The sequence below is a fragment of the Kineococcus sp. AC630 genome, assembly GCF_979255925.1.
Map to the genome: position 1 here is coordinate 57,078 of NZ_CEEDMJ010000009.1, position 115,343 is coordinate 172,420.

Here is a 115,343-nt window from a genome sequence, read left to right on the forward strand (position 1 = left end):
CTCGAGCTGCAGGTCCTCCGCGAGGGCGGTCAGGGCACCGGTGATGCGTTGGTCGGCCGTCCCCTCCTGGGCGCGCAGGAGCGTGAGCAGCACGTCGCGCACGGGCGTGGGAAGAGCCATGGCTCTGGTGTCGGGCGTCCACACCCCCACCTGTAGCGGTGTGAGCACCCTCACGAACGTCCTCGGGCGTCCGGTGCGCCCCGGCGGAGCGGTCAGGCGACGCGGGCGACGAGGACCTGGGCCGTGACCGTGGACTTGGGGCCGGAGTAGACGCCCTGCAGCGGTGAGACGTCGGAGTAGTCGCGGGCCCGGGCGACGACGACGTGGCGGTCGCCGATGGCGATGTCGTTCGTGGGGTCCCAGCCGGTCCAGGCGCCGTCGAAGAACTCGATCCACGCGTGGCTCTCCCCCGCGACCTCCTCCCCGAGTTCGGGGTCGCGGCGCGGGTGCAGGTAGCCCGAGACGTAGCGGGCCGGGATGCCGAGTTCGCGCAGGCCCGCGAGCGCCAGGTGGGCGAGGTCCTGGCAGACCCCGCTGCGCTGGTCCCAGGACTCCTGCGCCGTGGCGTGCACGCCGGTCGCCCCCGGGACGTAGGAGACCTCGTGGTGGATCCAGCCGCAGATGCGGTGCGCGGCCTCACGCGGGTCCGAACCACCCGCCAGGTCCCGCACCGCCTCGCGGAAGCCCTCCGGCGGCGGCAGGGTGCGCGGGGTGGGGGTGAGGAACTCCGCGAAGTCGTCGAGGAGGGCGTCGGAGCCCAGTTCCTCCCAGGTCAAGGGGTCGGGGACGACGAGTTCCGCGCGGCGGTCCGTCTCGACGAGGCTGATGCCCCGGGTGACGAGGACGTCGTGGCGGGTGTGCAGGTCGAACGCCGTGACGTGGGTCCCCCAGTAGTCCCAGTAGCGGGTCAGCGTCGCTGTGGGGCTGACCTCGACCCGGGTGTCCAGGGCGGTCTGGTCGGGCAGGGTCAACGGGGTCAGGCGCGCCTCGTTGAAGGAGACCCGGACCGGGCCGCCGTAGGTGTGGGTGCTGGTGTGCTCGATGCGCAGTCTCATCAGGACCTCCCGGCCGTCCAGGACACGGCCCCGGCCATCGGGAAGAACCGTTCCGCCACCGCGGAGGACGCCGCGGAACACGCTTGCTGCACCTGGCGCATCTGGTCGTGCAGGTCGGCCAGGAGTTCCTCCGGGCTCTGGAACTCCAGTTGCGTGCGGGCCTGTCCGATCACCCGCCGGGCGTCCTGGGCGTAGCCGACCCGGCGCAGTTGCGGGTCGATGGCCTGCAGGCACCCCTCGGCGACCTCGAGCGCCGCGACGACCGAGCGCGGGAACAGCCGGTCGAGGAGGAGGAACTCGGCCGCGTCGGCCTCACCCGCGGCCCCCGTGCTGGAGCCGTGGTAGGTGCGCAGGAACGCCTCGTAGGCCCCGGTGGAGCGCAGCAGCAGGGGCCACTGGGTCCCCCCGGAGACGACCCGCGTCGCGACGAGCCGGGCCGTCATGTCGGCCCGTTCCAGGGAGCGGCCGAGCACGAAGAACTGCCAGGAGTCGTCGCGGCTCATCGTCGCGTCGACGAGACCGGAGACGACGGCGGTCCGTTCCCGGATCCAGGAGAAGAACCGGTGGGGGCTCGCGGCGCGCCAGCGTCCGGAGGCGAGCGCGTTCCACGTCGTGTTCAGCGACTCCCACATGTCGCTGGACACCGTCTCCCGCGCGCGCCGGGCGTTCTCCCGCGCGGCCCCGAGCGCTCCCGTGATCGAGCTGGGGCTGACGGTGTCGTAGGCCAGGGTCTCCAGCAGTTCCCGGCGACCGGTGCGGACGTCGTGGTCGACGGGCGCACCCATGACGCTCAGCAGCGAGCGCGAGACCGCGGCCTCGTCGATCCACGGGTCGGCCAGGGTGCGTTCGACGTGGACGTCGAGGATGCGGGCGGTGGAGTCGGCGCGTTCGACGTAGCGGCCGATCCAGAACAGCGACTCCGCGATGCGGCTCAGCACGATCGACCCTCTTCCCCGAGTTTCTGCTGTTGCTGTTGCTGCTGCTGGGCCTGGTCGCTGCCCGACCCGGGACCCGGGTCGGCCAGGTGGTGCTGCCCGGTCGGCGGCACGGGTTCCTCGACGGGGGCCGCGACCTCGACCGCGACCGGTGGGAGGAGCTCCTCGACGGCCTCGTCGTCCCCGGCCAGGACCCAGGTGTCCTTGGACCCCCCGCCCTGGCTGGAGTTCACGACGAGGGACCCCTCGCGCAGGGCGACGCGGGTCAGGCCGCCCTTGAGGACCCGCACCTGCCGGCCGTCGTTGACGGCGAAGGGACGCAGGTCGACGTGACGGGGACGCAGGTGCGCCTGGGCGAGGGTGGGGACCGTCGAGAGCGCGATGACGGGCTGCGCGATCCAGCCCCGCGGGTCGGCCAGCACCCGGGCGCGCAGGTCCTCGATCTCCTGCGGGCTGGCGTCGGGGCAGACCACGAGCCCCTTGCCGCCGGACCCGTCGACCGGTTTCACCACGAGCTCCTCGAGACGGTCCAGCGCCTCCTCCCGCTCGGCGGGGATCTCGAGGCGGTAGGTCGGGACGTTGCCGAGGACGAGCTCCTCGCCCAGGTAGTACCGGGTCAGCTCGGGGACGTAGGTGTAGACGAGCTTGTCGTCGGCCACCCCGTTGCCGACGGCGTTGGCGATGCCCACCCCGCCGGCGCGGGCGGCGTTGAGGATGCCCGCGGCACCGAGCACGGAGCTGCGGCGGAAGTGCAACGGGTCGAGGTACTCGTCGTCGACGCGGCGGTAGACGACGTCGACGCGGCGGTCGCCGGCGGTGGTCCGCATGAAGAGGCGGTTCCCGCGGCAGACGAGGTCGCGGCCCTCGACGAGCTCGACGCCCATCGCCCGGGCCAGCAGCGAGTGCTCGAAGTAGGCGGAGTTGTAGACCCCGGGGGTCAGCACGACGACGGTCGGGTCGTCCACCCCGGCCGGTGCCGAGGCGCGCAGCGCGGCGAGCAGGTGCTGCGGGTAGTCCGCGACGGGCTGCACCCGGTGGGCCTGCAGCGCTTCGGGCAGGACCTGGGTGATGGCCTGCCGGTTCTCCAGCACGTAGCTGACGCCGGAGGGGACGCGGACGTTGTCCTCCAGGACGCGGAAGTCGCCGGCCTCGTCGCGCACCAGGTCGATGCCGGCCACGTGGATGCGGACGCCACCCGGCGGCTCGATCCCGACGGCGGCGCGGTGGAAGTGGCTGGAGGAGGTGATCACCTTCCGTGGGATGACCCCGTCCTTGACGGCCCGCATGGGGCCGTAGACGTCGGCCAGGAACGCCTCCAGGACCCGCACGCGCTGCGCCACGCCGCGCTCGACCCGGGCCCACTGGCGGGCCTCGATGATGCGCGGGACGACGTCGAGGGGGAAGGGTCGTTCCTCGCCCGCGTAGTCGAACGTCACCCCCCGGTCGAGGAAGGTGCTGGCGAGCTGGTCGGCCCGGGCCCGCAGCTCGGTGACCGGGAGCTCCTGCAGCGTGTCGTACAGCGCCGCCCACTCCGGTCGTGGTCTCCCGTCGACGTCGAGCATCTCGTCGACGGCCCGACCGGCCGCTGCTCCCGCCGGTGCGTCGCGGTAGCCCTCGAACACGTCACCCATGGGGCGCACCCTAGGGAAGATGACGTTTCCGGCGCGTTACGCGGACGTTGCGGCGCGTGTCGTGGACGTGTCGGTGACCGGTTCCGTCCGCTGCTAGTCTTGAAGGCGCCTTCGCCTGAGTGCGGAGGTCACGGTCTCCCGCCGTCCCTCCCGGTGTCCCCACGCCGGAAGTCCCCGGTGGAGCGACCGCCCTCTGACACGATCAGCGATCGACAGGAAGACGGAACACGTGGCGAACATCAAGTCGCAGAAGAAGCGCATCCTCACCAACGAGAAGGCGCGCCTGCGCAACAAGGCCGTCAAGTCGGAGCTGCGCACCGTCGTGCGTGGCTTCAAGGAGGCGCTCGCCTCCGGTGACGCCGAGAAGGCTCAGGCCGCTCTGGCCCTGGCGAGCAAGAAGCTCGACAAGGCCGTGAGCAAGGGCGTCATCCACAAGAACCAGGCCGCCAACCGCAAGTCGGCCATCGCCAAGGCTGCGGCCAAGGTCTGATCTCCGGATCCCTGCGAAGGGCCGGCTCCCCACGGGGAGCCGGCCCTTCGTGCGTCCGGGCCGTCCGGGGGCTCAGGTGCGCGCCTCGCCGACGGTGCGGACGGCCTTCTCCAGCGCGTGCTGGGCGTCGCCTCCCCCGCCCTTGACCGCGTGGTCCGCGGCGGCGACGGCGAGGATCGCGTCGGAGAGGCCCTCCGGTGAGAGGTGCTGGAGGTCTCGACGGGCGCGGTCGATGAGCCACGGCGCCATCCCGAGGTCGTGGGCGACCTCGGCCGACCGGCCGCGCCCGGCCGCCGCGACCTTGGCGAGCTGGCGCAGCCGCGCGGCCAGCGCCGCGACCACCACGACCCCGGGGACGCCGGTGGCGGCGGCGTGGCGGACCAGCACCAACGCCTGTCCCGTGCGGCCCTCGATGGCCGCGTCGGCGACCTCAAAGCCGCTCGCCTCGCGTCGACCGCCGTGGTAGCGGTGCACGGCGTCCTCGGTGAGCGTCCCGTCGGTGTCGGTCAGGAGCTGGTCGACCGCCGCGGCGAGCTCGCCCAGGTCGCTGCCGAGGGCCGCGACGAGGGCGCGGGCCGCCTCGACGTCGATGCGCCGCCGGGCGCGTCGGACGTCGGCGAGGACGAAGTCGACCTTCTCCTGGTCGCGCTTCAGCGGCTGGCAGGACACCTCGGCGACGCCGGCGACGGCCCGGGCCGCGTCGAGGACCTTCTTCGCCCGGTTGCCCCCGCGGTGGCGCAGCACGAGGACGACCGTCTCGACCGGGGCGGTCAGGTACTCCAGGACGTCGTCCACGAAGGCTTCGCTGGCCGCGTCGACCCCGTCGACCAGGACGAGGGAGCGCTCGTCGAAGAGGGACGGTGACGTCCACGTCGAGAGCTGCCCCTTCTGGTAGCCCGCCGCGGAGACGTCGGTGCGCTCGAAGGTCGGGTCGAGCTCGCGCATCCGCGCGTTCAGGGTGCTGAACGCCCGGTCGGCGAGGTGCTCCTCGGACCCGACGAGCAGGACGACGGGGGCCGGGCCGAGGTCCTGCGGGGCGGTCGTGGCCGCCGCGGGGGCCTTCTTCGCGGGGCTCTTGCTGGCGGTCTTGGCGGGCACGGAGCCACTGTCGCACGCGGCCCTGACAGTGACTCCCCGCCTGCGAACGGGCACGCTCCGCTGTTACTTTTGCGACTCCTGAGACACGAGGGAGTTGCCGTGAAGGTGAGTTCGAAGGTCGCCGGCGGTGCGGTCGCCGCGCTGTTGCTGGCCCCGGCGGCGACCGCCGAGGCGGCTCCGGGAAGCCGGCAGGAATCACCCCTGCGGGTGCAGGTCGTCTGCGGGCGCAACGACCAGCGGCTCGACATCGCCTGGCGCGCCGACGACCCGTCGACCTACCACCGCGTCCGGACCGACCTCGTGAACACCTGGGCCCCGCAGGCCGACGGTCCGGGCTGGCAGGCCGAGCACGTCCGGCTGGCGGCCACGGGCGTCGGGCCCGTCACGGTCAGCCTGCTGGCCGGTGAGGAGGTCGTCGCCCGACGGACGGTCACCGTCCTGGCGTGCGACGGCTGGCAGGGCCGGGCCGGGTACGAGCAGTCCGGTCAGGCCGCCGGCGACGCACCGCTGGCCATCGGCCCGTTCACCGGGGAGACGACGGTCGTCGGCGGCGCCGTGGTCGAGACCGCCCGGGACGGCCACCTCGCCGTGGCCGCCGACGGCACCGCCCACGTCGTCCGCGGCGCCATCGACGACTACTGGTGGGCCGACGGCGGACCCACCGGCCGGCTCGGGCTCCCCACCGGCAGCGAGGCCCGGACCGAGGACGGGTCGGGGTACTCGACGACGTTCACGGGTGGGACCGTCTTCTGGAGCCCGGCGACCGGTGCACGCACCCTGGCCGTCGGCTACCCCTACGGCGTCGGCCTCGACGGCACGGCCGACGACCCGCGTCCCGGGTACCCCACCGACGAGGGCGGGTCGGTCCACCGGGGCGACGGTTCCCTGGTCGGTTCCTGGCAGCACTTCGAGCACGGCGTCGGCTACCAGTGGATGCTGGGCACGGGGTACGTCTTCGACGGTCCCATCCGGGACGTCTACGCCGCGACGGCGTACGAGAACGGCCGACTCGGCTGGCTGATCAGCAGCCCGGAGGCGTTCGCCTACGGCTTCCACGCCCCGAACGACCGGGACAGCCTGCGTCAGCGCTTCGAGCACGGGGCCGTCTACGCGCCGCTGAACGGAACCGTTCCCGCCCGGGTCCTCTACGGCGCGATCGCCGCCTACTACGAGGGGAACCGGGGTCCGTCGGACTTCGGCCGGGTGGTCAGCACGGGCTACCCGCTCACCGACGAACTCACCACCCCGGACGGGGTCGGCCGCTACGCGCACTTCGCGGGCGGGGCCAGCGTCTACTGGTCCCCCACCTCCGGCGCGCACGCCGTCGACGACGTCGGCTACCCCTTCCGCAGCTACTGGGCCTCCCGCGGGTGGGAGGCGTCACCCCTGGGCTACCCCACCGGGGAGCGCGAAACCCTCGGGTCGCAGAACCCGTTCGGATCCGTCGGTGCGCTGCAACGCTTCACCGGCGGGACGGCGTACTCGCACCAGGACCCCACGGTGGCCGGGAACGTGACCGCGACCGTCCGCGGGGCGATCGCGCAGACGTGGAGCGCGATGGGCTGGGAGAACTCGGCGCTCGGGTACCCGCTTTCGGAAGAGTTCCCCGTCGTGGGCGGGGTGCGCCAGACGTTCCAGGGCGGCGCCCTCACCGCGAACGCCGCCACCGGCGCCGTGACCGTCACCCGATGACCGTCGGGGTCCTCGGGGTCGGGCGGATGGGGCTGCCGGTCGCGCGGCGGTTCCTCGCGGCCGGGCGGGACGTCCTGGCCGTCGACCCGGATCCGGTCCGGGTCGGGCTCGCCGTCGCCGCCGGAGCGCGCCGTTCCACCCCGGACGCCGTCGCCGGGCAGGTCGACGTCCTCGTCACCGTGCTGCCCGGTGCGGACGAGGTTCCCGCGGTCACGCCGACGCTGGAGCACCTGCGACCGGGTTCGGTCTGGCTGGACCTCACCAGCGCGGACCCGCGCACCACGAACGCGATCGCCGGCCGGTTGGACGCGGGCGTGGTCGGGGCGGCGATGGGCGGCGGCCCCGCCGACGCACGCGAAGGTTCCCTCGACCTGTTCGTGGGCGGCCCGGATCCGGACGTGCAGCAGGTCCTCCCCCTGCTGCGGGACCTGAGCGGGAACGGCGGCTCGATGCGTCACGTGGGGGCGCAACCCGGGGCGGGACAGCTGGTGAAGCTGCTGGCGAACCTCCTGTGGTTCAACCAGTCGCTGGCCGTCACCGAGTCCCTGCTGCTGGCCCGCGCCGCCGGGTTGGACGTGCGGGGGGTGTGGGAGGCCCTGGCCGGTTCCGCCGGCGACAGCGAGTTCCTGCGCCGCCACGTCGACCACCTGCTCCGCGGCGACTACCTGCGCCACTTCGGGGTGGACCGGGTGGTCGAGGAACTCGACGTCCTCGCGGAGGTCGCCCGGGACGCGGGGACCCCCTACGACGTGGGCCGGCTGGTGACCCGCCTGCACCACGAGACCCTGGAACGGTTCGGTCCCGTGGACGGCGAACTCCTCGCCGCGAGGTTGCTGGAGGAACGCGGCGGGGGACCCCTGCACGAGGGCTCCTGACCGGGGACGGTGCGGCTCTTCAGATCCCGGCCCGGTGGGTGAACTCGCCCCCCAGCACCGTGGCGAGGACCTCGGTGGCGCGCAGCGCGGCGGCTCCCCCGGTGGCGAACGCCTCGGCGGGGTCGACCGCGACGAGGACCAGGTCGGCGACGTCGCCGACGTGGACGCCGTCTCGGCCACCGCTGCTCGCCACCAGCGCGACCTCGAACGGCAGGTGCTGCTCGGGGTGCCACGGCGCGCGGTCGTCGACGCTGCGGTGGACGGCGCTGGCCAGGGCGTCCCACGGGTCCAGCCGCGCCACGGGCGCGTCGGAGCCGAGCAGCAGCCGCGCCCCGGCGGCGTGCAACGACGCGTAGGGGTAGGCGCGCTCGGCCCCGGTGGGCCAGTGCCGTTCCACGGTGTCGCGGTCGTCGACGACGTGCCGCGGCTGGATGCTCGCGGTGACCCCGAGACGGGCGAACCTGGGCACGTCGTCCGGGTGGACCTGCTGGGCGTGTTCCAGCGTTCCGACGCACCCGGCGGCCTCGAAGCCGTCGAGCGCGACGCGGACCGCGTCGTCACCGATGGCGTGCACGGCCACGGCGAGACCGTGCGCCGTGGCCCGGCGCAGTGCGGGTTCCAGTTCGGCGAGCGGGATCCGCAGCATCCCGTGGCCCCCGGAGGGGTACTCCTCGTGGCAGAACGCCGTGCGCGTCCCCAGGGAACCGTCCACGACGTACTTCACCGGTCCCACGCGCACCCGCTCGGGAGCGCCGGGAACGCGGTCCCCGGTGCGCAGGCCGGCGGCGACGGCCGCGTCCAGCCAGTCCGGCCAGATCCCCGCCGCGACCCGGACGGCGGGCTTCTCCCGGCGGGCCCAGACGTCGATCGGGGCGTACTCGAGGTCGACGATCCCGGTCACCCCGCGGGCGGCGGCGACGCTCGTCGCCACCGCCACCCAGCGGTCCAGCCCGCTCGCCTCGACGGCGTCCACGGCGGCGAAGAGTTCCATCGCGGGCGCCTCCCGCAGCACCCCGCTGGGTTCCCCGACGCCGAAGCGGGTGGCCGCCACAGAATTCAGCCAGGCCGCGTGCAGGTCCCCGCTCACGACGACCACCGGACGGTCGGGGAACCGGGCGTCCAGCACGTCCCGGTGGGCGGGTCCGCTCCACAAGCCGTCCCGGTAGCCGTGCCCCAGCACGAGGTCGGAACCCGGCGCCGCCCGGGCGAGGAGGACGTCGGCGACCTCCGCCGGCGAGGTCGCCGCCGCCACGTCGATGCGCCGGCGGGCGACGGCCCACTGGGTGAGGTGGACGTGGGAGTCGACCAGACCCGGCAGCAGGACGGCCCCGCCGGCCTCGACGACCTGCACGCCGTCCCGCGGGTCGAGGCCCGTGCCCGCCGCGCGGAGGTCGTCGCCGATCGCGACGACGCGGCCGCCGGCGAGCAGGACGTCGCAGATCCGGCCGTCCCGCCGGACCTCGTGCAGCAACAGCGGGGCGAGCGACGCACTCATCGACTGACCTCGAGACGGGCGGCCCGGCGGCGGGCCGGTTCGGCCGGGTCGGGCACCGGCGCCGCCGCCGGCCACCGTGCGGGGAGATCGTCTCGCGGCGCGGGGAGGACGTGGTCACGGGGTCCCTGCTCCCCCCGGACCGGGCCCGGGAGCAGGCGGAGGACCGGGTGGATCGGTGCCTAGCGTCCCAGGAGGTCCAGCCGCTCGAGGGCCGCGGGTGGGAGCTCCAGCTCGCGGGCCGCGACGTTCTCCCGCAGGTGGGCGACCGAGGAGGTTCCCGGGATGACCAGGACGTTCGGCGAACGCTGCAGCAGCCAGGCCAGGGCGACCTGCTGTCCGGTGGCTCCGAGTTCCGCGGCGACCTCCTCGAGCACGCCGTGCTGCAGCGGGTTCCAGCCTCCCAGCGGGAAGAACGGCACGAACCCGATGCCGTCGGCGGCGAGCGCGTCGACGAGGGGGTCGTCGCTGCGTTCGACCAGGTTGTAGAGGTTCTGGACGAAGACGACGGGCGCGATCGCCCGTGCCTCGGCGACCTGTTCGGCGGTCACGTTCGAGAGGCCCAGGTGCCTGACGAGTCCCTCGCGCTGCAGCTCGGCCATCACGGCGAACTCCTCGGCCAGGGAACCCGGTCCCGGGACCCGGAGGTTCGCCGCGTCCAGGACGTCGAGGCCGAGGTGGTCGAGGTTCGCCTGCACCTGCTCACGCAGGTCGTGCGGGGACGGGTCCCAGCTGCCGTCCGGTCCGCGCCGGAACCCGACCTTGGTGACGATCTTCACCGCTGCGGGGTAGGGGTGCAGCGCCTCGCGGACGATCTCGTTGGTGGTGGCGGGGCCGTAGTAGTCGCTCGTGTCGAGGTGGGTGACGCCGAGGTCGACGGCGCTGCGCAGGACGCGGACCGCCTCGCTGCGGTCGCGCGGCGGGCCGAACGCGTTGGGGCCGGCGAGTTGCATGGCGCCGTAGCCCATCCGGCTCAGGACGAGGTCATCGGTGAGGGTGAGGTCGTTGTTCACGGACCCAGGGTGCGCCTGCGTCGACGTCCGGCGGGAGCTACGGGTCGTCCTGGTACACCTGGTACCAGGACGATCCGTGGCGGGCCCGGGCACACTGAGCGGGTGGACGACCTCGGTGCTGCGCTGCGCGACTGGCGGGACCGGCTGGACCCGGCCGACGCGGGACTCACCCGGAGCGGAGGACGGCGTGCACCGGGGCTGCGCCGCGAGGAACTCGCCGTGCTGGCCGGCATTTCCATCGACTACGTCGTCCGCCTCGAACAGGGCCGGGCCTCCACCCCGTCGGCGCAGGTCTGCGGGGCGCTGGCTCGGGCGCTGCAGCTCGCGGACGAGGAGTCGGCCCACCTCCTGCGCCTCGCCGGGCACGCCGCCGATCCCGGCCGGGTCCCCCGGTTGATCCCGGCCAGCGTCCGCCGGATCGGCGAGCGCCTGGCCGGGCACCCGCTGGCCGTCTACGACGCGACCTGGTGCCTGCTGCACTGGAACCCGCTGTTCGCGGCGACGTTCGGCGATCCCACCGTGGAACGCGAGGGCACGAGCCTGCTGCTGCGCCACTTCGCCGACGGGTTGCCCCGCATCAGGTTCACCCCGGCGCAACGGGAGGCCTTCGAGGAGTCGCTCGTCTCGGACCTGCGCTCCACGACGAGCCGGTACCCGCGCGATCCGGACGTCGCGTCACTGGTCGCCGAACTGCTGGCGGGACCGCGGTTCGCGGAACTCTGGGACCGGCGCACGGTCGCCGGTCACGAGAGCGCGCACAAGGTCGTCGAGCACCCGGAGATCGGGGACGTCGAACTCGACTCCGACACCCTGACGACGCAGGGCTCGAACCTCCGGGTCGTCGTCTACACCCCGCGGCCGGGCTCCGACGCCGCCGGCAAGCTCGAACTCCTGGCCGCCCTGGGGACGCAGCGGATGGCGCCGCGCGTCTGACTCAGCGCGGCGCGGGCTCCGCGGCACGGCCCGGGTCGGTGAGCGAGGCGAGCATCCGGAGCTTCTCGTCGCTGGGGCTGCCCCGGTCCGCGTAGTAGAGGACCAGGAGCACCCCGTCGACGGGCAGCTTGTCGCGGTGCAGCTGCAGTTCGCCGACGACGGGGTGGTTCACGATCGCCGACCCACCCTCCAGCACGCGGACGTCGTGGCGTCCCCAGAGGTCCCGGAACCGGTCGCTGGTCAAGGCGAGTTCCCCGACGAGTTCGACGAACCGGGGGTCCTCGACCTCGTTCCCCACGGATCCGCGCAACGCCGCGACGAGTCCCTCGGTGGCGGCCTCCCAGTTCTGGTGGAACTCCCGCTCCTCCGGATCCAGCATCAGCGAGCGGAGGCGGTTGTTCCCGGGGCGCAACCGCGGGGAGAACGCGACCGCGAGGTCGTTGGCGGCGAGGACGTCGAACGCCCGTCCCTCCACGAACGCCGGCACCCCGACGCTCGCCAGCAACTGGTGCAGCCGCGCGGGAACGCGTTCCGGCCGGGGCCGTCGGCGGGATCGCGGCCGGGTGGTGGCGAGGCCGAGGAGGTACTCGTGGTCGAGCTCGCCGAGCTGCAGGACCCGGGCGATCGCGCCGAGGACCTGGGCGGAGGGGTTCTTGTCCCGGCCCCGTTCGAGACGCAGGTAGTAGTCGCCGCTGATCCCCGCGAGGAGGGCGACCTCCTCGCGCCGCAGCCCGGGAACCCGGCGGTTCCCGCCGCCCGGCAGTCCCGCCTGTTCCGGGGTGACCAGACCCCGCCGGGCCCGGAGGTACTCCCCCAGCCGGTTCGCCCGCTCCTCGCTCACCGTTCGATCGTAGGTCCGGCGGGCCGCTGGAGAGGGGGTCCTGCCAGGACCCCGGACGAGCGGGGTCCTGGCCGGGTCTCGCGCCCCGGCGCACCGTGGAGGCATGGACACCAGCAACCGCACCGTCTTCCTCCCCGGCGCCACCTCGGGCATCGGCCTCGCCCTGGCCCGTCACCTCCGCGTCGCGGGCAGCACCGTCGTGGTGGGCGGCCGCCGCGCCGACCTGCTCGAGACGCTCGCCGACGAAGGTTTCACCACCGTCGCGATCGACGTGACCGACCCGGCGAGCGTCGAGAACGCCCGCGACACCGTGCTCCGCGAGCACCCCGACCTCGACACCGTCGTCACCATGTCGGGGGTGATGCTCGTCGAGGACCTCCGCGACCCCGCGCACTTCGCCGCCGCGCAGCTGAGCGTCGAGACGAACCTGCTCGGCACGATCCGCCTCGTCGACGCGTTCACCCCGCACCTGCTGGCCCGCGGGTCGGGGACGATCGTCACCGTCACCTCCGGCATCGGTTTCCTGCCCTTCCCGCTGATGCCGACCTACGCCGCCACGAAGGCCGGCGTCCACGCCTACTCCGAGGCGCTGCGCGCCCAGCTGGCCGGCACCGGGGTCGAGGTCACCGAACTCGTCCCGCCCGCGGTGGCGACCAGCCCCGAGGTGGAGCGGAGCAACCCCGCCGCCCTCGACCTCGAGGCGTTCGTCACCGAGGTGGTGGGCCTCCTCGGTGCGGACCCGACCCCGCACGAGATCCTCGTCGAGGGGGTCCGGATGCACCGCTGGGCGGAACGCGACGGGACCTACGACGAACTCGTCGCGCGGCGCTCGCAGGCGCTGGCGACGTTGCCGGGCCGCTGACCGCGGGTGGACGCCGGCGGTGCGGGGTCCACCCCTCAGCCGTTGGAGTACTTCGCCCGCCGCTCCGCCTGCGTCGGGTCCGAACCCCGCACCAGCGTCCGCAACGCCCCCGCCGAACCCGCCACCGCCACGTCCCCGTCGGTGTCCGTCCGCAGCACCCGCGCCCCCGTCCGCGCCAGCAGCTCCAGCGTCGGCGCGGCCGGGTGGCCGTAGTCGTTGACCTCTCCCACCTCCACGATCGCCACCCGCGGCCTGAGTTCCGTGTAGAGCTCGGGGAACTGGTTCGCGGACCCGTGGTGGGCGACCTTCACGACGTCCACCACCGTCCCCTCGGGAACCTCCGACAACGCCCGCCGCTGACCGTCGCGTTCCAGGTCGCCGGTCAGCAGCACCGACACCCCGGCCACGTCCGCCAGCAACGCGATGCTCGCGTCGTTCACGTCGGAGGAGTCCGGCGCGGACTCCTCCGACACGGCGGGCAGTGGCGCCAGCACCGTCCACGACACCGGACCCGCGGAACCGGTCACGCCGGAACTCAGCACCGTGACGTCCGCGTGGGCACCGGACGCGATCTCCGCCACCCTGCGCGCGGCGGGTTCGACGGCCAACGGCGACACGAACACCTCCCCCACCTCCCGCCCGTCCACCGCACCGGCGAAACCCCCGACGTGGTCGGCGTGGAAGTGGGTCAGCACCACCGCGTCCAACCGCTGCACCCCCAGCCGGTCCAGGCACCCGTCGACCAGGACGTCGTCCGGACCCGCGTCGACCAGCACCGCCGACGACGGCCCCGACCGCAGGACCACGGAGTCGCCCTGCCCCACGTCGCACCCGACGACCAGCCAGTCCGGCGGCGGCCACGGCCCCGACGGCGCACCCCACCGCGGCGCGCACCGCACCAGTGCCGCACCGCCCACCACCAGCACGAGGGCCAGCCCCAACCACCTCCGTGGCCGGGAACCACTGCGCCGGAAACGCACCACGGCCGCCACCGCCCCGAGCAGCAGCACCGTCAGGACGACCACGACCAGGACCCCCGTCACCCCGCCGGGAACGGTCATCGCCACGGGCAGCCTCGCGGCGACGCGGGCGAGACCGGCGATCCACCCCGCGCACAACCCCGCCGGCCAGGCCAGCCACGTCGCCCCGGTCGACCACACCGGCGAGACGAGCGTCGCCGCCAACCCCAGCACCGTCGCCGGCGCCACCGCGGGGGCGACGAGGACGTTCGCCGGGATCGACACCGGGTTCACCGACGGCTGCAGCAGCACCAGCACCGGGCCGCAGACCACCTGCGCCGACACCGGGACCGCCACCGCGAAGGCCACCGGGCGCGGGAACCCCAGCTCCAGCAACCGTTCCGCGAAGGGGCGCCCCAGCAGCACCAACGCCCCCGTCGCCAGCACCGAGAGCACGAACCCGAACTCGCGCGCGAGCCACGGATCCGCGACCAGCAGCACCAGCACGGCCGCGGCCAGCACGGGGACTCCCCGCACGGGCCGGCCCACCGCCAACCCGACCAGCCCGACACCCCCCATCACCGCGGCGCGCAGCACGCTCGGATCCGGCCGGGCCAGCACCACGAAACCCACCAGACCGATCGCCGCGACGACGAGACGGGCCCGCCGACCGAACCCCAGCCACGACGCGACCAGCACGAGGAACCCCACGACGAGGGTCGTGTTCGACCCGCTCACCGCGGTCAGGTGGGTCAGCCCGACGGCCTTCATGTCGTCCTCGAGGTCCGCCGGGAGGCGGGACGTGTCGCCGACGACGAGGCCGGGCAGCAGCCCGCGGGCGTCGGCAGGTTGCGGTTCCACCGCCTCCCGCAACCCCTCGCGCAGTCGCTCCGCGCCCCGGAACACGCGGCCGGCCGATCCCACCACCTCGGGTCGCCCGGTCGAGGAGACCACCGCGGCGGACCGTTCACCGGGGTCCGCGGGTCCCAGTCGACCGCCGAACTCCACGCGCTCCCCGAGGTGCACCCGAGACCACCCCTCGGCGTCGGCGAACACCGTCACGCGCGCCTCGACCGGGATGTCACGACCGCGGGCCCGCAGCAGCGACACCGTGACCTCGACGACGACCCGCGGCGGTCCGCCGGGCCGCAGCGCCGTGATGGCCCGGGGATCGCTGCTCACGACGCCGGTCGCGGTGACGCTCACCTGCCGTTCCGCGAGGTCGGCGATGCCCCCGTGGCCGGACCGGGCCTGGTGCAGCACGACCGAGGTCAGGACGAGTGCGGTCGCGACGAGCACCAGGAGGAGCCGGGCTCCCCGGCGGAGCACGACGAGCGCGCCGCCGGTCAGCGCCACCCCGACGAGCAGACCGTCGAGGGACGTCCTGGCGGCGAGCGGGTGGGCGATCGCGACGAACGCCGACAGCCAGGCCAGGAAGGCGGCCGCCACGAGCCGCAGGTCGAGTCCGACGGTCACACCGTCACCAGGTCCCGCACCCCGTCCAGCAGTTTGGGCCCGATGCCGGTCACCTCGCCGAGGTCGTCGACGGAGGTGAACCGGCCGTTCTCCTCGCGCCAGGCGACGATCCGGCCGGCGAGCACCTCCCCCACCCCCGGCAGGGCGTCGAGCTGCTCGGCCGTGGCCGCGTTCAGGTTCAGCGGTCCGCCGCCACCGGAGCCACTCGCCACCGCCGGCCCCGCGACGGCCTGCCCGGGAGCGGGCACCAGGACCTGCTCGCCGTCGACCAGGACGCGCGCGAGGTTCACCGCGTCGAGGTCGGCGTCCGGCAACGGACCGCCCACCGCGGCGAGGGCGTCCCCGACCCGGCTCCCGCCGGGCAACGTCACCAGACCCGGCGTCGCGACCCGTCCCGCGACGTGCACGACGACCGGGGTGCCCGAGACGTCCGGAGCGGGAGAGCTCGAGACCGCCACCGTCGCCGTCCGTCCGGGCAGGACGTCCCCCGCGGGCGCCGCGTCCTCGGGCCAGGAACGCCACGCGGCCAGGACCAGCCCCGCGGCCACCAGCAGCGCGACGAGCAGCACCCCGACCGCTGCGCGCGGACTCACCCGCACCCGGGCCGCCCGGACGGAGGGCGGTGTCCGGTCAGCGATCCGCCGTCGGAGTTCGCCGGTACCGGAACCGAACGGCTCCTCGGTGTCGTCCCAGTCCTCCTCGAGGTCGTCCTCCACCGCGTCGGGCACGACGGGTTCCACCCGCCGGAACTGTCGGGACGCCAGCGCGCGCGCTCGGTGCGCCGACTCACGCGGCCGGTAGGAGGAGGACACCCTCGGCACGCTAGGCAGTCCTCCGGGGCGGGAACCGCCTCCGCCGCCCGGGCTGTGGACGGTCCCCCGCGGACGAACCCTGTGGAGACCGCGGTGCGCCCGGGTGCTGCGCCGCCTGCGCACCCACTCCGACGCTCAGCCGCTCCGGAGTTCCCGCTCGATCTGGGCCGCGACCTCGGCGACCATGTCGACGTCGTCGGAGTGCAGCAACCACTGCACCTGCAGACCGTCCATGACCGCGACCAAACGTCGGGCCGCGGACGCCGGCGCGGGGTGGGCGCAGTCGACGAAGGCGTCGGTGAGGGTGGCGACGACGAAGCGGTAGCGCTGGTCGAAGAACTCGTGCGCGGGGTGCTCCGGCGAGGCGGACTCCGCGGCCAGGACGGTGAACAGCTCCACGATCCCGCGACGGGACTGGTTGCGCCGCACCACTTCCAGCAACGCAGCGAGGCGCTCGCGGCCGGCACCGCCCTGCAGCCCCGACGCCACAGCGTCGTCCACGTCACGGCGTTCGAGCACGGCGAGCAGCAGCGACTCCTTGCTCCCGACGTGGTGCTGCAGACCGGCCGGGGAGAGCCCGCAGCGGGCCGCGAGGTCGCGCATCGACGCCGCCCGGTACCCCGCCTCGGCGAACAGCGACACCGCCTCGTCGAGGATCTGCTCCCGGCGCGCTCGTCCCTTCGCGTACTCCCCACGGATGGCCATCCCCAATACCTATCACCTGCATGGTTTTCGGGGGTAGCCTCTGCGGCATGACCGACACCGACGTCCCCACCACACCGCGGGGTGTCCTCGCGCAGCTCACGCTCGAGGAGAAGGCCGCCCTGCTGGACGGTTCCGACTTCTGGCACACCGAACCCGTCGAGCGCCTCGGCGTCCCCGCGCTGATGGTCACCGACGGTCCGCACGGTCTGCGCAAGCAGCCCGAAGGGGGCGACCACCTCGGCCTGACCGGCAGCGTCCCCGCGACCTGCTTCCCGCCCGCCGCCGGGCTCGCGTCGTCCTGGAACGTCGACCTGCTGCGCCGCGTCGGTGCGGCGCTGGGCCGCGAGACCCGCGCCGAGAAGGTGTCGGTCCTGCTCGGCCCCGGGGTGAACATGAAGCGGTCCCCGCTGTGCGGGCGCAACTTCGAGTACTTCTCCGAGGACCCCGTGCTGGCCGGCGACCTCGCCGCCGCCATGGTCGACGGCGTCCAGAGCCAGGGCGTCGGGACGTCGCTGAAGCACTACGCGGCGAACAACCAGGAGACCCGGCGGATGACGATCTCCGCCGACGTCGACGAGCGGACGCTGCGCGAGATCTACCTGACCGCCTTCGAGCGCGTCGTGAAGCAGGCGCAGCCGTGGACGGTCATGTGCTCCTACAACCGGATCAACGGCGTCTACGCCTCCGAGGACCCGTGGCTGCTGACCACCGTCCTGCGCGAGGAGTGGGGTTTCGCCGGGCTCGTCGTCTCCGACTGGGGCGCGGTCAACGTCCGCGAGGACGGCGTCGCCGCCGGCCTCGACCTGGAGATGCCCTCCTCCTCGGGGGCAGGCACCCAGCGCATCCTCACCGCCGTGGCGGCCGGGACCCTCTCCACCGAGGACGTCGACCGCGCCGCCCTGCGCGTCCTGGAACTCGTCGAGAAGTCGAGGGCCGCCCTCGCCGACCCGGGGTCGTTCGACGTGGCCGAGCACCACGCCCTGGCCCGCGAGGCCGCCACCCAGAGCGCCGTGCTGCTGAAGAACTCCGGCGACGTCCTCCCGCTGGTCGCCACCGGCGGGACCATCGCCGTCGTCGGGGAGTTCGCGCGCACCCCGCGCTACCAGGGCGCCGGCAGCTCCCAGGTGAACCCGACCCGGCTCGACGACGCCCTGACCGCCCTGCAGGCGCAGTTCGCCGGCCGCCGTGAGGTCACCTTCGCCGCCGGGTTCGTCCCCCAGGACGAGGAGGTCCAGCCCGGGCTCGTCGCGGAGGCCGTCGCGAACGCGGCCGCCGCCGAGGTCGTCGTGCTGTTCCTCGGCCTGCCCGCCTCCTACGAGTCCGAGGGCTACGACCGCGACCACACGAACCTGCCGCCCGCGCAGCTCCACCTGCTCGAGGAGGTCGTCGCCGCGAACGCGAACGTCGTCGTCGTCCTGGCCAACGGGTCCGTCGTCAACCTCGAACCCTGGCAGGGTTCCGTGCCGGCCGTCCTCGAGGGCTGGCTCGGGGGCCAGGCCGGTGGCGGTGCCGTCGCCGACCTGCTCTCCGGGGTCGCCAACCCGTCCGGCAAGCTCGCCGAGACCGTCCCGCTGAACTACCTCGACAACCCCACCGTCGGGAACTTCCCCGGCGAGAACGGCCACGTCCGCTACGGCGAGGGTCTGCTCATCGGCTACCGCTGGTACGACGCGCACCAGCTGCCCGTCGCCCACCCGTTCGGCCACGGCCTCTCGTACACGACCTTCGCGTACTCCGACCTGAGCGTCGTCGACCGGGGCGAGCACGTCGAGGTCTCGCTCACCGTGGAGAACACCGGCGCGCACGCCGGGACGGAGACCGTGCAGGTCTACGTCAGCGACCACGAGGCGAGCGTGTACCGGCCCGAGCAGGAACTGAAGGGTTTCGCCCGGGTGACCCTGGCCGCCGGCGCACGCGAACGCGTGGTCGTCCCCCTCGACGCCCGCGCGTTCTCGTTCTGGCACAGCGCCGCCGGTCGCTGGGTCCTCGAAGGGGGCGACTTCGGGATCCGCGTCGGGTCGTCCTCCCGCGACATCCGGCTCGCCCGGACCCTGACCCTGCAGGGCCAGGGCGTGAAGCTCGAACTCGCCGTGGACGCCGAGGCCGAGGAGTGGCTGGCCCATCCCGTCGCCGGGGACGCCGTCCGCAGCGCGCTCGAGGGCACGATGTGGTCGGAGATGCTCTTCGACGAGCACAACGGGCAGATGATGCGGGCCATCCCGCTGCAGCGCCTCACCCGCTTCCCGGGGTTCCCCCTCGCCGAGGGCGATCTGCCGGAACTGGTCGTGAAGGCCAACGCCTCCTGAGGACCCGCGACGCACGAGGAGCCCGCCCGGATCCCGGGCGGGCTCCTCGCGTGCCGTGCTCAGAGCGGGAGGGTCATCACGACGTGGGGCCGTTCCTCGCTGTCCCCGCGCCACCCCTCGGTCATGCCGAGCTTGCGGGCGACGGCGAAGCTGGCGGCGTTGTCGGGGTGGATGATCGAGATCAGCCGCCGCAACCGCAGCACGTCACGGGCGTAGCCCACCCACATCGACGCCGCCTCGGTCGCGAACCCCTGACCCCACGCCGACCGGGAGAGCCGCCAGCCGATCTCGACGTCGTCGGGGTACCAGCGCATGTGGTGCAGACCGGTGAACCCCAGGAACCGCCCGTCCTCGCGACGTTCCACCGCGGACAGCCCGAACGGGTTCTGCTCGAAGACCCCGTCGCAGCGCTCGGCCAGCGCGTCGGAACCCGCGCGGTCCAGCGGCGCGGGGAAGTGCCGCATCACCTCGGGATCGGCGTTGAGCTCGGCGAAGGGTTCCCGATCGGCCGCGGTCCAGCGCCGCAGCAGCAACCGGGGTGTGACCAACCGGAAACCCTCGTCCACCGCTGGACTCCTCAGGCCGGGACGATGTTGACGAGCTTCGGCGCCCGGACGATGACGGTCCGCAGGCCCCGCCCCTCGAGCGCGGCCTGGACCTTCTCCGAGCTCAGCGCCAGCTCCTGCAACGCCTCCTGGGTGATGTCCGGGGACACCTCCAGCCGGTCACGCACCTTGCCCTGGATCTGGACCACGCACGTCACGGTGTCCTCGACGAGCAGCGCCTCGTCCACGACGGGCCAGCCGGCGCGGGCGACGCACGGGTCGTGGCCCAGCAGCGACCACATGTCCTCGGCCGTGTACGGCGCGACGAGCGACAACATGATCGCCGTCGCCTCGGTGGCCTCGCGGACGGCGGGGTCCCCGCCCCCGACGCCGGAGTCGATCGCCTTGCGGGTCGCGTTCACGAGTTCCATGACGCGGGCCACGGCGACGTTGAAGCGGAACGCCTCGACGTGCTGCGACACCTCGTGCACGGTCTTGTGCGTGATCGAGCGCAGGGCGCTGTCACCGGTGGAGGGGTCCACCCCGGCAGCGGAGGTGACGTCGCGCGCCAGGCGCCACGCCCGGCCCAGGAACTTCGAGGAACCCGACGGGGACACGTCGGCCCAGTCGATGTCGTCCTCGGGCGGGCCCGCGAACGCCATCGTCAGCCGGATGGCGTCGACGCCGTGCTCCTCGAGCTGGTCGGAGAGCCGCACGATGTTGCCCTTGGACTTGCTCATCGCCGAACCCTCCATCTGCACCATGCCCTGGTTCAGCAGGCGGGTGAAGGGTTCGTCGAAGGGCAGGTAGCCCAGGTCGTGCAGCACCTTGGTGATGAACCGGGCGTAGAGCAGGTGCAGGATCGCGTGCGTGACGCCGCCGACGTACTGGTCGATGGGGCCCCACTGCGCGATGAGGTCCCGGTCGAACGCCTGGGTGTCGTCCTTCGGGGACACGAAGCGCAGGTAGTACCAGGACGAGTCGACGAAGGTGTCCATCGTGTCCGGGTCCCGGCGCGCCGGGGTTCCGTCGACGGGGCTGGGCACGTTCACCCAGTCCTCCGCCGCCCCCAGCGGCGAGGTGCCCTTGGGGGTGAGGTTCAGACCCTCCGAGGGCGGCAGCACGACGGGCAGCTGGTCCTCGGGGACCGGGACCTCACCGGTCTCGGTGTGCACGATGGGGATCGGGGTGCCCCAGTAGCGCTGACGCGAGATCAGCCAGTCGCGCAGGCGGTAGTTCTTCGCCGCCCGGCCCTTGCCGGCCGCGACCAGGTCCTCGATCGCCCGGGCGATGCCGGCCTTCTTGTCCAGGCCGTCCAGCGCGCCGGAGTTCACCAGCCTGCCGTCACCGGCCGTCGCCTCGCCGGACTCCGCCGGGTCGGGCAGGGGGTTGCCGTCCGCGTCGCGGACGTCGACGACGACCCGGACGGGCAGGCCGAACGCCTTCGCGAAGTCGAGGTCACGCTGGTCGTGCGCGGGCACGGCCATGATCGCGCCGGTGCCGTAGTCGGCCAGGACGTAGTCGGCGGCCCAGATCGGCAGCCGCTCCCCGTTGACCGGGTTCACCGCGAAGCGGCCCAGGTCGACCCCGGTCTTCTCGCGCTCCGAGGCGAGGCGGTCCATGTCGGAGGTCTCCTGCACCTGGGTGCGGTAGACCTCGAACTGCTCACGGACCTCCGGCGACGCGCCCGCGGCCAGTTCCTCGGCCAGGTCGGAGTCGGCCGCGACGACCATGAAGGTCGCGCCGTGCAGCGTGTCCGGTCGGGTCGTGTAGACGCTGATCGGCTCCGCGCGGCCCTCGATGACGAACTCGACCTCGGCGCCGGTGGAGCGCCCGATCCAGTTGCGCTGCATCGAGATGACCTTGGCGGGCCACTGGCCCTCCAGGGCGTCCAGGTCGTCCAGCAGCCGGTCGGCGTAGTCGGTGATCCGGAAGTACCACTGGGTCAGCTTCTTCTTGACGACCTTGGCGCCGGAACGTTCCGAGGTGCCGTCGGGCAGCACCTGCTCGTTGGCCAGCACGGTCTGGTCCACCGGGTCCCAGTTGACCAGGGAGTCCTTGCGGTAGGCCAGCCCCTTCTCGTACAGCTTGAGGAACAGCCACTGGTTCCACTTGTAGTACTCGGGGTCGGACGTGTGCAGGACGCGGTCCCAGTCGAAGGAGCACGCGTAGCGGCGCATCGACGCGCGCTGCTGGGCGATGTTGTCGTACGTCCACTGCCGCGGGTCGAGGCCGCGCTTGATGGCGGCGTTCTCGGCGGGCAGACCGAAGGCGTCCCAGCCGATCGGGTGCATCACGTCGAAACCGCGCTGCAGCCAGTACCGCGCGATGACGTCCCCGAGCGCGTACGCCTCGGCGTGACCCATGTGCAGGTCGCCGGAGGGGTACGGGAACATGTCCAGCACGTACTTCTTCGGGCGTTCGTCGCCCGCCTCACCGCTCGTGAACGGCTTGCGCTCGTCCCAGACCGGCAACCACTTCTCCTGCAGCGCGAACGCGTCGTAGCGGTTCTCGTCCGCCTCGTCCCGTGCCTGCGTGTCGGTCTGCGTCATCTCGTCCTCCCGGTGCGTCCGTGCGTCCCGCACCTGAAACCTCCTGCGGACAGCGGAAGACCCCTCACTCAGGAGGGGTCACGGCGCCGGCACCTGCGAGGTCGCAGCAGCTCAGCGCCGGCTGGCAAGTCGGCGGGAAGACACGACCGACAGCCTACTCCGTCGGGCTCACGAGCGTTCCGGACGGGCCGAGCGGTCGGCGCGACGCCGACCCCAGCCGTGCTGCGGGGTGCTGCGACGCAGCGCGCGACGCTGGGCCAGGGCCTGCTCGGCGCGCACCAGCAGGTCGGTGACCCCGCCCTCGTCCCAGGGCGCCAGCACGGCCGCGCCGGCCTCCACGGACAGCCGCCCGCTGCGCGCCCCGCCGACCGCGGTCGGGTCGGGCGCCGGCGAGACCGCCGCGACCTGCAGCCGCTCCTGCGCCAACCCGACGCGCATCCGCCGTTCCAGCTCCTGGGCGTGCAGCCCGGCCCCGGGTCCCAGGACGATGAAGCGTCCCTCGTCCACGCGGGCGACGACGTCGGAGGTGCGGGTCGCGGCCCGCAGCGAACCGGCTGCGGCGGCCCACTCGGCCTCCTGCTGCCGGCGCTGCTCGTCGGCGCTGCGCACGACGCCACCGACCTGCACGCCGGGGGTGACCTCGATGATGCAGGCGTGCACGGCGCCCCCGGAGCGGCGGGCCGACTCCAGCACCTGGTTGCCCACGAGCATCAGCCCCCGACGGTTGAGCAGCCCCGTGACCACGTCGTTGACGTTCTCGTCGCGCGCGTGCTCGAGGGCGGACACCAGCGAGTCGGCGGCCCGTTCGGCCTCCCGGTGCGCCCGGTGCGCGACCGCGAGGGCCGCGGCGAGGATCCCCGCGAGCGCCAGGGCGCAGCCGAGGGCGACGAGGAGGGTGGTGGTCACCGGGGCCACGGTGGCCGTGACGGCGGTCGCGAGGACCCCCACCACGGGCACGGCGACGAGAGCGGCGGTCCACGTGCGGCCGTCGGGGCTGCTGCTGGCGCGCGCCGGACGGACCGAGGGCTCGGAGGATCCGGGGGTGCTGGTCACCCTGGTGACGTCGGCACGCGGGGGTGTCGGCTGGATGGGGCGAGAGGGTGACGAGCGCATCCGTGCATCGTGACGCGGCGATCCGGGCGGAGCGCCCGTCTCAGGCCGCGGCGCGCGAGAACTCACCCGCCCGGCGCACCTGGTCCTCGTCCGGGCGAACGCCGGTGTAGAGGACGAACTGCTCCGCGGCCTGCAGGGCGGCCACCTCGGTCCCGGTGACGACCTGCTTGCCCAGCTCACGACCGAGGCGCACGAAGGGGGTGTCCTCGGGGACGGCGACGACCTCGAAGACGGCGTCGGCGGCCTCGACGGCGGCCCGCGGCACGGGGAGGTCCGCGGCGGCGGAGCCACCGGCCATCCCGACGGGGGTGGCGTTCAGCAGCAGGGTCGGGCGGTGCTCCCCGAGGTCGGGCACCCAGCGCGCGCCGTAGGCCGCGGCGAGCGCCGGGCCGGCCTGGGGGTTGCGGGCGACGACGACGAGGTCGTCGAAGCCGTTGTCGCGCAGGGCGGCGAGCGAGGCCTTGGCCATCCCGCCGCTGCCGAGGACGGCGGCGGGGCCGCTGGGGACGATGCCGTGGGTGGCGAGGAGGCCGGCGACGGCGAGGTAGTCGGTGTTGTGGGCGACGAGGTGGGCCACCCCGTCGATCGGGGTGTTGACGATGGTGTTGACCGAGTCGATGGCGGCCGCGGAGGGGTCGAGGGCGTCGACGAGCGGGATGACGGCCTCCTTGAAGGGCATCGAGATCCCGGCACCGCGGATGCCGAGGGCGCGGAGGCCGCCGATCGCGGCGGGCAGGTCGGTCGTCGTGAACGCCTTGTAGACGAAGTCGAGCCCGAGCTCGGCGTAGAGGAAGTTGTGGAACCGGGTCCCGAGGTTGCTGGGCCGGCCGGACAGGGAGAGGCACACCTGGGTGTCTTTGGAGAGCACGACCCCATCCTGGAACACACCAAGGATGTTGATGGTTCAATGACAGTGTGAACAGGTCCGCGAAACGCATCGGGTTCCTCTCCTTCGGCCACTACCAACCCGTCGCCGGGTCGGCGGCCCGCACCGCCCGCGACGCCCTCGTGCAGACGGTGGAACTGGCGGTGGCGGCCGAGGAACTCGGCTTCGACGGCGCCTACGTCCGCGTCCACCACTTCGCGCGTCAGCAGGCGGCCCCCTTCCCGGTCCTCGCCGCGATGGCGGCACGCACGAGCCGCATCGAGCTCGGCACCGGCGTCATCGACATGCGCTACGAGAACCCGCTCTACATGGCGGAGGAGGCCGCGATGACCGACCTCATCTCCGACGGCCGGCTGCAGCTCGGCGTGAGCCGTGGTTCACCCGAGCCCGCCCTGCACGGTCCCGCGACGTTCGGGTACGTCCCGGCCGAGGGTGAGACCGAGGGCGACATGGCCCGTCGTCACCTCGACGTCTTCCGCCACGCCATCGCCGGCGGGAAGGTCGCGGAGGCGAACCCGCGGATGACGGGCAGTTCGCGAGCGCTGCCGATCCTCCCCCAGGCCCCCGGCCTCTCCGACCGGATCTGGTGGGGCTCCGGCTCGCGCGAGACCGCGCGCTGGACCGCCGAGCAGGGCCTGAACCTCATGAGCTCGACCCTGCTCACCGAGGACACGGGCATCCCCTTCGACGAGCTGCAGGCCGAGCAGATCGCCCTGTACCGCCAGGTCTGGAAGGACTCCGGTCACTCGCGGGAACCGCGGGTCTCGGTGTCGCGCAGCGTGATGCCGATCGTCAACGACCTCGACGAGGCCTACTTCGGCCGCGACCGCCACTCCACCGACCAGGTCGGTTCGCTCGGCGAACCCGGCCTCGCCCGCTTCGGGCGGACCTACGCCGGGGACCCGGACCAGGTCGCCGAGGACCTGGCCAAGGACGTCGCCGTCCAGGAGGCCGACACCCTGCTGGTGACGATCCCGAACGCCCTCGGAGTCGACTACAACGCCCACCTCATGAGCTCGATCGTCGAGCACGTGGCCCCCGCCCTGGGGTGGACGCGCGCGTCCTGACCTCCTCCCGCACGACCGCGGCCCGGGCCTCGACCCCGTCGAGGACCCGGGTCAGCGCGGTGTGGGCGATGACGTCGAGGGAGAAGTCGTAACCCTCGAGCAGCAACCGCCCGGTCTGCGGGTGGTGACCGTCGAGGAACACCGCCCGGAACTGCTCCTCCCGGGCGGTCACCCAGCCCTCGGTGTCCAGCCCCGTCCGGGCGACGTCCTCGGCGTCGCGCACGAGATCGACCGCCGCTCCGCGCAGCAGCGCGAACAAGCCCAGGTGCGTCGTGAACGCCTCCTGGAGCGGCAGTCCCGCGTCGACGAGGGCGCGCAGGACCCGTTCGGTGAACTCGACCCCCGGGGCGCTGGCCTGCGGGCGGGTCAGGCGCAGTTCGTGCGCGAGCCACGGGTGCCGCGTCAACGTCGCCCACAGCAGCGCGTGCGCGCGTTCCACCCGGGCCCGCCAGCCGTGCGGTTCCTCGCCCCAGCGCACCCCGGCGAGCACCAGCGCGCACATCCGGTCCACCAGGTCGTCCTTGTCCGCGACGTAGCGGTACAGCGTCATGGGCGAGACCCCGACGTCGCCGGCGAGGCGTCGCATCGACACCGCCGTCATCCCCTCCCGGTCCGCGATCCGCACCGCCGCGCGCACCGCGGCCAGCAACGCCGGGTCCTCCCCCTCGGACGCGGGCGGCTCCGGGCGGGCCGCGACGCGGGTCCCCACCCCCGCCACCACCTCGACGAGACCCTCGCCGCGCAAGGTGGCGATCACCTTCGACGCCGTGGCCATGGCGATCCCGAACTCCGCGACCAGCGCCCGGGTCGAGGGCAGCCGGTCCCCCGGGGCCAGCAGACCGCCGGCGATGCGGCCACGCAGTACCGCAGCGACCTGTTCCGCTCGACCCACGACACACCCCCCGTCCTAGTGCACCTCCGCGTCCGGACCGTTCCGAGCGTCCACCGCACTAGTACGGTCGAAGCTTGAGCGGTTGCGACACAGGTGGTCTCGAGTTCGAACTCATCTACAGCGTACGTTCCCCCCATGTCCGGACCCAGCATCCTCGTGGTCGGCGCCGGTGTCGCCGGCCTCGCCCTCGCCGCCTCCCTCCGCGACCACGCCGTGGTCACCGTCGTCGAACGCGACACCGCCCTGCGCCTCGGCGGCCAGACCGTCGACCTGCGCGGTCCCTCCCGCGTCGTCGTCGAGCGCCTCGGTCTCACCGCCGAACTCCTCGCCCGGCTCGTCCCGCAACGCGGCTACGCCATCGTCGACGCCGACGACCGCCCGCTCGTGCGGCAACCGGTGGAACTCTTCGACGGCCTGGGCATCGTGAGCGACAGGGAGGTCCTGCGCGGCGACCTCGTCCACGCCCTGGCCGGCGCGACGGGCGACGCACGGCTGCGGTTCGCCACCACCGTGCGGGAACTGCACCCCGACCCCGACGGGGTCGACGTCGAGTTCAGCGACGGCGGGCGGGATCGCGTCGACCTCGTCGTCGGTGCCGACGGGGTGGGTTCCGTCGTGCGCCGTCTCGCCTTCGGACCCGACGAGAGGTTCCGGACCCCGCTCGGGATCGGGATCGCCTGGTTCAGCGCCGACGGCCCCTTCGGTGGGAGTTCCGGTGACTGGTACCGCGCCCACCACACCCCCGGGTTGCGGGTCGGGGTCCGACCCGGCCGGACGCAGGGTTCCTTCCGCTGCGAACTCGCCTTCCGCTGCGACAGCTGGGACGCTCCGCGACGCGGCCGTGAGGCCGTGCTCGACGACCTCGACCGCCGGTTCGCCGGTGTCGGCTGGCACACCCCCGCGTTGCTGCGCGCCGCACGAGCGGCCGACGACCTCGCCGCGCAGGAGATCGCAAGCGTCCACCTCCCCCGGTGGAACGCCGGCAGGGTCGTGCTGCTCGGTGACGCGGCGTGGTGCCCGACTCCGCTGACCGGGATGGGGACCGCGTTGGCCCTCGTCGGTGCGCACGTCCTCGCCCAGACCCTGCGGAGCAGCGACGCCGCCGCCTGGAACGGGGAGTTCTACCCCGCCGACTTCACCGCCTGGGTGGCCCGTCGGGCGAAACTCCCCCCGGGCGGCGTGAACGGTTTCGTCCCCGGAACCCGGGCGTCGCTGGCCCTCGGGACGGCCGCCATGCGGTGGATGGGCCGCCCGCCGTTCCGCTCGTTCGCCCGCCGGATCTTCGCCGACCCCGACGAACTGGTCCTCCCCACCGGCACACCGTCCGTTCCGGCGGGCTGAAGCTCTGGCGCGGAGGGCCTGGACCGGCGCACGCTGGTGTCCCGAGGTCGCAGCGAGGAGGCGGGCCGTGGACGTGTCCCGACGCGACGTCGTCACCGCCGGCCTGTCGAGCGTGCTCGGGACGCGCACCGGGCCGGCGCCGGGCGACGTCTCGTTCAGCGCCACCGACCTGTTGACCGGCCGACGCGTCGAACACCGCGAGGAACGTCCCTGCCCCGTGCTCACCCTCTCCGCCGGCCTCGCCCTCGGCCTCCTCCTGCGCGAGCGCGGTGTGGACGAGCTCACCCGGGTCCTCCGCTTCACCCGCGGTGACGTCGTGCGCTCCTCCCCCGTGTGCGCCTGGCACCTGCAGCGGGGGTTGTCCCTGGCCCGTCTCGGCGACGCGGCCCTGCGTCGCGGTGACGCGACGGCCACGAACCTGCTCGTGCGCCACGTCGGCGGGCCCGCCGCCCTCACCGGGTTCTGCCGTGAACTCGGCGACGGGTGGACGAGGCTGGACCGTGCCGCCCCGGCCTCCTGCGGCGGTGACCCCTGGGACCCGCGCGACACGACCACGGTCACGGCCCTGGCTCTCGACCACGCGGCGCTGCTCCTCGGCGACGTCCTCCCGCCCGGTAGCCGGGGCGTGCTCAGCGGGCTGTTCCCCACGGCCCGCCTCGCCGGCGGGTGGGAGTTCAGCGGGAGCACCGCCACCGCGCGCTACGGCTCCGTCGTCGCCGTCGGCACCGCGCGCCGGGACCGGCGTCGCATCGTGCTGGCCGCTGCCGTGCGCAGCGGGCAACCGGGGACGTGGGGCTCGGAGCGTGCTCTCGTCCCCGTGCTGGACGACGTGCTGGCCGGCTTGGACCGCAGGTGGTGAAGTCCCGGGAACGACGGAAGGCCCGGACTCTCGTCCGGGCCTTCCGTCTGCGGTGGAGCTGAGGGGATTCGAACCCCTGACCCCCTCCATGCCATGGAGGTGCGCTACCAGCTGCGCCACAGCCCCGCTCTCGTCACTCAGGGTTTCCCCCGGCAACGAGGACAACACTACCGCACCGGCCGGGGTGGTCCGAACCACCCCGGGTCGCGCGTCAGCCCTCGGCGCCCACCGCAGCGCCGGGCGGGCCGGCGTTGTACTCCTCCAGGACCCACCCCCGGGAACGACGGCGCAGCACCGCCCAGTGGGCGTTGCGGAAGCCCGCGAAGGCGCTGCCCGCGGTCACCGGCAGGTCGAGGAGGCGCAGCACGCCCGCCTTCAACGCGGCGCCGTGCGAGGCGACGAGCAGGGTCCCCCCGTCGGGGACCGCGGCGGCGTGCGCCTCGACGGCGACGGCGACGCGCTCACCGAGCCGGGTGCGGGTCTCGCCCCCACCCATCGCGACGTCGTCACCGCGACGCCAGGCCGCGTGCTCCTGCGGCCACTTCCGCGCGATCTCGGCGCCGACCAGGCCCTGCCACTCCCCCGCGTCGACCTCGCGCAGGGCGGGGTCACGGGTGAGGGTGTGCCCGGTGCGGGACGTGAGGGCCGAGGCGGTGTCGAGCGCACGGACGAGGTCGCTGGAGACGACCACGTCGATCGGCAGGGTCGAGAGGTGGGCCGCCGCTGCGGCGGCCTGGGCCCGCCCGACGTCGTCGAGGGGGACGTCGAGCTGGCCCTGGAAGCGGTTCTCGGCGTTGAACGGGGTGCGCCCGTGACGCCAGAGGACGACGGTGGAAGCCGTCACGCCTGACTGTCGGACGGCGTGGACGCCGCCGTGGACGCGGTGGCCGCCAGTTCGATGACCGGGCAGTCCTTCCACAGCCGCTCGAGCGCGTAGTACTCGCGCTCCTCGGTGTGCTGGACGTGCACGACGAGGTCGACGAAGTCCAGGAGGACCCAGCGGCCTTCGCGTTCGCCTTCGCGGCGCACCGGCTTGGAGCCCATCGGGAGGAGCTTCTCCTCGATGGCCTCGGCGATGGCGCGCACCTGGCGTTCGTTGGGAGCCGAGGCCACCAGGAAGGCGTCGGTGATGAAGAGCTGGTCGGACACGTCGAGCGCGATGACGTCGGTCGCGAGCTTGTCCGTCGCCGCGGCCGCGGCGCTGGTCACCAGCTCGAGGGCTCGATCGGTTGCGGGCACGGAACTCCTCGCCTGCATGAGCAGGTGTCGGCCGGGCACGAGGCCCGGGAAGCGGTCAGTCCGCTGATTCTCCCACGGCGAGAGCCTCCTGCCGGGCGCCGACCGCCGCGCCCTCCGCCGGGGCCGCGTACAGGCCGTGCTTGGAGATGTGCTGGACGACACCGTCGGGCACGAGGTACCAGACCGGGAGGCCGCCGGCGACGCGCTCGCGGCAGTCCGTGGAGGAGATCGACAGCGCCGGGACCTCCATCAGACTGACCCCGTCCAGCGGCAGACCGTCGTCGCTGAGGGGGTGGCCCGGCCGGCTGACGCCGACGAAGTGGGCCAGCGACCAGAGCTCCGCGACGTCCTTCCACTGCAGGATCTGCGCGAGGGCATCGGCGCCCGTGATGAAGAAGAGGTCGGCCTCAGGACGGATCTCGCGCAGCTCACGCAGGGTGTCGATGGTGTACGTGAACCCGCCGCGGTCGATGTCGATGCGCGACACCGTGAACCGCGGGTTCGACGCCGTCGCGATCACCGTCATGAGGTAGCGGTGCTCGGCCGGGGCGATGTCGACGCGCGACTTCTGCCAGGGCTTGCCCGTGGGCACGAACACGACCTCGTCCAGGTCGAAGCGGGCGGCCACCTCGCTGGCGGCCACCAGGTGCCCGTGGTGGATCGGGTCGAAGGTGCCACCCATGACCCCGACCCGGGGCCGGCGCCCCACCGACGAGCTCAGTGGCGGGTCCCGACGCTCTTGAACGCCAGCGTCACGATGAGCATCATCGCGAGGAGGCACAGCGCCACGATCATGAAGGCGATGGGCGGCATGGGCAGCTTCCCGTGGACCTCTTCGGTCGCCTGGTTGGCCTGCGCGACGAGCGCGTGCAGCATGGTCGTCCTCCTGGCTTGCGGGCTGGTGCGTGCTGGGTCGTGCGTGCGGGTCGTGCGGTGGAGCCGGTGGTCAGTCTGTCACGGCGCGCGGAGCACCGCGGGGCGGGTGTGCGGGAGGATCACCGCGTGTCGACCGCCGAGAGCCCCCCCGAGGTCGCCCTGTCCGTGGTGGTGCCGGCCTTCGACGAGGCCGAGGTGCTGCCCGCGTTCGCGCAGCGGCTGCGTCCCGTGCTCGACGGCCTGCTCGAACAGGGTCTCGGCGGCTACGAGGTGCTCGTCGTCGACGACGGCAGCTCGGACCCGACGCCCGTCGTCCTCGCCCGGTTGCGCCGGGACTGGCCGCAGCTGCGGGTGGTCCGCCTGCGCGCCAACGCCGGACACCAGGCGGCCCTCTCGGCGGGGCTGGCCCGGGCCCGCGGGCGCGGCGGGGTGCTCACCATGGACGCCGACCTGCAGGACCCACCGGAGGTCCTCCCCCGGATGCTCGCCGCCGCCGCCGGGAACGACGTCGTCTACGCCGTGCGCGAGGACCGCTCCGTCGACTCCGCCCTCAAGCGGCTGACGGCGGCCGCCTTCTACCGCCTGGTCTCCGCACTCGGCGGCCGGGCCCCCGCGCAGGCGGGCGACTTCCGCTTCACGAGCCGGGTCGTCGTGGACACCGTCCTGGGCCTGCCCGAGGCGCACCGGGTGCTGCGCCTCGTCGTCCCCGACCTCGGCTTCGCCTCCACCACCGTCGGCTACGTCCGCGAGGCCCGCGGAGCCGGGCGCACCAAGTACCCGCTGGGGCGGATGCTGCGACTCTCCCTGGACGCCATCACCGGGTCCTCGACGGCACCGCTGCGCCTGGCGTCGTTCTTCGGCCTGGGCGGGGCGCTGCTGACGTTCCTGCTGCTGCTCTACGCGCTGGTGTCGTTCGCGCTCGGATCGACCGTGCCGGGGTGGACGTCGACGCTGGCCGTCGTCGCCGGGGTCGGCACGCTGCAGCTGCTCTGCCTCGGGGTGCTCGGCGAGTACGTCGGGCGGCTCTACGTGCAGCTGCAGAACCGGCCGACGTACCTGGTGGCGAGCGACTCCCTCGAGGACCCTCCGGACCGGGGTCAGACGCGGACGTGACCGTCGCCGAGCACCTGCCAGGTCGTGGTGGTCAGCTCGGCCAGCCCCATCGGGCCGCGGGCGTGCAGCTTCTGGGTGGAGATCCCGACCTCGGCTCCCAGCCCGAACTCCCCGCCGTCGGTGAACCTCGTCGAGGCGTTCACCGCGACGACCGCGGAATCGACTGCGGCGCAGAAGTAGTCGGTGACCCGGACGTCGGTCGCGAGCACGGCCTCGGTGTGCGCGGAGGTCCACCGCGAGATGTGCTCGACGGCGTCCTGCACCGAGTCGACGACACCGACGGCGATCTCCATCCCGTGGAACTCCGCCGCCCAGTCCGCGTCGGTGACGGGCTCGGCCGGGATCCCCTGCGCCTGCGCGGCCTGCAGCGAGGTCGCGTCGGCGTGCAGGAGCACACCCGCCCCGTGCAGCGCGGCGAGCAGCGTCGGCAGGAAGTCGGCGGCGAGCGCCGAGTGGACGAGGACGGTCTCGGCCGCGTTGCAGACGCTGGGTCGCGAGGTCTTGGCGTTGAGGACGATCTCGACGGCCTGGGCGAGGTCGGCGGAGGCGTCGACGTAGACGTGGCAGTTGCCGACGCCGGTCTCGATGACGGGGACGGTCGCCTCGCGCACGACGCGCTGGATGAGGTCGGCGCCGCCACGCGGGACGAGGAGGTCGACCAGCCCGCGCGCGGTCAGCAGGACCCCGACCCCGTCACGACCGAAGTCGTCGATGCTCGTGACCGCGTCGGCGGGCAGCCCGGCGCTCTCCAGGGCTGCGCGGACGACCTCGACGAGGACGGTGTTGCTGGACTGCGCGGCCGAGCCACCGCGCAGGACGACGGCGTTGCCGCTCTTGAGCGCCAGCACCGCGACGTCGACCGTCACGTTGGGCCGGGCCTCGTAGACCACCCCGAGCACCCCCATGGGGACGCGCAGCTGCCGGAGCCGGATGCCGTTGGGGAGGGTGGAGCCGCGGACGACCTCGCCGACGGGGTCGGGCAGCGCCGCGACCTCGCGGACCGCGGCGGCGACGGCGGCGACCCGGACCGGGTCCAGGCGGAGGCGGTCGAGCAGGTGCTGGGAGGTGCCGTCGGCCTCGCCGCGGGCGAGGTCCTCGGCGTTGGCCGCCACGATGCGCTCGGTGGCGGCGTCGATGGCGTCCGCGATCGCGTGCAGCGCAGCGTCCTTGGTCGCCCGGGTGGCCACGCGCAGCGGTCGTGACGCCACCTTGGCGCGCCGGCAGACCGCCAACACGGCGTCCTCGACGGTGGTTCCGGCAGCCTTCTCGGGCGCGAGCGTCATGGGCGCAGCCTACGCGTGCCCCGCAGATCGTTCAACGATCCTTCGCCGGAGGGGACAGGGACCTCACCAGGGGGCGATGTCGCCGATCAGGTCGAGGGTCCGCACGCGGCGGGCGGGCACTCCCCCGCCGCCGACCCCGTGGCGCCGGCGTTCCGCCTGCTGGTCGACCCGGTGCTCCACGGTCGCGCGGTCGACGACCTCGACGCCGACCACCGACCAGCACGGCAGTCCGGTGCTCGCGCGGTGCTCGGGCCACAGCCGCAGGGCCATCGCGGCGGCGTCGTCGACGTCACGGGCCTCGTCCCAGTAGCGCAGTTCCACCCTCGTGCTGCTGTAGCGCACGCTGGAGAGGAACGGGTGCTCGCTCAGCAGGCGGTCGAGCGCGCTGCGCAGGGTCTCCAGGTCGGTCTCGACCCCGGCGACCGTCAAGGTCACCGACCACAACGGCAACGGCGTCTGCGCCACTCCTGGCTCCCCGGATCGAAGCTGTCTGGGTCGAGGGCGCGGTCAGCGCCCCAGGAGCACCAGGTGGTCCCGGTGGACCACCTCGCGCTCGTAGGCCGGACCCCACTGCCGGGCGAGCTCGCGCGTCGACCGGCCGAGCATGTCCGGCAGTTCTTCCGAGGAGTAGTTCACCAGTCCACGGGCCAGCGCGTGGCCGTTTCCGTCGACCAGGTCCACCGGATCCCCCGCGCGGAAGCGTCCCGACACCCCGACGACCCCCGCGGGCAGCAGCGAGGAGCGGTTGGCGCGCACCGCGCGCACGGCCCCGTCGTCGAGCACGAGCCGGCCGGCGGGTGCGGCGGCGTGCGCGAGCCAGAGCTGACGCGTGCTGCGGCGGGCCCGGCGAGCGGTGGGCAGCGCGAACCAGGTACCGACGTCCACCCCGCTCAGCGCGTCGTGCGCGAGCGTCGCGGAGGTCACCAACGTCGGTACCCCCGCGGCGACGGCGATCGCAGCGGCCTCGACCTTCGTGGTCATCCCGCCCGTCCCGACGCCCGCGGCCCCGGTGGAGCCGACGGTCACCCCCGAGAGGTCCTCGGGGCCGCGGACCGTGGCGATCCGGCGCGCGCCCGGCGTGGAGGGCGGGGCGTCGTAGAGGGCGTCGACGTCGGAGAGCAGCACGAGCGCGTCGGCGCGGACGAGGTGGGCGACGAGCGCCGCGAGCCGGTCGTTGTCGCCGAAGCGGATCTCGTGGGTCGCGACGGTGTCGTTCTCGTTGACCACGGGCACGACCCCGAGGCTGAGCAGCCGTTCCAGCGTGCGCTGGGCGTTGCCGTAGTGGGTGCGTCGCACGACGTCCTCGGCCGTCAGCAGCACCTGCCCGACGGTGAGGCCGGCCCGGGCGAAGGCCCGGGTGTACTCGGCCAGCAGCAGGCCCTGCCCGACGCTGGCCGCAGCCTGCTGGCTCGCCAGGTCACGCGGCCGCTTGCGCAGGCCCAGCGGCGCCAACCCGGCCGCGATGGCGCCGGAGGAGACGAGGACGACGTCCCCGCCCTCCACCCGGCGTCGCGCGAGCACGTCCACGAGCGCGTCCAACCGCGACGCGTCCAGTCCCCCGGCCGCCGTCGTCAGCGACGACGAGCCGACCTTGACGACGACGCGCCGGGCCTGCGCGAGGTCCTCGCGCCGGGCGACCGGGGACGGGGTGCTCACTGCTGTGAGAACTCCTCGCTGGTGGTGTCCTCGTTGGTCCAGTGACCGGCCTGGCGTTCGGTCTCGAGCTCCCCGCGGGCCTCGGCCTTGGCGGCACGACGCTCGCGTTCCTGGACGCGCTTCTCGTCGCGGGTGGGACGGGAGTGGTCCTCCAGGCGCAGGTCGCTACCGCGCTGGCCCAGGACCTCGGCCCCGGCGATCATGGTGGGCTCCCAGTCGAAGACGACGGCGTTCGCGTCGTCGCCGATGACCACCTCGGCACCCGGGGTCGCCCCGGCCTTGAACAGCTCGTCCTCGACGCCCAGGCGGGCGAGGCGGTCGGCCAGGTAGCCGACGGCCTCGTCGTTGGTGAAGTCGGTCTGGCGGACCCAGCGACGGGGCTTCTCGCCCCGGACGCGGAAGCGGACCTGACGGTCCTCGACGTCGCCGTACTCCTCGCGCGTGACCTTGAAGCCCTGGTCGTTGATCGCGGGCGGGTTGAGCACGATCCGGGTCGGGACCGCTTCGGGCGCAGCGGCTCGCGATGCGGCGACGAGTTCGGCCATCGCGAAGGACAGCTCGCGGAGCCCGGTGTGCGCGACCGCGGAGACGACGAACACGGGCGCGCCGCGCTGCTCGAGGTCGGCGCGGACGATCTCGGCCATGTCCCGCGCGTCGGGCACGTCGGCCTTGTTGATCACGATGATCCGCGGACGGTCCTGCAACGGGACCGTGCCGTCGTCGACGGGGTAAGCGGCCAGTTCCTTCTCGATCGCCTCGAGGTCGCTGACCGGGTCGCGGTCGCTCTCGAGGTTCGCGCCGTCGAGGACGTGCACGAGGGCGACGCAGCGCTCGACGTGGCGCAGGAAGTCCAGGCCCAGCCCGCGGCCCTCGCTGGCACCCGGGATCAACCCGGGGACGTCGGCGATGGTGTAGCGGGTGGAGCCGGCCTCGACGACACCGAGGTTCGGCACGAGCGTGGTGAAGGGGTAGTCGGCGATCTTGGGCCGGGCCGCGGACAACGCCGCCACCAGGCTGGACTTGCCGGCGCTGGGGAACCCGACGAGCGCGACGTCGGCGAGGGTCTTGACCTCCAGGTGCAGGTCGAGGACCTCACCGGGCTCACCGAGGAGGGCGAAACCGGGCGCCTTGCGCTTGGCGGAGGCCAGCGCCGCGTTGCCCAGACCACCGCGTCCACCGGGAGCGGCCACGAAACGGGTCCCGTAGCCGACCATGTCGGCGAGGATCTCGCCCTTGGCCGAACGCACGATGGTGCCCTCGGGGACGCCGATGACGAGGTCGTCGCCCTCGGCACCGTTGCGGTGGCTGCCCATCCCGAAGCGGCCGTCGGGCGCGCTGCGGTGCGGCCGGCGCTGGAGCTCGAGGAGGGTCGTCACCTGCGGGTCGACCTCGAGGATCACGTCCCCGCCCTTGCCGCCGTTGCCGCCGTCGGGACCGCCGAGCGGCTTGAACTTCTCGCGGTGGACCGAGGCGCACCCGTTGCCGCCGTCACCACCGGACGCGTGCACGACGACGCGGTCGACGAAGTGGGTGGACATGGTGAGGAGCCTTTCGTAGCCCAGCGATGGTGATCTTGCAGGTAGTCCCAGCTCGATCTCCGGCGCTGGGCGCCGGCTCCACGATTGCGGGGGCTGACGCACGGAGGGGCGGACCGGATCGCTCCGGTCCGCCCCTCCGCGTTCACGACTGGTGGTACGTCACACGCCGGCTTCGACGATGTTGATGACCTTGCGGCCACGACGCGTGCCGAACTCGACGGCGCCGGGGATCAGAGCGAACAGCGTGTCGTCGCCGCCACGGCCCACACCCGCACCGGGGTGGAAGTGGGTGCCGCGCTGGCGGACGATGATCTCGCCCGCGAGGACGACCTGACCGCCGAAGCGCTTGACGCCGAGGCGCTGGGCGTTGGAGTCACGACCGTTGCGCGAGGAGCTCGCGCCCTTCTTGTGTGCCATGAGTCAGCTCACTCCCCGATGCTGGTGATCTTGACGCGGGTCAGCGGCTGGCGGTGGCCCTGACGCTTGCGGTACCCGGTCTTGTTCTTGTACTTCAGGATGGTGATCTTGGGGCCCTTGGCCTCCTCGACCACCTCGGCGACGACCTTGACACCCGCGAGAGCCGAAGCCTCGTGAGTCACGGTCTCACCGTCGACGAGGAGAAGGGGCTGCAGTTGCAGCGTCTCCCCGTTGGCCACGGGGACACGGTCGATGGTCAGCACGTCGCCGACCGAGACCTTCTCCTGCCGGCCGCCGGCGCGGACGATGGCGTACACCACAACGAACCCGTTTCTCTCGTCACAACTGGAAGGCCAGCAGACCGATGGACCGGTCTGTGGCTCGCGCACGATGGCGCACCAAGGGTCAAGCGTACGGAACGCCGTCCCATGGGTCAAAACGGCTGGCCGCGAACGGCAGGCCGAATCGTTCAGTCGCCCGCGGACGAGGCGCCCGAGGCGGACCCCTCGCGCTCCTCTCGCTCCTTGTGGCGGGCGGCCGCGGCCACGGCCGCGATCGCGGCGAGGACCGCGGAGTCCTTGGCGGGCTCCCGGGGGGCGTCCTGCTCGGACTCCCCGTGCGGGGAGGAGCCGTTCGCGGAGGGCCCCTCGGTCGAGGGGGCGTCGCCGGCGGGACGGCCGTTCTCCGTCTCCCCCTCGGCCCCCTTGTCCCGGCCCCGACCACGGCGCGAGCGGGACTTCGCGCTGCCCCCGTTGCCACCGGAACCGCCGTTGCCCCCACCGTTCGAGGAGGCGCCGGAGGAGCCGTTGGAGGAGCTCGAGGAACCCGTGGGCGTCGGCTGCGGGGCGGGGTTCGCGTCGGCGGCGGCGTCGAGCTCCTCGAGGACCGCCGCGAGGCCCTGTCCGGTGCGCTTGCGCGTCATCTGGACCAGCCCGAGCGAGGTCACCTCGGCCACCTGGTGCTTGGTCCGGTCCCGGCCCAGGCACTCGATGAGGCGGCGCAGCACGAGGTCGCGGTTGGACTCGAGGACCATGTCGATGAAGTCGATGACGATGATCCCGCCGATGTCGCGCAGCCGGAGCTGACGGACGATCTCCTCCGCGGCCTCGAGGTTGTTGCGGGTGACGGTCTCCTCGAGGGTCCCGCCCACACCGGTGAACTTCCCGGTGTTGACGTCGACCACGTGCATGGCCTCCGTCGGGTCGATGACCAGGGAACCGCCCGAGGGCAGCCAGACCTTGCGGCCCAGCGCCTTCTGCAGCTGCTCGTCGATGCGGTGGTGGGCGAAGACGTCCTCGCTCCCCTCCCAGCGCACGAGCCGGTCAGCGAGGTCGGGGGCCACGTCGTCGACGTAGTCGCGCACCGTCTCCCACGCCTCGTCACCGGACACGACGAGTTGGGTGAAGTCCTCGTTGAAGACGTCGCGCACGACACGGACGGTGAGGTCCGGCTCACCGTGCAGCAGGATCGGCGAGTTCTTGCTGGACGCCTTGGCCTCGATGGCCTCCCAGGTGGCCTGCAACCGCTGCACGTCCGCGGCCAGCTCCTCCTCGGCCACACCCTCGGCGGCCGTGCGCACGATGACGCCGGCTCCCTCCGGGACGACCTGCTTGAGGACCTTCTTCAACCGCGCGCGCTCGGTGTCGGGCAGCTTGCGGGAGATGCCCGTCATCGACCCGCGGGGGACGTAGACGAGGTAGCGACCGGGCAGCGAGACCTGGCTGGTGAGTCGCGCACCCTTGTGCCCGACCGGGTCCTTGGTGACCTGGACCAGGACGGAGTCGCCGGACTTCAGCGCCGCCTCGATCCGGCGAGGCTGCCCCTCGAGCCCGGCGGCGTCCCAGTTGACCTCACCGGCGTACAGCACGGCGTTGCGGCCCTTGCCGACGTCGATGAACGCGGCCTCCATGCTGGGCAGCACGTTCTGCACGCGGCCCAGGTACACGTTGCCGACCATCGTGGTCTGCGCTGACTTCGCACCGTAGTGCTCGACGAGGATCCCGTCCTCGAGGACGCCGATCTGGGTCTTGTCGTCCTGCTGACGCACGACCATCACGCGTTCGACGGACTCGCGGCGGGCCAGGAACTCGGCCTCGGTGAGGATCGTGCGCTTGCGGCCCTGCTCACGGCCCTCGCGGCGGCGCACCTTCTTGGCCTCGAGACGCGTCGAGCCCTTGAGCGCGGTGATCTCGTCCTCGCCGGTGCCACCGGTCGTGACCGCGGCGCGGGGGCGACGCGGCTCCCGGACCCGGGTGACGGTGTTCGGCGGGTCGTCGGGCGAGACGTCCTCGGACTCCGCGGAACCGCTGCGACGGCGACGGCGGCGACGGCGACGCGAGGAGCCGTTCGACTCCTCGCCGTCGTCGTCCTGCTCGGTCTCGTCCTCGGGGTCCTCGCTTTGGTCCTCGGAGTCGGTCTCGGGAACGTCCTCGTCGTCCGCGCCGGTCTCGCCCGACTCGTCCTCGACGTCACCGTCGACGGGGGTGCGGCTGCGGCGACCGCGGCCACCTCGGCGGCGACGCCGACGCGGCGCTCCGCCGTCCTCGTCGTCGTCGTGGTCGTCGTCGCCCGCGTCACCCTGGTCATCGACCTGGTCGTTCTCGTCACCGGTCCGGTCGAGGACGTCGTCCACCTCGACGTCGGCCTCGCCATCCTCCTCGCCGTCGAAGGCGAAGGCGTCCTGGTCGCTGACGGGGGGCGGGCCGGCGGGTGCGGAGGCGCGTCGACTGCGACGCACGGGCTCCTCGTCGACGGGGGCCTGGAAGAAGAGGGCGGTGGCGCGGGCGGCCGCGTCGGCGGCACGCTCACCCTCGCTGGGGGCACGTCGTCCCTGGGCGAACCCGGCGGCTCGCAGCAGGACCGGGTCGTCCATGAGGTCGGGGTCCTCCGCCACCGGGGTGACGGGGGCTTCGACGGGGGCCTCCTCCACCGGGACGTCCTGCGCGAGCGCAGCGGCCTCGACGGGCTCCTCCTCGACGGGGACGGCCGGCGCCACGGGCGCGGCGGCCGTCTTGCGGCTGCGGCGACGACGCGCGGGAGCCGCGGCCGGGGCCTCGGTGGGGGCCTCCGCATCGGTCTCCACGGCGGCCGGTTCGACGGCGGGCTCGGGGGTGGGTTCCGGGGTGACCTCGACCTGGGGGGTCACCTCCGCCACGGGTTCCACGACGGGTTCAGCGGCCACCTCGGCCGGGGTCGCGACCTTGCGGGTCGCCCGACGCGCACGACGACGCGGGGGCGCCTCGGTCTCCACGACAGGCTCGGGCGCCGGCGCCACGACGGGCTCCGGCTCCGCCGCCACGACAGGCTCGGGCGTCGGTTCCACCACGGCGGGGGTGACGGGGCCGGCCGCGGCGCTGGTGTCGCCGGACACGTCGACGTGGGCCGGCGGACCGGCGGGTCGACTCGCGGCACGGCGCCTGCGGGGCCGCGTCGTCGCCGCGCCCTCGGCTGCTGCTGCGTCGTTCTCTTCGGGTGTGGTGCTCACGGGTGCTCCGCTCGCCCGCAGCGCCCGCTCCACCGGTGAACCCACGGCCGCGCGAGCGTCCTGGTCGGAATCGCCGGGTGGGTCGTCCCGCACCCGACGGAAGTCCTCTGTGTGCACCGACGGGTTCGCGCTCTTCGCGTGCTCCGTCCGTGCCGCCGGCGGTCGACGTCCGGCGTGTGGCCCGGGGCGCCTGCGAGGTCCTTCCACTGGACCGCGGCGCTCCCCGGAGCCCGCGCGCAGGGCGACGGTCTCGACAGCGGGCCGGGCGCCCGGTGTAGGGAACGCTCGACCACTGTCAGTGTCGCACAGCTCGCCACAACGGGTCCGGGCCGTCCGCGGCAACCGTCGCCAAGGGGGCCGGCGGTCCGCTAGTCTCCGATCAACACCATCCAGAGTGGCCGAGAGACCTGGCTCGACGACGCCACAGCAACCACCGCGCAGCGGCAGGTGCTCCCGCCAGGGGCGATGGAGGAAACAGCGTGATCAGCCGTACCCGCTCGACCCTGACCCGGCGCTTCCACGTCGACTTCTCGCGCACCGCCTCCACGGCGTGTCGCCAGGGCGCCCCGATGCGCCGGGGGACGCCGCGCGCGGTCTGAGCACCGCCGCCGCATCCCCGCAGCACCTCGCTCGACCTCCTCCCCCGCGCCCTCGCGCACCCCGACGGACGGTCACCGTCCGCCTACCCCCCGGAGCACACCCATGTCCGCGCCCCGTCGCACCCTCCTGCCCGCCAGCACCTCCCGACTCCTCGCGTCCCGCCGGCGGGTCCTCTCCGGAGCCCTCGGCCTCGGCGCGCTCGCCGGCACCGGCACGCTGGCCGCCTGCGGTGACGAGAGCACCTCCTCGGGCCTGAGCGCCGGGAAGGCCGTCGACCTCAAGGGGGCGACGATCAAGCTGATGGTGAACCAGCCGCACGTGCTGGCCTTCACGGACCTGCTCGGCAAGAAGTTCGCGGCGGAGTTCGGCGGGAAGCTCGAGGTCACGGCGATCCCCTACGACCAGCTCACGAGCAAGCAGATCCTGGACGTGCAGGGCGGCGACGGGGAGTTCGACGTCTTCGACTACTTCTACTTCGGCCTCGGCCAGCTCGTCGACGCCGGCGCCCTGGTCGACCTCACGGACTGGATCGGCGCGAACACCGACATCGCGACCGACGACTTCCTGCCCTCGATCTACGACCCGTACACCCTGATCGACGGCAAGCGCTACGGCCTGCCCTTCGACGGCGATACCCACGTCCTCTACTACAACACCGAGGTCTTCGAGAAGTACGGCGTCGAACCCCCGAAGACCTGGGACGACTACGACGCGGTCGCCGCGAAGATCACCCAGGACTCCGGCGGCAGCGTCTACGGCGCGATCGTCGAGGGTCAGCAGGTCCCGATGATCCTGGGTTGCTCCTTCATCAACCGCCTCGCTGGCTACGGCGGCACGCTCGTCGGCTCCGACAGCAAGGCCGCGTTCCACGGGGCGGAGGGGCTGGCCGCGCTGCAGCACCTCATCGACGTCTCCCCCGCGGCCCTGCCGACGCCGCTGCAGACCGGCTTCGACCAGGCCAACTCCGCCTTCCTCTCCGGTCAGGGCGCGATGCTCGACACCTGGACCGACCTCGGGCTGAAGGCGCAGGACCCGACCGGCTCGAAGATCGTCGACAAGTGGGGCGTGGTCACGCTCCCCGTGGGCGGGAAGAACACGACGGCGCGCACCGCGCTGGACGCCGGGTTCGGCCTGGGCGTCTCGAGCGCCTCCCAGCAGATCGACAAGTCCGCCGCCTTCGTGAAGTGGGCGACGAACCAGGAGAACAACCTGCTGCTCGCCTCCACCGCGGGTTCCGGGATCGACCCGGCGCGCAAGACCGTCCTGGACTCCACCGACTACGCCACGGCCGCGGGCATCGCGACCGACGTCATCCGCGAGGGTCTCGACGGTGACCCGCTGGCCTGGCCGAGCCAGGCCGGTGCGCCGAAGGCGTTGCAGGACCTCGTCGACCAGCTGGCGCTCGCCATCCAGGGGTCCACGGAACCGCAGGCCGCGCTCGACAAGGCCGCCGAGAGCTGGGAGAAGGAACTCGGATGAGCCAGCTCCTCGACGGGCAGCGGACCGTGCCCGGGCCGCGGCGGGGTCGCCGCGATCCTGCGACCCGGCGCGCGGTCCCCGGCCGGCACCGGCCGGGGCACGTCTCGACGTGGCTGGCCGCGCCCAGCCTCGCGGGGCTGGCGCTCGTGCTCGTCTACCCGACGGTGTTCGTCGTGGCGTTGGCCTTCACGAAGTCGTCGCTGGGCAAACCCCTGCAGCACTTCACGGGTCTCGACAACTTCGTCGACGCCTGGGAGTCGCTGGCCTTCGCGGGCTCGCTGGTCCGTTCCGTGGTCTTCGCCGTCGTGGCCGCCCTGGTCGCGACGGGCCTCGGGATCCTCCTCGCCCTGTTGCTGCACGCGCGGGGAACCCGGTTCGGCGCCGTCGGGACGATCCTCCTGCTGCCCCTGGTCACGCCGCCCGTCATGGTCGGGGTGGCCTGGAAGCTCATGCTCGCCCCGGTCGGGGGCGCGTTCGGCGGGTTGTTCTCGGCGATCGGCTTCCCCGGCGCGAACCCGTTGGGCGACAGCGTGGGGGCCTTCGCCGCGTTGATCGTCATGCACGTCTGGCAGTGGACGCCCCTGGTGACCCTGCTGGTCTTCGCGGCCCTGCTGGGGGTCCCCGAGGAACTCCGCGAGGCAGCCTCCCTCGACGGCGCCGGTGCGTTCCGCACGTTCACCTCGGTGGTCTGGCCGGTCGTCGCCCCCAACGTCCTCTCGGTCCTGCTGCTGGAACTCGTCATCGGGTTGAAGGTCTTCGACCTGGTGACCGTGGTGACCCAGGGCGGGCCCGGGGTCTCCACCATCGTCAGCAGCTTCGAGATCTTCCGGACGGGCATGCGCGGCAGCTACGAGATCGGGACGGCCGCCGCCGAGACGCTGGTCTTCGGCCTGGTCGTCGGGGTCCTCACCACCGTGGTGACGCTGGTGCGCTCGCGCGCCGTGAAGGCCGACCAGTGACCGGCGCCGTGCTGCGCCGCAGCGGTCTGCGCGTGATCCTCGCGGCCGTCGCGTTCGTGGCGCTGCTGCCCATGCTGTTCATGGTCTCGCTGTCGCTGCGCAGCGTGGACGACATCGCCAACGGCGGCTGGCTGCCGACGAACTTCGTGTGGTCGAACTTCAGCAAGGCCTTCGCGACGGTCCCGCTCTCGACGATGCTCGCGAACTCGTGGGTCGTCGCGATCGGGGCGACGCTGCTCACCTCGATCGTCGCGGTGCCCGCCGCCTACGTGACCGCCCGGGCCGGGATCCGCGGAGAACGTCTGCAGACGGTGCTGCTGGCCAGCTACTGCGCCCCGCCGATCGTGGCGATCCTGCCGCTGTACTACCTGCTCAAGCAGACGGACCTGACGAACTCGGCGATCGGGCTGGTCCTGGTCAACGGTCTGGCCAACGTCCCCGTCGCCGTGTGGTTGCTCGACGGTTTCGTGCGGCGCATCCCGCTGGAGATCGAGGAGGCCGGCTGGGTCGACGGCCTCTCCACGACGAGGGGTCTGTGGCACCTGGTGCTGCCGTTGCTGGCGCCCGGTCTCGTCGCCGCCCTGCTGATCTGCCTGTTCCTGTCCTACAACGAGTTCCTCTTCGCCGTGTCGTTCTCGCAGAGCACCTCCAGCCAGACCCTGCCGGTCGGGTTGTCGCTGTTCCAGGGTGACCGCACGGTGCAGTTCGGCCAGCAGGCCGCGGCGTCGCTCGTCGGGATCCTCCCGATGTACGTGCTCGCGGTGGTGGCCCAGAAGTGGCTGGTCGGCGGACTGTCGGCCGGAGCCGTCAAGTGACCGAGTTCGAGGAGACGTCCGTGACCGACCGCAGGATCCACCTGAACGCCTTCGACATGACCTGCGTCGGTCACCAGTCCCCCGGGTTGTGGAGGCACCCGGCCGACGAGTCGCACCGCTTCGACGACATCCGCTACTGGACCGACCTCGCGAAGCTGCTGGAGCGAGGGAGGTTCGACTCGCTCTTCATCGCCGACGTCCTCGGGATCTACGACGTCTACCAGCAGGGTCCCGAGACGGCGCTGCGCGAGTCGACGCAGGTCCCCGTGGGCGACCCGCTGCTCGCGGTGTCGGCGATGGGTGCGGTCACCGAGTACCTCGGGTTCGGGGTCACCGTCTCGCTGACCTACGAACAGCCGTACTCCTTCGCCCGGAAGATGGCGACGCTGGACCACTACACCAACGGCCGCGTCGGCTGGAACGTCGTGACCAGCTACCTCGAGTCCGCCGCGAAGAACCTCGGCCTCTCCACCCAGATCACCCACGACGACCGCTACGAGCTCGGCGAGGAGTTCATGGAGGTCGTCTACAAGTTGTGGGAGGGCTCCTGGGAGGACGACGCCGTCGTCCGCGACGCGGAGGCGGGGGTGTTCACGGATCCGGCGAAGGTCCACCCGATCGAGCACCACGGCCGGTTCTTCGACGTCCCCGGCATCGGGCTCACCGCGCCGTCCCCGCAGCGCACGCCGGTCATCTTCCAGGCCGGTGCCTCCCCGCGGGGGATCGCGTTCGCGGCCCGGCACGGGGAGGCGATCTTCAACACCGCCACGCGTCCCGAGGTCATGCGCCCCTGGGTCGACCGGCTCCGGGCCTCGGCCGCGCAGGCCGGTCGCGACCCGCACAGCGTCAAGGTGTTCACGCTCGTCACGATCATCACCGCGGCCACCGACGAGGAGGCGCGGGCGAAGTACGAGGACTACGCGCAGTACGTCAGCTACGACGGCGCCCTGAACCTCTACGGCGGCTGGAGCGGGCTGGACCTCTCGAGCTACCCGCCGGACGAGCCGCTGGAGTACGCCGAGACGCAAGCCGTCCGCAGCGCCGTCGAGGCGTTCTCCACCGCCGACCCGGACCGGAAGTGGACACCCCGCGACATCGCGAACTGGGTGGGGATCGGCGGGATGGGTGCCGTGATCGTCGGCTCCCCCACCACCGTCGCGGACGAACTGCAGCGCTGGATCGAGGTCGGTGACGTCGACGGGTTCAACTGCGCCTACGCCGTCACCCCGGGCACGTTCGAGGACATCGTCGAGTTCATCGTCCCCGAGCTGCAACGCCGTGGCGTCTACCCCAGCGACTACGAGGGGGAGACGCTGCGCGAGACGATCTACGGCAAGGGCCAGGTCCACGTGCGCGACGACCACCCCGCGGCGTCGTACAAGGTCTCCCGGGTGCCGCGGTGACCGCCCCCGACACCGCCGTGGTGTCGGTGTCTTCGAACCTCTTCGCCCTGCTCGACGTCTTCCCACCCGCGAACGGGTGGGTGTGAGGAGAACCATGACCACCAGGAACCAGGTCCTCGACGCCGCCCGCGACGTCGCGAACCACCTCGCCCTCGACGCGCTCGAGCGTGACCGGGCGAACGCCGAACCGTTCGCCGAGGCCGAACTGCTGCGCAAGGCGGGTCTGCCGAACGTGCTGCTGCCCGCGACGATCGGCGGTGCCGGACTGCCGTGGTCGGTCGCGCTCGAGGTGGTCCGGGAGATCGCCCGTGCCGACGGGTCGATCGCGCAACTGCTCGCCTACCACTACGTCAACGCGCACAACCTCGTCTGGGTCGCCGACGACGCGGGCCGGCGCCGCTGGGGTGTGCCCACGGCCGAGGACCAGTGGTTGTGGGGCGACTCGGTGAACCCCGTCGACCCGGACCTGCAGCTCGTCCGCGACGGGGACGGGTACCGGTTGCGGGGCACGAAGAACTTCTCCACCGGTGCGAGCGTCGGTGACGTCACGGTCGTGGGTGGCCTGACCGACACCGGGGAGGACCTGCTGGTCGTCGTCCCCCGCGAGGCCGAGGGTTTCGTCAAGGGCGGCGACTGGGACAACCTCGGTCAGCGGCTGTCCGCGTCGGGTTCGGTCCGCTTCGACGACGTCCGCGTCGACCCCGACGCGGTCCTCGGCTCGGCGTCGACGAGCGGGGCGTTCGGGTCGCTGGTCACGCCCGCGATCCAGGCCGCGTTCGGGCACTTCTACCTCGGGGTCACCCGGGGGGCCTTGGAGGCCGCCGCGGAGTACACCCGCACGTCGTCACGACCGTGGTTGCTCTCCGACGTGCAGAAGGCCGTCGAGGACCCCTACGTGCTCGCCACCTACGGGCGGCTCGTGGCCCGGCTGCGGGCGGCGGAGGCCCTGGGCCGCAGCGTCGGAGAGTCGCTGTCGCAGGCGCACGAGCGCGGTGGGGACCTGACCTGGGCCGAACGCGGCGAGGTCGCGGAGGAGATCGCGGCCCTCAAGGTCGTGTCCTCCGACCTGGCCCTGGAGGCGACCTCGGCGATCTTCGAGGTGACCGGGGCCCGGGCGTCGGCGAACCGGTTCGGCTTCGACCGGTTCTGGCGCAACGTCCGCACCCACACCCTGCACGACCCCGTGCAGTACAAGGCGCGCGAGGTCGGCGACCACTTCCTCACCGGCGCCCACCCGGCCTTCTCGCTCTACACCTGACGCCTCTCCCCCGCGGAAACAACACTTTCCGCCCTCGAACGCCTCCCCGGAGGGCGGAAAGTGTTGTTTCCGCCCTCCGGGTGGGGGGTCAGGGGGTGTGGCGCAGCAGCACCGCAGCGTGCGGTGCGAGCACGACGGGGATCGCGGTGCTGCCGGGCGCGACGCCGCGGGTCGAGTCCTCCTGCGCCGTCACGGGGACCGTCGGGACGGGTGTCCCCGTCCACAACTCCTCGACGGTGCCGAGTCGCGCGGGCAGGTCGACGTTCTGGCTGTCGAGGGCGACCTCGAGGGGCTCCGAGCCCAGGTTGAACGCGGCGACGTAGCCGACGCCCTCCCCCTGCGACGTCCAGAGCACCAGCGGTCCCTCCCGGAACACCTCGCGGTTCCCCGTGGAGGACAGGACGGCGAGCACGTCGGGGTTGGTGAACAACGCGATCGTCGCCGGGTCCGAGGTCGGCAGGTCACCGCCGATCATCAACGGCGACCGGGCCACCACCCACAACGTCATGAGGGTCCTGCGTTCGGCCGGCGTCAAGCGGTCGTGCCGGGGTTCCCCGCGTTCGGCGCGGATCCCCACCCGACCGAGCGGGAGCATGTCGCCGTCCGGCCACCCCTGCGGCCCCGCGTGCGGAGCCCAGCGCGCGAACCGGGCGAAGTTCGCCTCGACGTCCTCCCACCGGTCCCACAGGTCGTCGCAGATCCGCCACATCGTGGCGTGCTCGCGCAGGTGCCCCAGCCGCGACGAGGAGAGGTCACGTCCGGGCGACAGGCTGAGTTCCATCGGCCGCCCGCAGCGCCGGATGGCGGCGGCGAAGGCCTCGATGTCGACGGCCTGGTAGGGCCAGAGCATGTCGTCGACCTTGAGGAAGTCGACGCCCCACTGCGCGTAGAGGGTCAGGACCGAGTCGTAGTAGGCCTGCGCGCCCGGGTTCGTGTGGTCGAGGCCGAACATGTCGGGGTTCCACTCGCACACGTTGGTCCGGTCGGCCACTTCGTCCACCCCGGGTGCCGAGCGCGGAATCCCGCGCATGACGTGGATCCCGAACTTCAGACCGAGGGCGTGCACCTGCTCGGCCAGCGGAGCGAACCCCGCCCCGCCCGCGGCGGACGGGAAGCGGCCCGGGTCCGGCACCAGCCGGCCGAGCTCGTCGAGGCAGAGCGGGGCCCCGTCGTTGTACCCGTGCGCGCGGGCCGTCGGGTCGGACCAGTCGATGTCGACGACGACGGTGTCCCAGCCGAACTCCAGGAGGTGCTCGGCCATGAAGCGGGCGTTGGCGAGCACCTCCTCCTCGGTCACGGTCGTGCCGTAGCAGTCCCAGCTGTTCCAGCCCATCGGTGGACGGCTCACGGGCGCAGGGCCTCCGGCAGCCGGTCCGCGTGCGCGGCGAGCAGTTCGTCGGTCATGGCCCGGATCTGCTCCAGCGTCAGCAGCGCCGCGGTCAGCGGGTCCACCGCGACCGCGTGGTGGACGTTCTCGACGTCGCCGGTGAGCGCGGCGCGGACGGCGAGGGTCTGCACGTTGACGTTGGTCCGGTTCAGTGCCGCCAGCTGCAGCGGCAGTTCCCCGATGGCCGTCGGCTGCACCCCGTTCTCGTCGACGAGACACGGCACCTCGACGCACGCGTCGGCGGGCAGGTTCGAGATCACACCGGTGGCGTTGGGGACGTTGCCGTAGACGACGCTGGGGACACCGGTGACGACGGAGTTCACGATCGACGCGCCGTACTCGACGCTCGGGGCGAGGTCGGCCTTGAGCTTCTCGAGCTGGGTGTCGATGTCGCCCTGGTCGTCGTGGTTGACGCAGATCTCGTAGTAGTCCCAGCGCTCAGGGATGTACTCACAGATCATCTCCGCGTTCTTGCGGAAGTACGGCAGGTACTCCGAGGCGTGGTGGCTGGACTCGGTCTCGAAGTAGCCGAACGAGTTCATGATGGTCGTGCGCACCTGCTCGTTGCCACCCTCGTAGGTGCTGGCGGACGCGGCGGCCTCGCTGTGGTCACCGTCGTCGCCGGCGAGTTCGGCGGCCGCCCGGCCGACGACGTGCTTCTGGTTCATCACCTCGCGCAGTCGCGGGTAGAGGTCCTCGGTGCCGTGGCGGAACCTCAGGATCCAGGCCTGGTGGTTGATGCCGGCCGAGAGGAAGTTCACCTCGTCGTAGGGGATGCCGAGGGTGCGGGCCAGCATGCGGGTCGTGCCCTGGACGCTGTGGCAGAGGCCGACGGTCTTCAGGCCCTGGGCGTTGAGGTAGGCGGTGGCCATCGCCATCGGGTTCGCGTAGTTGATGAACACCGCGTCCGGGCAGACCTCGCGCGCGTCGGCGGCGATCGCTGCGTAGGCGGGGACCGAGCGCAGGAAGCGGAACACCCCGCCCGGCCCGACGGTGTCACCGACGGTCTGGTCGATGCCGTACTTGCGCGGGATGAGCACGTCGTGCTCGTACGACTCCACACCCCCGACCTGGAAGGTGATGATGACGAAGTCGGCACCGTCGAGGGCGGTCCGGCGGTCGGTCGTCTCGACGACCTCGGTGTCGAACCCGTGGTGCGCGACGAGTTTGCGCGCCGCGTCGGCGACGGGGGCCAGCTTGTCGGGGTTCACGTCCATCAGGCACAACTGCGCCGAGCGCAGGGCCGGGAAGCTCACGAGGTCGCCGATGAGGCGGAAGGGGAAGACGAAACCACCAGCGCCGATGATGGTGATCTTGGGGCTCTGCGTCGAGGACATGCCTCGATCCTAGGACGCGGACCGGTCGACGGTCTTCAAGAAGTCACCGCAGTGGTTCCAGGATCCTCAGCTACGCTCAGGTCTGTGAGCACCCCGGACGTCCAGGAACCAGCCCTCTGGGTGCACCGGGGTTCCGCGCCACCGATGCGGGAGTTCCACCGTCACGACGACCTGGAGATCAACGTCGCCCTGCGTGGATCGCTGGAGTACCTCCTGGGGGGTGAGCGCGTGCTCGTCCCCGAAGGGCACACCGCCCTGTTCTGGGCCGCGGCACCCCACCGGTTAATCGGGGCGGATCGACCGCAGGAGAGCGACATCTGCTGGATCCACCTGCCCCTCGCGGCGGCCCTGCGCTGGGCACTGCCCGAGGCCTTCTCGACCGTCGTCATGTCCCACGGCACCGTCGTCGTGCCGACGGCGGCCGTCGGGACGCACGTCGAGGCGCAGTTCGAGACCTGGCGGCGGGACCTCGACGCCGGGGCGGACACGGCCATGCTCCTGCTCGAGGCGAACGCACTGGTACTGAGGATCCTGGGACACCGGGAACCGGTCCCCACCCCGGCCCCCCGGCCACGGTCCGCGCTGCGTCCCGTCGCGCTGATGGCCCGCTACACCGCCGAGAACTTCCGGGAGGCGATCTCCCCCGCCGACATCGCCCGGGCGGCGAACCTCAACCCGAACTACGCGACGACGTTGTTCCGGCGCTCCACCGGCGTGACCCTGGGCGACCAGTTGCTGCGTCACCGCATCGCCGAGGCGCAGCGACTGCTGCTGACGACGTCCCTGACGACGGCCGCCGTCGCGCACGCCGCGGGTTTCGGCTCGGGGAGCAGCCTGTACGCGCACTTCACGCGCGCCTGCGGCTGCTCCCCCGGCGCCTATCGCGCCACCCGCGCCGTCACTTCGTCGGTTTCGCCGTGAAGAGCGCGTCGAGCTTGGTGTTGGCGGCAGTGAGGCTCGACACGTCCGCACCGGCCATGACGTTGTCCATCGCCGAACTCATGATGCTCTGGATCTCGGCACCCTGCAGGACGGCCGGGTACGGGAACGTCGTGCCCTGATCGATCTGGTCGGTGAAGGCACTGATGTCGAAGCCCGTCTTGCTCAGCGCGGCCGTCGAGGTCTCGACGGTGTCGGCGATGGCCGGCATGACGACCCCGGCCTTCGCGACCACGGACTGGCAGTCCTCCGACGCGAGGTAGCGGACCCACTTCCACGCCGCGCCCTTGACCTTCGAGGAAGTGGAGATCGAGTCGGCGAGGGAGTTCTGCATGGCCGCCCGCTTGCCGTCCGGTCCGGTCGGGGTGGGCGCCAGCTGCAGGTGCACACCTTCCAGCGCGCCGTAGTTCGCCGTGTTCCAGGACCCCTCGGTCACCATGGCGTACTTGCCGGCCTGCATCTGCTGGTCGGGCGAGCCGCCCTCGGTGAAGGCCAGCGGGGGCATGTAGCCCTTGTCGATGAGGCCCTTCCACCAGGCGTAGGTGGCCTGGAAGCGGGGGTCGTCGTAGTTGAACTCCGTCCCCCAGGCCTTCTTGTCCATGTACGTCCACCCGGTCGTCATGGCCAGGTAGGACCACTCGACCTGGCCGAAGGGCGCCCCGGAGGACCCCAGGCCGAGGCCGTAGGTCTTGACCTTGGACTTGTCGAAACCGGGTTCGTCGCCGCGGACCCCGTTCTCGTCCACGGTGAGGTGGGCGATGGTCTTCTCGTAGGTCCCCCCGTCGTCGGGGTTCCACGTCAGGTTCTTCATCTGGTCCGTGGTGACCCCGGCGGCCTCGGTCATGTCCTCGTTGTAGAAGATGCCGACGGTGTCGAAGTCCTTGGGCAGGCCGTACCGCTTGCCGTCCGGACCGAGCCACAGGTCCGTCGTCCCGGCGACGTAGTCATCGAGGTCGACGTCGGCGGCGGCGACCTGGTCGTCGATGGGCACGATGAGCCCGCGCTCGGCGAACTCGCCGTAGCGCGAGGTGTGGTCGGCGAAGACGTCGGGGGCGGAGTTGCCCACGAAACCGGTGAACAGCTTGTTCCAGTAGTCGTCCCACCCGAACTGCTCGATCTTGATGTCGATGTCGGGGTTCTGGGCCTGGAAGTCGGCGGCGCACTGCTGGTACGCGGGCAGCTGGGCCGACTCCCACAGCCAGTAGTTGACCGTTCCGGTCTCGGCGTCGGCGCCCGGATCGACCCCGTAGCTGCCGCAGGCGGACAGCAGGAGGGCGGCACCGGCGAAGGCGATGGCGCTGCGGATCCTCTTCTTCGAAGTCACGGTCTGGTTCCTCACTTGATGCCCGAGAAGCCGATGGAGTTGACGACCTTCCGGCTGAACACGGCGAACAGGACGATGACGGGCAGGGCGGCCAGCAGCGTCGCGGCCATCAGACCCGCCCAGTCCGGAGCGCCCTGCGGGGTCTGGGACTTGAAGATGCCGAGCGCGACCTGCAGGGTGCGGTGCGCCGGGTCGCTGGCCACCAGCAGCGGCCAGAAGTACTCGCCCCAGGCCTGGATGTACTGCAGGATCGTCAGCGTCACCAGCGGCCCGGAGGCCATCGGCAGGATGACCCGGGTGAACCGGCCGATCGCGCCGGCGCCGTCGAGGCGGGCGGCCTCCTCGACCTCTTTCGGGATCCCCAGGAAGAACTGACGGAGGAAGAAGATGGCGAACGGGGTCATGAAGAAGAACGGCAGGATGATCGCCGCGTAGCTGTTGAGCAGACCGAGGTTGCGCATGAGCAGGAAGTTCGGCAGCTGGGTGAAGATCGGCGGGACCATGAGCGCGGTGAGGAAGAGGAAGAAGACCGCGTTGCGCCCCGGCCACTTCAACCGTGAGAACGCGTAGGCGGCCATCGCGCCGAAGAAGACCTGGCCCGCGGTGATGAACGTCGACACGATGACGGAGTTCAGCAGGTTTCGGCCCAGGTTGACCGAGGCGCCCGACCCGGCCTGCGCCTGCGCCTCGGCCGTCGAGGCGAGCCCGAGGACGCGCTTGAACGCGCCGAAGGTCGACTCGACCGGGAGCAGGTTGGAGGGTTCGGTCGCGAGGTAGGCGCCGTTGGAGAACGCGGTGCGCAGCATCCAGTAGAACGGGAAGAGCGTCACCGCCATGATCAGGCCGAGCAGGACCCAGGCGAGGATCCGCCCGGGACTGCGCCGGCCGCGGGGGGCGGGGGTGGGTGGGGAGACCGCGAGGGCCTCGTCGAACGTCGTTGCGGTGGTGGCCATGACCGGTGTCGCCTCCTGGTAGCTGCGGGGTCGCTCAGGCGACGTCGGACTCGTCGGCGCGCATCAGCCGGAGCTGGACGAACGCGACGACGGCGAGGATGAGGAAGAGCACGACGGAGACCGCCGAGGCGTAGCCGAACCGGTAGCGCTGGAAGGCCAGGTCGAAGATGTAGTACTGGATGACCCGCGTCGCGTCGGCCGGTCCGCCCGAGGTGGTGACCGCGACGGTGTCGAAGGCCTGGAACGAGCCGATGACGGTGATGACCAGCACCAGGGCCAGGATCGGGCGCAGCAGCGGCAGGGTGATGCGCCAGAACATCTTCCACTCCGAGGCGCCGTCGACGCGGCCGGCCTCGTAGACGTCGCCGGGGATCATCAGCATCCCGGCGAAGAGCAGCAGCGCGGTGTAGCCGAGGTGGCGCCAGGTGTTGACCAGGGCGATGGTGGGGATGGCCCAGTTCTGGTCACCGAAGAACGGGACGGCGTCCAGACCCAGCCAGCCGAGGACCTGGTTGGTGATGCCGATCTGCGCGTCGAGCATCCAGTAGAAGACGAGCGCGACGACGACGTTGGAGATCAGGTAGGGCAGCACGACGATGCTGCGCACCAGGATGGACCGCGTCAGCCGGTGCAGCAGGACCGCCAGCAGCAGGGCCAGCACGGTCTGGGTGACGATGTTGATGAGGACGTACTCGACGGTCACCTTCATGGCGTTCCAGAAGGTGGCGTCGGAGAAGACCTCGCGGTAGTTGTCCAGACCCACGAACACCGGGGCGTTGAACACGTCGAAGCGGGTGAAGCTCAGGTAGAAGCCGCGCAGGGTGGGCCAGAGGTAGAAGACGACGAACCCGAGCAGTGCGGGGGCGATGAAGGCGAGGGCCGTCCAGCGCTCCCGGGGACCGCCGTTGACGTCGGGGCGCAGGCCGGTGCCGCCCGGGGAGGGCTTCGCGTTCCGGGTGCGAGCGGCTCTGCTCGTGGTGGCCATGGGTCAGACCCCTTCGAGGGGAGCGGGTGGGCCGAGCGGGGTGGGATGCACTGTGTCTCCGTGGTCACGTCGTCGTGGGGCCAGGCTGTGATCGTGCACCGAGTTCTACGGCAAAACTCAGCGAACCGTCAACAAGCTGTGCAGAGCCGACCCAGACCGTGATCGCACCGCAACCTGAGCGACTGCCTTCCGTCGCGATAGTCGACTACGGTGCATCCGTTCCTCTCCCTGTTCTCCCGACCGGTGCGAAGGTGGTCTCGTGACCTTGGACCCCGGTGTCGTCCCGCCGCAGTCGGCCTGGACCCCGCTGACGGGCGCGGCCCACAGCATCGCCCTCGAGGTCCTGCTGGACGGCCCGCTGACCCGCAGCGAACTGGCCCGACGCCTGGAGCTGTCGGCGGGCAGCCTGACCCGCCTCTCCAAGCCCCTGCTGGACTCGGGACTGCTCGTGGAGAGCCGCGACGTCTGCGACCCGGTGTCCGGGCGGCTCACCCGTCCCCTGGACGTCGACGCGTCGACGCACCGCTTCGTCGGGGTCAAGCTCACGGCGGACACGGCCTACGCGGTCCTGACGACGCTGCGGGCGGGGGTCGTCGCGACCCGCGAGGCGGTGCTCGTCGACCGGGAGCCGGCCGCGGTCGTCGCGGTGGTCGCGGACCTGGTGCGCCACCTCGCCCGGACGGACCCGGGAGAGGTGCGCGCCGTGGGCGTCGGCCTCGGCGGCCGGATCGTCGCCGACGGCATCGTCGACAGCGCGCGCTACCTGGGGTGGGAGGACGTCCCGTTCGGGGCGGCCCTCGAAGCCGAACTCGGGTTGCCCGTCGTCGTCGACAACGACGTCATGTCGCTGACCCGGGCGGAGCAGTGGTTCGGGACCGCCGACCGCTGCGACCACTTCGCCGTCGTGGTGGTCGGGGTCGGGATCGGGTACGGGCTCGTCGTGGGCGGTCGGGTGATCGACCGTCCCGACGCCGGCGTCGGGCTCCTGGGCCACCACCCCCTCGACCCGCACGGACCGTTGTGCCCGGAGGGCCACGTCGGGTGCGCGGACGCCGTGCTGACCACCGGCGCCCTGACGAGCAGGGCCGGACTGGGGATGCGCCGCGAGATCACCGTCGAGGAACTCCTCGACCTCGCGGACGCCGGAGAACCGTTGGCCCGCAGGGTCGTCGACGACGCGGCCAGGGCACTGGGGGTGCTGGTGGCGGCGGTGGGGAACTTCACCATGCCCGAGAGGATCGTCATCTCGGGCGAGAACGCGCGCCTCGCCGAGGTCGGCCGGGCCGCTCTGCACGACGGGATCGCGCAGGGCCGCAGCCGGATGGCCTCGGACCTCGTGGTCGACGTCCAGCTCACGGGTTTCGCGGAGTGGGCCCGGGGTGCGGCCGTGACCGCGATCCGGACGTTCGTCCTCGGCTCACGCCGCTGACGAACGTCCGGACCGCAGCCTTCAGACCACCGGTTCGAAGGTGAGCACGAACCGCGTCGGCTGCGCCTGGAGCCGGTAGGCCGGCAGCGCACCCGGTCCGCAGGAACCCGTCCCGATCCCCTGCTGGGCCTGGTCGAGGTGCAACCAGATCCGGCCCTCGTCGTCCAGCGCCGAGGTGTGCGTCGCGGCGTCGAGGGTCTCGGTGCTCCACGGCCGCACCGTCACCCCGATCGTGGGTTCCGCGCGGACCCGCAGACCCGAACCGTCGTCGGCGGTCAGGACCGCCCACCGCACGTCGGCCCGCTGGCCGTTCTCCTGCGGACGGACGTAGGGGGTCTGCAACTCCTCCACCGACCGCGAGAACCTCCCGGTCCACGTCGCCGACCCGGTGTCCGGGTACGCCTCACCGGGACCACGGCCGAACCAGTCCAACCGCCGCAACGTGCGCGGCAGCGCCAACCGGATCCCCAGCCGCGGCAACGGGACCGACAGCCCACCCGGGGTCTCGGGGGTCACGTCGACCTCGAGCCGGACGGCTCCCCCGACGTCGCTCCACCGCCAGGTCGTCACGAACCCCGTGTCCGTACCCGCCGGAGCGGAACGCCCGGTCACGACGACGTCGCGCTCGGACACGGCGACGGACCCCGTCCGGTGCCGCAGCCGATGCAGACCGAGGGTGCGCCAGGTGGGTTCCAGGGGTTCCCCGTGCTCACCGCGGTCGTTGTCGGTGGGGGCGCGCCACACCGACAGTTCGAGGGTCTCCACCGGGAGCCCGCCCAGGGCCCGCAACGTCCCGGTCCGGGCGTCGAGGACGGCCGGACCGACCAGCAGGTCCGGTCCCCGGCGGACCGGGGCGATCGCGACCGAGGTCTTCGGGAGCGCGGCCTCCACCAGCTGCACCTGTCCCCGGCCCAGCACGTGACCCGCCGGCGCCCAGCCGGTCTCCTCCGCCAGCTCGGCGACGACGGTGAACCAGCGTTCACCCACGGCCGGGGAGAGCTGCAGGACCTCCGCGGGGAGGTCGAGCAACACCGAGGCGCGCGGGGCCAGGTCGGGGGTGGGCAGGTCGCCGTGGGCGACCTCGAGGCCCTCGTCGGCGACGCTCCACCGCAGGCGGACGTGGGCGAGGTCGACCACGTCGTAGTGGTTGGTCAACCGCAGCCGCGTCCCCTCGGGTCGCAACCGCACCTGGGCGATCACGGCGGCGTAGTCGAGCAGCCCCGGGGACGGGGTGCGGTCGGGGAAGACCAGACCGTCGGCGACGAAGGCGCCGTCGTGCAGGGGTTCCCCGAAGTCGCCGCCGTAGGCGAAGCGCTCCCGGCCGTCCGGGCCCTGCTGGCGCAGGCCGTGGTCGATCCACTCCCAGACGAAACCGCCCATGCACCGCTCGGAGCTCTCGAAGAGGTCCTGGTACTCGACGAGCCCGCCCGGGCCGTTGCCCATGGCGTGGGCGTACTCGCACTGCACGAAGGGCATGGCCCGTCGCCGGGTGTCCGCCTCCGCGTCCGGCAGGGCCTCCTCGCTCCGGGTGGCGATGTCGGCGACCTCGGCGTGGCTCGCGTACATGCGGGAGTAGACGTCGGCGTAGGGGACGGCCCAGTCGTGTTCGTAGTGGACCAGCCGGGACGGGTCGCGGTCCTTCGTCCAGGCCGACATGGCGGCCAGGTTCTGCCCGGTCCCGCTCTCGTTGCCCAGCGACCAGAGCACGACGCTCGCGTGGTTCTTGTCCCGCTCGACGGTGCGTCGCATCCGGTCCAGCAGGGCCTCGCGCCAGCGCGGGTCGTCGGAGGGGTTGTCCCGCCAGTCCAGCAGCCAGAAGCCGTGGGTCTCCAGGTCGCACTCGTCGACGACCCAGAGGCCGTGCTCGTCGCACAGGTCCAGGAACGCGGGGTGGGGCGGGTAGTGGCTGGTGCGGACGGCGTTCACGTTGTGCTGCTTCATGAGCAGGACGTCGGCCAGCATCTCGGCCGGGGTGACGGCGCGTCCGCGGTCGGCGGAGACCTCGTGGCGGTTCACCCCGCGCAGCTTGACCGGGGCGCCGTTGACGGTGAACACGCCGTCGACCACGGCGACGGTGCGGAAGCCGATGCGCAGCCGGACCCGCTCCCCCGCCGAGACGACCTCGGCGGCGTAGAGCCGGGGCACCTCCGCGGACCAGGGCTCGACGCGCTCGAGGGTGACGTCCTCGTTGGTGGCGACGTCGACGCCCAGTTCGGGCACGAGCAGCCGCGCCGCCGAGGGTGTGTCGACCCGCAGCGTCCCCGCACCCGTGGTGTGGTCGTAACCGGCGTGGACGAAGACGTCCTCGACGCCGTCGAGGGGACGGGCCAGGAGGGTGACGTCGCGGAAGATCCCCGACAACCACCACATGTCCTGGTCCTCGACGTAGCTCGCCGCGGACCACTGGTGCACCCGCACCGCGAGGACGTGCTCGTCGGTGCCGGCCAGGGCGTCGGTGACGTCGAACTCCACCGGGAGGCGGGACCCGACGGAGCGGCCGACCTCGGTCCCGTCGACCCACGCGGTGAACGCGGAGTCGACCCCCTCGAAGCGCAGGACCACGCGGGGGTCACCGGCGGTGAACCCGTCGGGCAGCACGAAGGTGCGTCGGTGGTCGCCGGTCGGGTTCTCGTCGGGCACGAAGGGCGGCTCGACGGGGAACGGGTAGACGATGTTCGTGTAGGCCGGTTCACCCCAGCCCTGCAGCTGCCAGTGCCCGGGAACGGTGATCTCGTCCCAGGCCGCGTCGTCCAGCGCCGGGTCGGCGAGGTCGGCCGGGGTGTCGGCGCGCTCGGCGTAGCGGAACCGCCAGCCGCCGTTCAGCGACAGCGTGGGTGCGTCGGAGCGCACCCACGCCCGCGCGGGGAGGTTCCCCCGCGCGGGCGTGAAGTCCTCGAACCAGTGGCTCATCCCTTGGTGGCTCCCAGCGTCAGACCGGAGACGAACTGCTTCTGCAGTGCGAAGAACACGACGAGCACCGGCAGCGCGACCAGCACCGAGCCGGCCGACAGCAGGTTGTAGTCGGTGAAGAACTGGCCCTTGAGGTTGTTCAGCGAGCTGGTGATCGGGAACTTGTCCCCCGACTGCAACAGCACCGTCGCCCAGAAGAACTCGTTGTAGATCCAGGTGATCTCGAGCACCGCCAGGGCCGCGAGGGCCGGGCGGCACAGCGGCAGGGTGATCTGCCAGTACTGCTTGAAGACGCTCAGGCCGTCGACCTGGGCGGCCTCGTAGAGCTCGTAGGGCAGCGTCTTCATGTAGTTGCTGAGCACGAAGGCGCAGAACCCCGTCTGGAACGCGGTGTTGACGATGATCAGCGCCCAGTAGCTGTCCAGCAGCGTCCCGGAGTAGCTGAACCAGTACGGGACCTGGATCGCCTTGAACAGGCGGAACAGCGGGATCAGCAGCGCCTGCGGGGGCAGCAGGTTCGCCGCGGTGAACAGCCCCAGCAGGGCCAGGTTGAACTTGAAGTTGAACCGGGCCACCACGAACGCGACCATCGAGGCCAGGAACAACGCCAGCACCACGGAGGGCACCGTGATGATGACGGAGTTCAGGAAGTGCAACCCGAAGTCGCCCTGCTGCCAGGCGTGCACGTAGTTCTGGATCGTGAACCCGCCGAAGGACGCGTAGCCGTGCGCCTGGGTGTACCCGTAGTCGCGGAAGGAGTTGAAGACCGCCCACAGCAACGGGAAGAGCCAGAGCACCGAAGCGGCGATGAGGAAGACGTACAGCACGATCCGGGCCGGCGGCACCTTGTGCGGCACCTTCGGGACGTCCGCGGCCCGGCCGCGGACCCGAGGCACGGTGGTGGAGCTCATCGTTCTTCCTCTCGCATGACGACCGCCAGGTAGATGCTGATGAAGATCAGCGAGATCACCAGCATGATCGTCGCCAACGCCGAGCCGAAGCCGATGCGACTGGCCTCACCGACGATGTTCGCGGTGACCAGCGTGGCGATCAGTTCCAGCCCGTTGCGACCCTGGTTGATGACCCACACGAGGTCGAAGGCGCGCAGGGACTCGATGACGGTGATGACCAGCACGATGATGTTGATGGGGCGCATGACCGGGAAGACGATCCGGAAGAACGTCTGCACCTGGGTGGCGCCGTCCATCTGCGCCGCCTCCTTGAGCGAGGCGTCGACCCCCTTGAGGCCGGCCAAGTAGAGCAGCATCACGTAGCCGACCTGCTTCCAGCAGGTCGCGAAGAGGGCTGCCCACAGGTTCCACTTCGGGTCGCCGTAGAAGTCGACCTGCGTCCCGAGGACCGCGTTGATGAGGCCCTGGTCCCGGGAGTACATGAGCTGCCAGATGAACCCGACCAGCGCCAGCGACAGGACGACCGGCAGGTACAGCGCGGTCTGGTAGAACCGGCTGCCCTTGAGGTCCTTGTCGATGAGGACCGCGAAGAGGATGCCCAGCGGTGTCGCCACCACGAACATCACGACGAGCCAGATCAGGTTGTGCTCGATCGCCGGCTTGAAGGGCGGGTAGTTCGTGAAGACGTTGGTGTAGTTCTCCACGCCGATGATCTTGACGTCGGCGAGCGACCCGATCCCGTTCCAGTTGGTGAAGGACAGGAAGACCGAGGAGATCGCGGGGAGCCAGATCAGGCCGACGACGATCAGGGTCGGGATCGCCACCATGAGGATGACGGCGATGCGGTCGAAGCCGCTGAGCCGCTTGACGCGCTGGTTCTTGCCGGTGCCGTGGTGCGACCCCGCAGTCGGCGCGGGGTGCGCCGTCTGCGGGGCGACGAGCGGCAGGTCGGGAGACGACACGGAACGCTCCTCAGGAGGTGAAGATGCTCTTCTTCTGGTTTTCGATCTGGGTGCACAGACCGTCGATGTCGTCCGGGTTCGAGATGAACGTCTGGAGCGACGGGATCATGACCGTGGAGGCGAAGTCGGGCCGGGTGTCGCGGTCCATGAACTGCGAGATGGACTTCGCGTTGGCCACGAACTCGGCGCACTTCTTCTGCAGCTCGGTGTAGTGAGCCTGGTCGGACTTCGTGTTCGCCGCGATGCCCGAGGGGTCGTTCGTGGTCTGCACGACACCGTCGTCGGGCGAGCCGAGGTACTCCAGCAGCTTCTTGGCGCCGGCCTCGTTGCGGGGCCGCTTCGACATCATGAAGCCGTCGATCGGGGCCTCGACCGCGTCGGCGCCGACGTTGGAGTCGACCTCCGGGAAGTTGAAGAAGTCGATGTCCTCCTGGTCGGCGTCCTCGAACTGCTGGCCGATGAAGGAGCCGATGACCATCATGCCGGAGGTCTTGTTGACGACACCGGTCGCCGCCTCCTGCCAGGTGCGGCCGAGGGAGTCGGGCTGCGAGTACTGCAGCAGGCCCTTCCAGGTGTCGAAGACCGTCTTGACCTTCTGGTCGGTCCAGGCTTCCTTGCCGGCCATCAGGTCGACGTGGAACTGGTAGCCGTTGATGCGCATGTTGAGCTGGTCGAAGGTGCCCATGGCCGGCCAGCCCTCCTTGTCCGCGAAGGCCAGCGGCACGAGGCCGTCGGTCTGCATCTTCTTGGACAGGGTGACCATCTCGTCCAGGGTCTCGGGGGCCGTGTAGCCCTTCTCCGCCCAGAGCGACTTGCGGTAGAAGACGGCCCACGGGCCGTAGGTGGTCGGGACGAAGTACTGCTTGCCGTCCTCACCGGTGGAGGCCTTCTTGAACGCGTCGGTGTAGTTCGCCCCGATCGTGCTCCACACGTCGGTCAGGTCGGAGGCGAGACCCTGGGCCGCGAAGAACTGCATGCGGTACCCGGCGAACCAGGAGAAGACGTCGTCCGGGCTGCCCTGGAGGTAGTTGTTGATGTTGTTCTGGAAGGTCGTGTGGTCGACGGTGTTCAGCTTGATCTTGATGCCCTGCTTGGTCTGGGCGTCGGCGACCATGGCCTTCATCGTCTTGACCGGGACCTCGTCGGAGAAGTTCGAGCCGAGGGTGACGTCGCCGCCACCGCCCCCGCCACCGCCACCGGCGGCGTCGTTGCCGCCGCAGGCGGCGAGCAGGGCGGGGACACCGGCGGCGAGCAGCGAGCCGCGCAGCATCGAGCGGCGGCTGAAACCCTGGCGGCCGGCGGAGGCGGGCACGAGACCTGCGAGGTACTCGGCTTCGGTGGTGGGGCGGTTCATCGCGACTCCTTCGTCGGCGTCCGGCGAGGGCCGGCTCTGCGCGTTTTCGAGTCGACCGGGAACGCGGTCGACCACGTCAACAACTCTGGTCCCGAGGCCGCCCGCTGTCAAGCTGTTCGCGCAGAACCGAACGAACCTGTGACCTGTTGATGTTCGGGTCTGGTCGAAACCGGTGTCCGAAACTGCCCGTCGGCGTTGACTCCGGGGCCCTCCGAGCCGCATGCTCGACGGGTCAAGGTCGACGGAACCACGCTCGCCGTGGGGTGGGGGTGTCCCGGTGGTAGTGGCTCGAAGTCGTCAGAAACTCATCCTCGAAGCGTTGCGCAGCAGCGGAAGTGTCCGCGTCTCTGACCTGGTGGGCCGTCTCGGCGTCTCGGACGTGACGATCCGCCGGGACATCACGGAACTGTCTCGATTGGGTCTCGCCGACCGTGTCCACGGGGGCGCGGCCCTTCCCGAGGGTTTCGGCGCGGAGTTCGGTTTCCCGACACGGGACACCGGGAACCGACACCGGGAACGTTCGATCGGAGAACTCGCCGCGTCGCTGGTCCAACCGGGTTCCTCGGTCGCCCTCTCGGCGGGCCCGGCGACGCTCGACGTCGCCGCCGCCCTGCAGACCGTCCCCGGTCTGACGGTCGTGACGAACTCCCCGGCCGTGGCGCAGGTCCTCCACGAACCGTCCCGGCACGACCGCACGATCATCCTCACCGGCGGGATGCGGAACGCGGCGGGCGCGCTGGTGGGACCGGTGGCGAACCGCAGTCTCGAACCCCTCCACGTCGACCTGTTGTTCCTGGACGTGCACGGGTTCAGCGCCGCGGAGGGACTGACGAGTTCGGAACTCGCCGAGGGCGAGACGAACCGTGCCCTCATCTCCGCGGCGGCCTGCACCGTGCTCGTCGCCGGCTCCGACCGCTGGGGCCTGGTCGGTCTGGCGACGATCGCGGGTCTGGACGAGGTGGACGTGCTGGTGAGCGACGACGGTCTGCCGCAGGCGGCCTGCACGGCCGTCAACGACCGCGGGGGGCAGGTTCTCCTCACCCCGGGTGACGGTGGTGGTGGGACCGGCTGACCGGCCCCACCCGGCTCAGACCCGCCGCGTGCGCACCAGCACCAACTGCTGGGGATGCAACGCCGGAGCCGCGACACCGACGGCGGCGAGCGTCCGCCCGTTCATCCGCACCCCGCTCGCCAACCAGGGCAGGTCGGCCTCGCCCCGCACCGCGGGGGTGTCCCCCGGTGCCTGCGCGCTGACCTCGTACTGCGCGTCGGGCAGCAGTCCCGGCAACCGGACCCGGCCCGGGACCGAGGCGTCGGGGGTGCTCAGCTGCACCACCGCGAACAGGGCGTCGGAACCGTCAGCGGCCACCGTCCCGTGCACCTGGAAGGAGGGGTCGTGGTCGTCGCAGCGCACCACGGTCCCGGTGTGCAGCAGACCCCGGAGTTCCTTGTAGAGCGCGACCCAGCTCGCGAGTTCCGCGCGTTCCGCGGTTCCCATCCGGGTGATGTCGGTCTCGATGCCGAACGAGGCGAACAACGCCGTCCCCGCCCGGAACGACAGGTCCGAGCTGCGGTGGGTGGTGTGCGACGGCGAGGCGCCGACGTGGGAACCGATGAGTTCCGGCGGGACGAGCTGGGTCGTCCAGCGCTGGATCTGCTGCCGCTCCAGCGGGTCGATGCAGTCGCTGCCCCAGACCCGGTCGGTGTGCTCGAGGATCTCGAGGTCGATCCGCAACCCGCCGGAGGAGCAGGACTCGATCTCGACCCCGGGGTGCCTGGCCCGCAGTTCGTCGAGCAGCCGGTACACGGCGAGGGTCTGGGCGTGCACGCCGGCGGCGCCGGAGGGTCCTGAACCGGCCTCGAGCAGGTCCCGGTTGTGGTCCCACTTGAAGTAGGCGATGTCGTACTCGGTGAGCAGCGCGTCGAGACGTTCCAGGACGTGGGCGAACGCCGCCGGGTTCCCGAGGTCGAGGACCTGCTGCTGACGCGACGGCAGCGGGGTGCGCCCACCCGTCTGCAGGACCCAGTCGGGGTGGGCCCGCACGAGGTCGGAATCGGGGTTCACCATCTCGGGTTCGACCCAGAGGCCGAACTCCAGCCCCAGCGCCCGGACGCCGTCGACGAGCGGGTGCAGACCCTGCGGCCAGACGCCTTCATCCACGTACCAGTCGCCGAGGCCGGCGTCGTCCCGGCGGCGGTGGCGGAACCAGCCGTCGTCGAGGACGTAGCGTTCCGCGCCGACCTCCGCGGCGGCCCGGGCCAGGGCCAGCAGCTTCCCGAGGTCGAGGTCGAAGTAGACGGCCTCCCACGTGTTCACGACGACCGGTCGCGGGGTCGAGGGGTGGTGCGGACGCGATCGCAGGTGCTGGTGGAACCGCGCCGCCATCCCGTCCAGCCCCTGCGCGGACCAGGCTCCGAACACCCACGGGGTGCGGTACTGCGCCCCCGGCGCCAGTCGGACCTCACCGGGGAGCAGGAGTTCACCGGCCGCCAGCGTGGTCGTCCCGCTGGACAGCTTCTCCACGCTGCTGCGGTGGTTCCCGCTGAACGCGGTGTGGGTCGCCCAGACCTCCCCGTCGCGGAAGCCGAACCCCTGGGTCCCGACGGCGAGCACGAGGGGCGCGTCGGGACCGGTGCGACCGCGGCGGTTCTCCCGCACGTGGGCGCCGAAGACCAGCGGACGCCGCTGCGGGATGCGTTCCTTCGCCCAGCGACCCGCCAGGTCGAAGATCTCGGTCGCGACCGGCGGGACGGGGAGCGCCAGGGCGAGGTCGGCGACCTCGTAGTCCCCCTCGGCCGTGTTCGTCAGCGTCGCGCGGTGGCGCAGCAACCCCGACGGGAGCAGTTCGAGCTCGAGGGTCAACGCCAGACCGGCCTCGGGGTCGGCGGTGTCGAGCACGAGGCGGCCACCGTCGGTCCGTTCCTCGACGAGGGCCCCGGTCGGGACGAACCGCGTGGACCACGCCGTGCCGGCGCGGTGACCGGACAGGCCGGGACGGCCGTTCCAGCCCCAGGCCTGCTCGGGCAGCAGCCGGGTGGGCTGCGGCACGTCCAGGTCGTTGTTGGCCCGGGCGGTCCGTCCGGAGGTGACGAGGTCGGCGAGAGCGGCCTCGGAGAGCTCACCGAGGTCGGCGCCCCAGTGCACCAGCGTCGGGGTGGAGGTGGCGTGCACGTCCACGACGAGGCTCACCCCCGCAGCCCGCAGGTGCAGGACGCGGCCGAGCGCACCGGTGGTGGCCCCCGGGGTCGCGGGAGGGGTGCTGCGCTGGGGGTCGTGCGGTGAGGTCACAGGAACTCCGTCGGGCACGTCGGTGTGGCGGGACGGTGACACTTCTACGCTGAAAGCTCCACGGCGTCAATCACCCGTCCAGCGTGGCGACTCCTCGACGCGAGACCCTCCGGTAGGTTTCACTCCAACACTCACGACGACGAGAGGGCAGGACGTGGACGCACCGCCTCGCACGACCCCGTCCACGGTGTCCTGGACGCCTCTGACCGGGACCGCCCACAGCATCGCCCTCGAGGTCCTGCTCGACGGACCCCTGCCGCGCAGCGAGCTCGCCCGCCGCCTCGACCTCTCGGCCGGGACCCTGACCCGGCTGTCGAAACCCCTGCTCGACTCCGGGTTGCTGCAGGAGACCGGCAGCGCCTACGACCCCGTGACGGGGCGGCCCACCCGCCCGATGGACGTCGACGAGCACTCCCACCTCTTCGTCGGGGTGAAGCTCACCGCCCGCACCGCGCACGCCGTCCTCACCTCGTTGCGGGCCACGGTGCTGGCCAGTGACGAGGCCGTCCTCGGCGACACCTCCCCCGAGACGGTGGTCGCCACCGTCGTCGGGCTCGTCCGGTCGCTGCTGGCCGAGCACGGGGCGAGGACGTCGCTGCGGGCCGTGGGGGTGAGCCTCGGCGGTCTGGTCGGCGAGGGCGGGCACGTGCTGAACGCCAGCTTCCTCGGCTGGCAGGACGTCCCGCTGGGACCCGTGCTGGAGGAGCAGCTCGGGTTGCCCGTCGTCGTCGACAACGACCTGCTGTCCTTCACCCGCGCGGAGCAGTGGTTCGGGACGGCCCGACGGTGCCGGCACTTCGCGGTGCTGACGATCGGCGAGGGCCTCGGGTACGGCCTGGTCGTCCACGACGAGGTCGTGGACCGACCCGACGCGGGCGTGGGGTTGCTCGGGCACTTCCCCCTGCTGCCCGGTGGGCCGCTGTGCCCGCTGGGGCACCAGGGCTGCGCCGACGCCCTGCTCACCGTCGCCGCCGTGGAGGCCCGGGCCGCCGCCGCGCTGCGCCGGCCGGTCCGCTACGAGGAGGTCCTCGACCTCGCCGACGGCGGGGACCCGCTGGCCCGGCGCGTCGTCGACGACTCCGCGCACGCCCTGGGGACGCTGGTCGCGGCGATCGGCAACCTCACCATGCCGGAGAAGCTGATCCTGTCCGGTGAGGGGATCCGCCTCGCCGTCGTCGGGCAGGACGCGCTGTGGGCGGGGATCCGCGAGCACCGCAGTCCCTTCGCCTCCCGGCTCGACATCGACGTCCAGCCCACGGGCTTCACCGAGTGGGCCCGCGGTGCGGCCGTCACCGCGATCCGCACGTTCGTCCTCGGCCACCGTCGCTGACCCTCCCCCCGGAGGGGTGTGTCCCGTCGACCGAGGTCGGCTGGGCGGACGGGGTCGCGACGCCTACCCTGGAGTCGTGCGGACCGCGGGAGCGACGAACGGGCGACTGGTGCGCCGTCGCCACGTCGACCTGTGCCGCACCCACGGCGCCACCTGTTCCTGAGGACGAGTCCCCCACCGGATCTCTCCTCTGGAGCCCACGTGAGCCCGTCCCTGCGCACCCCGTCCGACGACGACCTCTCCCTCTGCCTGGTCGGGGCCGGTCCCCGGACCCTCGGCGTCCTCGACCGGTTGTCCGCCCGCGTCCTCGACGACCCGACCCGGGTCGTCGACGTGCACGTCGTCGACCCCCACCCGCCGGGGGCGGGACGGATCTGGCGGGCCGACCAGCACCCGCTGCTGTGGATGAACTCCCGCGCGGCCGACGTCACGGTCCTGCCCGACGACTCCTCGGTGCTGCCCGGCCCGGTGCGCACCGGGCCGACGCTGTTCGCCTGGCTGGAGGAGCACCGGGACGACCTGGCCGCGGAGTTCGAGGCCGCGGGCGAGGCGGAACTCCACCGCGAGGTGCTGGGGGTGCAGGAGGGCACGTTCGTCTCCCGGGCGCTGGGCAGCCGCTACCTCTCCTGGGCGTGGGACCGGACGCTCGCGGGGCTGCCGGCGAACCTGCGGGTGCACGTGCACCGCACCCGGGCGGTCGACCTGCGCGGCCGGCAGGTGGTGCTCGAGGACGGCGGGACGCTCGACGTCGACGCGGTGGTCCTCGCGCAGGGCCACCCGGACGTCGTCCCCGGCGCGCGGGAGGTCACCGCGCAGGAGTTCGCGGACCGGCACGGACTGGGCTACGTCGCCCCCGGGTACACCAGCGACCTCGGCCTCGCGGAGGACGAGGTGAGGTTGCCCCCGGGCGCCGACGTGATCGTGGCGGGGATGGGGTTGGCCTTCGTCGACCTCGCGGTGCTCGTCGGACAGGGTCGGGGCGGGCGGTTCTCGGAGGGACCCGACGGACTCGTCTACCACCGCAGCGGCCGTGAACCCGTGCTGCACGTGGGCAGCCGGCGCGGGGTTCCGTACCGCTCGAAGATCACCTACGTCCTCGACGAACGTCCGCCGCTCCCCCGGTTCTTCACGGCGGAGCCGTTCCTGGTCTCGACGCGACCGCTGAACCTGCGGGCCGACCTGTGGCCGGTCGCGGCGAAGGAACTGGCGGGGGCGCACTACCACGAACTGTTCCGCTCCCACCCGGAGCGCACGGCGCTGGCCCCCACGGAGTTCGGGACCCGGTTCGCGGCCGCTCCCTGGGGCAGCGCGGAACTCGACGACCTGGTGGCGACCGCGGTGCCCGACCCCGCGGACCGCCTCGACCTGGGCCGCCTCGACCGGCCGCTGGACGGGTGGCGGGCGACGTCGGCGCAGGAGGTCCACGACCGGGTCCGCGCACACGTCGCCGCGGACGTGGAACGCCGGGGCGACCCGGCCCACAGCATGGACGCCGCCGTGTTCTTCGCGTTGCTGTCCTGCTACGTCACCGTCGCCGGGCTCGCCCACCGCGGCCTGCTCGACGAGGAGTCGACCCTCGAGGTCGACGGGTGGTGGCACGGGTTCTTCAGCTACGTCGCCTCCGGCCCGCCCCCGCAGCGGCTGCGCGAACTCCTCGCCCTGGCCGACGCCGGGGTCGTCCGGTTCCTCGGTGGTGACGTGCAGGTGCGGGCGGACGAGGTCGGTCGGTGCTGGAGCGCCCGGTCGGGGAACTCACCGGCCGGGGTCTCGGCGCGGGTCCTGGTCGACGCGCGGTTGCCCACGCCCAGCATCGCCGACAGCGCGGACCCGCTGCTGGCCGGGTTGGCCGCTCGCGGGGAGGTGACCGAGATCGGCAACGGTCGTCTCGTCGTCGACCCGGACCAGCGCCTGGTCGCCACGGACGGTTCCGTGCACCCGCACCGCTACGCCGTCGGCCCGTGGGTCGCGGGGGGTGGCTGGGCGGCGGCGTTCGCCCGCCCCGGCGTGGACGCCGGGTTCTTCCGGCTCAACGACCGGATCGCGGCGTCCCTGCTGACCGCGACCCGGCCGCACGGACCGGTCAGCGTCGTCGGCCCCCGAGCAGCCAGTAGCGCGCCGCACCGCGGAACTGTTCGCGTCGACTGAGTTCGACCTCGAGTTCCTCGAGGTCGGCGGCCACCCGGTCGTCGACCCGGTCGGACTCCTCGAGCAACGTCGTCACCGCGAGGATCCCGGCCCGTCGCGTCACGTCGCAGCCGACCGCCGCCAGCGCGTCCTCGACGAACTCCGGGGAGAGCCGCAGCGCGGTGTGACCCGTGCCCGGGTCCAGCGCGCGTTCCCCGTCGAGCGCGACCCAGGCCGCGGCGGGCCCCTCGCGCAGGACGCTCGCGACGACGTCGGCGGCGGGGTTCGGGGCCAGCAACGACACCAGACCTCCGGGGCGCGCCGAGGAGACCAGCGTCGCGACGTCGGCCCGCACCTGCCCCGGGGACTCCCGGTGCTGCAGCACGTCGTGGCATAGGACCACGTCGAAGGACCCCGAACCGCCCTCGCGGTGGCGGGTCAGCGCGGCCAGGGCCGTGAGGTCCTCCAGGTCGGCCGCGACGGTGTGCAGGCGGTCCCCCACGCCGGCGGCGGCGGCCGCCGCCCGGGCCAGCGCGAGCATCTCCGGGGAACGGTCGAGCACCGTGACGGAGTGCCCGGCGAGGGCGAACTGGACGGCGTCGCGACCGTCGCCCCCGCCCGCGTCGAGCACCCGCAGCGGTCCCTCACCGAGGTCCGCGCACCACTCCTGCAGGACCCGGGCGACGACGCGGTAGCGCAGCCGGCCCCACGGGGAGTCCTGCCACAACGCCCACGCGGCGGCCTCCCCCGAGGCCCGGTCCCGGGTCACCGGGGACTCACCCGAAGAGTCGTTCGCCTGCGAGTCGCGCACCCTCGCCGAGGGTCGCGAGCTTGGCGACCGCGATCTGCGGGTGGATGCGCCCGCCGAGACCGCAGTCGGTGGAGGCCACGACGTTCTCGGGGCCGACGACCGAGGCGAACCGCTCGATGCGGTCGGCCACGAGTTCCGGGTGCTCCACGACGTTCGTCGCGTGGCTCACGATGCCGGGGACGATCTTCTTGCCCGCGGGCAGCGCCACGTCCTTCCAGACCTTCCACTCGTGCTCGTGGCGCACGTTGGCGGCCTCGAAGGAGTAGGACCCCGCGTCGATCTCCAGCATGAGGTCGACGATATGCTTGAACTCGACGTCGGTGGTGTGCGGGCCGTGCCAGGAACCCCAGCAGAGGTGGAAGCGGATCTGCTCGGTCGGCAGACCGCGCAGGGCGTGGTTCAGCGCCTCGACCCGGATGCGGGTGAACGCGCGGTAGTCCTCGATGGAGGGTTCAGGGTTGATCTGGTCGAAGTTCTCCGCGATGGAGGGGTCGTCGATCTGCAGGGTGAGCCCGGCCTCGACGACCGCCCGGTACTCCTCGCGCAGCACGTCCGCCCACGCCCAGATGTGTTCCTCCTCGGTCGCGTAGTGGCGGTTCGCGATGCGCGCCCCGCTGCCCGGGGAGAGCGAGGTGATGAACCCCTCGGTGACCCCGGCCGCGGCGAGGCCGGCCTTGAGGTTGGCGATGTCGGAGGCGATGGCCGCCTGACCGGTGTAGGCCAGCGGCCCGACCGTCGCGGGGAACGCGGTGGCGTTCTTGCCCGTCGAGATCCCCGACGCCGGGTCCTGGTAGGCCTCGCGGAACGTCACCCAGTCGCGTCGGTCGGGGAAGCTGGTCAACCGCACGTGGCCGGGTTCGGAGCGCACGACGGGCTGGGTGAACAGGTCCTCGCCGGTGACCTCGAGCCCCGACACCCGCTGGAAGGAGTAGGACCACCAGGCGCCGTAGTCGACGGCGCTGGACATGGCCTTGCCGTACTCGCCGTCACCGACGATGGTGACGCCGAGGGCCTCCTGGCGCTTCACCAGGTCCACGACCGCGTCGGTCAGCAGGGCGTCGAACTCAGGGGTGCGTTCGAGGGTGAAACCGTCGTCGCCGATGCGGCGGGCCTCGTTCGCGGCGATGAGTTCCGGGGTGCGGGGCAGGCTCCCGGCGTGGGAGACGGGGATCTGACGCTTGGTCACAGGGGTTCTCCGATCAGGGTTTCGCGCGCAACGCGCGGTCGAGGTCTTCCAGCAGGTCGTCGGGGTCCTCCAGGCCCACCGACAACCGCAACACCCCGTCGGTCAGGCCGATGGCGACACGGCCTTCGGCGCCCAGACGACGGTGCGTCGTCGTGGCGGGGTGGGTGGCGAGCGACTTGGCGTCGCCGAGGTTGTTGGAGATGTCCACGATCCGCAGGGCGTCGAGGACCTCGAAGGCGCGGTCCTTGCCGCGCCCCTGCGGGGCGTCGAGCTCGAACGTGAGGACCGTCCCGCCGAGTTCCATCTGCCGCTTCGCCAGGTCGAACTGCGGGTGGCTGGCCAGCATCGGGTGGCGGACCCAGCGCACCCCCGGGGACTGCTCCAGGTGCTCCGCGAGGCGCAGGGTGGTGGCCGCCGCGTGCCGCACCCGCAGGCTCATGGTCTCCAGGCCCTTCGCCAGGGTCCACGCGTTGAACGGGCTGAGCGTCGGCCCGGTGTGCCGGGTGAGTTCGCGGAACCTGCCGTCGATGAACTCCGAGGTCCCGAGGACCGCTCCGCCCATCACCCGGCCCTGGCCGTCGATGTGCTTGGTCGCGGAGTACACGACGACGTCGGCCCCGAACTCCAGCGGGTGCTGGCCGACGGGACTGGCGAAGGCGTTGTCGACCACGACGGTCGCCCCCGCGGCGTGCGCGAGGTCGCTCACCGCGGCGATGTCGACGAGGGTCTGCATGGGGTTTGCCGGGGTCTCGAAGAACACCGCCTGCGCCGGGGTCGAGAGCGCGCGTTCCCACTGCGCCAGGTCCTCGCCGTCGACGAACTCCGTCGTGACGCCCCACCGGGGGAGGATCTCGTCGAGGATCACGAAGCAGGAGCCGAAGAGGCTCCGCGCCGCCACCACCCGGTCACCCGCGCCGAGGAGCGCGGCGAGCGCGTAGAACACCGCGGACATCCCGCTGGCGAGGCCGTAGCAGGCCTGCGCCCCTTCCAGCTGCCGCAGCCGTTCCGTGAACACCGACACCGTCGGGTTCCCGTAGCGGGAGTAGACGTAGCGGTCGACGTCGCCCGCGAACGCGGCCTCGGCGTCGGCCGCGGTCGCGTAGGTGTACCCCGACGTGAGGTACATGGCCTCGGCGGTCTCCTCGAACTGCGACCGCACCAGGCCGCCGCGGACGGCGGTGGTGTCCGGGCGCCAGCCCTCGCTCACGACTGGCGCCAGGGCAGACCCGCCGCGCGCCAACCCACCGCACCGCGGTGACCGGCGTCGTCCAGCGGACCCTCGAACCCTTCGAGGACGTTGTAGCTGGGCGCGATCCCGGCGGCGGTGGCGGCCTCGGCCGCACCGACGGAACGCTGCCCGGAGCGGCACAGGAACACGACGGGGGCGCCCGCACCCGGGGTGATCCCCGCGGCGGCGAGTTCGGCCAGGAAGCGCGGCGGGTCGACCGGGAGCCAGGACACGAGGACCGGCTCCCGGCCGGTCCCGCTGGTGTCGGGAACCCCGACGAAACGCCATTCGGCGTCGGTGCGGACGTCCACGAGGACCGCGTCCGGGGTGTCCCGGACCAGGTCGAAGGCCTCACGCGGGGTGAGGTCGCCGGCGTAACCCACTCTTTCCTCCCATCGGTCCTGGCATGAGCACCCTCCCCGCCGGTGAGGGCGTGGGGGTTGCTGCGGCGTCGACGAGCCAGGTCTCTCGGCCGCTCTGGATGGTCCCGTCAGCGTAGGGCATCGCGACGAGGGGCAGGACGGGTGGAGCATCGTGGGTGGTTACTCCTCGGTGTGGCCGAGGTCCAGGTCGGGCAGCGTGCGGACCCACGGGTCCGCGGCGGCGTCGAGTTCCAGGACCGTCACGTCGTTGGTCCCCGCCCGCAGGACCGGCCCCGGGACGTAGAGCGTCCGCTGCGGTCCGCGCCGCCAGTAGCGCCCCAGGCAGAACCCGTTGACCCAGACGACCCCGCGCCCCCAGCCGGCCGTGTCGAGGAAGAGGTCGACGGGCTCCGCCACCTCCAGCTCCGCGCGGGCGAGCACCGGCCCGGCGAGGAACGTCACCGCACCCGTCCGCCCCGCCGGGGCGGCTGCCAGCCGGTCCGGGTCCAGCGCCTGCACCCGGAGGTCGCGCACCGCCGCGTCCCCGACGCGGACGGGGCCGACGACGCCCTTGGGCTCGCCGAGGCGCGGACCGTAGTTCACCCGGCCCGCGTCCTCGAGGAGCAGGTCGAGCCGGGTGCCGGCGGGGTGCGGCGGGAGGGCGAGCGTGGTGTCGTGGTCCTCCCGGAACAGGGTGCCCAGCCGCACTCCGTCGAGCAGCACGGTGAGGCGGTCGCGCACCTCGGCCACGTGCAGGACGGTCGGCCCCGGGGATCCGGGCGAGGTGGCGCTGACCCACGCGAAGGGGGCGGGCACCCCGCTCTCCGTCGCCAGGTCGTCGAGGAACGGGACCTCCTCCCCCGCCACCGGCTCGAGACCGTCCACGGCCTTCGCCAGCGGGAGCGCACCGACGAGCGGAGCCCGCAGGACCGGCGCCGGCCGCGCCGGCGGCGGGACGTCGGCACCGAGTTCGACGTACCCGCCGAGTACCTCGCGGAACGCCCAGTACTTCGGCGTGGGCCGGCCGGCCTCGTCGAGGAGCGCGTCGTAGTCGTAGGACGTCGTCGTCGCCTGGTAGGTGCCCTTGTCGTTGGCGCCGCTGGTGAACCCGAAGTTCGTGCCCCCGTGCACGACGTAGACGTTCACCCCGGCACCGCGTTCCAGCATCGTCGTCAGTTCGGCGACGGCCGCCTCCGGGGGCGTCGTCCGGTGGTGGGAACCCCAGTGGTCGAACCAGCCGACCCAGAACTCCGAGCAGACCAGCGGTCCCTCGGGCTGGTGGCGGCGCAGGGTGTCCAACCGCTCGGCCGCCCGGCCGCCGAAGGACCCCGTCGTCAGCAGTCCGGACAGGGTCCCCGCGGCCAGCATCTCGTCGGTGGGCTGGTCGACGGTCGTCAGCGGCACGGTGATCCCGCAGCGGCGCGTGGTGGCCACCAGGTGTTCCAGGTAGGCGGTCCGGGCGGCGCTGTCCGTTGCGGCGCTGTCGGTCTCGCGGGCCGTCGCGTACGCGCCGTACTCGTTCTCCACCTGGACCAGGACGACGCGTCCGCCCCGGTCGGCCTGCCGGGGAGCGACGACCTCGTAGACCCGGGTCAGGAACTCGTCGACGGCCTCGAGGTAGTCCGGGTCGTCGATGCGCAGCCGGACCCCGGAACGGGTGAGCCAGACCGGCAACCCGCCGTTGGACCACTCGGCGCAGATGTAGGGGCCCGGCCGGACGACCACGTCGAGGTCCTCCGCGGCCGCCGCGTCGAGGAACCCCGCGAGGTCGCAGGAGCCGTCGGTGCGGAACTCCCCGCGCCGTGGGGCGTGCAGGTCCCACGGCACGTAGGTCTCCACCGTGTTCAACCCGAGCTGGCGCACCGACCGCAACCGGTCGCGCCAGTGGTCGGGGTGGATGCGGAAGTAGTGCAGCGCACCGGACAGCAACCGGTGGGGACGCCCGTCGGCGAGGAACCCCTCCGGCCCGAGGGTCAGAGCGGAGGTGCGGGCGGTGGGGTTCACGTCGACTCCTGTGCTGGGCCGGCGCCCTCGCCGGTGCGGGAGGCCACCGTAACCCCCGGGGGTCCGCGCCGGAGCGGGGTCAGTCCTCGACGAGGAAGCGGTGCATGACGTGCAGGCCGACGAGACCGTGCTCGGGGTGGTCGAAGGCCTCGGGAACGGTGCCGACGATGCTCATCCCCAGCGAGCGCCACAACGCGACCGCCGCGGTGTTCGTCTCGACGACGGCGTTGAACTGCATGGCGCGGTACCCGTGGAACGCGGCGAGGGCGAGGACGTGCTCGCCGAGGGCGCGTCCGACGCCGCGACCGCGCGCCGCGGGCGAGACCATGAAGCTCGCGGTGGCGACGTGGGCCCCGGGGCCCGGCCGGTTCGGCCCCGTCTTCGCGGTGCCGAGCACCTGCCCGTCCTCGAGCGCCACCACCGTCACCCCCGGCGGGGACTCGACCCAGAGGTCGCGCGCTCGCTCCGAGGTCAGCCCGCGCGGGTAGGCGTAGGTCTCCTCCTCGGCGACGATCTCGTCGAAGAACGGCCAGATCTGCGCCCAGTCGGCGTCGGTGAACTCGCGGATCTCCACGCCCGCAGGCTACCCACCGACCACCGGGAGCCGAGGGGCCCCGGGGCTCAGGGGGTGGCGGGCGCGCGGAGCAGGGCGTCGGCGAGGGCGGACCAGCTGAGGAGGGCGCACTTCACCCGCGCGGGGTACTTCGCGACACCGGCGAGGGCGACGGCGTCGCCCAGCACGTCCTCGTCACCCTCGTCCTCACCCCGGCTGGTCAGCATGTGCTGCACCGCATCCCGCACCGTGACGACCTCCTCGAGCGAGCGCCCGACGACGAGGTCGTGCAGCACCGAGGCCGAGGCGCGGCTGATCGAGCACCCGAGGGCGTCGTAGGAGACGTCCTCGACCGTGTCGCCGGCGAGCGCCACCCGCAGGGTGATCTCGTCGCCGCACGTCGGGTTCACGTGGTGGGCCTGCGCGGCGAACGGGTCGCGCAGACCCTCGCCGTGCGGACGTTTGGAGTGCTCGATGATCAGCTGCTGGTACAGGTCCACGGCGCTCAGGCTCTCACGCGAACAGCGCCCGGACGCGGTGCAGCCCGCGCAGGACGGCGTCGATGTCGGAGCTCTGGTTGTAGGGCCCGAAGCTGACCCGGGTGGTGGCCGCGACCCCGAACCGGCGGTGCAGCGGCCAGGCGCAGTGGTGCCCGACCCGCACGGCGACGCCCTCGTCGTCGAGCAGCTGCCCGACGTCGTGGGCGTGGACGTCCTCCACCACGAAGGAGACCAGGGCGACCCGATCGGCGGCGTCGAGCGGGCCGAGGACGCGGACCCAGGGCAGTTCCGCCAGTTCGGCGAGCAGGCGTCGGGTGAGGTCGCGTTCGTGGGCCTCGAGGCGGGCCATCCCCGAACCGTCGGGGCCGAGCCCGCGCAGGTAGTCGACGGCGGCGTGCAACCCGACGGCCTGCGCCGTCATCGGGACACCCGCCTCGAACTTCTGCGGGACGGGGGCGAAGGTGGAGCGTTCCATCCGGACCAGTTCGATCATCGACCCGCCGGTGAGGAACGGCGGCATCGCGTCGAGGACCTCGGCCCGGCCCCAGAGGATCCCGATCCCCGACGGCCCGAGCATCTTGTGCCCGGAGAACGCCGCGAGGTCGACCCCGAGCGAGGGGAGGTCGACGGGCAGGTGCGGGACGGACTGACAGGCGTCGAGGACGACGAGCGCCCCCACCCGGCGCGCCGCGGCGACGAACGCCTCCACGGGGGCGAGCCCGCCGAGGACGTTGGAGGCGTGGGCGAAGGCGACGACCTTGGTCCGCTCCCCGACCAGCGTGTCGAGGGCGTCGAGGTCGAAGGACCCCCCGTCGGTGACGGGGACCCAGCGCAGGACGGCACCGGTCCGGGCGCAGAGTTCCTGCCAGGGCACGAGGTTGGCGTGGTGCTCGGCCTCGGTGACGAGGATCTCGTCGCCCTCGGCGAGGACGAACCGCGGGTCGACGGCCTGACCGTCGGGGGCGGTGCCGCGGGCGGCGTAGGCCGTGGTGGTGCTGAACGCGTGCGCGATGAGGTTGAGCGACTCGGTGGCGTTCTTGGTGAACACGACCTCGTGGGCGGGTGCCCCGACGAAACCCGCGATGGCGGCCCGGGCGGCCTCGAAGTCGTCGGTGGCCTCCTCGGCCAGCTGGTGCGCCCCGCGGTGGACGGCCGCGTTGTGGGTCTCGTAGAAGCGGCGTTCGGCGTCGAGGACGGCCCGCGGTTTCTGCGACGTGGCGCCGGAGTCCAGGTACACCAAGGGGTTCCCCGAACGGGTCGAGCGGCCCAGGATCGGGAAGTCCGCCCGCAGCGCGGCCAGTTCGGCGTCGCCGAACGGGGCGGCGAGCAGTTCGGTGGTGCTCACCGGGGATCCTTCTCCCCCGCTGCGACGGGCACGGTGAGACGGTTCTCGGCGGGCGGCAGCGGGCAGGTGGCGTGGTCGGTGAACGCGCACGGCAGGTTCGTCGCCCGGTTGAAGTCCAGCACGACGTGTCCGTCGGCGTCGGGTTCGGGGACGGAGATCGAGCGGGTCGTCCCCGTCGTGCTCACGCCGCTGGTCGCGTCGGTGAACAGGATGGTCGAACCCTTCGCACTGCGGAAGACCGTGAGTTCCTGCGGGCCGTCGAGCTCGAAGCGCACGGTGGCGACGGCCTCGTGGTGGTGCTGCAGCCCTTCGACGACGGCACCGACGACGACGGCCCGGGACTCCGCGTACGGCACGAACTGCGCGTCGAGCACGTAGCGGTCCTCGAACCCGAACACGGGGACCCCGGTGAACGCCGCGAGCGTCGGGGACTTCGGGTCGCGCACCCGCAGGGCGTGCATCCCGGTGCGCTGCATGACCTCCACCCGACGGTCGCCGATCTCGACGAGGAACCCGGGGGCACCCTCGACCGTCTCGAGGAGCACGGTCCCGTCGACGGCGGAACCGTCCACCACCACCCCGTCGGCCGCGGTCGCGTTGAGTCGGACACCACCCTCGACCGACTCCCAGGTGCCGGGTAGGTCCGCGACGGGGGCGGCCTCGCCGACGAGCCAGTGCAGCCCGGTCAGGCTCAGCCAGCCGTGCGGCGCGCTGAGGTCGGCCGTCCGGGTGGCACGCCACTCGTCCCAGGTCTGGCGGGCGGTGTCGAGCGTGCTGGTGGTCGTGGTCATGGCGGGCTCCTCAGGCGGTGGCGCGGACGGCGGGGGCGAGACGGTGCGGGTGCGGCACACCGAGGTGCTCGCGCAGGGTCGAACCGGTGTAGCCGGTGCGGTAGCTGCCGCGTTCCTGCAGCAGCGGGACGACCTTCTCGACGAACTCGTCGAGGCCGGCCGGGGTGAGGCTGGGGACGAGGATGAACCCGTCGCAGGCGTCGGCCTGGACGTAGGTGTCCATCTCCTCCGCGACCTGCGCGGGGGTGCCGACGAACTGCTGGCGGCCGGTGACCTCGACGACGAGTTCCCGGCTGCTCCACCCGTTGGCCTCGGCGAGGTCGCGCCACGTGCGCGCGGTCTCCACCGGGTCCGTCGTCATCCGGGTCCGGCCCTGGGCGATGGTCGAGGTCGTCTCCGGGTCCTGCGCGGGCAACGGTCCCTCGGGGTCGTGGTCGCTCAGGTCGCGGCCCCAGACCTGTTCGAGGAACGCGATCGCCTGTGCCGGCCCGACCTGCTGGAACCGGATCTCCCGGGCGTGCTCGCGGGCCTGCCCGGGGGTGTCGCCGAGGACGAACGTGACCCCGGGGAGGATCTTCAGGTCGTCTCCGGAGCGGCCGTTGCGGACGGCGCGGGAGCGCATGTCGGCGGTGAACCTCTGCCCCGCCTCCAGCGAGCCGTGCATGGTGAAGATGGCGTCGGCGTACGTGGCGCCGAACTCACGGCCGTCGTCGGAGTCGCCGGCCTGCAGCAGCACCGGGTGCCCCTGCGGGCTGCGCGGCAGCGCACCGGTCCCCCGGACCTGGAACTGGGGGCCGCGGTGGTCGACCTCGGCGATCCCCCGGGCGAACACCCCCGTCTCGGGGTCGGCGACCAGGGAGTCCTCGGCCCAGGAGTCCCAGAACTCCCGCGCGACGTCGAGGACCTCACGGGCCCGGACGTAGCGGTCGGCGTGCGCGAGGTACCCGCCGCGGCGGAAGTTCTCCCCGGTGAACGCGTCGGAGCTGGTGACGACGTTCCAGGCCGCGCGCCCACCGGAGAGGTGGTCGAGGGAGGCGAACTGCTTGGCGAGCTCCGCGGCCTCGTTGAAGGTGGCGTTGATCGTCCCGGCCAGCCCGAGGTGGGTCGTGACCGACGCGATCGAGTTCAGGACGGTGAGGGTGTCGGGACGGCCGACGACGTCGAGGTCGTGGATCTTCCCGCGCTGTTCGCGCAGCCGCAGCCCCTCGGCGAGGAAGAAGAAGTCCATCAACCCCCGTTCCGCGGTCCGGGCGAGGTGTTCGAAGGAGGAGAAGTCCACCTGGCTGCCGGAGCGGGGGTCGCGCCACACCGTGGTGTTGTTGACGCCCGGGAAGTGCGCCCCGAGGTGGATCTGGCGAGGAGTCTCACGGAGGGTCTCGCGGGGGGTCATCGGAGGTCTCCGGTCCTGGCGTAGCGGCTGGTGGGGCGGGGCAGGCCGAAGCGTTCGCGCAGCGTGCTGCCCGCGACCGGCGGCCGGGTCAGCGCGGGGACGACCCCGCTGACGACGAGTTCGAGCGTCGCGGGCAGGTCCAGCGGCGCGAGGACCGCACCGTCGAGGCCGTCGGGCAGCTCGGCCAGGGCCGCGGCGAGGGTGGCGGGGGTGCCGAGGTGGCGCACCGAGCGCGGCGCGGCGCCGGGGCTCAGCTCGTCGAGCCGGCCGGCGACGTCGAGGGCCTCCGTGGCGGTCCCGCGGAGCAGGACCTCCACGTCGAGCAGGACGGTCAGCTCGCGGCCGGCCAGGGTCCGCAGCCGGTCCGCGGTCTCGGCCGCGGTGCGTTCGTCGCCGGCCTCGATCCGGGCGACGTCGGCGTGCGCGGCGGCCACCGCGAGGGAGTGCTCGTCCCGGACGGGCACCACGACGAGCGGCTGGCCCTGCGGGGAGCGCGGGGTGATCGAGGGACCGCGGACGGAGAACCGCTCCCCTTCGAAGTCGACGTAGTGCAGCTTGTCGCGGTCCACGAACCGGCCGCTGGCGACGTCGCGGACCACCGCGTCGTCCTCCCAGCTGTCCCAGAGCCGACGGACGACCTCGACGGTTTCCGCGGCCTCGCGCCACAGCTCCTCCGGCGGGGCGGTCCCCGTCCGCCCGAAGGTGTCCGCCTCCTCGGCGGTGGTGGAGACCTCGACCTGCCAGCCGGCGCGGCCGAGGCTGGTGAAGTCGAGCGTCGCGACGGCCTTGTTCGTGTGGAACGGCTCGGTGTGGGTCGTCGTGACGACCGGCACGAGACCGACCCGGCGGGTCAGCGGCGCGAGGTGCGCGGCGATCGCGACGGCGTCGAGACGACCGCGCTGGTCGCGCTCGTCACTGGAGCCGAGGCGGAAGGAGTCGGGGACCACGAGCAGGTCGAGGTCGGCGCGCTCGACGAGCGCGCCGAGGCGGCGCCAGTGGGCGGCGGTGAAGAGTTCGGCCGGGCGCGCGCCGGGCAGGCGCCACGCGGCGGGGTGGCGACCGGCGGCGTCGAGTTCGACGCCCAGGCGCAGTGGCTCTCGGGACATGGCGTACCCCTCCGGGGCTGCTGACGTGACCGGCCGGGTCGCTCGGCTGAGCACCCGGGGGCCGCCGGGTGTTCCCGGCGACGTGCACTGCGGGTCAGCGACAGGCGGAGGAGCGGGTGCGGCAGAGGTCGACGTGACGACGCTGCACGGCGAAGAAGGGGCGGGCGGGCGCGGACGCCGGGGGCGTGCTCGCGCTCACCCGGGTGCTCTCCACGGTCCGAGCCTACGGCGCGGCTACCCTGGCGGCCAAGCCGGCCGACGGCCGGTCCGCCGACCGCCCCGCCCGTGAGGACGCACCGCATGACGAGCACGCCCCTGGACGACCCCGCGCAGGACCTCGTCTTCCCGCCGTCGGCGCAGTTCAGCGCCCAGGCCAACGTCGGCGCGGGTGAGTACGAGCGCGCGGCCGCGGACCCCGAGGCGTTCTGGGCCGAACAGGCCCGGCGGCTGCAGTGGGACGAGCCGTTCCACACCGTCTTCGACGGCTCGACGCTGCCGACCGCGCAGTGGTTCACGGGCGGCAGGCTCAACGTCGCGGTGAACTGCGTCGACCGCCACGTCACCGCGGGCCGGGGCGAGAAGGTCGCGTTGCACTGGGAGGGCGAACCCGGGGACTCCCGCACCATCACCTACGCGCAGCTGCAGGACGAGGTCTGCCGGCTCGCGAACGCGCTGGAGGAACTCGGGATCGGGCACGGCGACCGCGTCGTCCTCTACCTGCCGGTGCTGCCCGAGACGATCGTCACGACCATGGCGTGCGCGCGCATCGGCGCCGTCGTCAGCCTGGTGTTCGGGGGTTTCTCCGCCGAGGCGCTGCGGTTCCGGGTGGAGGACACCGGCGCGAAGCTCCTGGTCTGCACCGACGGGCAGTTCCGGCGGGGTACCGCCGTCGCGGTGAAGGGAGCCGCGGACGCGGCGGTCGAGGGGCTCGACCACGTCGAGCACGTCCTCGTGCTGCGCCGCACCGGGGAGCAGACGCCGGACGTCCCCTGGACGGAGGGCCGCGACGTCTGGTGGCACGAACTCGTCGACCGCCAGCCCGTCGAGCACGTCGCGCCGAGCTTCGACAGCGAGAACCCGCTGTTCATCATCTACACCTCGGGGACCACCGGGCGGCCCAAGGGGTTGGTGCACACCAGCGGCGGGTACCTCACCCACACCTCCTGGTCGCACTGGGCGGTGTTCGACGTCAAGGACGACGACGTCTACTGGTGCCAGGCGGACCTCGCCTGGGTCACCGCGCACAGCTACGAGATGTACGGCCCGCTGTCCAACGGGACCACCCAGGTCATCTACGAGGGCTCACCGCTGACCCCCCACCCCGGTCGCCACTTCGAGGTCATCGAGAAGTACGGCGTGACGATCTACTACACCGCCCCCACCCTGGTGCGGACGTTCATGAAGCACGGTCCGGAACTGCCCGCGGGCTTCGACCTGTCGTCGTTGCGGCTGCTGGGTTCCGTGGGCGAGGCCATCAACCCCGAGGCCTGGACGTGGTTGCACCGCAACGTCGGTGGTGGACGCTGCCCCATCGTCGACACGTGGTGGCAGTCCGAGACCGGGGCGGCCGTCGTCGCTCCGCTGCCCGGCGTCACCCCGCTGAAACCGGGTTCCGGGACGGTCCCGCTGCCCGGGTTCTCCGCGACCGTCGTCGACGAGGCGGGTGACGAGGTCGCCCCGGGCGAGCAGGGTGTCCTGGTCATCACGAAACCCTGGCCCGGCATGGCCCGGACGGTGTGGCGCGACCACGCGCGGTTCGTCAAGAGCTACTGGGAGCCCTACGCCGCCCAGGGCTGGTACCTCGCCGGGGACGCCGCGACCAAGGACGCCGACGGCTACATCTGGATCGGCGGCCGCATCGACGACGTCCTGAACGTCTCGGGTCACCGGCTCTCCAGCATCGAACTCGAGTCGGCCCTCGTGTCGCACCCGCGGGTGGCCGAGGCCGCCGTCGTCGGGGCGCCGGACGAGACGACGGGTCAGCGGATCGTGGCGTTCGTCATCCTCCGCGGCACGGGTCCCTCCGACGGGGTCGGCGCGGAACTGCGGGAACACGTCGCGCGCGCCGTGGGGGCGATCGCGAAACCCCGCGACGTCGTCGTCGTGCCGGACCTGCCGAAGACCCGGTCGGGGAAGATCATGCGCCGGCTGATGGCCGACATGACCGCCGGTCGCTCCGGCGGGGACGTGACGTCGCTGCAGGACGAGACCGCCCTCGCCGCGGTCGAGACGGCGTGGGCGCAGTACGTGCAGTCCCGACCCTGACCTTCCCGGCCCGCGATCGTGCAGGGGTTCCCCGCGAGATCGCGGACCGGGCGGGTGGTCAGGCGGGTTCACCGATGCTGCCGGCCTCGGCGGCCGCCGCGAGGTCCATCCAGCTGACCTCCCAGACGTGACCGTCGGGGTCGCGGAAGCTGGTGCCGTACATGAAGCCGAGGTCCGTGGCCGGGCCGTAGACGGACCCGCCGTTCGCCAGCGCCTTGGCCACGAGGTCGTCGCACTCCTGGCGGGAGTCGGCCGAGAGCGCGAGCATGTACTCGGTCGTGCCTGCGGGGGCGGACTCCGAGTGCAGGAAGTCCTTCCAGCGCGAGGGCTCGTGGACGAGGACGAAGATGTTCTCCTCGATCACGATGCAGGCCGTGTCGTCGCTCTCGAACTGCGGGTTCGGCGCGAACCCGAGCGCCGAGAAGAAGGCCTTGGAGGCCTCCTTGCTCGCGACCGGCACGTTGAGGAAGGCCATGCGCATGAGTGCTCCCGGGGTCTGAGGCCGTCTGTCCGGCCTTTTCGATCCTTCGACCTCAGACTGCCCGAGAACTCATCGCCGTGTCAGAGGTTCGGGAACCAGAGACCGATCTCGCGGGCCGCGGACTCCGGGGCGTCGGACCCGTGGACGAGGTTCTGCTGGACCTTCAGGCCCCAGTCCCGGCCCAGGTCGCCGCGGATCGTGCCCGGCGCGGCGGTCGTCGGGTCGGTGGTGCCGGCCAGCGAGCGGAAGCCCTCGATGACGCGGTGGCCCTCGACGACCGCGGCGAGCACCGGGCCGGAGAGCATGAACTCCACGAGCGGTTCGTAGAACGGCTTGCCCTGGTGCTCCTCGTAGTGACCGGCGAGGAGTTCCGGGGTCGCGGTCCGCAGTTCAACGGCGACCAGGGTGTAGCCCTTGGCCTCGATGCGCCGCAGCACCTCCCCGGAGAGGTTGCGCCGCACGCCGTCGGGCTTCACGAGGACGAGGGTCCGCTGCAGGTTCGTTTCAGTCGCCACGGCAACGACCCTAGTGGACCGACCCATCCGGGCGGCCGACGGCTCCGAACCAGGACCGTGGACTGTCGGGCCAGCCTGGTCGTGGTCCCGGCTCACGGGCGGAGCGCCGTGATCGGGTCGCTCCGGCGCGTCCTGGCCGCGGCCCCGGTCGAGGTGCTCGTCGTGCTCGAGGAGGACGACCACGCGGTCACCGACCTGGTCGAGGAGTTCGCCCGCAGCCACCTCGAGGTGCACCTGCTGCACCGGCGCCGCGGGGAGGGTGTGGGCACGCCCCAGCGGGAGGGACTCCTCTGGGGTCTCGAACGCGGCTACCAGGTCCTCGTGACGATGGACCTGGCCCACCCCGCCGAGCAGCTCCCGGCGGTGCTCGCCGCGCTGGAGGACGCCGACCTCGTGCTCGGCTCCCGCCACCTCACCACCACCCTCGCTGCGGCCGACGACCACCGGCTCGGGCCGCTGCTGTCACGCGCGGGGAACGCGTGCCTCGCCGCGGTCCTGCGACTCCCCGTGCGCGACGTCACCACGGGGTTCCGCGCGTTCCGCCGCGAGGTCCTGCTCGGGATCGGGATCAGTGCCCTCACCTCGCGGGGCTCCTCCTTCCGCATCGACACCGCCCACCGGGCCCACCAGGGCGGGTACCGGCTGGTCGAGGTCCCCGTGGTCGTCACCGGCGAGCGCGGCGCCACCGCCGCCGGTGTCCGGGAGGTGCTGACGACGGCGCTGGCGACGGCGATGACGCGGCTGCGCGCCAGGTCGTGCCGACGTGGTCCGGTCCGGCTCCCGGAGCGCTCGACGCGGGTCGGTGGTCTGCGCTGAACTGAGGGCGTGTACCGCGAACGTGCGTCGCTGGTCCCCGGCGCCCGGGTCTGGTCGAGCAGCGCCACCGACCGTTCGAGCGGCCTCGTGCTGCCCGACGGCTGCATCGACCTGCTGTGGCGGGCGGAGGGAGGCGACGGCGAACTGCTGGTCGCCGGCCCGGACACCCGGGCCCAGACCGTCGAACGGGACCCGTCCACCACCTGGACGGGACTGCGCTTCGCCCCCGGCCACGCACCGTCGTTCCTCGGCGTACCGGGCGACGCGCTGCGCGACGAGCGGGTCCCCCTCGCCGACCTCTGGGGTCCCGCGCGGGCACGGGACCTCGTCGAGCGGGTCGCGCGCGCCGTCCACGCGGGCGCGGCGCTCGAGGAGATCGCGGCGCAGGCTCCCCCGCGCGACCCCGCCACGGTCGCGACGGTCCGGCTGCTGGCGGACGGGCGCAGCGTCGCCGAGGTCGCCGACGCGCTGGGCCTCGGGGTGCGCACGCTGCACCGGCGCAGCCTCGCCGCCTTCGGCTACCCGCCCCAGGTGCTCGGGCGGGTCCTGCGCCTGCAGCGTGCAGTGGCGGGGTTGCGCTCGGGGCTCAGCGCGGCCCGGGTCTCGCAGGAGACCGGGTTCGCCGACCAGGCGCACCTCGCGCGCGAGGTCCGGGCTTTCACGGGGACCTCGCCGCGGTCGTTTCAGCCGAGGGCGGCGAACAGGTCGACCGAGCCGCCGTCGGGGTCGAGGACCACGGCGTAGCGCTGGCCCCACACCGCGTCGAAGGGGGCCAGGTGCGTCGGCGCCCCCGCGGCCGTGAGGTCCGCGAACACCTGGTCGACCCCCGCGGGGCTGGCGCAGTCGAAGGCGAGGGCACTGCGGTTCCCACCCCTGGCGGGCTCGAAGCCGGGGTCGAAGGACCGGAGGACCTCCTCGGTGTCCCAGGCCAACCGCAGACCACCCGGCAGGGTGACCTCGACGTGCGGTTCGGTGTCCGCCGTCGCGGGCAGGTCGAGACCGAGCCGGCGGTAGAAGGTCAGCGCGCGGGCCATGTCGGCGACGACGAGGCCGACGAGGTCGAGCCGGGGGACGACGGTCGGTGTGCTCATGGGGGTGAGCCTGCCGCGCGCCGCGCGGGGTGTCTTGAACGGATCGGACACGGTGCCAGGATGTGGGCCCCGTTGCGAGGAAGGGATCCGCTGTGCCGCTGCGTCACGACCGTGAGGACACCACCGCCCAGGAGGAGGCGCTGCGCGCCGCCCGCGACGAGGCCGCGACGGTGATGGCCGAGCTCGCCGCCGAGGCGAGGTCGCTCGGCAAGGCCTACGGCGGCCGCTCCGCCCGGATCCCCGACGGGTCCGCGCTGGCCGGGTTGATCGACGCCGCCCGCCGTGCGGAGGAGGACGTGGACATCGCCGCGCACGACCTCGCGACCGCCCGCGGCGAGGACGCCTGACCGCTCTCGGGGTGCGGTGAGGCAGGTGCGGCAGGAAGATCGACGACGGGCTCCGGCCGGGGCGCCACGCGCACCCTGAGAGGACCCCCCATGTCGCAGCAGGACGCGAGCGGTTCAGCCCGCGACAGCGAGGAGCAGCAGCACGCGACCACCAAGGTCGTGCTGATCTCGATCGTGGCCGCCATCGGCGGTTTCCTCTTCGGTTTCGACACCTCCGTCGTCAACGGGGCCGTCGACGCGGTCACCGAGAAGTTCGCCCTGTCCGGGTGGCTCTCCGGTTTCGCCGTCTCCTGCGCCCTGCTCGGTGCGGCCGTCGGGGCCTGGTTCGCGGGCCGCATCGCCGACCGGTTCGGCCGCAAGTCCGTGATGGTCATCGGCGGGGTCCTCTTCGCCGTCGGGGCCGTCGGCTCGGCCTTCGCCTTCGCGGTGTGGGACCTCATCCTCTGGCGCGTCGTCGGTGGTCTCGGCGTCGGCGTGGCCTCCGTCATCGCCCCGACCTACATCGCCGAGGTCGCCCCCGCCTACCTCCGCGGTCGCCTGGGGTCGTTGCAGCAGCTGGCCATCACCGTCGGCATCTTCGCCGCCCTGCTCTCCGACGCCTTCATCGCCAACACCGCCGGTGACGCGTCGCAGACGACGTGGCTGGGCTGGGAGGCCTGGCGCTGGATGTTCGTCGTCGGGGTGATCCCGTCCGCGGTCTGGGCGTTCCTGGCCCTGCAGGTGCCGGAGTCGCCGCGCTACCTCATCGCCCAGGGCGAGACGCAGAAGGCGACCGACGTGCTGCGCGAGGTCCTCGGCAACCGCAGCCTGGAGGCCCTGCAGCGCAAGGTCACCGAGATCAAGAACTCGATGAAGCGCGAGGACGACCCCAGCTTGCGCGACCTGCGCGGGCCGCGGTTCGGTCTGCTGCCCATCGTCTGGGTCGGCATCCTGCTCTCGGTGTTCCAGCAGGCCGTCGGGATCAACGTGATCTTCTACTACTCCACGACGCTGTGGAAGGCCGTTGGGTTCGAGGAGTCGCAGGCCCTGACGACCTCCGTCATCACCTCGGTGACCAACGTCGTCGTGACGTTCATCGCGATCGCCACCGTCGACAAGATCGGACGGAAACCCCTCCTGACGATCGGCTCGGCGGGGATGTTCGTCTCCCTGGCCGTCATGGCCGTCACGTTCTCGCAGTCGATCGGCAGCGGCAAGGACGTCAGCCTGCCGGGGCACTGGGGCGTCATCGGCATCGTCGCCGCGAACGTCTACGTCATCTCCTTCGGCGCGACGTGGGGCCCGGTCGTGTGGGTCCTGCTCGGGGAGATGTTCCCCAACAAGATCCGGGCCGCGGGCCTCGCCGTCGCCGCGGCCGCGCAGTGGCTGGCGAACTTCGCCGTCTCCACCAGTTTCCCGTCGCTGGCGAAGCTCGGCCTGCAGTACGCCTACGGCCTCTACGCCGTCATCGCCCTGTTGTCCTTCGTGTTCGTCCGCCGTGCCGTGCAGGAGACGAAGGGCCGCGAACTCGAGGACATGGACGAAGCCGCCACCGCGCGCTGACGCCGACCCCCCTCCCGATCCGTGATCTCGCCGGGTTTCCCAGCGGGATCAGGGGTCGGGAGGGGTGGTGGTCAGGGGTTGTCCGCCAGGCGGCGGGCCACCTCGGCCTTCTCGCGGTCGACGCGTGCACCGATGCGCAGGGCGAAGAACCAGATGACGGCGAAGGCGACCCCGATGCCGAACATCATCGGCACCACGAACCCGCCCGCGATCATCACGGCCTGCAGGACCCAGCCGAGCGTGTACCCGGCGCGGGAACGGAGCATCCCCGCGCACAGCACGCAGAGCAGCATGAGGATGCCGCCCACGACGAGGTAGCTGGTGTGGCGCTGGCCGATCGGCTCGAGGGCGAACGCGACGAGGGTCGCGAAGAACACCAGCATCGCCTCGCAGATCAACGTCGTGGCGGCGAACATCCGCTTCGTGGACCGTCTCACTGCGTCCTCCTCCCCAGCAGGGCGCGCGCGTCCCCGACGAGCACCACGGAACCCGCCACGACGATCCCGGCGCCGGAACCACCCATCCCGCCGCCGGCGCCCGACTCCGACTCGGCCAGGTCGACGGCGGTTGCGATCGCCTCGTCCAGGCGTTCCACGACGTGGACCCGGTCCTCGCCGAACACGTCCTCGGCGATCTCACCGAGTTCGGCGGGTTCCAGCCCGCGGGGGGAGCTCGACCGGGTCACGACGACCTCGGCCAGGACGGGTTCGAGAGCGCTGAGCACTCCCTCGACGTCCTTGTCCCCCATGATCGCGATGACCCCCACGAGGCGGCTCAGCGTGAACGCCTCGGCGATGCCGACGGCCAGGGCCTGCGCCCCCGCCGGGTTGTGCGCGGCGTCGGCGAGGATCAGCGGCGAGTTCCGCAGCACCTCCATCCGTCCCGGTGAGGTGACGTCGGCGAACGCGGCCTCGACCAGCCCCGGCATGAGGGTCCCGCCCGGCATGGCCAGCAGGGCCTCGACCGCGCTCAGCGCCGTCACGGCGTTCTCGGCCTGGTGCACCCCGTGCAACGGGAGGAAGACGTCGGTGTAGGTGCCGCCGCGGGTGCGCAACGACACGAGCTGACCGCCGTGGGCCAGGGTCCGTTCCTCGATCCCGAAGTCCATCCCCTCCCGCACGACGTTCACGCGTTCCGCGGCGACCTTGGCCATGAGCACGGCCGCGGCCTCCTCCTCCTGCTTGCCGAGGACGACGATCGAGCCGTGCTTGACGATCCCGGCCTTCTGGCCCGCGATCTCCTCCAGCGTCGACCCGAGCCACGTCTCGTGGTCCATCGACACCGGGGTGATGACGGCGACGTCGGGTTGCACGACGTTCGTGGTGTCCCACGTCCCGCCCAGCCCGGTCTCGATGACGGCGACGTCCACGGGGGCGTCCGCGAAGGCCGCGAACGCCATGAGGGTCAGGACCTCGAAGAAGCTCAGCCGCGGCTCGTCGCGTTCGGCCGCCTTCGCGTCGACGATCGAGACGACCGCTTCGACGTCGTCCCAGGCCCGCACGAACGCCGCGTGGGTGATGGGGTCGCCGTCGATGGAGATCCGCTCGGTGATGTCGACGAGGTGCGGGCTGGTGAACCGCCCCGTGCGCAGGTCGTGCTCGCGGACCAGGCGTTCCACCATCCGCGCCGTCGACGTCTTGCCGTTGGTACCGGCGAGGTGGACGACGCGGTAGGCGTTCTGCGGATCGCCCAGCAGCGCGCACGCCTCGCGCACGCGCTCCAGGGTCGGGTGGATCCGGTGCTCGGGGTTGCGGGACAGGATCTGCGCCACGACCTCGTCGAAGCGCGGGTCGTCCTCCACCGGCGGTCCGGGGTTCGCGGCCGCGACCGCCGCCCCGGGTTCCCGGGACGGCGGACGACGGTCCTGCGGGACCCGGCCGCGGCGGAGACCGTCGGTGCCGAACCCCTCCTCGCCCTCGTCGTCGGACAGGGGCCCCATCAGGTCGTCGAGTTCCTCGTCGCCCTCGTCGGGCTGGTCGAGGAACGGGTCGAGCGGTCCTTCGCTCATCAGATCGTCTCTGCCTTCTGCACCACGATGCGCACCTCGTGCCCCTCGACCGATCCCACCAGCGTCGCCGTGCCGGCCGGGACGGCCGCCACGGAACCGCTGGACCCGAACTGCTGCGCCAACGTCTCCTCGACGACGAGGTTCTGGTGGGTCACCAGCGCCTCCCAGACCGGACCGTCGCCCGCGACCGTCAGCCGGATCCGGTCCGACACGTGCAGACCGGCGTCGCGCCGGGCCTGCTGCACGAGCCGGATCACGTCGCGGGCGATGCCCTCGGCCGCGAGTTCCGGGGTGACGGTCGTGTCCAGCACGACGAAACCCCCACCGGCGAGCGCGGCCGTGGCGAGACCGGAATCGACACCCTCCACGACGGTGCTCAGCTCGTACTCGCCCTCGACGAGCTCGATCCCGCCGGAGACGACGGTCCCGTCGGGACGTTCCTCCCACTCCCCGGACTTCGACCCCTTGATCGCCTGCTGCACCTGCTTGCCCAGGCGAGGTCCGGCGGCGCGGGCGTTGACGGTCAGCTTCGCGACGACGCCGTACTCGACGGCCTTCTCGATCGGCCCGAGGGCGACCTCGCGGACGTTGACCTCGTCGGCCACCAGCTGGGCGAACGGCTGCAGGGCAGCCGGATCGGCGACGAGGACCTCGAGGCGGTTCAGCGGCAACCGCACCCGCAACCCGTTGGCCTTGCGCAGCGCCAGCGCGTTGGAGCAGGTCACGCGGGCCTCGTCCATGGCGGCGACGAGCGCCGGGTCGCTGGGCAGGTCCATCGCGTCCGGCCAGTCGGTGAGGTGGACGGAACGCCCACCGGTGAGCGAGCGCCAGATCTCCTCGGAGAACAGCGGGAGCAGCGGCGCGAGCATCCGCGTCGTCGTCTCCAGCACCGTGTAGAGGGTGTCGAAGGCGTCCTTGGCCCGGTCGGACTCACCGTCCCAGAACGCCGACCGCGAGCGCCGGACGTACCAGTTGGTGAGGGAGTCCAGGAACTGCCGGGACGTCTCGCAGGCCCCCGCGATGTCGTAGACGTCGAGTTGCGCGGTGACGGCCACGACGGTGTCGTGCAGCTTCGCGAGGACGTAGCGGTCGAGGACGTCGGAGGAGGAGGTCCGCCAGCGGGGGGTGTGGCTGGAGGTCCCGGAGTACAGCTGGAAGAACGAGCAGGTGTTCCACAGCGGCAGCAGGACCTGGCGGACGGAGTCGCGGATGCCCTGCTCGGTGACGATGAGGTTGCCCCCGCGCAGGACGGGGGAACTCATGAGGAACCAGCGCATGGCGTCGGCGCCGTCGCGGTCGAGGACCTCGGAGACGTCGGGGTAGTTGCGCAGCGACTTCGACATCTTGCGGCCGTCGTCGCCGAGCAGGATGCCGTGGGAGACGGCGGTGCGGAACGCGGGGCGGTCGAAGAGCGCGGTCGCGAGGACGTGCAGGGTGTAGAACCAGCCCCGGGTCTGGCCGATGTACTCGACGATGAAGTCGCCCGGGTAGTGGCTCTCGAACCACTCGGTGTTCTCGAAGGGGTAGTGCACCTGGGCGAAGGGCATCGACCCGGACTCGAACCAGCAGTCGAGCACCTCCGGGACCCGGCGCATGGTCGACTTCCCGGTCGGGTCGTCGGGGTTGGGCCGGGTGAGGTCGTCGATGGTGGGGCGGTGCAGGTCGGCCGGGCGCACGCCGAAGTCGCGCTCGAGGTCGTCCAGCGAGCCGTACACGTCGACGCGCGGGTAGGTCGGGTCGTCCGACATCCACACCGGGATCGGGCTGCCCCAGTAGCGGCTGCGGCTGATCGACCAGTCGCGCGCCCCTTCCAGCCACTTGCCGAAGGAGCCGTGCTTGACGTGCTCGGGGACCCAGGTGATGTCCTCGTTGAGCTCGACCATGCGGTCGCGGATGGCCGTGACCTTGACGAACCAACTGGAGACGGCGCGGTAGATCAGTGCGTTCCCGCAGCGCCAGCAGTGCGGGTAGGAGTGGTCGTAGGTCTCCAGGCGCAGCAGGAGGGCACCGCTGGGGACCCCGTCGCGCAGGGCGCGGTTGATCTCCTTGTTGGCGTCGAAGACGTGCATCCCGGCGAAGTCGGTGACCTCGGCCGTGAACGTGCCGTTGGAGGCGACGGGCACGACGGGGACGATGCCGGCCGCGTCGGTGACGAGCTTGTCGTCCTCACCGAAGGCGGGGGCGATGTGCACGATCCCCGTCCCGGAGTCGGTCGTGACGTAGTCGGCGGCCAGAACCTGGTGGGCGTTCTCGCGGCCGGCGAAGTAGTCGAACGGCGGGACGTAGCGCCGGCCCAGCAGTTCCTCACCGCGGTAACGGCCGACGACGCGCTCGGCGGCGTCCTCGCCGAGTTCGCGGGCGTAGTGGGAGAGGCGGTCCTCGGCGAGCAGGAACCTCCGGCCCTCGTGCTCACCGCTGCCCGTGACCACGACGTAGCGCAGGTCGGGGTGCACGGCCATCGCGAGGTTGCTCGGGAGGGTCCAGGGGGTGGTGGTCCAGATGAGGGCGAGGACGCCGTCGAGGGCGTCGTGGGACCCGTCGCCCAGCAGGCGGAAGCCGACGGTGACGGCCGGGTCCTGCCGGTTGCGGTAGGTGTCGTCGAGGCGGGTCTCGGAGTTGCTGAGCGGGGTCTCGCAGCGCCAGCAGTAGGCCAGGACGCGGAAGCCCTCGTAGACGAGGCCCTTGTCCCACAACGTCTTGAAGGCCCACATGACCGACTCCATGTAGTCGGTGTCGAGGGTCTTGTAGTCGTTGTCGAAGTCGACCCAGCGCGCCTGGCGGGTGACGTACTCCTCCCACTCCTTCGTGTACTTCAGCACGGAGGTGCGGCAGGCGGCGTTGAACGCGGCGACGCCGAGCTCGTCGATCTCGGACTTGTGGGTGATCCCGAGCTGCTTCTCGGCCTCGACCTCGGCGGGCAGGCCGTGGGTGTCCCAGCCGAAGCGCCGCTCGACCTGGTGCCCGCGCATGGTCTTGTAGCGGGGGACGAGGTCCTTCACGTAGCCCGTGAGCAGGTGGCCGTAGTGCGGCAGGCCGTTGGCGAAGGGTGGGCCGTCGTAGAAGACGAACTCGCCGGCAGCGGAGCCCTTGCGGGCGTCGACGCTGGCCTGGAAGGTGGCGTCTGCGGCCCAGGAGTCGAGGATGCGCTGCTCGATCTCGGGGAAGCGGGGGCTGCTGCCGGCCTCGCTGGTGTCCCCGGGGGCCACGGTGGTGGTCTCGTCCGGCGGCGTGACGTCCTGCGACACGTGCGTCTCCTCGACTGATGCTTCCAGCCACGAGGACGACTCCCGCCGGGGCCGGCGGTGCCGCGGTACCACCCCGCTTGCCGTCCCCGACCGCCCCGAAGGACCGACGACGACGACCTCTCGTCCGGCTGTCACGGGCCGCACCCGTCCGGTTCTAGTGAGCCGTCCCACCCGCCGGGTGGTGCGGCCGTTCTTCCGGAGGCTCACCGGTGATGGCCGGATCGACGCCTGTGCGGTCATCGTAACCGTCGCCGAGGTCCAGGTCTTCCCCGTTCGGCACCGGCAGTCACGGATGTCGCGACTCCGGTCACCACCCGTCAAGGGTTGCGTGAGGTGACGTCACTCCGGGTGATGACCACGGGTCCAAGCGGTCTGTTCATCACCGCAGCGTTACCTCTAGCGGCGGAACGGAGCTGTTGGTGGAGCAATCGGCTACCTAACGTCACTGATGAGCCCCCCGCAGTACCCCGAACTCCCCCCGCCCCCGGAGGAACCCCCATGGCCGTCCAAGACCTCGCCCCCCTGCTGGTCCAGCCCGAGCCCCGGGTCGTCGAAGGAACCGTCGTGCCGCGCCTGAGCGTGCCGGCTCCCCGGACGAGCATCGCCGACCGGATCGCGGACACCGCGGTGACCGCCCGCCGGGCCCTCGAGGTCACCATCCACCGGCTGCGCTACCGCCCGGCGACCCGCCGCACCGCCAAGATGGCCGTGCTGCTCCCCGCGCACAACGAGGAGCAGGACATCGAGGCGTGCCTGGAGTCGCTGATGGCGCAGTCGAGGACCCCCGACCTCATCGTCGTCATCGCCGACAACTGCACCGACGCCACCGTGAAGATCGCCAAGCGCTACCGCGGGGTCAAGGTCATCGAGACCGTCGGCAACACCGACGCCAAGGTCGGCGCCCTCGCCACCGGCTACGCGGAGTTCCTGGCCGGTGGCGCGTTCGACGTCATGGTCAGCATGGACGCCGACGTCGTGCTGGACCCCGACTGCCTCGCCGACCTCGAGGCCGAGCTGCTCAAGACCCCCAGCGCCGCCGCCGTGTCGGCGAAGTACCACTTCGCCGAGGGCACCGGCGGCTGGTTCAACCGCCAGCTCGTCCGCGCCCAGAAGATGGACTTCACCCAGTTCCAGGTCCGCGCCAACGAACGCGCCCGCAAGACCACGATCGTCGGCGGTCAGTGCTCGGCCTTCCGCTTCAGCGCCATCGACGAGGTCACCCGCCGCCACCGCCGCCCCGCGCCGTGGACGAACGAGACCGCCACCGAGGACGCGCAGCTCGGCCTGGAACTGCAGGAGATCGGCTGGACGACGGTCATGTCGGCCACCGCCCGCGCCCAGGTCGGCGCCATGCCGACCGTCCGCGCCCTCTCGGGTCAGCGCGCCAAGTGGAACGCCGGGCTCATCTCGCTCATGACGAGCATGCCGCTGTCCAAGCGCACCCTGCCGTTCTGGCTGCAGCACATCGGTCTGGGCCTGAACGTCGTCATGCGTCTCGCCTTCGTCGCCCTGCTCGCCGCGTCGCTGTCGGTCTCGCAGTTCGTCTGGTCCTGGTGGTGGATCACCCCGACGGCCCTCGCGGCGCTCTACCAGCTGAAGATGGCCCACCTCTCCCCCCACCGGACCCGCGCGGACTACCTCTTCGCCGTGCTCTGGCTGCCCGGTGAGATGTGGCTGTGGTTCTCCGGCTGGAACACCGCGAAGTCCTGGGTGACCCACCTGCTCGGCAAGCGGCGCGACCTCTGGGCCGACCAGGCCGCCGCCGAGGCCGGCAAGCGCAGCGGCAGCGGCGCGGGCGCCCTGCTCGCCACCATCGTCGGGTCCGTCGTCGCGTCCTCCGTCGGCGCCTGGTACTGGCTGACCCAGGCCAGCATCGAGTTCCAGCGCGTGGTGCTCACCGTCGGCTGGCGCACCCTCGCCGCCGTGACGATCATCGCCAGCGTCCTGCTCGTCATCAAGCTGCTGCGCCCGACCCGCGGGCTCACCGCCTGACCCACCACCGAGAGCGCGGACAGGTCCCCGGACCTGTCCGCGCTCTCGTGCGTCTGGGCTCGGCTCAGGCGACGACGTCGAAGACCAGCACCCCGTCGGTGGGGTGCAGCAACGGTCCGACGAACTCCTTGAACCGCGCGTGCGCGGGGTCGAGGTGCGCGGGGTCGTCGAGCACGGGCGTGCCCACGTAGTAGTTGCGGTCGCCCTCCGAGGCGAACGTCACGACGATGCCGTGGCGGAACGGTGCCGCTCCCTCACCGCTGGCCTGCTCCCCCGCCTCGATCGAGACGACGTAGCGCTCACCATCGCGCTCGGAGTCCGCGAGCGCCCGGAACCGGCGCAGGACCTCCTGCTGCTGCTCGTGGGTGACGTCGTCGCGGTAGCGGAACAGGACCACGTGACGCACGGTCGCGGGACGGTAGTCGCGGGCGGTGAAGGTGGCCGGGCCGACCTCGGCCAGCTGACGTCTGAGTTCTTCGAGCACGACGGCATGCTGGCACGTCCTCCGCGCGCCGCGAGTGGAACGTTCGGCGGCTCGCAGGTGCCTCGGGAGCCGTCGAACGTTCCACTCCACGGACTGGAGCGGGAAGAGCCCGGGTCGGCGGTCGCCGTCCTGACGTGAGCGCGGCTACCGGTCCTTCACGTCGGCGAAGGCGGAGGGGGTGCCCAGCCACGACCAGTGCGAGACCGGCCAGACGACGCTGTAGGCACGACCCACGACCAGGTCGATCGGGACGAAGCCGCCGTCGGTGGACTCCGCGTTGTAGCGGGAGTCGCGGGAGTTCTGCCGGTTGTCGCCCATGACCCAGAGCTCCCCGGCGGGGACGGTCACGTCGAAGCTCTTCTCGGTGGGTTCGGCGCCGGTGGCGAGGTAGGCCGACTCGTCGACCGGCGTGCCGTTCACCGTCAGCTCGCTGCCGTCGTCGGTGCCGACGACGTGGTCGCCGGGGAGGCCGATGACGCGCTTGATGAGGTGGTCGTCGGAGTCCTCGGGGAGCAGACCGACGAAGGTCAGGACGTCGGAGACGGCCGTCGCCACCGCACCGCGCTGGACCGTGCTGCCCGGGGGCAGCCAGCCCCCCGGGTCCTGGAAGACCACGACGTCGCCGCGGGCGAGGTCGAAGGGGCCCGGCGTCAGCTTGCTGACGATGACCCGGTCGCCGACGTCGAGGGTCTGCTCCATCGACTCCGAGGGGATGAAGAAGGCCTGGAGGAGGAACGTCTTCACGACGAGGGAGACGACCAGGGCCACCGCCACGACGAGGACGACCTCGCGCACGGCCGCGAAGAGCCTGCCGCCCGCGGACGGCTGCGGTGGCGGCGTCGAGCCCGGGGCGTCGACGTCCTGTTCGGTGCTCATGCGTTCTCCCTCACCCGTGCTCCCCATCCGTGCAGGCCCAGTCAACTGCACGCCCGCCCCAGCGTCACACGCGTGGTCAGTGGGCGATGACCGGACCCGCGTCGGGGTCGAACTGCGGCGCCCCGCGGCGCAGCAGCAGACCGGTCGCGAGGGCACCGACCACGAAGATCCCCGAGCAGACCCAGAACGCGACGTGGTAGCTCGACAACGTCGCCTGGGCGAGGTCGGCCGGGGACGGCTCACCGTCGACGTGGTCGGCGAGGTAGTTCGTCACGGTGCTGCCGGCGAGCGCCGAGAGCAGCGCGGTGCCGATGGACCCACCGATCTGCTGGACGGTGTTGGCCATCGCGCCCGCGACGCCGGCGTCGGCGGGCTGGACGCCCAGGGTGGCTGTGGCCATCGCCGCGGAGAAGATGAAGCCCAGGCCGACGCCCTCGACGATCAACCCGGGCAGGACGACCGAGGCGTAGTGGGAGTCGACGTCGATGCGGGTCAGCAGGGCCATGCCGAGCGCGGCGAGGACGAGGCCGGTGGGGACGAGGGGCTTGGGACCCACGCGCGGCAGCAACCGGGCCCCCACGAACGGTGCGGTGACCGAGACGGCGCCGATCATCGGCAGGAACGCCAGCCCGGTCTGCACCGGGGTGTACCCGAGCTGCTTGGCCAGGTAGTAGGTGAGGAAGAGGAAGACCCCGAACATGCCCGCACCCACGACGGCCATCGCCAGCAACGACCCACCGCGGTTGCGGTCGAGGACCACGCGCAGTGGCAGCAACGGGTGCGCCGCACGGGTCTGCCACCAGCAGAACACCACGAGCAGGACGATCCCGGCGACGAGGAACCCCCACGTGCTCGGGGAGGTCCAGCCGTGGGTCTCGGCGTTGCCGAGGCCGTAGACGATCCCGACGAGACCGAGGACGGCGGTCACGGTGCCGAACCAGTCCAGCGGGGCGGGGTTCGCCGACCGCTGGTGCTTGAGCAGCAGGGACGCGGCGACGACGGCCACCACGGCGAGGACGTCGTTGATGTAGAGGCACCAGCGCCAGGACAGGTGCTCGGTGAGCAGCCCGCCGAGGAGCAGCCCGATGCCGCCGCCGGCGCCCGCGACCGCCCCGAAGATGCCGAACGCCTTGGTCCGCTCACCCGGTGCGGTGAAGGTCGTCATGAGCAGCGACAACGCGGCCGGGGCCAGCATCGCGCCGAAGGCACCCTGCAGGGCGCGGGCCACGATGAGCATCCCGAAGCCCTGCGCGACACCGCCGAGGGCGGAGGCGAGGGCGAAACCCACCAGACCGGTGAGGAACATCGGCTTGCGTCCGACGACGTCGGAGAGGCGGCCGCCGAGCAGCAGCAGACCGCCGAAGGCGAGGGCGTAGGAGGTCACGACCCACTGGCGGTCGTCGTCGGAGAACCCGAGGGAGGCCTGCGCGGTGGGCAGGGCGATGTTCACGATCGTGGAGTCGAGGACCACCATGAGCTGCGCCAGCGAGAGGACCGCGAGGACGAGCCAGCGCGAACGGTCGGCCGGGGGTGCCGGGACGTCGTTCTCGGGCGAGGTGCGCGGACGCGGCGGCACCGCGCTCGCGGTCTCACGAACCGGGTCGAGGGGCGGGTCTGCCGGGGTGGCCTCGGTGCTCACGAGCTCTCTTCCGTGACGGGGGTCTGCTGGTCTCCCGTTCTGCTTCGGCCGCGCCGCGCGCGAAGTTGAGGCCCGTCCTCCACTTCGTCCGCGGGCGTGCCGACGGGCAGGTCGTGAGCACCACCACCCCCTCCCCGGCGGCCCGCCCGCTGCGGCGCGACGCCGAGCTGAACCGCCGGCGGGTGCTCGACGCCGCCCGGGCGGTGTTCGCCACCCGCGGCCTGGCCGCCAGCCTCGACGACGTCGCGCGCCACGCCGGCCTCGGGGTGGGGACGGTCTACCGCCGCTTCCCGGACAAGGACGCCCTGGTCGAGGCGCTCTTCGAGGAACGCATCCGTGAGCTCGTCGACCTGGCGGACAGGGCGGCCGCGGAGGTCGACCCCTGGGACGCCGTCGTGCGCTTCCTCACCGGCGCGTGCGAGCGGATGGCCGCCGACCGGGGGCTGCGCGACGCGGTCCTCTGCGCGGAGCACGGCCGCAGCGGACTCGCCCTGGCCCGCGCCGAGCTCGGGCCCCGGTTGCAGGAGCTGGTCCGGCGCGCCCGCTGCGCCGGCCGGCTGCGGCCCGACGTGGAGACGAGCGACCTGGTCGTGCTCCTGAAGTCCGTGCACGTGCTGGACGTCGGCGAGGCCTGGCGCCGCCAGCTCGCCATCGCGCTCGACGGCCTCTGCACCGCCCGTCGCCACCCCACGCCGTTGCCCGGGACCGCGCTGAGCGAGGACGCGTTGCAGGCCGAGCTGTCCGCCTCCCGGGCGTTAAGCGGGACTCCCGGTACCGGATAAACCGGACGCCGCGTACGGTGGTGCCCGCCAGCACCAGTGACGAGGAGGTCCTGTGGTCCACACGCCCGCCCCGGGTCGGAGCGTCGTCTTCGCCGACGGCGTCCGCACCCCGTTCGGCAAGGCCCGTCCCGACGGCCTGCACGCCCAGACCCGCGCCGACGACCTGGTCGTCGCCTGCCTGCGCGAACTCCTGCGGCGCAACCCCTCCCTACCCCCCGAACGGGTCGAGGAGGTCGCGATCGCGGCCGCCACCCAGTCCGGCGACCAGGGCCTCGTCCTGGGCCGCAGCGCGGCCCTGCTGGCGGGACTGCCCGTCACCACCCCCGGCTACGCCATCGACCGCTGGTGCGCCGGCGCGATGACGGCCGTGACGACGACCGCCGCCTCCATCGCGATCGGTGCCCTCGACGTGGCGCTCGCGGGCGGCGTCGAGCACATGGGCCACCACCCGCTCGGGCAGGGCATGGACCCCAATCCGCGGTTCCTGCTGGAACGCATCGTCTCCCCCGACGCCCTGGACATGGGCAAGACCGCGGAGGCCCTGCACGACCGGTTCCCGCAGCTCACCAAGCAGCGGGCGGACGAGTTCGCGGTGAACTCCCAGGCGAAGTTCGCCAAGGCCGTCGCCAACGGCCAGGTCGGCGCCGACCTCGTCCCGGTCGCCTCCGCCAGCTCCGAGCGCGGCTGGGGGCTCGCGACCGAGGACGAACTCGCCCGCCCCGGGACGACCATGGAGGCGCTGGCGAACCTGCGCACCCCGTTCCGGCCGCACGGGCGGGTCACGGCCGGCAACGCCTCCCCCCTCACCGACGGGGCGACGGCGTCCCTCATCGCGGCGGAGGACGTGGCCGGGGAACTGGGCCTGACACCGAAGATGCGGCTCGTCGGTTTCGGGTTCGCCGGTGTGGAACCCGAGGTCATGGGCCTCGGCCCGATCCCCTCCACCGAGAAGGTCCTGGCGCGCACCGGGCTGACCATCGACGACATCGGCCTGTTCGAGCTCAACGAGGCGTTCGCCGTGCAGGTCCTCAGCTTCCTCGACCACTTCGGCATCGCCGACGACGACGAACGCGTGAACCCCTACGGCGGCGCCATCGCCATCGGGCACCCCCTCGCGGCGTCGGGAGTGCGGCTCATGACCCAGCTCGCCCGGCAGTTCTCCGAGCACCCCGAGGTCCGCTACGGCCTCACCGCCATGTGCGTGGGCCTGGGTCAGGGCGGTTCGGTCGTCTGGGAGAACCCGTCCTGGCAGGGTTTCGACGGAGGAGCGAACTGATGCCCGTCTTCGTCCGCACCCTCGACCTGCCCGCCTCCTCCGGTCTCGCCGGTCCCGGGAGGATGGCCCTGCTGACCCTGGACTCCGGCGACCCGCGGCGGCCCTTCGTCCTCGGTTCCGACACCCTGCCCGCCCTCGAGCAGGCGATCGACGAGGCCGAACGCCTGGTCCGCGACGAGGGTGTCGTCGCCATCGGCGTCACCGGGGTCAACGGGGTGTTCTGCGCCGGCGCCGACCTGAAGTCCGTCGCGCAGACCACCTCCCGCGAGGACGCCGTCGCGACGGCGGAAGCGGGCCACCGGGTGCTGGGCCGCTTCGCCGACGCGCCGGTCCCCACGTTCGCCTACGTCAACGGGCTCGCCCTCGGCGGCGGCCTCGAGACGGCCCTGCACTGCACCTACCGCACGGTGTCGAACGCGGTCCGCGGCCTGGGGTTGCCGGAGGCCCACCTCGGTCTGGTCCCCGGCTGGGGCGGGACGTACCTGCTCCCCCGGATCGCCGGCCCGGACGTCGCGGTGAAGGTCGCGATCGAGAACGCGCTGGCCAACAACCGCACGCTCTCGGGCCCGCAGGCGCTCGAGGCGGGGATCGTCGACGCCGGGTTCGAACCCGCCGACTTCCTCGTGGAGTCGTTGCGCTGGACGGCGTCCGTGCTCGCGGGCACGACCACCGTGGCGCGCCGCGAACTCGCCGACGCGCCGACCTGGGACGCCGCGATCGCCCGCGGCCGGGCCGTCGCCGACACCCGCGTCCACGGTGCCGCACCCGCGCCCTACCGCACCCTGGAACTGCTCGAGGCCTCCCGCACGAACGACCGTGCGACGCACTTCGCCGCCGAAGAGGCCGCCCTGGGCGACCTCATCGTCTCCGGTGAACTGCGGGCCGGGTTGTACGCGTTCGACCTCGTGCAGCGCTACGCGAAGAAGCCCGCCGGTGCACCCCCCGCCGAAGCGGCGCGGAAGGTCACGAGCGTCGGCGTGGTCGGGGCGGGTCTGATGGCCTCCCAGCTCGCGCTGCTGTTCCTGCACCGGTTGCAGGTCCCGGTCGTGCTCACCGACGTCTCGGCCGAACGGGTCGAGAAGGGCGTCGAGTTCGTCCGCACCGGTGTGCGGGAACTCCTCGGCAAGGGCCGCATCACCCAGGACACCGCGAACCGCCTGACGGCGTCGGTGTCCGGTTCGGTCGACAAGGGCGCGCTCTCCGACGCGGACTTCGTCATCGAGGCGGTGTTCGAGGAACTCTCCGTCAAGCAGGACGTCCTGCGCGAGATCGAACCCCTGCTGCGTGAGGACGCCGTGCTGGCGACCAACACCAGTTCGCTGTCGGTGACGGAGATGGCCTCGGTCCTGAAGAACCCCGAGAGGTTCGTCGGGTTCCACTTCTTCAACCCCGTCGCGGTGCTCCCGCTCGTCGAGGTCGTGCGCACCGGGACGACCGACGAGGCCGCCCTGGCCACGGCGTTCGCCGTCGGGAAGCGGCTGAAGAAGACGTGCGTCCTGGTCCAGGACGCACCCGCGTTCGTGGTGAACCGCATCTCGACGCGCATGTTCGACGAGGTCGTCCGGGCCCTCGACGCGGGAACCCCGCTGCTCGAGGTGGAACGCAGCCTCGACCCGCTGGGGCTGCCGATGTCGCCGTTCCGGTTGGCGTCGTTCGTCGGGCCGGCGGTCATGCTGCACGTGCACGAGACGCTCGCCGCGGCCTTCCCCGACCGCTACCGCGTCTCGGACAACCTGCGGCGCTGGGTCGAGGCCGGTTCACCCGAACTCGTCACGCCCAAGGGGCCGGTCGCCGAGACCGGGGCCGCCGAAGGGTTGTTCTCGGTGACCACCGAACCGCTCACCGGCGAACAGGTCCTGCGCAACGTGCAGGACGCGCTCGCCGACGAGATCCGCCGGGTGCTGGACGAGGGGGTCGTCGCGGGTCCGCAGGACGTCGACGTCTGCCTCGTCCTGGGCACCGGGCACCCGTTGTTCACCGGCGGGATCACCCCGTACCTCGACCGCGTCGGGGCCTCCGAGCGCGTCACCGGACGGCGGTTCCACCCGGCGGGATAGCCTGTCGGGCGAGAGTTCTCGGTCCGGGAGGGTGGTGGCAGTGGCACGCGACGCCCCCACCCTCCCCACCGCCCCGTCCCGGGCCTCGCTCGCCGACGCCGTCCACACCTCGTTGCTCACGTGGTTGATGGACGGGCACGCCGCCCCGGGTTCCTCGTTGAGCATCGACGGCCTCGCGCGCGACCTCGGGGTCTCCCCCACGCCGGTGCGGGAGGCGTTGGTCCGCATCGAGTCCACCGGTCTCGTCCACCGCGCGGCCCTGCGCGGGTACTTCGTCGCGGACATGCTGAGCGCGACCGAGGTGAACGACCTCATGGACGCGCGGTTGCTGCTGGAGTGCCGCAACGCCGCGCTGGCCGCGGCGCACGTGGACGACGCCCTGCTCACCGTGCTGGCGGCCACCGTGGAACGCATGGCGGCGGCACCCACCGGACCGGGTTTCGCGGAGTACCGGGAGTACCACGCGGCGGACAACGAGTTCCACCACGTCCTGAACCGGGCCGGCGGGAACCGGTTCCTCGCCGAGGCCTTCGAGGGGCTGAACGGCCAGATCCAGCGGTTCCGGTTGCGCCTGGTCCCCGGCGTCGGGGTCACGGACGCGCAGTTGGCGGTGGCCGAGCACGCGGCCATCGTCGATGCCCTGGGCCGCCGGGAACCGGACGGGGTGGAACTCGCGGTGCGCGAGCACCTCGAGAAGGTGCGCGAACGCGCCCTCGACGACCGCGAGTCCGCCGTCCCCGCCTGAACCGTCAGTGGATGAGCTTCCCGCCGTCGACCTGGAACTCCGCACCGTTCACGTACCCCGCGTCCTCGCTCACCAGGAACGAGACCATCGCGGCGATGTCGTCGGGCTGGCCGACGCGGCCGACGGGGATTCCGGCCGACATGTCGGCCTTGCGCTCGTCGGTGAGCTTCCCGCCCATGATGTCGGTGTCGATGGGACCGGGCAGGATCGCGTTCGCCGTGATGCCGAACGGGCCGAGTTCACGGGCCGCGCCCTTGGTCAGCCCCAGGACGGCGGCCTTCGAGGCCGCGTAGGCGGTCTTGGAGAACGTCCCGCCCCCGTCGAGCGCGGTGATCGAGGAGGTGTTGACGATGCGTCCGACCCCGACCTCCTGCATCCGCTTCGCCGCGGACTGGATCATCAGCAGGGACCCCGTCGCGTTCACCGCGTAGCTGAGGTTCCACTCCGCCACCGTCAGCTCCATCAACGGCGTGGGGCAGGCGATCCCGGCGAGGTTCACGAGACCCACGACGGGCGGCAGCGCGTCGTCGATGCGGGCGAAGGCAGCCACGACGTCGTCCTGGGCGGTGATGTCCACGGCCACACCGAACACCGAGGTGGAGGAGGACAGTTCCTCGGCGATCTCGGCGACACCGTCCTCGCGGACGTCGACGAGGGCGAGGCTCCAGCCCTCGCGGGCGAGGCGGCGGGCCACCACGCGACCGATGCCGCGCGGGGCACCGACCCCCGTGACGACGGCGGTGCGCTGGGCGGGGAACGCGTTCACGTCGGATTCGTCTCCTTCGATGGACCAGTCACAACGATCCAACATCCAATAGGATTTTCCGTCAACCCCTTGACGATGGCCTCAGGCACCCACAAGCTCGACGTGACCCTGTGACCACGGAAGGTCCCCCACGTCGAAGGAGACCGCTGCGATGACGCAGACGACCCGTTCCGACCTGTCGGTGCGCCGACGCCCGATCAGGAACCTGCGCTGGTGGATCCTCGGCTTCGCCCTGCTCGCCGGGATCGTCAACTACATGGACCGCAGCGCCGTGTCGATCGCGGCACCGGAGATGATCTCCGAGCTCGGCATCACCCGCACCGACATCGGCCTGCTGGGAGCGGTCTTCTCCTGGACCTACGCCTTCGCCCAGCTCCCGGTCGGCTGGATCGTCGACCGGCTCGGTGCCCGGCGCGCCTACTTCCTGGCCATCGCGTTGTGGTCGGTCTCGACCGCGCTGATGGCCCTCGGACAGCGCGCCGGCCACTTCGTGGTCTTCCGCGTGCTCCTGGGCATCACCGAGGCCCCCAACTCCCCCGCCGCCGCCCGGATGACCGCGGACTGGTTCCCGCGCGCCGAACGCGGCCAGGCCACCGCGATCTGGGACAGCGGCTCCAAGTGGGGCCCGGCGATAGCGCCGCCCGTCCTCACCGCGATCATGCTCGCCTTCGGCTGGCGCACCGTCTTCGGGTTCCTCGGCGTGCTGGGTCTCGTCCTGGCGGTCGCGTTCTACGTCTGGTACCGCTCCCCCGAAGACCACCGCCGCCTCGGCGAGGAGGAGATGCGCCACATCGCCGAGGGTCGGGGAACCGGCTCCGACGCCGTCGCCGAACCCGTCTCGTGGCTGGGCCTGTTCAGGCATCGCCAGGTGTGGGGCATGATGGCGGGCTTCTTCTGCATCATCTGGATCTGGAACATCTTCATCACGTTCCTGCCGTTGTACCTGCAGGACGCCCGCGGGATCAGCATCGCGCAGTCCGGCTGGATCTCAGCGCTGCCCTACCTCGGTGGCGCGATCCTCGGCATCACCGGGGGCCGGGTCATGAACACCCTCGCGAACCGCCCGGGGGTCGACCCGCTGGCCGCCAAGCGGAAGGTCATGATGGTCGCCGCGGTCTCCGCCGGTGTCCTGGTGTGCCTGAGCGCGTTCGTCACGAACCTCGTCCTGGCCGTTGCCGTCCTCGTCCTCGCCGTCGGCTTCATCGCCACCACCCAGGCCGCGGCCTGGGCCATGCCGGGCGACATCGCCAACAACTCTCAGGTCGCGACCGTCGGCTCGATCCAGAACTTCGGGGGCTACTTCGGGGGCGCGTTCGCGCCGCTGCTCACCGGATGGATCTACGACACCTACGGCAGCTACACGCCGTCCCTCGTCATCGGCGGGATCATCGCCGCCCTCGCCGCCGTGGTGTACGGCATCTTCGTCCGAACCCCCTTCCGGACCGCCTGACGACCAGGAGCCGGCGGTCAGGTGAAGGAGGAGATGCCCGTGAGGTGGCGGCCGACGATGAGGGTCTGGATGGACTCCGTCCCCTCGTAGGTGTGCAGCGCCTCGACGTCGGCCATGTGCCGGGCGACGCGGTGCTCCAGCAGGATCCCGTTGCCGCCGAGCAGGTCGCGGGCCATCGCCGTCACGAAGCGGGCCTTGCGGGTGGCGTTGACCTTGGCCAGCGAGGCCTGGGTGTCGGTGAGGCGGCCGGAGTCGGCGAGCTTGCCGACGCGCAGGCAGAACAGCTGCATCGCGGTGACCTCGGCGAGCATCTGCACCAGCTTGTCCTGGACGAGCTGGAAGCTCGCCAGCGGCTGGCCGAACTGCTTGCGCTCCAGGGAGTAGGCCAGCGCCGTCTCGTAGGCGGCCGTCGCGTGACCGAGCGCACCCCAGGCGATCCCGGCCCGGGTCGCGGACAGGACGCGGCCGGTGTCGCGGAAGGAGTTCCCGCCGGGCAGCCGGTTCGCGGCCGGGACCCGCACCCCGGTCAGCGTGATGTCGGCGTTGTGGATGGCGCGCAACGACGCCTTGCCCTGGATGGCGGTGGCGCTGAACCCCGGCGTCCCGCGTTCGACGAGGAAACCCTGGACGGCGCCGTCCTCACCGCGGGCCCACACGACGCAGACGTCGCAGATCGTGCCGAACCCGATCCAGCGCTTGGCGCCGTCGAGGACGTACTCGTCCCCCTCGCGCCGGGCGGTCGTGGCCAGCGCCACGGCGTCGGACCCGTGGTCGGGTTCGGTGAGCCCGAACGCTCCGAGGACCTCCAGGCGCGCCATCGGCGGCAGCCAGCGCTCCTTCTGCTCCTCCGAGCCCAGGAAGGCGATGGAGCGCATCGCGAGACCGGCCTGGACGCCGAGCATCGTCGCGAAGCTCCCGTCGCCCCGGGACAGTTCCATCGTGATCAGACCGGCGGCGGTGTGGCTCAGCGCCGGGATCCCCGGTCCCTGCAGACCGTCGCCCACGAGGTTCAGCTGGGCGTACTCCTTGAGGAGGTCCAGCGGCATCTCGGCGCGTTCCCAGTACCCGCCCGCGACCGGGATCACCTTCTCGTCGACGAAGGCGCGGACACTCGCCCAGACCTCGCGCTCGGCGTCGGTGAGGTCGCCGGCGATCTCGTAGTAGTCCACTCCGGTCGGGCTGGTCATGCGGGGCGCTCCTCGTGCTCGGTGCTGCGGACGGGCGGGTGGATCTCGCGTTTGAGGATCTTGCCGGTGGGGCCCTTCGGCAGCTCCTCCACGATCCAGACCCGGCGCGGGTACTTGTACGCCGCGAGCGCGTCCTTCACGTGCTGCTGCAACTCCTCGGGCGTCGCGTGCGCCCCCTCCTTGAGGACGACGGCCGCGCCGATCTCCTCCCCCACCAGCGGGTCCGGGAAACCGACGACGGCGACCTGCTCGACCGCGGGGTGCTCGTAGAGGACCTCCTCGACCTCGCGCGGGTACACGTTGTAGCCACCGCGGTCGATCATGTCCTTGGCCCGGTCGACGATCGTGTAGTACCCGTCCTCGTCGCGGGTCGCGAGGTCCCCCGTGCGGAACCAGCCGTCGACGAACGTCTGCGCCGTCGCGGTCTCGTTGCGCCAGTAGCCCTTCATGACGTTCTCCCCGCGGACGACGATCTCCCCGACCCCCTCGGTGACGACGGAGCCGTCGGCGCCGCGCAGGTCCATCTCGCAGCCGCGCACCGGGATCCCGATCGTGCCGGGTTTGCGGACGGCGCCGGGGTGGTTGAAGGAGGCGACCGGGGAGGTCTCGCTCAGCCCGTAGCCCTCCAGGATCTCCACGCCGAAGCGCGCCTCGAAACCGCGCAGGACCTCCACCGGCAACGACGCGCCACCGGAGACGCAGGAACGCCAGGAGGACAGGTCGTAGGACTCGGCGTCGGGTTCGTTGAGCATCGCGACGTACATCGTCGGCACGCCGGCGAAGTGGGTCACCCGGTCGCGCTGCACGACCGCGAGCGCCGCGGCGGCGCTGAAGCGCGGCAGAAGGGTCATGGTGCGCCCGGCGATGAGGGCGGTGTTCATGGCGCAGGTCTGGCCGAAGGCGTGGAACAGCGGCAGCGCGCCGAGGATGACGTCGTCCCCGCCGAGGCGGATGAGGCTCTCCTGGGAGGTGACGGCGTTGCTGAAGAGGTTGCGGTGGCTCAGCTCCGCACCCTTGGGGGAACCGGTGGTGCCGGAGGTGTAGAGGATCACGGCGGTGTCGTCGGGGTCCGGTGCGTGCGCCGCGGGGTCGGGGTCGACGCCGGCGAGCAGGGCGGCGGTGGCCTCCGGTTCGACGACGACCACCCGGGTGGGGGTGCCGACGGCGCCGGCGTGGGAGGCGTCCGCGACGGCGTGCCAGACGAAGGCGAGGACGGCGCCGGAGTCGGCGAAGTGGTGGTTCACCTCGCGGCCGCGCAGCAGCGGGTTCATCGGGACGACGACCGCGCCGGCGCGGAGGATGCCGTGGTAGAGCACGGGGAACTGGGGCACGTTGGGCAGGATCAGGGCGACGCGGTCGCCGGGCCGGACGCCTTCGGTGCGCAGCAGGGTCGCGACCCGGGCGGTGGCGTCGTCGAACCCGCGCCACGTGAGGGTGTGCTCGTCGAGTCGGACGGCGACGCCGTCGGGCCGGCTGCGGGCGTGCTCGGCCAGGGTGGTGCTGAACGTGGTGCTCATCGGAACTCCTGCAGACGTCGTCGGCCGCGTGTTCCTGCGAGTTTCACACACGTCAGGCGCTGGGGCGCGAGTACTCCCCCGGTTGCTGCTCGGGGCGGTGCGCGACGGCGGTGCGGCTGCAGGCGCGTCCGGCGTGCTTGGCGGCGTAGAGGGCCTCGTCGGCCCGGCCGACGAGGACGCCGGTCCCCTCCCGCCCGTCCCAGCCGGCCAGGCCGGCGGAGAACGACTGGCCCGCGGGGACCACCGCGCGCAGGTCGGCCAGCAGCAGCTCGACGCGCGCGGGCTCCCACCCGGTGATGACGAGGAGGAACTCCTCCCCGCCCCACCGCGCGAGCTGGGCCCCCGTCCCGGCCAGCGCGGTGCTCCAGGCGGTCGCCGCCCCCACCAGGAGGGCGTCACCGGCGGGGTGGCCGTAGGTGTCGTTGAAGGCCTTGAAGTGGTCGAGGTCGAGCAGGGCGACGACGAGGGGGACCCCCTCGCCCCGGGCCCGCTCCTGTGCCCGCTGCAGCTCGGCGTCGGCGCTGCGGCGGTTGAGCAGGCCGGTGAGGGGGTCGGTGCGCGCGAGGTCGCCCAGCAGGTCGGTCTGCTCGCGCAGCCGGCGCAGCAGGGTCGACATCCGGGCGACCACGAGCAGGAACAGGGTGGTGGCGCCGACGACGACCGCCCAGCCCTCGGTCGGCAGCCCCAGGGTCAGCTGCAGGGCCAGGGTGCCGGGGGCGAGGAGGCTGGCGCCGGTGAGGACGGCCAGGCGCAGCGGGGTGAACTCGTGGCGACTGCTGGGCGAGGGATCGGAGAGGCGGCGCATCGAGGGGTGCAGCGCGGCCATCCCCCACAGCACGTAGGAGGCGGAGAAGGCCAGATCGACCCAGGTGCTGTCCAGGGTGGCGTAGGCGTCGGAGTACTGCCAGAGGGTGTCGGCCGTCAGCATGCAGACCGCCGCCCCGCCCAGCAGCCCGGCCGCAGCCGATCGGGGTCCGGCGGCGCTCAGGACCCGCACCAGCATCGCCAGGACGACGACGTCGCCCACGGGGTAGGCCAGCGAGACGAGTCCGGCGGGCAGGTCCTGCGGCAGGGCGGCCAGCGCCGGGCGCACGAGGAAGGTCCAAGACAGCAGACCGAAGCCGACGGCGAGGATCGCGGCGTCGATGACGCCCTCGCGGTCGGCCCCGGGCCGGGCCTGGCGCGCCATCCGCAGCATCGCGACGGCGATGAGGGGGTAGGCGATCAGGTAGAAGAGGTCGGGGACGCTGGGGAAGGCGTCCCAGCCGAGCCAGGTGTAGCAGACGGCGTAGGAGACGTCGCCCAGTGCCCAGGCCAGCAGACCGGCGGTCAGCAGCCACCAGGCCGAGGCGCGCTGCGGTCGGTGCAGGCGGGTGCCGACGGCGGTCGCCACCGCGGCGGAGACGCTGACGACCGAGAACAGGGCGTCGTTGAGCATCCCCGCCGGCAGCGCGACACCCACGGCAGTGGCGAGCGCACCACCGACGGCGTAGGCCTGCCAGGGCAGCAGGCGTCGGGCGGAGGGCATACCGCAGCATCGGCGGGTCCCGGGCGCACCTTCAGCACCCGTCACCGGATCGGGTGCCGGAGCGGGGGCCCGGTCACGGCTGGAATGATGGGGTCATGTCCGACGCCACGCCCGCAGCGCCCGCACCCCAGTTCCAGACGAACGTCGCGCCCGGTGTCGAGGTACCCGACCGTCCCACGGTGGACGGGCTGGAGGAGCGCTGGGCCCCGACGTGGCAGGACGAGGGCACCTACGCCTTCGACCGCACCTCCCAGCGCGCCGACGTCTACTCCATCGACACCCCGCCGCCGACGGTGTCCGGTTCGCTGCACGTCGGGCACGTCTTCAGCTACACCCACACCGACGTCGTCGCCCGCTTCCAGCGCATGCGCGGCAAGTCCGTCTTCTACCCGATGGGCTGGGACGACAACGGCCTGCCGACCGAACGCCGGGTGCAGAACTACTACGGCGTGCGCTGCGACCCGACGCTGCCCTACGACGCCTCGTTCGTGCCGCCGGAGAAGGCACCGAAGAACGACCGCGACTTCGTCCAGATCTCGCGGCGCAACTTCGTCGAGCTCTGCGACCGGCTGACGGCCGAGGACGAGCAGGTCTTCGAGTCGCTGTGGCGCCGTCTCGGCCTCTCGGTGGACTGGTCGCACACCTACTCCACGATCTCGGCGACCTCGCGGGCCACGGCCCAGCGCGCCTTCCTGCGCAACCTCGCGCGCGGCGAGGCGTACTCCCAGCAGGCACCGACGCTGTGGGACACGACGTTCCGCACGGCCGTCGCGCAGGCCGAGCTGGAGGACAAGGACACCGAGGGCGCCTACCACCGGATCGGGTTCGCCCCCACCGACGGCGGCGAGACCGTGTACATCGAGACGACCCGCCCGGTGCTGCTGCCGGCCTGCGTGGCCCTCGTCGCCCACCCCGACGACGAGCGCTACCAGCCGCTGTTCGGCAAGACCGTGACGACGCCGCTGTTCGGCGTGGAGGTCCCCGTGGTGGCGCACCGGCTGGCCGACCCCGAGAAGGGGTCCGGGATCGCGATGATCTGCACCTTCGGCGACACGACCGACATCACCTGGTGGCGTGAGCTGCAGCTGCCCAACCGCGCCGTCATCGGGCGCGACGGGCGCCTGCTGCGCGAGACCCCCGCGTGGCTGACCACCCCCGACGGCGCCGGGTTCTACGAGAGCATCGCCGGGGCGACGGTGTTCAGCGCGCAGAAGGCCGTCGTCGAGGCCCTGCAGGCCTCCGGCGACATGGTCGGCGAGCCGAAGGAGATCACGCACCCGGTGAAGTACTACGAGAAGGGCGACCGCCCGCTCGAGATCGTCTCGACCCGTCAGTGGTACCTGCGCAACGGGGGCCGCGACACCGACCTGCGCTCCGCGCTGCTCGCCCGCGGTGGAGAGCTGGCCTGGCACCCCGAGCACATGAAGCACCGCTACGACCACTGGGTCACGGGGCTCAACGGGGACTGGCTGATCTCGCGTCAGCGCTTCTTCGGGGTGCCGTTCCCGGTCTGGTACCGCCTCGACGCCGACGGTGAACCCGTCTACGACTCCCCGATCGTCCCCGAGGAGTCGGCGCTGCCGGTGGACCCGGCGGCGGAGGCCGCTCCCGGTTTCACCGAGGACCAGCGCGGGGTGCCGGGTGGTTTCGCCGCCGACCCCGACGTGATGGACACCTGGGCGACGTCGTCGCTGACCCCGCTGCTGGCCGGCGGCTGGGAACGGGACGAGGACCTGTTCTCCCGGGTCTACCCGATGGACCTGCGCCCGCAGGGCCAGGACATCATCCGCACCTGGCTGTTCTCCACCGTGGTGCGTTCGCACCTGGAGTTCGACGGTCTGCCCTGGGCGCGGACGGCGCTCTCGGGCTGGATCCTCGACCCCGACCGCAAGAAGATGTCGAAGTCCAAGGGCAACGTCGTCACGCCGTTGGCGCTGCTGGAGGAGTTCGGCTCCGACGCCGTGCGCTACTGGGCCGCGTCCTCCCGGTTGGGCACCGACGCGACGTTCGACACCGGCCAGATGAAGATCGGGCGCCGGTTGGCGATGAAGCTGCTCAACGCCTCGAAGTTCGTCCTCGGGCTCGGGGTCGAGCGCGGCACGGCGGCGGAGCCGGCCGCGGTGACGGAACCCATCGACGCCAGCGTGCTCGCGGGGTTGTCCGTCGTGGTGCGCCAGGCCACCGAGGCGTTCGAGCGCTACGACCACGCGAGCGCGCTGGACGTGACCGAGAAGTTCTTCTGGAACTTCTGCGACGACTGGGTGGAGCTGGTCAAGGACCGCGCCTACGGTTCCCGCGGTCCGGTGGCCGCGGCCAGCGCCCGGGCGACGGCGGCGATCGCGTTGCGGACGCTGCTGCGCCTGTTCGCGCCGTTCCTGCCCTACGCGGCCGAGGAGGTCTGGTCGTGGTGGCAGGACGGCTCGGTGCACACCAGCGCCTGGCCCGTCCTGGACGACCTGGGGGCGACCGACGACGGTGCGCTCGGCGTGCTCTCCGCTGCGGGGCAGGCGCTCTCGGCGCTGCGCAAGGTGAAGAGCGAGGCCAAGGTCTCGCAGAAGACCCCGCTCACCGCGGCCACCCTGTCCGGCCCGGCCGCGCTCGTGGACGCCGCTCGTCGCGCCGAGGGTGACCTGCTGGCCGCCTCGCGCGCGGCCTCGATCAGCTGGGAGGTCGTCGAGGGTGCGGAGACCCTGACGGCGAAGGCGGAGATCGCCCCCACCGACTGACCCGATCCGTGATCTTGCTGGGAACCCCAGCAAGATCACGGATCGGTGGGGGTCAGCGGTCGACGGTGCCCGCGATGAACGCCTCGACGCCGTGGCGGCCGGCCTCGTCGTCGCGCTGCTGCGGCGGGGACTTCATGAAGTACGCCGACGGGGACAGCAGCGGACCGCCGATCCCCCGGTCCAGACCGATCTTCGCGGCCCGGACGGCGTCGATGATGACGCCGGCGGAGTTCGGGGAGTCCCAGACCTCGAGCTTGTACTCCAGGTTGAGCGGGACGTCGCCGAAGGCCTTGCCCTCGAGGCGGACGTAGGCCCACTTGCGGTCGTCGAGCCACTGGACGTAGTCGCTGGGACCGATGTGGACGTTGCGGGTGCCGAAGTCGGCGTGCACGTTCGAGGTGACGGCCTGGGTCTTGGAGATCTTCTTCGACTCCAGGCGGTCGCGTTCCAGCATGTTCTTGAAGTCCATGTTGCCGCCGACGTTCAGCTGGTAGGTGCGTTCCAGCTTGATGCCGCGGTCCTCGAGGAGCTTCGCGAGGACCCGGTGGGTGATGGTCGCACCGACCTGGGACTTGATGTCGTCGCCGACGATCGGGACACCGGCGTCGGTGAACTTCTGCGCCCACTCCGGGGTGCCGGCGATGAAGACGGGCAGCGCGTTGACGAAGGCGACGTGCGCGTCGATCGCGGCCTGGGCGTAGAACATCGCCGCGTCCTCGGAACCGACGGGCAGGTAGCAGACGAGGACGTCGGCCTTCGCCTCGCGCAGCGCGGCGACGACGTCGACGGGTTCGGCGTCGGACTCGGTGATGGTCTCGCGGTAGTACTTCCCGAGGCCGTCGAGGGTGGGGCCGCGCTGGACGGTCACCCCGGTGGTCGGGACGTCGCAGATCTTGATGGTGTTGTTCTCGCTGGCGCCGATGGCGTCGGCGAGGTCGGTACCGACCTTCTTGTCGTCGACGTCGAACGCGGCGACGAACTCGATGTCACGCACGTGGTAGTCGCCGAACTGGACGTGCATGAGACCGGGGACGCTCTGCGTCGGGTCGGCGTCGCGGTAGTAGTGCACGCCCTGGACGAGCGAGGCGGCGCAGTTGCCGACGCCGACGATCGCGACGCGGATGGGTCCTGCCATCAGGGGTTCTCCTCTGGTTTCTCGGGGTGGTGCTCTGCGGAGATGAGGCGTTCGAGCCAGTCGACCTCGCTGCGGACGGTCTCCAGGCCGTGCCGCTGCGCCTCGAGGGCGTAGGAGTCGAGCTGGGCCTGGGTTCGGTCGATGGAGCGGTTCATCTGCTCGAGACGTTCCAGCAGACGGGCCCGGCGGCCTTCGAGGATGCGCAACCGCGTGCGCGGGGCGACCCGGGTGAAGAGGGCGAAGTGGACGCCGAACGCGTCGTCCTCCCACGCGTCGGGACCGGACTCCTCGAGCATCTGCCCGAGCCGGTCCTTGCCGTGGCGGGTGATCTCGTAGACGACGCGCGCACGCTTCGGGCTGACGGTGCCCGGGATGCGTTCCTCGGTCGTCTCGGTGATGCAGCCACCGGCCTGCAGGGCGCGCAACGCGGGGTAGAGCGTCCCGTAGGACAGCGCCCGGAAGACACCGAGGCGCAGGTCGAGACGCTTGCGGACCTCGTAGCCGTGCAGCGGGCCGTCGGCCAGCAGCGCCAGGACTGCGAGGAGCAGGACGTCGCCGCGTTTGCGGACCACAAGTTCTCCGTTCCGATGCATCGGCTCGATGCATCGATGGGGACAGTACGGGGACCGGGGCCCCTGGACAAGCCGCCGGGCCCGGCGCGTCGGATGCGTGGCACGTGCGGCGCCGCACGGACCGGTAGGTTCCTCGGATGGTCACGGGTCCTGCCGAAGCACTGGAACGCGAACTCGCCGTGCTGTTGCGCCGCTCACGCGCGATCAACCGGGAGACCGCGCGCAGCGTGCACCCCGACCTCGAACCCGAGGCGTACAGCCTGCTCGTCCGTCTCGACGACGTCGGTGAGACCCGTCCCTCCGACCTCGCGACGTTCTTCGGGATCGGCAAGCCCACCCTGTCGCGCCAGGTCCAGCTCCTCGAACGGCTCGGACTGGTGACCCGCGAAGCCGACCCCACGGACGGTCGCGCCGTGCGGCTGACCCTCTCCCCCGAGGGCCTGGAGAAGGTGCACGCGGCACGTTCGGCCCGCCGGCAGCGCCTGCACTCCCGCCTCGAGGGCTGGCCCGAGGACGACATGACCGAGCTCGCCACCCTCCTCGGCCGCCTCAACGCCCTGATCTGACCTTCCCTCCCCCTGACGACAGCTCCTGGGGACCTCGGGGTTGCATGCTGCAACCATCCGGGCATATCGTTGCTTGCACACACCAACCGAGCTTGAAGGTCGACATGGCCACACCTCACGCGTGTGCCGCGCTCGTCGACGTGTTCCCGGACCTGCTCCGCGCACGTCGCACGCTCGTCGGCACGCTGAACACCCCCGCGATCGCGACGCTGGCCGTCGTGCACCAGCGGGGTTCGATGCGGATCAGCGAAGTCGCCGAGCACCTCTCGCTCGACCTCTCCACCGTCAGCCGCCAGGTGACCCACCTGCGGCAGAAGGGGTTCCTCGACTCCGCCCCCGACCCCGACGACGGCCGCTCGCAGCGGCTGACCGTCAGCGCCGAGGGTGTCGAAGAACTCCGCCACCACCGCCGGGCCATCGTCGGCAAGCTCGTCGAGCGCCTCGACGCCTGGCCCGACCACGAGGTCGGCGACCTCACCCGGCTCCTCGGGAAACTCGTCACGACCGCCACCGCCGCGTGCGCGGCCACCACGTCAGCGGCAGCGTCGCCGGAGAACACCGAGCTCGTTCCAGAGCGGGAGAAAGAGTTGCAGGCGAACGCATGAGCACCACCACAGACACCCACCTCGCGCCCTCCGACAGTGCTGCGCCGAAGATGTCCCACAAGGAGGTCCTCGAGGCGCTGTCCGGCCTGCTCCTCGGGATGTTCGTGGCGATCCTGTCCTCGACGGTCGTCTCGAACGCACTCCCGACCATCGTCAACGACCTCCACGGCACGGAGTCCGGCTACACCTGGGTCGTCACCGCCGCGCTGCTCGCGACGACGATCTCCACCCCCATCTGGGGCAAGCTCTCGGACCTGTTCTCCAAGAAGCTGCTCGTGCAGACGGCGCTGATCATCTACGTGATCGCCTCGGTCGTCGCGGGCCTGTCCACCAACATGGGCATGCTCATCACGCTGCGCGTCTTCCAGGGCATCGGCGGTGGCGGTCTGCTCGCCCTCACCCAGGTCGTGCTGGCGTCGATGGTCAGCCCCCGGGAACGCGGTCGGTACTCCGGCTACCTCGGCGCGACCTTCGCCCTCGCCACCGTCGGGGGCCCGCTGATCGGCGGGGTCCTCACCCAGCACCTGTCCTGGCACTGGTGCTTCTACGTCGGTGTTCCGTTCGCCGTCATCGCCTTCTTCGTGCTCCAGTTCAAGCTGAAGCTGCCCCCGCAGGCCAAGCGCGCCGTCTCCATCGACTACCTCGGCGCCTTCCTCCTCGCCGCCGGCATCTCCGCGCTGCTCGTCTGGGTCTCCCTGGCCGGCACCGAGTTCGCCTGGGGCTCCTGGTGGACCGTCGCCCTGGTCGCCGGGGGTGTGGTCTTCCTGGGCCTCGCGGTCCTGGCCGAGCACCGCGCCAAGGAGCCGATCGTCCCGCTGAAGTTCTTCCGCAACCCGACGATCGCCCTCTCCGCCGCCGCGAGCCTCTTCGTCGGTGTCGCCCTGTTCGCCGCCACGATCTTCCTCGGTCAGTACTTCCAGCTGGCCCGCGGGGAGACCCCGACCAGGGCCGGGATCATGACCATCCCGATGATCATCGGGCTCTTCCTGTCCTCGACCATCGCCGGCCGGTTCATCACCAAGACCGGACGCTGGAAGAGCTGGCTCGTCGTGGGCGGCCTGCTCCTCACCGTCGGTCTCGGCCTCATGGGCACCATCGAGTACGACACCAACTACTGGGTCGTCGCGCCGTACATGGCCCTCGTCGGCCTCGGCGTCGGCATGATGATGCAGAACCTCGTGCTCGCGGTCCAGAACGTCGTCGAACCCCGTGACCTCGGCTCCGCGTCGTCCTTCGTGGCCTTCGCCCGCAGCCTCGGCGGAGCCATCGGCGTCTCGGCCCTCGGTGCCGTCCTCGGCCACCGCGTGACCAGCCACCTGACCTCGGGCTTGCGCTCCGCCGGCATCGACCCCGCCGCAGCGGCTCGCTCGCTCGGTTCCAGCACCGGGGTGCCGGACCTGGCCACGATCCCCGAGCCCGTCCGCGGCATCGTCCAGGCCGCCTACGGCTCCTCGATCGCCGAGGTCTTCCTCATCGCGGCCCCCTTCGCCCTCTTCGCGTTCGTCATCACGTTCTTCTTCAAGGAGCGGGCGTTGCGCGGCGGCGAGGAGACCGGACAGGATGCCCAGGTGGCGACCACCGCTCCCGCGGCGGTCCAGGACTCCCCGGCCGGGCACGCTGCGGTCGAGGGTTCGCACAGCAACTCGGTGAACGGGTCCGTGAACGGTGCCGCCGCAGCGCTCAACGGTGTCGCGCACCACGACCGGGAGGAGACGACGAGCGTGTCCGCTCAGTCCACCCGCACCGACACCGGGCTCTCGCTGTCCGGTTCCGTCCGCCACCACGACCGGCGCCCGCTGCCGGGTGCCGTCGTGACCCTCGCCGACCAGTCCGGCCAGCAGGTGGCCCGCACCTCCACCCGCGAGGACGGCACCTACCGCCTCGCGCTGCCGACCGGCGGGACCTACCTGCTGATCGTCGCGGCGGCCCACGTGGCCCCGTCGGCGACCCTCGTCGGGATCGGGGACACCTCCGTCACCCGCGACGTGGTGCTCTCGGGTCGCTCGGCCATCACCGGCCGGGTCCTGGCCCACGAGATCCACGACGGCGTCGACTCCGGCAACCACCACG

Annotated in this window: 98 protein-coding genes, 1 tRNA gene and 2 riboswitches (2 of these 101 cut by a window edge); of the genes, 35 read left to right on the top strand and 64 right to left on the bottom strand. The window is 72.2% G+C overall.

What is annotated here, in order from left to right; genetic code table 11:
* The 4 genes from AC0I8G_RS11220 to AC0I8G_RS11235 all read right to left on the bottom strand — a co-directional run.
* Positions 1-120: the 5' portion of a GGDEF domain-containing protein gene (locus AC0I8G_RS11220; protein WP_471729983.1), read on the bottom strand. It extends 1,416 nt beyond the left edge of the window; only the first 120 of its 1,536 coding nucleotides appear in the window; its start codon is at positions 118-120; its stop codon lies off the left edge, out of view.
* Between the two features lie 92 nt (positions 121-212).
* A complete protein-coding gene (locus AC0I8G_RS11225) occupies positions 213-1,055 on the bottom strand; it encodes a transglutaminase family protein (RefSeq protein WP_328295429.1) in 843 nt (280 codons plus the stop codon).
* A complete protein-coding gene (locus tag AC0I8G_RS11230) occupies positions 1,055-1,993 on the bottom strand; it encodes an alpha-E domain-containing protein (protein WP_328295428.1) in 939 nt (312 codons plus the stop codon). Before AC0I8G_RS11230 ends, AC0I8G_RS11225 begins: the two co-directional genes overlap by 1 nt.
* A complete protein-coding gene (locus tag AC0I8G_RS11235) occupies positions 1,987-3,621 on the bottom strand; it encodes a circularly permuted type 2 ATP-grasp protein (RefSeq protein WP_471729984.1) in 1,635 nt (544 codons plus the stop codon). The genes AC0I8G_RS11230 and AC0I8G_RS11235 overlap by 7 nt, the downstream gene beginning before the upstream one ends.
* Positions 3,622-3,850: 229 nt before the next feature.
* Between AC0I8G_RS11235 and rpsT the strand changes: the two genes are divergently transcribed.
* Entirely contained in the window at positions 3,851-4,111 is a 261-nt protein-coding gene (gene rpsT, locus AC0I8G_RS11240) for a 30S ribosomal protein S20 (protein WP_328295426.1), read from the top strand.
* 72 nt (positions 4,112-4,183) lie between these two features.
* Here the strand turns inward: rpsT and holA are convergent, their stop codons facing one another.
* A complete protein-coding gene (gene holA, locus AC0I8G_RS11245; protein WP_471729985.1) occupies positions 4,184-5,209 on the bottom strand; it encodes a DNA polymerase III subunit delta in 1,026 nt (341 codons plus the stop codon).
* Between the two features lie 99 nt (positions 5,210-5,308).
* On the opposite strand from holA, the gene AC0I8G_RS11250 reads away from it, so the two are divergent.
* Both AC0I8G_RS11250 and AC0I8G_RS11255 read left to right on the top strand, forming a co-directional pair.
* Complete coding sequence (locus tag AC0I8G_RS11250) at positions 5,309-6,901, top strand: LGFP repeat-containing protein (protein WP_471729986.1); 1,593 nt, start codon at positions 5,309-5,311, stop codon at positions 6,899-6,901.
* The gene (locus AC0I8G_RS11255) at positions 6,898-7,776 is read left to right on the top strand and encodes an NAD(P)-dependent oxidoreductase (RefSeq protein WP_471729987.1); all 879 of its coding nucleotides are present in this window, start codon (positions 6,898-6,900) and stop codon (positions 7,774-7,776) included. The genes AC0I8G_RS11250 and AC0I8G_RS11255 overlap by 4 nt, the downstream gene beginning before the upstream one ends.
* A gap of 19 nt (positions 7,777-7,795) precedes the next feature.
* Here the strand turns inward: AC0I8G_RS11255 and AC0I8G_RS11260 are convergent, their stop codons facing one another.
* Positions 7,796-9,271, bottom strand: a complete 1,476-nt coding sequence (locus AC0I8G_RS11260; RefSeq protein WP_471729988.1) for an amidohydrolase — start codon at positions 9,269-9,271, stop codon at positions 7,796-7,798.
* A 179-nt stretch (positions 9,272-9,450) separates the two neighbouring features.
* Positions 9,451-10,281, bottom strand: coding sequence for an oxidoreductase (locus AC0I8G_RS11265; protein WP_471729989.1), 831 nt, complete (start codon positions 10,279-10,281; stop codon positions 9,451-9,453).
* A 102-nt stretch (positions 10,282-10,383) separates the two neighbouring features.
* On the opposite strand from AC0I8G_RS11265, the gene AC0I8G_RS11270 reads away from it, so the two are divergent.
* Positions 10,384-11,214 carry a helix-turn-helix transcriptional regulator gene (locus AC0I8G_RS11270; RefSeq protein WP_471729990.1) on the top strand — a complete coding sequence of 277 codons (831 nt, stop codon included), beginning with the start codon at positions 10,384-10,386 and terminating at the stop codon, positions 11,212-11,214.
* Position 11,215: 1 nt separating this feature from the next.
* Here AC0I8G_RS11270 and AC0I8G_RS11275 read toward each other — a convergent pair whose 3' ends face one another.
* Positions 11,216-12,055, bottom strand: a complete 840-nt coding sequence (locus AC0I8G_RS11275) for a helix-turn-helix domain-containing protein (protein ID WP_471729991.1) — start codon at positions 12,053-12,055, stop codon at positions 11,216-11,218.
* A 103-nt stretch (positions 12,056-12,158) separates the two neighbouring features.
* Here AC0I8G_RS11275 and AC0I8G_RS11280 point away from each other — a divergent pair, with 103 nt between their 5' ends.
* Positions 12,159-12,917, top strand: coding sequence for an SDR family oxidoreductase (locus tag AC0I8G_RS11280; RefSeq protein WP_471729992.1), 759 nt, complete (start codon positions 12,159-12,161; stop codon positions 12,915-12,917).
* A gap of 35 nt (positions 12,918-12,952) precedes the next feature.
* Here the strand turns inward: AC0I8G_RS11280 and AC0I8G_RS11285 are convergent, their stop codons facing one another.
* The 3 genes from AC0I8G_RS11285 to AC0I8G_RS11295 form a co-directional block, all read right to left on the bottom strand.
* The gene (locus tag AC0I8G_RS11285) at positions 12,953-15,352 is read right to left on the bottom strand and encodes a ComEC/Rec2 family competence protein (RefSeq protein ID WP_471729993.1); all 2,400 of its coding nucleotides are present in this window, start codon (positions 15,350-15,352) and stop codon (positions 12,953-12,955) included.
* A complete protein-coding gene (locus tag AC0I8G_RS11290; protein WP_471729994.1) occupies positions 15,349-16,092 on the bottom strand; it encodes a ComEA family DNA-binding protein in 744 nt (247 codons plus the stop codon). The genes AC0I8G_RS11285 and AC0I8G_RS11290 overlap by 4 nt, the downstream gene beginning before the upstream one ends.
* Before the next feature lie 207 nt (positions 16,093-16,299).
* Positions 16,300-16,869 (bottom strand): TetR/AcrR family transcriptional regulator, encoded by a 570-nt coding sequence (locus AC0I8G_RS11295; RefSeq protein WP_471729995.1) that lies wholly within the window; start codon positions 16,867-16,869, stop codon positions 16,300-16,302.
* Positions 16,870-16,916: 47 nt separating this feature from the next.
* Here AC0I8G_RS11295 and AC0I8G_RS11300 point away from each other — a divergent pair, with 47 nt between their 5' ends.
* Positions 16,917-19,175 carry a glycoside hydrolase family 3 C-terminal domain-containing protein gene (locus AC0I8G_RS11300; protein WP_471729996.1) on the top strand — a complete coding sequence of 753 codons (2,259 nt, stop codon included), beginning with the start codon at positions 16,917-16,919 and terminating at the stop codon, positions 19,173-19,175.
* A gap of 59 nt (positions 19,176-19,234) precedes the next feature.
* Here AC0I8G_RS11300 and AC0I8G_RS11305 read toward each other — a convergent pair whose 3' ends face one another.
* The 4 genes from AC0I8G_RS11305 to AC0I8G_RS11320 form a co-directional block, all read right to left on the bottom strand.
* Positions 19,235-19,741 (bottom strand): GNAT family N-acetyltransferase, encoded by a 507-nt coding sequence (locus tag AC0I8G_RS11305; RefSeq protein WP_471729997.1) that lies wholly within the window; start codon positions 19,739-19,741, stop codon positions 19,235-19,237.
* An 11-nt stretch (positions 19,742-19,752) separates the two neighbouring features.
* Positions 19,753-22,272, bottom strand: coding sequence for a leucine--tRNA ligase (leuS, locus tag AC0I8G_RS11310; RefSeq protein ID WP_471729998.1), 2,520 nt, complete (start codon positions 22,270-22,272; stop codon positions 19,753-19,755).
* A 168-nt stretch (positions 22,273-22,440) separates the two neighbouring features.
* Positions 22,441-23,325, bottom strand: coding sequence for a hypothetical protein (locus AC0I8G_RS11315; protein WP_471729999.1), 885 nt, complete (start codon positions 23,323-23,325; stop codon positions 22,441-22,443).
* Positions 23,326-23,425: 100 nt separating this feature from the next.
* Positions 23,426-24,253 carry a shikimate 5-dehydrogenase gene (locus AC0I8G_RS11320; RefSeq protein WP_471730000.1) on the bottom strand — a complete coding sequence of 276 codons (828 nt, stop codon included), beginning with the start codon at positions 24,251-24,253 and terminating at the stop codon, positions 23,426-23,428.
* Between the two features lie 47 nt (positions 24,254-24,300).
* Between AC0I8G_RS11320 and AC0I8G_RS11325 the strand changes: the two genes are divergently transcribed.
* Positions 24,301-25,338, top strand: coding sequence for an LLM class flavin-dependent oxidoreductase (locus tag AC0I8G_RS11325; protein ID WP_471730001.1), 1,038 nt, complete (start codon positions 24,301-24,303; stop codon positions 25,336-25,338).
* Here AC0I8G_RS11325 and AC0I8G_RS11330 read toward each other — a convergent pair.
* Entirely contained in the window at positions 25,280-26,230 is a 951-nt protein-coding gene (locus AC0I8G_RS11330; RefSeq protein WP_471730002.1) for a GntR family transcriptional regulator, read from the bottom strand. The genes AC0I8G_RS11325 and AC0I8G_RS11330 overlap by 59 nt on opposite strands.
* Before the next feature lie 135 nt (positions 26,231-26,365).
* Here AC0I8G_RS11330 and AC0I8G_RS11335 point away from each other — a divergent pair, with 135 nt between their 5' ends.
* A complete protein-coding gene (locus AC0I8G_RS11335; RefSeq protein WP_471730003.1) occupies positions 26,366-27,571 on the top strand; it encodes an FAD-dependent monooxygenase in 1,206 nt (401 codons plus the stop codon).
* Positions 27,572-27,638: 67 nt separating this feature from the next.
* Entirely contained in the window at positions 27,639-28,430 is a 792-nt protein-coding gene (locus tag AC0I8G_RS11340; RefSeq protein WP_471730004.1) for a serine hydrolase, read from the top strand.
* Positions 28,431-28,483: 53 nt separating this feature from the next.
* Here AC0I8G_RS11340 and AC0I8G_RS11345 read toward each other — a convergent pair.
* The 5 genes from AC0I8G_RS11345 to AC0I8G_RS11365 all read right to left on the bottom strand — a co-directional run bounded on the left by AC0I8G_RS11345 (position 28,484) and on the right by AC0I8G_RS11365 (position 30,545).
* Positions 28,484-28,556 (bottom strand) — tRNA-Ala (locus AC0I8G_RS11345).
* A gap of 85 nt (positions 28,557-28,641) precedes the next feature.
* Positions 28,642-29,274 (bottom strand): histidine phosphatase family protein, encoded by a 633-nt coding sequence (locus AC0I8G_RS11350; protein ID WP_471730005.1) that lies wholly within the window; start codon positions 29,272-29,274, stop codon positions 28,642-28,644.
* A complete protein-coding gene (gene rsfS, locus AC0I8G_RS11355) occupies positions 29,271-29,669 on the bottom strand; it encodes a ribosome silencing factor (RefSeq protein WP_471730006.1) in 399 nt (132 codons plus the stop codon). The genes AC0I8G_RS11350 and rsfS overlap by 4 nt, the downstream gene beginning before the upstream one ends.
* A 55-nt stretch (positions 29,670-29,724) precedes the next feature.
* Positions 29,725-30,390 (bottom strand): nicotinate-nucleotide adenylyltransferase, encoded by a 666-nt coding sequence (nadD, locus tag AC0I8G_RS11360; protein ID WP_471730084.1) that lies wholly within the window; start codon positions 30,388-30,390, stop codon positions 29,725-29,727.
* Entirely contained in the window at positions 30,387-30,545 is a 159-nt protein-coding gene (locus AC0I8G_RS11365) for a hypothetical protein (protein WP_328295408.1), read from the bottom strand. Before AC0I8G_RS11365 ends, nadD begins: the two co-directional genes overlap by 4 nt.
* 126 nt (positions 30,546-30,671) lie before the next feature.
* Between AC0I8G_RS11365 and AC0I8G_RS11370 the strand changes: the two genes are divergently transcribed.
* Complete coding sequence (locus AC0I8G_RS11370) at positions 30,672-31,658, top strand: glycosyltransferase family 2 protein (RefSeq protein ID WP_471730007.1); 987 nt, start codon at positions 30,672-30,674, stop codon at positions 31,656-31,658.
* Here the strand turns inward: AC0I8G_RS11370 and AC0I8G_RS11375 are convergent.
* The 7 genes from AC0I8G_RS11375 to AC0I8G_RS11405 form a co-directional block, all read right to left on the bottom strand.
* Positions 31,643-32,941 carry a glutamate-5-semialdehyde dehydrogenase gene (locus AC0I8G_RS11375; protein WP_471730008.1) on the bottom strand — a complete coding sequence of 433 codons (1,299 nt, stop codon included), beginning with the start codon at positions 32,939-32,941 and terminating at the stop codon, positions 31,643-31,645. The genes AC0I8G_RS11370 and AC0I8G_RS11375 overlap by 16 nt on opposite strands.
* A 63-nt stretch (positions 32,942-33,004) precedes the next feature.
* A complete protein-coding gene (locus AC0I8G_RS11380; RefSeq protein ID WP_471730009.1) occupies positions 33,005-33,406 on the bottom strand; it encodes a hypothetical protein in 402 nt (133 codons plus the stop codon).
* Positions 33,407-33,448: 42 nt separating this feature from the next.
* Positions 33,449-34,597, bottom strand: a complete 1,149-nt coding sequence (proB, locus tag AC0I8G_RS11385; RefSeq protein WP_471730010.1) for a glutamate 5-kinase — start codon at positions 34,595-34,597, stop codon at positions 33,449-33,451.
* Positions 34,594-36,135 (bottom strand): GTPase ObgE, encoded by a 1,542-nt coding sequence (gene obgE, locus AC0I8G_RS11390; RefSeq protein WP_328295403.1) that lies wholly within the window; start codon positions 36,133-36,135, stop codon positions 34,594-34,596. The genes proB and obgE overlap by 4 nt, the downstream gene beginning before the upstream one ends.
* Before the next feature lie 159 nt (positions 36,136-36,294).
* Positions 36,295-36,552, bottom strand: coding sequence for a 50S ribosomal protein L27 (gene rpmA / locus AC0I8G_RS11395; protein ID WP_380260290.1), 258 nt, complete (start codon positions 36,550-36,552; stop codon positions 36,295-36,297).
* A gap of 8 nt (positions 36,553-36,560) precedes the next feature.
* Positions 36,561-36,872, bottom strand: a complete 312-nt coding sequence (gene rplU, locus AC0I8G_RS11400; protein WP_380157337.1) for a 50S ribosomal protein L21 — start codon at positions 36,870-36,872, stop codon at positions 36,561-36,563.
* A 149-nt stretch (positions 36,873-37,021) separates the two neighbouring features.
* Positions 37,022-40,036, bottom strand: coding sequence for an Rne/Rng family ribonuclease (locus AC0I8G_RS11405; RefSeq protein WP_471730011.1), 3,015 nt, complete (start codon positions 40,034-40,036; stop codon positions 37,022-37,024).
* A 382-nt stretch (positions 40,037-40,418) separates the two neighbouring features.
* A riboswitch (SAM riboswitch) is annotated at positions 40,419-40,508 on the top strand.
* Positions 40,509-40,738: 230 nt separating this feature from the next.
* On the opposite strand from AC0I8G_RS11405, the gene AC0I8G_RS11410 reads away from it, so the two are divergent.
* The 5 genes from AC0I8G_RS11410 (at position 40,739) to AC0I8G_RS11430 (ending at position 46,550) form a co-directional block, all read left to right on the top strand.
* On the top strand, positions 40,739-42,115 hold the full coding sequence (locus tag AC0I8G_RS11410; RefSeq protein WP_471730012.1) for an ABC transporter substrate-binding protein: 1,377 nt from the start codon (positions 40,739-40,741) through the stop codon (positions 42,113-42,115).
* On the top strand, positions 42,112-43,074 hold the full coding sequence (locus AC0I8G_RS11415) for a carbohydrate ABC transporter permease (RefSeq protein WP_471730013.1): 963 nt from the start codon (positions 42,112-42,114) through the stop codon (positions 43,072-43,074). The genes AC0I8G_RS11410 and AC0I8G_RS11415 overlap by 4 nt, the downstream gene beginning before the upstream one ends.
* Positions 43,071-43,889, top strand: a complete 819-nt coding sequence (locus AC0I8G_RS11420) for a carbohydrate ABC transporter permease (protein WP_471730014.1) — start codon at positions 43,071-43,073, stop codon at positions 43,887-43,889. The genes AC0I8G_RS11415 and AC0I8G_RS11420 overlap by 4 nt, the downstream gene beginning before the upstream one ends.
* A gap of 20 nt (positions 43,890-43,909) precedes the next feature.
* Entirely contained in the window at positions 43,910-45,292 is a 1,383-nt protein-coding gene (locus tag AC0I8G_RS11425; protein ID WP_471730015.1) for an LLM class flavin-dependent oxidoreductase, read from the top strand.
* A 94-nt stretch (positions 45,293-45,386) separates the two neighbouring features.
* Entirely contained in the window at positions 45,387-46,550 is a 1,164-nt protein-coding gene (locus AC0I8G_RS11430; RefSeq protein WP_471730016.1) for an acyl-CoA dehydrogenase family protein, read from the top strand.
* Positions 46,551-46,638: 88 nt separating this feature from the next.
* On the opposite strand, the gene AC0I8G_RS11435 is transcribed toward AC0I8G_RS11430, so the two are convergent.
* Both AC0I8G_RS11435 and melA read right to left on the bottom strand, forming a co-directional pair.
* Complete coding sequence (locus AC0I8G_RS11435; protein WP_471730085.1) at positions 46,639-47,883, bottom strand: glycoside hydrolase family 27 protein; 1,245 nt, start codon at positions 47,881-47,883, stop codon at positions 46,639-46,641.
* 11 nt (positions 47,884-47,894) lie between these two features.
* Positions 47,895-49,274 (bottom strand): alpha-galactosidase, encoded by a 1,380-nt coding sequence (melA, locus tag AC0I8G_RS11440; RefSeq protein ID WP_471730017.1) that lies wholly within the window; start codon positions 49,272-49,274, stop codon positions 47,895-47,897.
* An 84-nt stretch (positions 49,275-49,358) separates the two neighbouring features.
* Between melA and AC0I8G_RS11445 the strand changes: the two genes are divergently transcribed.
* On the top strand, positions 49,359-50,195 hold the full coding sequence (locus tag AC0I8G_RS11445) for a helix-turn-helix domain-containing protein (RefSeq protein WP_471730018.1): 837 nt from the start codon (positions 49,359-49,361) through the stop codon (positions 50,193-50,195).
* Here the strand turns inward: AC0I8G_RS11445 and AC0I8G_RS11450 are convergent.
* Genes AC0I8G_RS11450 through AC0I8G_RS11460 form a run of 3 tightly spaced genes read right to left on the bottom strand, consistent with a single transcriptional unit; the run spans position 50,173 to position 53,475 of the window.
* Positions 50,173-51,537, bottom strand: a complete 1,365-nt coding sequence (locus AC0I8G_RS11450) for an ABC transporter substrate-binding protein (protein WP_471730019.1) — start codon at positions 51,535-51,537, stop codon at positions 50,173-50,175. The two genes, AC0I8G_RS11445 and AC0I8G_RS11450, sit on opposite strands and share 23 nt — an antisense overlap.
* Before the next feature lie 11 nt (positions 51,538-51,548).
* Complete coding sequence (locus tag AC0I8G_RS11455) at positions 51,549-52,490, bottom strand: carbohydrate ABC transporter permease (protein WP_471730020.1); 942 nt, start codon at positions 52,488-52,490, stop codon at positions 51,549-51,551.
* A gap of 34 nt (positions 52,491-52,524) precedes the next feature.
* Positions 52,525-53,475, bottom strand: a complete 951-nt coding sequence (locus tag AC0I8G_RS11460; RefSeq protein ID WP_471730021.1) for a carbohydrate ABC transporter permease — start codon at positions 53,473-53,475, stop codon at positions 52,525-52,527.
* A 259-nt stretch (positions 53,476-53,734) separates the two neighbouring features.
* On the opposite strand from AC0I8G_RS11460, the gene AC0I8G_RS11465 reads away from it, so the two are divergent.
* Positions 53,735-54,904 carry an ROK family protein gene (locus AC0I8G_RS11465; RefSeq protein WP_471730022.1) on the top strand — a complete coding sequence of 390 codons (1,170 nt, stop codon included), beginning with the start codon at positions 53,735-53,737 and terminating at the stop codon, positions 54,902-54,904.
* A 21-nt stretch (positions 54,905-54,925) separates the two neighbouring features.
* Here AC0I8G_RS11465 and AC0I8G_RS11470 read toward each other — a convergent pair whose 3' ends face one another.
* From AC0I8G_RS11470 to AC0I8G_RS11485, 4 genes are read right to left on the bottom strand one after another with little or no spacing between them, the layout of a single operon-like run.
* Positions 54,926-57,814 (bottom strand): glycoside hydrolase family 2 TIM barrel-domain containing protein, encoded by a 2,889-nt coding sequence (locus tag AC0I8G_RS11470; RefSeq protein ID WP_471730023.1) that lies wholly within the window; start codon positions 57,812-57,814, stop codon positions 54,926-54,928.
* On the bottom strand, positions 57,811-58,725 hold the full coding sequence (locus tag AC0I8G_RS11475) for a carbohydrate ABC transporter permease (protein WP_471730024.1): 915 nt from the start codon (positions 58,723-58,725) through the stop codon (positions 57,811-57,813). Before AC0I8G_RS11475 ends, AC0I8G_RS11470 begins: the two co-directional genes overlap by 4 nt.
* Positions 58,722-59,687 (bottom strand): carbohydrate ABC transporter permease, encoded by a 966-nt coding sequence (locus tag AC0I8G_RS11480; protein WP_471730025.1) that lies wholly within the window; start codon positions 59,685-59,687, stop codon positions 58,722-58,724. Before AC0I8G_RS11480 ends, AC0I8G_RS11475 begins: the two co-directional genes overlap by 4 nt.
* A 10-nt stretch (positions 59,688-59,697) precedes the next feature.
* On the bottom strand, positions 59,698-61,041 hold the full coding sequence (locus AC0I8G_RS11485; RefSeq protein WP_471730026.1) for an ABC transporter substrate-binding protein: 1,344 nt from the start codon (positions 61,039-61,041) through the stop codon (positions 59,698-59,700).
* Between the two features lie 220 nt (positions 61,042-61,261).
* Between AC0I8G_RS11485 and AC0I8G_RS11490 the strand changes: the two genes are divergently transcribed.
* Positions 61,262-62,113: a DeoR/GlpR family DNA-binding transcription regulator gene (locus tag AC0I8G_RS11490; protein ID WP_471730027.1), complete on the top strand. Its 852-nt coding sequence runs from the start codon at positions 61,262-61,264 to the stop codon at positions 62,111-62,113.
* Between the two features lie 15 nt (positions 62,114-62,128).
* Here the strand turns inward: AC0I8G_RS11490 and AC0I8G_RS11495 are convergent, their stop codons facing one another.
* Positions 62,129-64,330 (bottom strand): alpha-galactosidase, encoded by a 2,202-nt coding sequence (locus tag AC0I8G_RS11495; RefSeq protein ID WP_471730028.1) that lies wholly within the window; start codon positions 64,328-64,330, stop codon positions 62,129-62,131.
* 187 nt (positions 64,331-64,517) lie between these two features.
* Between AC0I8G_RS11495 and AC0I8G_RS11500 the strand changes: the two genes are divergently transcribed.
* The gene (locus AC0I8G_RS11500) at positions 64,518-65,660 is read left to right on the top strand and encodes an ROK family protein (RefSeq protein ID WP_471730029.1); all 1,143 of its coding nucleotides are present in this window, start codon (positions 64,518-64,520) and stop codon (positions 65,658-65,660) included.
* Between the two features lie 201 nt (positions 65,661-65,861).
* Positions 65,862-67,805, top strand: coding sequence for an FAD/NAD(P)-binding protein (locus AC0I8G_RS11505; protein ID WP_471730030.1), 1,944 nt, complete (start codon positions 65,862-65,864; stop codon positions 67,803-67,805).
* Here AC0I8G_RS11505 and AC0I8G_RS11510 read toward each other — a convergent pair.
* The 11 genes from AC0I8G_RS11510 to AC0I8G_RS11560 all read right to left on the bottom strand — a co-directional run bounded on the left by AC0I8G_RS11510 (position 67,741) and on the right by AC0I8G_RS11560 (position 79,060).
* Positions 67,741-68,595, bottom strand: coding sequence for a class I SAM-dependent methyltransferase (locus AC0I8G_RS11510; RefSeq protein WP_328295383.1), 855 nt, complete (start codon positions 68,593-68,595; stop codon positions 67,741-67,743). The two genes, AC0I8G_RS11505 and AC0I8G_RS11510, sit on opposite strands and share 65 nt — an antisense overlap.
* Complete coding sequence (locus AC0I8G_RS11515; protein ID WP_471730031.1) at positions 68,561-69,781, bottom strand: cobalamin-independent methionine synthase II family protein; 1,221 nt, start codon at positions 69,779-69,781, stop codon at positions 68,561-68,563. The genes AC0I8G_RS11510 and AC0I8G_RS11515 overlap by 35 nt, the downstream gene beginning before the upstream one ends.
* A 13-nt stretch (positions 69,782-69,794) precedes the next feature.
* Positions 69,795-70,988, bottom strand: a complete 1,194-nt coding sequence (locus tag AC0I8G_RS11520; protein WP_471730032.1) for an O-succinylhomoserine sulfhydrylase — start codon at positions 70,986-70,988, stop codon at positions 69,795-69,797.
* Complete coding sequence (locus AC0I8G_RS11525) at positions 70,985-71,392, bottom strand: rhodanese-like domain-containing protein (protein ID WP_328295380.1); 408 nt, start codon at positions 71,390-71,392, stop codon at positions 70,985-70,987. Before AC0I8G_RS11525 ends, AC0I8G_RS11520 begins: the two co-directional genes overlap by 4 nt.
* Positions 71,393-71,398: 6 nt before the next feature.
* Positions 71,399-71,497, bottom strand: a riboswitch (SAM riboswitch).
* Between the two features lie 54 nt (positions 71,498-71,551).
* Positions 71,552-73,375, bottom strand: a complete 1,824-nt coding sequence (locus AC0I8G_RS11530) for a glycoside hydrolase family 35 protein (protein ID WP_471730033.1) — start codon at positions 73,373-73,375, stop codon at positions 71,552-71,554.
* 79 nt (positions 73,376-73,454) lie between these two features.
* Positions 73,455-73,949, bottom strand: a complete 495-nt coding sequence (locus AC0I8G_RS11535; RefSeq protein WP_471730034.1) for a GNAT family N-acetyltransferase — start codon at positions 73,947-73,949, stop codon at positions 73,455-73,457.
* A 47-nt stretch (positions 73,950-73,996) separates the two neighbouring features.
* Positions 73,997-74,437 (bottom strand): Fe-S cluster assembly sulfur transfer protein SufU, encoded by a 441-nt coding sequence (sufU, locus tag AC0I8G_RS11540; protein ID WP_471730086.1) that lies wholly within the window; start codon positions 74,435-74,437, stop codon positions 73,997-73,999.
* A 4-nt stretch (positions 74,438-74,441) separates the two neighbouring features.
* Positions 74,442-75,773: a SufS family cysteine desulfurase gene (locus AC0I8G_RS11545; RefSeq protein ID WP_471730035.1), complete on the bottom strand. Its 1,332-nt coding sequence runs from the start codon at positions 75,771-75,773 to the stop codon at positions 74,442-74,444.
* A complete protein-coding gene (locus AC0I8G_RS11550; protein ID WP_471730036.1) occupies positions 75,770-76,564 on the bottom strand; it encodes a DUF1684 domain-containing protein in 795 nt (264 codons plus the stop codon). Before AC0I8G_RS11550 ends, AC0I8G_RS11545 begins: the two co-directional genes overlap by 4 nt.
* A gap of 10 nt (positions 76,565-76,574) precedes the next feature.
* The gene (locus AC0I8G_RS11555) at positions 76,575-77,954 is read right to left on the bottom strand and encodes an NtaA/DmoA family FMN-dependent monooxygenase (protein ID WP_471730037.1); all 1,380 of its coding nucleotides are present in this window, start codon (positions 77,952-77,954) and stop codon (positions 76,575-76,577) included.
* The gene (locus tag AC0I8G_RS11560) at positions 77,951-79,060 is read right to left on the bottom strand and encodes an LLM class flavin-dependent oxidoreductase (RefSeq protein ID WP_471730038.1); all 1,110 of its coding nucleotides are present in this window, start codon (positions 79,058-79,060) and stop codon (positions 77,951-77,953) included. The genes AC0I8G_RS11555 and AC0I8G_RS11560 overlap by 4 nt, the downstream gene beginning before the upstream one ends.
* Before the next feature lie 300 nt (positions 79,061-79,360).
* On the opposite strand from AC0I8G_RS11560, the gene acs reads away from it, so the two are divergent.
* Entirely contained in the window at positions 79,361-81,325 is a 1,965-nt protein-coding gene (acs, locus tag AC0I8G_RS11565) for an acetate--CoA ligase (RefSeq protein WP_471730039.1), read from the top strand.
* Between the two features lie 58 nt (positions 81,326-81,383).
* Here acs and AC0I8G_RS11570 read toward each other — a convergent pair whose 3' ends face one another.
* Positions 81,384-81,806: a VOC family protein gene (locus AC0I8G_RS11570; RefSeq protein WP_442906421.1), complete on the bottom strand. Its 423-nt coding sequence runs from the start codon at positions 81,804-81,806 to the stop codon at positions 81,384-81,386.
* A gap of 80 nt (positions 81,807-81,886) precedes the next feature.
* The gene (gene ndk / locus AC0I8G_RS11575) at positions 81,887-82,321 is read right to left on the bottom strand and encodes a nucleoside-diphosphate kinase (protein WP_328295370.1); all 435 of its coding nucleotides are present in this window, start codon (positions 82,319-82,321) and stop codon (positions 81,887-81,889) included.
* 81 nt (positions 82,322-82,402) lie between these two features.
* On the opposite strand from ndk, the gene AC0I8G_RS11580 reads away from it, so the two are divergent.
* Positions 82,403-83,137, top strand: a complete 735-nt coding sequence (locus tag AC0I8G_RS11580; RefSeq protein ID WP_471730040.1) for a glycosyltransferase — start codon at positions 82,403-82,405, stop codon at positions 83,135-83,137.
* A 9-nt stretch (positions 83,138-83,146) separates the two neighbouring features.
* On the top strand, positions 83,147-83,881 hold the full coding sequence (locus AC0I8G_RS11585; protein ID WP_471730041.1) for a helix-turn-helix domain-containing protein: 735 nt from the start codon (positions 83,147-83,149) through the stop codon (positions 83,879-83,881).
* On the opposite strand, the gene AC0I8G_RS11590 is transcribed toward AC0I8G_RS11585, so the two are convergent.
* Positions 83,821-84,228 carry a VOC family protein gene (locus AC0I8G_RS11590; protein WP_471730042.1) on the bottom strand — a complete coding sequence of 136 codons (408 nt, stop codon included), beginning with the start codon at positions 84,226-84,228 and terminating at the stop codon, positions 83,821-83,823. The genes AC0I8G_RS11585 and AC0I8G_RS11590 overlap by 61 nt on opposite strands.
* A 92-nt stretch (positions 84,229-84,320) precedes the next feature.
* Here AC0I8G_RS11590 and AC0I8G_RS11595 point away from each other — a divergent pair, with 92 nt between their 5' ends.
* Positions 84,321-84,575: a hypothetical protein gene (locus tag AC0I8G_RS11595; RefSeq protein ID WP_471730043.1), complete on the top strand. Its 255-nt coding sequence runs from the start codon at positions 84,321-84,323 to the stop codon at positions 84,573-84,575.
* A gap of 90 nt (positions 84,576-84,665) precedes the next feature.
* Positions 84,666-86,117, top strand: coding sequence for a sugar porter family MFS transporter (locus tag AC0I8G_RS11600; RefSeq protein ID WP_471730044.1), 1,452 nt, complete (start codon positions 84,666-84,668; stop codon positions 86,115-86,117).
* A 71-nt stretch (positions 86,118-86,188) separates the two neighbouring features.
* On the opposite strand, the gene AC0I8G_RS11605 is transcribed toward AC0I8G_RS11600, so the two are convergent.
* From AC0I8G_RS11605 to ileS, 3 genes are read right to left on the bottom strand one after another with little or no spacing between them, the layout of a single operon-like run.
* Positions 86,189-86,554 (bottom strand): DUF4233 domain-containing protein, encoded by a 366-nt coding sequence (locus AC0I8G_RS11605; RefSeq protein ID WP_471730045.1) that lies wholly within the window; start codon positions 86,552-86,554, stop codon positions 86,189-86,191.
* Entirely contained in the window at positions 86,551-88,125 is a 1,575-nt protein-coding gene (locus tag AC0I8G_RS11610) for a bifunctional folylpolyglutamate synthase/dihydrofolate synthase (protein ID WP_471730046.1), read from the bottom strand. The genes AC0I8G_RS11605 and AC0I8G_RS11610 overlap by 4 nt, the downstream gene beginning before the upstream one ends.
* A complete protein-coding gene (gene ileS, locus AC0I8G_RS11615; protein ID WP_471730087.1) occupies positions 88,125-91,331 on the bottom strand; it encodes an isoleucine--tRNA ligase in 3,207 nt (1,068 codons plus the stop codon). Before ileS ends, AC0I8G_RS11610 begins: the two co-directional genes overlap by 1 nt.
* A gap of 537 nt (positions 91,332-91,868) precedes the next feature.
* Here ileS and AC0I8G_RS11620 point away from each other — a divergent pair.
* Positions 91,869-93,362 carry a glycosyltransferase family 2 protein gene (locus tag AC0I8G_RS11620; protein WP_380260341.1) on the top strand — a complete coding sequence of 498 codons (1,494 nt, stop codon included), beginning with the start codon at positions 91,869-91,871 and terminating at the stop codon, positions 93,360-93,362.
* Positions 93,363-93,426: 64 nt separating this feature from the next.
* Here the strand turns inward: AC0I8G_RS11620 and AC0I8G_RS11625 are convergent, their stop codons facing one another.
* The 3 genes from AC0I8G_RS11625 to AC0I8G_RS11635 form a co-directional block, all read right to left on the bottom strand.
* A complete protein-coding gene (locus AC0I8G_RS11625) occupies positions 93,427-93,846 on the bottom strand; it encodes a Dabb family protein (protein ID WP_471730047.1) in 420 nt (139 codons plus the stop codon).
* Between the two features lie 144 nt (positions 93,847-93,990).
* Complete coding sequence (gene lepB / locus AC0I8G_RS11630; protein WP_471730048.1) at positions 93,991-94,722, bottom strand: signal peptidase I; 732 nt, start codon at positions 94,720-94,722, stop codon at positions 93,991-93,993.
* Between the two features lie 76 nt (positions 94,723-94,798).
* Positions 94,799-96,298, bottom strand: a complete 1,500-nt coding sequence (locus tag AC0I8G_RS11635; RefSeq protein ID WP_380260454.1) for an MFS transporter — start codon at positions 96,296-96,298, stop codon at positions 94,799-94,801.
* Positions 96,299-96,474: 176 nt separating this feature from the next.
* Between AC0I8G_RS11635 and AC0I8G_RS11640 the strand changes: the two genes are divergently transcribed.
* The 4 genes from AC0I8G_RS11640 to AC0I8G_RS11655 are packed head-to-tail and all read left to right on the top strand — an operon-like array spanning position 96,475 to position 101,221.
* Positions 96,475-97,143 (top strand): TetR/AcrR family transcriptional regulator, encoded by a 669-nt coding sequence (locus AC0I8G_RS11640; protein ID WP_471730049.1) that lies wholly within the window; start codon positions 96,475-96,477, stop codon positions 97,141-97,143.
* A gap of 52 nt (positions 97,144-97,195) precedes the next feature.
* Positions 97,196-98,419: a thiolase family protein gene (locus AC0I8G_RS11645; RefSeq protein ID WP_471730050.1), complete on the top strand. Its 1,224-nt coding sequence runs from the start codon at positions 97,196-97,198 to the stop codon at positions 98,417-98,419.
* Positions 98,419-100,476, top strand: coding sequence for a 3-hydroxyacyl-CoA dehydrogenase NAD-binding domain-containing protein (locus tag AC0I8G_RS11650; protein ID WP_471730051.1), 2,058 nt, complete (start codon positions 98,419-98,421; stop codon positions 100,474-100,476). Before AC0I8G_RS11645 ends, AC0I8G_RS11650 begins: the two co-directional genes overlap by 1 nt.
* A gap of 40 nt (positions 100,477-100,516) precedes the next feature.
* Entirely contained in the window at positions 100,517-101,221 is a 705-nt protein-coding gene (locus tag AC0I8G_RS11655; protein ID WP_471730052.1) for a GntR family transcriptional regulator, read from the top strand.
* A 4-nt stretch (positions 101,222-101,225) separates the two neighbouring features.
* Here AC0I8G_RS11655 and AC0I8G_RS11660 read toward each other — a convergent pair whose 3' ends face one another.
* Positions 101,226-102,032, bottom strand: a complete 807-nt coding sequence (locus AC0I8G_RS11660) for an SDR family NAD(P)-dependent oxidoreductase (protein ID WP_471730053.1) — start codon at positions 102,030-102,032, stop codon at positions 101,226-101,228.
* Positions 102,033-102,138: 106 nt separating this feature from the next.
* Here AC0I8G_RS11660 and AC0I8G_RS11665 point away from each other — a divergent pair, with 106 nt between their 5' ends.
* Positions 102,139-103,437 carry an MFS transporter gene (locus tag AC0I8G_RS11665; protein WP_471730054.1) on the top strand — a complete coding sequence of 433 codons (1,299 nt, stop codon included), beginning with the start codon at positions 102,139-102,141 and terminating at the stop codon, positions 103,435-103,437.
* A gap of 17 nt (positions 103,438-103,454) precedes the next feature.
* Here AC0I8G_RS11665 and AC0I8G_RS11670 read toward each other — a convergent pair whose 3' ends face one another.
* Genes AC0I8G_RS11670 through AC0I8G_RS11680 form a run of 3 tightly spaced genes read right to left on the bottom strand, consistent with a single transcriptional unit; the run spans position 103,455 to position 107,669 of the window.
* Complete coding sequence (locus AC0I8G_RS11670) at positions 103,455-104,624, bottom strand: acyl-CoA dehydrogenase family protein (RefSeq protein WP_380260348.1); 1,170 nt, start codon at positions 104,622-104,624, stop codon at positions 103,455-103,457.
* Positions 104,621-106,141: a long-chain-fatty-acid--CoA ligase gene (locus tag AC0I8G_RS11675; RefSeq protein WP_471730055.1), complete on the bottom strand. Its 1,521-nt coding sequence runs from the start codon at positions 106,139-106,141 to the stop codon at positions 104,621-104,623. The genes AC0I8G_RS11670 and AC0I8G_RS11675 overlap by 4 nt, the downstream gene beginning before the upstream one ends.
* A 52-nt stretch (positions 106,142-106,193) precedes the next feature.
* Positions 106,194-107,669 carry a GGDEF domain-containing protein gene (locus tag AC0I8G_RS11680; RefSeq protein WP_471730056.1) on the bottom strand — a complete coding sequence of 492 codons (1,476 nt, stop codon included), beginning with the start codon at positions 107,667-107,669 and terminating at the stop codon, positions 106,194-106,196.
* A 95-nt stretch (positions 107,670-107,764) separates the two neighbouring features.
* Here AC0I8G_RS11680 and valS point away from each other — a divergent pair, with 95 nt between their 5' ends.
* The gene (gene valS, locus AC0I8G_RS11685) at positions 107,765-110,395 is read left to right on the top strand and encodes a valine--tRNA ligase (RefSeq protein WP_471730057.1); all 2,631 of its coding nucleotides are present in this window, start codon (positions 107,765-107,767) and stop codon (positions 110,393-110,395) included.
* Between the two features lie 52 nt (positions 110,396-110,447).
* Here the strand turns inward: valS and AC0I8G_RS11690 are convergent, their stop codons facing one another.
* Positions 110,448-111,533, bottom strand: coding sequence for an inositol-3-phosphate synthase (locus AC0I8G_RS11690; protein WP_380162176.1), 1,086 nt, complete (start codon positions 111,531-111,533; stop codon positions 110,448-110,450).
* Positions 111,530-112,102 (bottom strand): PadR family transcriptional regulator, encoded by a 573-nt coding sequence (locus tag AC0I8G_RS11695; RefSeq protein ID WP_328295345.1) that lies wholly within the window; start codon positions 112,100-112,102, stop codon positions 111,530-111,532. Before AC0I8G_RS11695 ends, AC0I8G_RS11690 begins: the two co-directional genes overlap by 4 nt.
* A 137-nt stretch (positions 112,103-112,239) precedes the next feature.
* Here AC0I8G_RS11695 and AC0I8G_RS11700 point away from each other — a divergent pair, with 137 nt between their 5' ends.
* From AC0I8G_RS11700 to AC0I8G_RS11710, 3 genes are all read left to right on the top strand, one after another.
* Positions 112,240-112,668: a MarR family winged helix-turn-helix transcriptional regulator gene (locus AC0I8G_RS11700; RefSeq protein WP_380260352.1), complete on the top strand. Its 429-nt coding sequence runs from the start codon at positions 112,240-112,242 to the stop codon at positions 112,666-112,668.
* A gap of 104 nt (positions 112,669-112,772) precedes the next feature.
* Entirely contained in the window at positions 112,773-113,273 is a 501-nt protein-coding gene (locus AC0I8G_RS11705) for a MarR family winged helix-turn-helix transcriptional regulator (RefSeq protein ID WP_471730058.1), read from the top strand.
* On the top strand, positions 113,270-115,343 hold the 5' portion of the coding sequence (locus tag AC0I8G_RS11710; RefSeq protein ID WP_471730059.1) for an MFS transporter. It continues 527 nt past the right edge of the window; the window shows 2,074 of its 2,601 coding nt (coding positions 1-2,074); the start codon lies at positions 113,270-113,272; its stop codon lies beyond the right edge, outside the window. Before AC0I8G_RS11705 ends, AC0I8G_RS11710 begins: the two co-directional genes overlap by 4 nt.

Coding starts and splice junctions, on each gene's coding strand:
- AC0I8G_RS11660 (WP_471730053.1), bottom strand. CDS start 102,032: ATGTTGGATCGTTGTGACTGGTCCATCGAAGGAGACGAATCCGACGTG.
- AC0I8G_RS11300 (WP_471729996.1), top strand. CDS start 16,917: ATGACCGACACCGACGTCCCCACCACACCGCGGGGTGTCCTCGCGCAG.
- AC0I8G_RS11460 (WP_471730021.1), bottom strand. CDS start 53,475: ATGGCCACCACGAGCAGAGCCGCTCGCACCCGGAACGCGAAGCCCTCC.
- AC0I8G_RS11415 (WP_471730013.1), top strand. CDS start 42,112: ATGAGCCAGCTCCTCGACGGGCAGCGGACCGTGCCCGGGCCGCGGCGG.
- AC0I8G_RS11560 (WP_471730038.1), bottom strand. CDS start 79,060: ATGTCCCGAGAGCCACTGCGCCTGGGCGTCGAACTCGACGCCGCCGGT.
- lepB (WP_471730048.1), bottom strand. CDS start 94,722: ATGAGCACCGAACAGGACGTCGACGCCCCGGGCTCGACGCCGCCACCG.
- acs (WP_471730039.1), top strand. CDS start 79,361: ATGACGAGCACGCCCCTGGACGACCCCGCGCAGGACCTCGTCTTCCCG.
- AC0I8G_RS11620 (WP_380260341.1), top strand. CDS start 91,869: ATGGCCGTCCAAGACCTCGCCCCCCTGCTGGTCCAGCCCGAGCCCCGG.
- AC0I8G_RS11600 (WP_471730044.1), top strand. CDS start 84,666: ATGTCGCAGCAGGACGCGAGCGGTTCAGCCCGCGACAGCGAGGAGCAG.
- AC0I8G_RS11255 (WP_471729987.1), top strand. CDS start 6,898: ATGACCGTCGGGGTCCTCGGGGTCGGGCGGATGGGGCTGCCGGTCGCG.
- AC0I8G_RS11430 (WP_471730016.1), top strand. CDS start 45,387: ATGACCACCAGGAACCAGGTCCTCGACGCCGCCCGCGACGTCGCGAAC.
- AC0I8G_RS11435 (WP_471730085.1), bottom strand. CDS start 47,883: ATGGGCTGGAACAGCTGGGACTGCTACGGCACGACCGTGACCGAGGAG.
- AC0I8G_RS11475 (WP_471730024.1), bottom strand. CDS start 58,725: ATGAGCTCCACCACCGTGCCTCGGGTCCGCGGCCGGGCCGCGGACGTC.
- AC0I8G_RS11670 (WP_380260348.1), bottom strand. CDS start 104,624: ATGACCAGCCCGACCGGAGTGGACTACTACGAGATCGCCGGCGACCTC.
- AC0I8G_RS11410 (WP_471730012.1), top strand. CDS start 40,739: ATGTCCGCGCCCCGTCGCACCCTCCTGCCCGCCAGCACCTCCCGACTC.
- AC0I8G_RS11490 (WP_471730027.1), top strand. CDS start 61,262: ATGCTCGACGGGTCAAGGTCGACGGAACCACGCTCGCCGTGGGGTGGG.
- AC0I8G_RS11705 (WP_471730058.1), top strand. CDS start 112,773: ATGGCCACACCTCACGCGTGTGCCGCGCTCGTCGACGTGTTCCCGGAC.
- AC0I8G_RS11485 (WP_471730026.1), bottom strand. CDS start 61,041: ATGAACCGCCCCACCACCGAAGCCGAGTACCTCGCAGGTCTCGTGCCC.
- AC0I8G_RS11335 (WP_471730003.1), top strand. CDS start 26,366: ATGTCCGGACCCAGCATCCTCGTGGTCGGCGCCGGTGTCGCCGGCCTC.
- AC0I8G_RS11470 (WP_471730023.1), bottom strand. CDS start 57,814: ATGAGCCACTGGTTCGAGGACTTCACGCCCGCGCGGGGGAACCTCCCC.
- AC0I8G_RS11570 (WP_442906421.1), bottom strand. CDS start 81,806: ATGCGCATGGCCTTCCTCAACGTGCCGGTCGCGAGCAAGGAGGCCTCC.
- valS (WP_471730057.1), top strand. CDS start 107,765: ATGTCCGACGCCACGCCCGCAGCGCCCGCACCCCAGTTCCAGACGAAC.
- AC0I8G_RS11675 (WP_471730055.1), bottom strand. CDS start 106,141: ATGAGCACCACGTTCAGCACCACCCTGGCCGAGCACGCCCGCAGCCGG.
- AC0I8G_RS11555 (WP_471730037.1), bottom strand. CDS start 77,954: ATGACCCCCCGCGAGACCCTCCGTGAGACTCCTCGCCAGATCCACCTC.
- melA (WP_471730017.1), bottom strand. CDS start 49,274: ATGTCCTCGACGCAGAGCCCCAAGATCACCATCATCGGCGCTGGTGGT.
- leuS (WP_471729998.1), bottom strand. CDS start 22,272: ATGACGCAGACCGACACGCAGGCACGGGACGAGGCGGACGAGAACCGC.
- AC0I8G_RS11590 (WP_471730042.1), bottom strand. CDS start 84,228: ATGAGCACACCGACCGTCGTCCCCCGGCTCGACCTCGTCGGCCTCGTC.
- AC0I8G_RS11280 (WP_471729992.1), top strand. CDS start 12,159: ATGGACACCAGCAACCGCACCGTCTTCCTCCCCGGCGCCACCTCGGGC.
- AC0I8G_RS11235 (WP_471729984.1), bottom strand. CDS start 3,621: ATGGGTGACGTGTTCGAGGGCTACCGCGACGCACCGGCGGGAGCAGCG.
- AC0I8G_RS11365 (WP_328295408.1), bottom strand. CDS start 30,545: ATGCTGCACGCGCTCGTCGCGCAGGCCAACCAGGCGACCGAAGAGGTC.
- AC0I8G_RS11225 (WP_328295429.1), bottom strand. CDS start 1,055: ATGAGACTGCGCATCGAGCACACCAGCACCCACACCTACGGCGGCCCG.
- obgE (WP_328295403.1), bottom strand. CDS start 36,135: ATGTCCACCCACTTCGTCGACCGCGTCGTCGTGCACGCGTCCGGTGGT.
- AC0I8G_RS11375 (WP_471730008.1), bottom strand. CDS start 32,941: ATGACGCTCGCGCCCGAGAAGGCTGCCGGAACCACCGTCGAGGACGCC.
- AC0I8G_RS11455 (WP_471730020.1), bottom strand. CDS start 52,490: ATGGCCACCACCGCAACGACGTTCGACGAGGCCCTCGCGGTCTCCCCA.
- AC0I8G_RS11650 (WP_471730051.1), top strand. CDS start 98,419: ATGCCCGTCTTCGTCCGCACCCTCGACCTGCCCGCCTCCTCCGGTCTC.
- rpmA (WP_380260290.1), bottom strand. CDS start 36,552: ATGGCACACAAGAAGGGCGCGAGCTCCTCGCGCAACGGTCGTGACTCC.
- AC0I8G_RS11680 (WP_471730056.1), bottom strand. CDS start 107,669: ATGCCCTCCGCCCGACGCCTGCTGCCCTGGCAGGCCTACGCCGTCGGT.
- AC0I8G_RS11700 (WP_380260352.1), top strand. CDS start 112,240: ATGGTCACGGGTCCTGCCGAAGCACTGGAACGCGAACTCGCCGTGCTG.
- AC0I8G_RS11295 (WP_471729995.1), bottom strand. CDS start 16,869: ATGGCCATCCGTGGGGAGTACGCGAAGGGACGAGCGCGCCGGGAGCAG.
- AC0I8G_RS11260 (WP_471729988.1), bottom strand. CDS start 9,271: ATGAGTGCGTCGCTCGCCCCGCTGTTGCTGCACGAGGTCCGGCGGGAC.
- AC0I8G_RS11610 (WP_471730046.1), bottom strand. CDS start 88,125: ATGAGCGAAGGACCGCTCGACCCGTTCCTCGACCAGCCCGACGAGGGC.
- AC0I8G_RS11550 (WP_471730036.1), bottom strand. CDS start 76,564: ATGACCACGACCACCAGCACGCTCGACACCGCCCGCCAGACCTGGGAC.
- AC0I8G_RS11665 (WP_471730054.1), top strand. CDS start 102,139: ATGACGCAGACGACCCGTTCCGACCTGTCGGTGCGCCGACGCCCGATC.